Raw genomic sequence first — 115,343 nt, 5'->3', positions numbered from 1 at the left:
CACTCGTTTTGTAAAATCTGATGAATCAAATCCACTTGAGTGAACTAAATCAACATAGGCAAAACCCATACTTTCATCTATTGTAAACCTTTTAATCTCATTTTCAAATCGAATGACCCCTTCTGAAGCCAAAAAGCCGATAACCAATTCTTTCAAGTGCTCTGGTGAACAAACAAGGGTCACAAATTCTTCTCCATTCACCATCACAGTTAAAGGATATTCTTCTACAATTTCATCAGTTTTGCAGGTAAACTGACCTTCACGGTATTGGTGTATGACTCGTTTCTTTTTAACAGAAGGATTCATTGTATGATCTTCCTTTCAATGCAAATTTAGTTATATGATCCAATCAAATTGTGATATTATTTTAAAAAGTCATAAAAATGTAACATATTTCTATCTTATCAAACTTCTTGATTGCTTTATATGGGGGGGAACAAAATGAACAAATCGAAAAATCGCTGGCTCATTGCAGCAAGTGCTGTAGGAATTCATTTATCTATTGGGTCTGTTTATGCTTGGAGTGTTTTTACGAATCCTTTACATGAAGCCTTTCAGTGGTCATTAACAGAAATAAGTCTCACCTTCAGTATTGCTATTTTATTTTTAGGTTTATCTGCTGCTTTTATGGGACATTTCGTTGAAAGGTATGGTCCAAGGGCATCGGGGCTCTTCTCAGCTATTTTCTTCGGCATCGGAATGACTGGGTCAGGATTCGCTGTCCACATGTCCTCACTGCCTCTCCTCTATTTATTTTATGGTGTACTCGCTGGAATTGGTTTAGGGGTAGGCTACATTGCACCTGTATCAACTCTAGTCAAATGGTTTCCGGATCGAAGAGGTCTTGCAACCGGATTAGCCATTATGGGGTTTGGGTTTGCTTCTCTTATTTGCAGCCCAATTATTCAATATCTCATTGAAAAAGTGAATATCGCAAATACTTTTTATATTCTTGGAATCTCCTATCTTATCATCATGGTGATCTCATCTCTTTATTTATCACCACCAACACCTGATGACGTCAAACAATTTGACGTATTTAAAACAAAGAAAAGAAAAATCCCTCAAGATTTATCACAGCTTACAGCAAATGAAGCGATCAAAACAAGACGTTTTTATTATTTGTGGCTTATGCTTTTTATTAATATCACATGCGGAATTGCTATTATTTCAGTAGCGTCACCTCTTGCTCAAGAAAGTGTTGGGTTCACTGCAGGTGCTGCAGCTACTCTTGTGGGCATTTTAGGTGCTTTTAATGGTTTAGGACGCATTGGCTGGGCATCGTTCTCAGATTATATAGGAAGACCGAATACGTATACGATTTTTTTCAGTATCCAGCTCATTGCTTTTCCTTTACTCCCCTATTTAAAAGAACCGCTCATCTTTTCAATCGTGATGGCGATCATTTATACGTGCTATGGAGGAGGATTTGCTTCAATTCCAGCCTATATTGGGGATTTGTTTGGTACAAAGCAGCTTGGTGCCATACATGGTTATATTTTGACTGCTTGGGCCGCTGCGGGATTAGCAGGACCACTATTTTCATCCTTCATCCGAGATATAACAGGTAATTACACACAAAGCCTTATGGTGTTCTCTGGCTTATTTTTCATTGCTTTTATCATATCACTTCTCATTCGAAAGGATATTCAGCAGCTAAGAGAAAAAAACCTATCTGCTGCTTCCTCTGTCTCAGCCCGATCTTAATTTGAATTTGACAGAATCACAATCTAAAGGTAATTTTTAGATATGAAAACGCTTTACAAAGTAATAGGAGGGTGATGATCTCATGGGGAAAACAAAACATAAGGGGCCTGTTAAACTCAATAAAAAACCCTCACCAAAGCTATGGGCCTCTTTTGTACCAATGGGGCTTGGCAAAGTGAAACCGAAACACATTCGAGATACGATGAAAGTGGCATGGGAGAACAAAGATAACCTTCCCTACGCGTACCGTATTTTAACGCAGGGTGTTTGTGACGGCTGTGCCCTTGGCGTCTCAGGATTGTATGATCAAACGCTCGCAGGACCTCATATATGCACCACAAGACTAAATGTGCTTCGTCTTAACACAATGCCAGCTATTGATCCAAAATGGTTTGAAGATATTCATCAGCTAAAGCAAATGGACAGCACCTCTCTTCGCAAGCTTGGGCGGATTCCTTATCCATTGATCCGAAAAAAAGGTGACAATGCCTTTACACGTATTTCTTGGGATGATGCACTAGATCAAATCGCAGCTAAAATCCAATCAATTGATAAACGGCAGCTTGCTTTCTATTTAACCGCCAGAGGAATTACAAATGAAGTTTATTATACGGCTGCAAAGGCTGCTCGATTTATAGGGACGAATCATATTGATAATGCTTCTCGCATTTGCCATTCACCAAGTAAAACCGCTCTTAAACGGTCCCTTGGCATCGGTGCTTCCAGCTGTAATTACAGTGATTGGATTGGAACGGATGTATTAATTTTTTGGGGATCTGTCGCAGCAAACAATCAGCCTGTTTCCACTAAATATATGTACGCTGCTAAAAAGAAGGGAACAAAAATTATCGTCATCAATCCGTATAAAGAGCCTGCTATGAAAAAGTATTGGGTTCCTTCTATTCCAGAGAGTGCTTTATTCGGTACAAAAATTGCAGATGATTTTTACCAAGTCAATATAGGCGGAGATATTGCGTTTATGAACGGCGTCATCAAGCATTGGTTTGACATGGAGCAGCATGCTCCCCATTCGGCTCTTGATCACGAATTTATTCAAAAACATACAACAGGCATACAGGATTTAAAGCAGCATGTCGCACAATTGAAGTGGGAGGACCTAGAAGCATCATCAGGTTTATCAAAAGAAAGAATGAAGGAATTTGCGACACTGCTTGCCAATGCTAATTCAGGCGTTTTTATTTGGAGTATGGGCCTTACTCAGCACCGCTTTGCAACTGATAATATATCACAGGTTGCCAACCTTGCCATGCTGCGCGGATTTATCGGCAGAAAACATTGTGGTGTCATGCCAATTCGGGGTCATAGCGGCGTCCAAGGTTCTGGTGAAATGGGTGCTGATCCATTCGTTTTGCCGGGTAGTGATTTTGATGAAGAGAATATTGAAAGAATCGAACGCATATGGGGGTTTGACATTCCTAAATGGCATGGTGACACCATTGGGCAATCCTTTGAGAAGATGGCTCTCCCAAAAGACCATCCACAAAAACTCAAAATGCTGTTTACGAGTGGCGGAAACTTTTTAGAAACGATGCCAAATCCGGAAGCGATCGAAAAAGCATTATCTGAACTTGAACTCCGTGTTCACCAAGATATCATTTTAAATACCTCTACGCTGGTAGACGCTGAAGAGGCGGTGATTGTGCTGCCTGCTATGACAAGGTATGAACAACCAGGCGGCGGCACATCAACCAGTACGGAACGCATGGTATATTTCAGTCCAGAAATTGAAGGACCTCGTATTGAGGAAGCCAGAGCGGAATGGGACATTTATGTTGATCTTGCGAAAAGAGTCCGGCCAGAAGATGCCGAGCTGATACATTTTGAAACAGCTGAAGACATTCGTCGTGAGATTGCGGTCGCCAACCGAAACTATGATGGCATCCAGCATTTACGTCACAAGGGAGACGTTTTTCAATGGGGAGGAGCATGGCTTTGTGAAGATGGCGTGTGTCCAACACCAGACGGCAAGGGACATCTTCTTCCTGCCCAGCTGCCTCAATATCGAAAAACCGAAGGACATTTCAATATCACGACAAGAAGAGGAAAGCAATTCAACTCGATGATCTACAGTGAAAAGGATGCCTTTAATGGTGGAAAACGTCATTCTATCCTAATGAATGAAGAAGATGCAAAAGAGCTTTACGTCCAAGAAGGTGATCCAGTTGTTCTCTTTAATCAATATGGATCCTATCAAGGAGTGGCCCAATTCGGAGAGTTGAGACGCGGCAATATCGCAGTTTATTGGCCGGAAGGGAACGTTTTAATTCCTAAAGGTGTGTATGAGAGCTACTCACAGATTCCCGAGTATAATACGGCTGCCATATTAGAAAAAGCCGAAACCTTCCATGCAAGAAAGGACCAGCATTACGTGGAGAAACGAATTGATGAATTAGAAACGACTTTGAATTAATCGTCAACTTAAAAACAGCTGGGGCTGTTTCCCCAGCTGCTATTCACTCTCTACCGACCAAAAGCGCTCGCTTCCTGTTGAAGAATACGGTTCAATTCTTCGGCATTTGCAGCCGGTTGATATTGTCCTCCACCCGCTTTTGCAACAGATTTAAGACTTTTTGCTTCCTTTTCATTCACATCGAAGCCAATGATATTGACGATTGTATCAATTCCGTCTTCATGTAATTCCTTTGCTGCTTGTGAAGGGCTTCCACCACAAGTTTCTTCACCATCACTGACAACATACACAATATTTTTCCCTTCAGCCTGGTGATCTTCAAAATCTTGTTTTGTATCTGTTAATGCTTTTGCAAGCGGTGTCCAGCCAGTTGGCTTATACACATTCAGTGCTTGCTGAAATGTTGATGGCTCATATGATCCAAATCCGTAAACGGCTTCAGAACTTGAACAAGAAACAGCTTTCCCTGCATTCTTATTGGTTCCTTCATGACCAAACACACGAAGCAGAACTTGTGTATCTTCTGATAAAATGCTCGCGAAGCTTTGAATAGACCTTTTGGCGATATCGATTTTCTTTTCACCTTCAACTGATTGTGCCATGCTCCCGCTTAAATCGAGTAATATCACCACATGCGCAGGCGGCTCCTGTTTTGTTGCAGCATGAGCTGGTGAAGAAAGAAGCAGGACAAGACTAGCCAAAATGGTTAATACGATGTTTTTTTTCATCAATAAAAACCTCCCTTTTTTACTTTTGTACAGAAAAAGAGAAACGAAAGCATGAATCAATCGTTTCCCTTTTGTTCAGCAAGTTATTCATGTAGTTTTAATGATTCTGCTGAAAAGATAGAACCCATTTCTTTACCAGTGCTTGCTTGGTAGTAATGGCCTTTACCAGCTTTGGCTACTTGCTTCAATTGACCTTCATAGCCATCGTTAAAGTCTAATCCGATCACATTTACAACAGTTGATCCTTTTGAGTTATGCAATTCTTTTGCTACTTTTACTGGATCTCCGCCACAAGTTTCCTCACCATCAGTGATTAAGTACACAATATGCTTTGTTCCTGCAGTAAGCTGCTCATCCGCTTGCTTTGCATTTTCAAGTGCACGTGCAATCGGTGTCCAGCCAGTTGGCCCAAGTCCGTTTAAAGAGTTTTCGAAGCTGTCCTTTTCATAAGGCTGTACGCCGTAAACACCTCTAATGACTTCACATGATTGAGCTTTACCTGAATTTTTGTTGTTTCCTTCAGAACCAAACAAGCTCATACGAATTTTAGCGTCTTTTGGAAGTGACTGAGCAAATTTAAATACCTCTTGTTTAGCGAGATCAAATTTGCGCTCTCCCTCTACTTTTCTTGCCATGCTTCCGCTTGCATCAAGTAAGATTGTCACTCTTACATCTTTGTTATGTTTTTTGACTGTAGATGCTTCTGCAAATACTGGTGAAGAGATTGACATAGATAATGTCAATACAGTTAAGGTTACGAGTGTGATTACTTTTTTCAACATACTTTTCCTTCCTCCTTATGTATTTGATTGAAACATCTTAATCGTAAATTATTCTGTCTTGGAATGGTATAGGACTCGGTCCCTTTTTCTTTTTCATCAAAATCACTAAAATTCTGTCAGATGTCTAGATATTTTCACCTAACACACCCATTATTCTCTCGTTTTCTCTGTCTTTCGAGGGACTTTGTATCGGCCATCGGTTCTTGTCAGGACATAAATGTTTTAGATTTCCTGATCTGCGTCTTAAGTCGCGATTTGACACATTCTGTTCAAATCTCTTTGAACACACAAAAAAAATGCCTCATTTCTGAGGCACCTTTGCTTTATTTTTTAGCCATATACGTGTTGAGAAAACGATCGGCTGATTCGATTTGAATTCCTTTATAATAATGCTTCACGATGGCATCTACTTTTTTGCCTGCCTGCGCCATATAATGCGCACCATATTGACTCATGCCTACACCATGACCATATCCTTTTGTTGTAATGACAATCTGCTGGCCCTGGCGTTCCCATGTGAAGTCCGCTGAATGAAGGCCTAGTGATTCTCGAATGTCTCGGCCTGACATTGTTTTACCGTTGATCACGGCTTTCGCTACCTGGTTTCCTGGTGTCCGTTCTACAATCTGTCCGACCTGAGCCTGCTGAGTGAGCGTCACACCTAATTTTTGCTGAAATTCACTGACCGAGATGGTTTTCTTATTTTGAAATTTTGGCGATTTTTCGTCCCATTTACTTGAGACACTTTTCAAATAAGGGATTTCGTTTTTCCAATAGGCTTCGGCATTTTCCGTTTTTCCGTTACTTGTTGAAAAGAATGAAGCATCAATTGGTTTCTCGTCATAAGTCAGCACTTTTCCTTGTGTGCTGGCGACAGCTTCCGTGACCTTTTTTAATTTCCAATTGTACGCTTTCCCCCAAATTTTCTTGAGTTCCTGTTTGTTTTTGTAAACTTGGAACATTTGGGTATCATCTACAAGAGAGCCCTTAGGTGATTTGACAGTCTTATCACTGATCATTTGCCTGACGATATACGTTCTTGCTGCGAGCGCCTGTGCCTTGAGTGCTTCCATTTCAAAATCAGTTGGCATTTCAGATGCTACGACACCGATCACATACTCTTCTAAGGGGATGTTTTCTACCTGCTGATGAGCTGAGCGATAGACGGGGATAGCGACGGGTGATTGCTTCAATTTGACTGAACCCTTCACTTCTTTTTTAACTGATGGTTCTGCTGCTACGTGCTGGCTGGCCGCCGGTTTCCCTTGGAACGTCGGCAACACAAGTAATGTTGGAATCATTAAAATGATGATGCATATTCCTGCGATTGTCCATATCATTGGTTTCATATTTGGCTGCCCCCATTTGTCATTGAATCTCTTTTATCCTATGGGCAGGGACAAGCTAATATGACAGCTTCTTTCATTTAGTGGACAAGTCTTTTATGGAGGTATGAGGCTCTTCTTCGAATGGATTTTACTGTTCGTCTGTATGAATAAAATTTAAGATGACTGGATACACTAATGATAAGCTTCGTGAAATGAAGCATTCTATGATTCTAAAAAAAATCAGCATGCCCAAAGGACACACTGATTTCTTTCATGATTAAGCGTTCAGATCTGATACAACTTGTTCTTGTGTCACATCTGCTGATTCATCGTTTACTCTTTCAATATCTGCACCGATTGCTGCAAGCTTTTGGTGGAAGTTCACATAACCACGGTCAATATGCTTCAACTCAGTGACACGTGTATGACCTTCTGCCACTAATCCAGCAAGTACAAGTGCTGCTCCTGCTCTTAAATCAGTCGCTGCCACTTCAGCACCTTGAAGTTGAACCGGCCCATTGATAATGACAGAGCGACCCTCAATTTTAATATCGCCATTCATGCGGCGGAATTCTTCAGCATGCATAAAGCGGTTTTCAAACACCGTTTCTGTGATCATGCTTGTTCCGTTCGCACGAAGCAATAGCGCCATCATCTGAGATTGCATATCCGTTGGGAACCCAGGATGCGGCATTGTTTTTAGATCGATTGGCTTGAGCTCAGATGGTCCAATGACTCTTAAACCTTCTTCTTCTTCAATGATCTGAATACCCATTTCTTCCATTTTTGCAACAAGTGATGTCATGTGCTCTGGCACTGCGCCTTTTACAAGAACATTTCCTTCTGTAATGGCTGCTGCCACCATGAAAGTACCTGCTTCAATTCTGTCAGGGATGATGTTGTGTTTTGCACCGTGAAGTGTTTCCACACCTTCGATTTTGATTGTACCAGTACCAGCACCGCGAACCTTACCGCCCATGGCATTGATGTAGTTTGCTAAATCAACAATTTCAGGTTCTTTTGCTACGTTTTCTAAGATCGTTGTTCCTTCAGCTAATGCTGCTGCCATGATGATGTTTTCAGTTGCCCCTACACTTGGGAAATCCAAATAGATTTTTGCACCTTTTAAACGGCCTTTTACTTCAGCCTCGATGAAACCATTACCTACTTGAATTTTAGCTCCCATTGCTTCAAAGCCTTTTAAATGCTGATCAATTGGTCTTGAACCAATCGCACAGCCTCCAGGTAATGCAACTCTTGCATGACCTGTTCTTGCTAAAAGTGGTCCCATGACAAGCACGGATGCTCGCATTTTACGGACATACTCAAACGGAGCCTCAGTTTCTAGTGCATGAGATGCATCAACTGATACTTCGTTATTTTCAAAATGTACTTCTGCTCCTAAATGACGTAACACTTCATTGATTGTATATACATCGGAGAGCGTAGGTACATCACAAATTACGCTTTTTTCTGTACTTGCTAACAAAGATGCAGCGATAACTGGTAAAACGGCATTTTTTGCGCCTTCTACTTTAACTGTGCCGTTTAACTTTTGACCGCCGCGGACGATGATTTTTTCCAAGGTCTTCCCCTCCGCGTCCCAATTTCTCTATATTAATATTCAGTCGTTACGATTGGTGTGCCAACCGTAATCGTATGATTTTCGTTCATTTCCGAACTTCTGATGGCAATTTGAACATTCATTTTATCATTTGAAGTCATAATGAACTGTTCCCACTTATCTGTGTAAGCGGAAAGCGACACAAAATTAGACTCAACGAGATACTCAACTGGTTTTGCTTGAAATTCATTTGCTAACGTTTCAGCTTTTTTTTGCAAAACAACATCCATCATACCATTTACATGACCATCGAGACAAGTAAAAATTACAATTTTCTCTTGTAATATGCTTTTTGCATGACGTACGAACTGATCATATGTATGCTCCCAGGTATTCAGTGGGCGAGCACCTTTTTGCTCATATAATAAATACGACTTTTGATTGGATTTTGTGTCGGTCTTCACGAGTAAAATTTTCGATTCTGTATCATTTTTTTCATCTTTGTAAATTCCTGTGACTTTGGTGACATGTTGCTCTTTTTTTTCGGTCCACTCATACTGTCGTAGTTCGTCTTTCAAACGTTTCACTTTTTTTGAAAATTGTTCGGATGAAATAACTACATTTGTCTTGGCATGGAGGGTCCACCCATCGACTTCAATTTGCTGGTTTTTCAGACCTTCTGCTATTTGAGCGAGCGGGGAAGATTCTTCCGCACGAACACCTTGAATCATCAGAACAAAAAAAAGAATAAACGCAAATAATGGCCAACCTTTCAAATACTTTCTCACTTGTCATTCCCCCTTGCTACAAGTGTTGCCGCAAGGAGGTCAATGCATACGTGGAAAAGTCAACAAAAGGACAACCTTTTGACCCTTCCTTTTACGTTCCCGCAGAAGGTCATGACCAAACCTTTTATGTTAGAACATATAAGGAATTTGTCTGGAGAAATTTAAGTAATCAAGGAAGAAATTGCTGACCGCAGATGCGATAGCAATGGTAATGAGCATCATCAGCAGCCTTGCTTGAACGATTTTCCCTTTTTTAATGAGTGGATCAATATTTACAGCAAGCAGTGCCCACCATGTAACCGCGATAAAAAATAGGTGGATCACAATGCCCACGATTGCTTGTTGTCCTACGTCTTCCATACAATTGAATCCTCCTTTTATTTATTTCTGTAAAGGAAAACTCCCTTTCATTATATCCTCGAAAATCGGAAAGATGAATCATTTGGAAAAAAGAGCTACATTTAGTGTGAATCCCCTCTTATCCTGATGCCAAGGAGATGATATACTGCGTGTGGAAGGAGCTGAACACATTGAAAGATTCTTTTCCTGACTTTGTTGATTTGTACGGAGAATTGGTTCCCTCATTTGATTATGAATGGGAGGCCATTGCTTTCTACTTTGATTATAGACAGACACAGCTAGAAGAATTAGCACAATTGTGTCATTTTCATAACATTTCTTTGGATTACTCTGAGGAAAGCCTGTATCAGTTAGAATCACTATACTTTGAGGCATTAACCAAGCAGCTGTTCGCTGAGTGGAAAATGCCAATAGATACATTAGAAGCGATGATGAGTGTGTATTTAGGAGAGGTTGTCATCCGTCATCATTCAGATGCTGACTGGGTGGTGCGGCCTTATATGGATTCTCCGCATCAATATACGCTTGGTTTGCGCCGTCACAATAAAACGTGGCATAGTATGCAGTTTTGCGAGCACTTATATCTTGAAAAACAGGATTCGCACCCTTATGTGTCCATGTATCAATCTCTCATGTCATTCTAAAAAAAACCTTCTTATCATTGTGATAAGAAGGTTTTTCTGTTTTATTTCCCTGCTACATTTAAACGGTTTAACGCCCGTTTTAATGCGAGTTCCGCCCGGCGTACATCACTTTCATTCGGGTGGTTCAAATGCTCTTCAGCACGCTGCTTCGCTGATTTAGCACGATCGACATCAACTTTATCTGATGTTTCAGCGGCCTGAGCCAGAATGGTTACTTGTTCAGGGCGGACTTCAACAAATCCGCCACTTACTGCAACCAATTCAGTTGATCCACTATGTTTTAAGCGAACTGCACCGATTTTTAGCGGAGCAACCATTGGAACGTGGCCAGCTAAAATACCAAGCTCACCGCTTTCTGCTCTTACACTGACCATTTCCACATCCGCTTGATACACTGGGCCGTCGGGAGTAACGATATTGACTTGAACGGTCTTCATGCTTTTACCCTCCTAAGGACCAGATTAGGCCTCTACACCCATCTCTTTGGCTTTTTCAACCACTTCTTCAATGCGTCCAACTAAGCGGAATGCATCTTCTGGAAGGTGATCGTATTTACCAGATAAGATTTCCTTGAAGCCTTTAACAGTTTCTTTCAATGGCACATAAGAACCCTTTTGGCCAGTGAACTGCTCTGCTACGTGGAAGTTTTGAGATAGGAAGAATTGAACACGACGCGCTCTGTGTACCACAAGCTTATCGTCCTCAGATAATTCATCCATACCTAAAATGGCAATAATATCTTGCAGCTCTTTATAACGCTGCAATGTTTGCTGCACTTCACGCGCAATCGCATAATGCTCTTCGCCAACGATCTCAGGTGCAAGTGCACGAGATGTTGAAGCAAGAGGATCAACCGCTGGGTAAATACCCATTTCAGTCAGCTTACGCTCAAGGTTTGTCGTTGCATCAAGGTGAGCGAACGTAGTTGCTGGAGCTGGATCTGTATAGTCATCCGCAGGTACATAGATCGCTTGAATCGATGTAACCGATCCTACGTTTGTAGACGTGATACGCTCTTGCAGCTGACCCATTTCTGTTGCAAGTGTCGGCTGATAACCTACCGCTGAAGGCATACGTCCAAGAAGGGCTGATACTTCAGAACCTGCTTGTGTAAAGCGATAGATATTATCGATGAAGAACAATACGTCTTGACCTTGTTCATCACGGAAATGCTCTGCCATTGTCAAACCAGTTAGGGCAACACGCATACGTGCACCTGGTGGCTCGTTCATTTGACCGAAGACCATGGCTGTTTTCTCGATAACGCCAGAATCTTTCATTTCGTAGTAAAGGTCGTTTCCTTCACGTGTACGCTCTCCAACACCAGCGAATACAGAAATACCGCCGTGTTCTTGTGCGATGTTGTTGATCAATTCTTGAATCAGAACGGTTTTACCTACACCAGCTCCACCGAATAGACCGATCTTTCCACCTTTGATGTAAGGAGCAAGCAGGTCAACAACTTTGATACCTGTTTCAAGAATTTCAACTTCTGTAGAAAGTTGATCAAAAGAAGGCGCTTGTCTGTGGATTGGATCTCTTTGAGCTTCCACACCAAGGGGCTCATCTAAGTCAATGTTATCTCCCAGTACGTTGAATACACGTCCAAGTGTTACGTTACCAACTGGTACTGAAATTGGTTTTCCAAGGTCTACAGCTTCCATACCGCGCTTCACACCGTCTGTTGATGCCATTGCGATGGTTCTCACTGTATCGTCACCTAAATGTAGTGCTACTTCTAAAGTTAAGTCGATATCAACTTCACTTTCGCTTTCCGCTTTATGCGAAACTTTGATCGCATTATAAATCTCAGGCAAGTGACCGTCTTCAAAACGAACGTCTACGACTGGTCCCATGATCTGACTGATGCGTCCTGTTTTCATTGCATTCCCTCCTGACAATTATTTCTATTCTAAGGCAGCTGCTCCGCCGACAATTTCTGTAATCTCTTGTGTAATCGCTGCTTGACGAGCACGGTTGTAAGAGAGTGTCAGGCTGTCGATCAATTCTTTTGCGTTGTCTGTTGCACTCTTCATTGCTGTCATTCTTGCAGCATGTTCACTTGCTTTGCTGTCAAGAAGCGCACCGAAAATCAAACTCTCTGCATATTGAGGAAGGAGAACTTCAAGAATTTCTTCTTCAGAAGGCTCAAACTCATAAGATGCGGAACGTTTATTTGGTGTCGCTGCGGCCGAAAGGTCCGTTAGCGGCAATAATTTCTTCTCTGTTACTTCTTGTGAAATCGCACTGACAAAGTGGTTGTAGAACATGTAAAGTTCGTCAAACGCTTCATCAGAGAACATTTGAACTGTACTGCTTGCTAATTCTTTAATATCAGCAAACGCTACTTCGTCTCCAAGCCCTGTTACTTCAGAAATAACTGGAATACCACGCTTTTTGAAGAAGTCGCGTCCGATTTTACCAATGACAATCACCGCATATTCATCAGCGGATTGATGACGAGATTGAATGGTTTGGTAAGCGGCACGCAAAATCGAGCTGTTAAAAGGTCCTGCAAGCCCTCGATCAGATGTAATGACGAGATACCCTGTTTTCTTGACAGGTCTTGAAAGAAGCATTGGGTGCTTAGCACTTGTTCCAGTTGCGATTGCAGCAACCACTTCCTGGATTTTCTCCATGTAAGGAACAAAAGACTTCGCATTGTTTTCAGCACGATTCAGTTTCGCAGCTGATACCATTTGCATCGCTTTTGTGATCTGACTCGATTTTTTCGTTGACGTGATCCTTGACTTTATATCGCGTAATGAGGCCAAAGATTTCACCACCTTTTTTCAGGAATCCGTGTTCATTTACGTGAAAAGAGAGAAAAAGAGAATCTTTTTCTCTCGGAAAGATTACTAATTAGTTGCTTGGTGCAAACGTACGTTTAAAGCCTTCGATTGCTGTCTTCCACTCTTCATCAGCAGGCATATTTCCTGTTTGAGAGATTGTGTCAAACAAGCCTTTATGGTTTTCTTCAATGTACAAGAATAACTCAGCTTCAAAACGTTTAACATCAGCAATGGCTACATCGTCTAAGTATCCTCTTGTTAGTGCGTAAAGAATCGCTACTTGTTTTTCAACTTTAAGCGGTTTGTTCAAGTCTTGTTTTAAGACTTCAACTGTTCTTGCACCACGGTTTAATTTCGCTTGAGTGGCTTGGTCTAGATCAGATCCAAACTGAGCGAATGCTTCAAGCTCACGATAAGAAGCAAGATCCAGACGAAGTGTACCTGCTACCTTTTTCATCGCTTTGATTTGTGCAGAACCACCTACACGGGATACAGACAATCCTGCGTTTACCGCTGGACGTACGCCTGAGAAGAAGAGGTCAGATTGTAAGAAAATCTGTCCATCTGTGATGGAAATAACGTTTGTTGGGATATATGCAGAGATATCGCCAGCCTGCGTTTCTACGAAAGGCAATGCTGTGATAGAACCGCCACCCTTTTCGTCACTAAGCTTCGCTGCACGTTCTAATAAACGAGAGTGAAGATAGAAAACATCACCAGGGAATGCCTCACGACCTGGAGGACGACGAAGCAATAATGAAAGCTCACGGTAAGCTGCCGCTTGTTTAGAAAGGTCATCATAGACAACAAGTACGTGCTTGCCGTTATACATGAATTCCTCACCCATCGTTACACCTGCATAAGGAGCAAGGTAAAGAAGTGGAGCTGGCTGTGATGCAGAAGCTGTGACAACGATTGTGTAGTCAAGCGCACCATGCTTACGAAGTGTTTCAACAACACCACGAACCGTTGATTCTTTTTGTCCGATGGCAACATAAATACAGATCATGTCTTGATCTTTTTGGTTTAGAATCGTATCGATTGCAACAGATGTTTTACCTGTTTGACGGTCACCAATGATCAATTCACGCTGTCCGCGGCCGATTGGAATCAAGGCATCAATTGCTTTAATTCCTGTTTGAAGCGGCTCATGTACAGATTTACGATCCATAACGCCAGGTGCTTCACTTTCGATTGGACGTGTTTTGCTTGTTAAGATTGGACCTAGTCCATCAACAGGCTGACCAAGCGGGTTCACAATACGTCCGATTAACTCTTCACCTACTGGAACCTCCATGATACGACCTGTACGTTTTACGTCGTCACCTTCGCGGATATCTTTGTAAGGTCCTAAAATAACGATACCTACGTTAGACTCCTCAAGGTTTTGAGCCATACCCATTACACCGTTAGAGAACTCAACCAGCTCTCCTGCCATAATGTTGTCAAGGCCATGTACACGCGCGATACCGTCCCCTACTTGAATGACTGTACCGACATCTTTTACTTCAATTTCTGATTGATAGTTTTGGATTTGCTGCTTTATCAGCGCGCTAATCTCTTCAGCTTTGATACTCACTAAGGTTTCACCCCTTCTAACGATTTTCGCCTGCAAGCTGACGTTCAATGCGGGAAAGCTTTCCGCTGACACTGCCGTCATAAATGCGGTTTCCGATACGGATTTTCACTCCGCCTATTAGATCCTTGTCAATCACATTTTCAACACGCAGTGATGTGACTCCGGCTTTTTTGGCAAATACTTCAGATAAAGATTGAATTTCAGCACCGCTCAGCGGTTTCACTGAATACACGACCGCATCGTCTATTTGTTTCGTGCGGTTTGCAAGTTTCACAAACTCAGACGTCATTTCAGAGAAAATATTCGTGCGTCCGCGGTCAATCAGTAAATACATAGTGTGCAATACATAAGTAGAAACACCTTTGAAAGCTTCAGCAATCAACTGTTTCTTTTTGTCTGCTGTAATCTTTGGATGAACAAGGAAGTCATTGAGTTCTTGATCAGCCTTTAGAACTTTTTTGATCTCATTCAGCTCTTTTTCAGTTTCGTCTACTGCCGAAGAAGCAAGAACGATGTCAAAAAGAGCAGAAGCGTAACGCTTAGAGACAATAGTTACGCTCATCGGCTTTCGCCTGCCTCTTTAAGGTACTCTTGAATCAATTTCTCTTGTGCCTGCTCATCAAGTTCTTTTTCAATCACTTTAGATGCAATCAGCACAGATAGTGATGCAACCTGCTCACGCAGTGCAGCCACAGCTTGTTCTTTTTCTTTCACGATTTCAGTTCTAGCAGACTCTTTCAAGCGCTCTGATTCTTGACGTGCTGCTTGAATGATCTCTTCTTTTTGTTTCTCACCAATCTTTTTCGCATTTTCGATGAGTGTATGTGATTCTTCGCGTGCTTCTTTCAATAAGACACGTTGTTCTTCAAGAAGCTTTTCAGCTTGAACGTGCTTTTGTTCAGCACTTGAGATTTCATTTCCTATATAATCTTCACGCTGCTTCATAATACCTAATAAAGGTTTAAGCGCAAACTTCTTTAAAAGTGCAAGCAAGATGAGCATAGCGATAAGCTGGAATAACATATCACCGGCGTTGAAGCTTAAGCCCCCTGCTCCTAAAACCACTGGTAACTGAGACATTTAGTACGGCAACTCCCTTCTTTAAATAATATGTTAAGAAACAAAACATAAAGGAATGGCGAAGTTTCGAACTAATCTGATCTTCGCCATTAAAATTCATATTAGAACGCTTCTCACATATTAACCAAAGAATGCCAAGAATGCGATAACGACAGCGATAATTGGAAGTGCCTCAACTAAAGCGACCCCGATGAACATAAGTGTTCTTAGTTCTCTACCAGCTTCTGGCTGACGAGCGATTCCTTCAACTGTTTTAGATACGATTAGACCGTTACCAATACCTGCTCCTAGTGCTCCTAAACCGATTGCAATTGCTGCTGCTATTAAATTCATTAAAAAGCTCCTCCTTTAAAATAACGTCCTTTTTGGACTCTCAATTTTTTAGTGTTCGTCGCTGACTTTATGGGAAATGTACACCATTGTCAGCATGGTGAAGATAAATGCCTGGATTGTTCCGACAAACAAACTGAATGCCTGCCATACAATCATCGGCACGATGGCACCTAATGTACCAACGATACCAAGCGCAATGTTTTGCGAGTAGAAATTGGTCGCAAGTCCTGCAAGTAACCCAAGAAGAATCTCTCCAGCGAAAATATTTCCGTAAAGACGCAAACCAAGTGTTAACGTGTTTGCAAATTCTTCAATAAGTTTCAATGGTACTAAAAGCGGAATTGGTCTAAAGTAGTCTTTCGTATATTCCTTGACTCCTTTTGCCTTGACACCGTAGAAGTGTGTAAGTCCCATGACCATAATTGCTAGTGTCATTGTGATTGCAGGATCAGCAGTTGGTGATTTCCACCACAAGTTGTGATCGACCGTAATCGAGAATGGCAGTCCAAGCATGTTTGAAACAAATATGTACATGAGTAATGTAACGCCAAGCGCTAGAAATGGGGCTCCTGTTTTCATGTCCATCGAACTACCTATGATATTTCGAACAAAATCAACGATCCATTCCATGAAGTTCTGCGCCTTAGTCGGACGAATAGACAGAACACGAGTAGTCAGCACCGCTATGAGAAGAACGATGATACTAGCAATCGTAATCATGAGAACATTGGATAAGTTGAACGTTAACCCTAAAAATTCTGTAGTTTTTGAACTGTGACCCAAAGAGTATTCACCTCTCTTCCATAGTAGAACGTTTAAGTTGAATGAAGGAATCTATCATAATGACAGGATATATTGTCATTAATCCTATAACAACACCTGCCAGATGAACTTCATTAGGGTAACGCCAAGCAATCGCTACTGCGAGAATCGCGTTGGCCCACCTGGCTGTACTTCCCATTGAACGAATGGATTTTCCTTTTTTAACCGCTCGATCAAAAGCGTGCATTCTCCGTATAAGTAGGAATAAATTAAAGAAAGCAAAAATTGTGCCGATAATGAAACCAAGAAACAGTGGTTTAAAACCAGGCATGGCATAGCCAAACACAAAAATTGCCAATAGATAGAACATGTATTTACTCTGTCTGCGGAAAATCGCGTTTGGATCGTTCATTCATCTGACTCCCGATGAAAAGTATTGTAAAAAAGGTGATAAATGGTGATGAAAACTGCGTAGAAGACGCTGATGATAAGCCGTCCTATTCGAAAAAAATCAATCACCCATCGGTCTAATTGCACAATCAGACTTGAAATCTTTAGATCTATGGGATGCTGCTTCATTCGTTGATACAAACCCTGATTATTAAAGGGTTCACAATGAGGATTAGTAGAGTGCTATAGGCTATGAAAACCTTACCATAATACCCTCGTTTAGCATACAATAGCGTCTATGATGTGTCAATCGGTTGAAAGTTAAAAAACTTTTCTATAGTGATAGAGCACACAAAATGTTCACAATTTCATCAAACTTTAGGAGAGATGTGACAATCATTGAAAAAAACAGTCAATGTTCAGTATACATTGATTTTTCTAAGAACGGTATCAACCGTTTGTCATATATTTCAAAAAGCCCACATGCGCGTTTGCATGTGGGCTTTTATTAAGAATTTCTTATTTCGTTCCGTACATACGGTCACCAGCATCACCAAGACCTGGGATGATGTAACCTTTTTCGTTTAGTTTCTCATCTAATGCTGCAATGTAGATATCAACATCTGGATGATGCTTTTGCATTTCTTCTACACCTTCAGGGGCAGCAATCAGACACATAAAGCGAATGTTTTTCGCACCGCGTTTTTTCAAGCTGTTTAACGCTTCGACTGCTGAACCGCCAGTTGCAAGCATTGGGTCTACTACGATAAATTCACGTTCTTCCACATCTGATGGAAGCTTCACATAATATTCAACAGGCTTTAATGTTTTCGGATCGCGGTATAAACCGACATGTCCCACTTTAGCAGCTGGAATGAGTTTCAAAATCCCGTCTACCATTCCAAGACCTGCTCTTAAAATTGGCACAACCCCGAGTTTCTTCCCTGAGATCACGTTTGATTTCGCTACTTGTACAGGTGTTTCTACATCTACCTCTTCAAGCGGTAAGTCTCTTGTGATTTCAAATGCCATTAATGTTGCGACTTCATCCACTAGCTCTCTAAATTCTTTAGTTCCTGTATGAACGTCACGAATATATGTAAGTTTGTGCTGAATAAGCGGGTGATCAAATACATAAACCTTTGCCATTGCTTGCTACAACTCCTTTTCTGTCATCTTCCGGTGAACTTTGCACACTTCCTACAATTCTACATAAAAAGACATCATCTTTCAATATGATTCGCAAATCCTACAAAAAAAACCCACATGCCAAAAATAGGCAAATGGGTCTGTTTTTTAATAATCTAATTCGTTATATAGAGGGAAACGGGCCGTAAGATCAGATACACGCTTTTTCGCCTCTTCTAATTTCGCTTCATCTTCATGATGTTTTAGCGCAAGTGCAATAATGGAACCGACTTCTTTCATCGCTTCTTGATCAAAACCGCGGCTTGTTACTGCTGCTGTACCTACACGTACACCGCTTGTGACAAATGGTTTCTCTGGATCATAAGGAATTGCATTTTTGTTCACTGTAATACCGATTTCATCAAGAACGTTTTCTGCAATTTTTCCTGTGATGCCAAGAGAACGCAAGTCGATGAGAACAAGATGGTTATCTGTTCCGCCAGATACAAGCTGAATATCTTCAGATAAAAGTGTTTCAGCTAGTTGTTTTGCATTATCAATGACGTTTTGTGCATATGTTTTGAAATCTCCGTTCAATACTTCACCGAAAGAAACAGCTTTTGCAGAGATGACATGCATCAGTGGTCCACCTTGAATACCAGGGAAGATCGATTTGTCGATCTTTTTACCAAACTCTTCACGGCATAGGATCATTCCGCCGCGAGGTCCGCGTAATGTTTTGTGAGTTGTTGTTGTCACAAAATCTGCGTAAGGAACTGGATTTGGATGAAGACCTGCTGCAACAAGACCAGCAATGTGAGCCATGTCGACCATAAAGTAAGCACCGACTTCATCAGCAATCTCACGGAACTTTTTGAAATCAATTTGGCGTGGGTATGCACTTGCACCCGCAACGATGAGTTTCGGCTTATGTTCACGTGCTTTTTCAAGTACATCTTGATAGTCGATATGCTGAGTTTCTTTATCTACACCATATTCTACAAAGTTGTACTGTACACCACTAAAGTTTACAGGGCTTCCATGTGTTAAATGCCCGCCATGTGATAAGTTCATGCCCAGTACTGTATCGCCATGCTCAAGAATTGTAAAGTATACGGCCATGTTCGCTTGAGCACCTGAGTGAGGCTGTACGTTCACATACTCAGCGCCAAAAATTTCTTTTGCGCGGTCACGTGCGATATCTTCCACAACGTCTACATGTTCACAGCCGCCATAGTAGCGTTTACCAGGATAACCCTCAGCGTATTTGTTTGTTAATACAGAGCCCTGTGCTTCCATGACTGCTTCGCTTACGAAGTTTTCTGATGCAATTAATTCGATTTTGTCCTGCTGGCGTTTCCGCTCTAGTTGAATTGCTTTGAATACTTGTGCGTCTTGCTCAGGTAAATGTTTCATCAGCGAAATCCTCTCCAATCTATTTCCATTCGATGTTTTCACCATCTCATTGTACACGGTTTTTGAGTAAAATGTAAAAGTTTTTTTTGGAAAATCGACTTCTTTTTTATGAAAACCCGAATGTTCAAGTAGTAAAGCGTCTTCATCATTCAACATTATATTAGAAATATATCGAAGCTATGATCTTGTATAAACGGCTCGTTCTCCGCCAATCAGCTTCGGACGCGTTTTCGCAAAAGTCACATGTGCATTTCCTAATCGATGACGACTGAGGCGGACAGGTACAGCGACTCTCTTTAAGTGCATCCCAATTAACGTATCGCCGATATCAATTCCAGCATGTGCCTCAATGCATTCGACCAATACAGGATGTTCCATTTGCTGATACGCATGAGCCGCCATCGAACCACCCGCTTTACGGACAGGTACTGCACCTACGATCTCCAGGTTAAAACGGAAAGCCACTTCTTCTTCAACCACAAGGGCACGATTTAGATGTTCACAGCATTGAAAGGCGAGCTCAATGCCTGTCTCTCGTCTTAACTGATCCAATTCTTGATAGATCGAGGCAGCAATTTGCTCACTTCCTGCAGTACCAATATGCTCACCAGCCACTTCTGACGTACTGCAGCCAATGACTAAGATTTGCCCGGCACGCAATTCAACTGTTTGATGAAACTCTTTTAACATTTCAAGCCAATCTTGACCAATGTTCATGTTAAGCGCTCCTTATAGGTGCTTTTCTTCATAATCAGCTATTTTGCCAATCCGCACAGCATGGCGCCCTGCTGTAAACTCTGTCGTCAGCCAAATCTGCGCAATCTCACGTGCTAATCCTGGTCCAATCACTCGCTCTCCCATTGCAAGAACGTTCGTATCATTATGTTCTCTAGTTGCTTTCGCACTAAATGTATCATGAGCCAATGCACAGCGAATTCCTTTTACTTTATTTGCTGAGATGCTCATGCCGATGCCTGTCCCACAAATTAAAATGCCGCGGTCGACTTCTCCGTTTGCCACCATATTGGCTACAGGGAAAGCATAATCTGGGTAGTCTACAGAACCTGATCCGCATTCACAACCCATATCAATGTATTCAATCTTCAATTCATCCATCAGTTGTTTGATTTCTTCACGAATATTCGTTCCGCCGTGATCGGATGCAATGGCTACTTTCATCGGGCAATTCCTCCTAAGGGTGAGTTGATCTGTTATGTCTTACATTCATTCTTTATTTACAGTTATATTTTAACCTCTGCCTAGTGATTTGCAAACAATAGCAGAAAAACCGTTGAGGCAACGGTTTTACAGGTTATCTATTATGATGATCTTTTTTCAGCTTCTCAGCGAGCTGATACAGCAAGGCTTCTAGTTCATCTCGAGTTTCCTGATAAACAGAAAGACTTCCTCCAAACGGATCGGATACATCGCCTTCTGTTCCTGTCGCAAATTCCTTTAAAGTGAAGACCTTGCCTTTTGCATGCGCATATTGCTCTGCAATCAACTGTTTATGCTGCATCGTCATCGTGAAGACGTAATGAGCTTCGCGCAGAAGATCCTCTGTCAATTTTGATGATGAGTGATTCAGTGGAATGCTTTTCTCAAATAATGCTTCGATCGCTTGAGGAGAAGCTTTCCCTTCATCGGAGGCAAAAATGCCCGCTGATTTTACAGTGACCTCTAAACCTTTTTCATCTGCAATTGAAGCAAAAAGGGCTTGAGCCATTGGACTTCTGCATGTATTTCCCGTACAAACAAATAAGATTTTCATCTTTCGCCCTCCTTTTCTTCTATTATATAGCATTTCATTCTACATGTTATGTAAGGAGACTGGCTAGAGCGGAAATAATAATTTGATACCAAAGGCTAGTAAAATGATTCCACCAAGCGCGCCGCTATATGAACCAACCCATGACCGAACCTGTTTACCGAGTAATAATCCGAGCCATGTGAGGAGCATACTAAAAAAACCAAACAATAATATAGTCATCCACACCTGGGAACCGTAAATCCCGAGACTTAAACCAACGGAGAAGCTGTCTAGGCTTACACTTGTCGCAAAAAGAACGAGACCAGTCCCAACTGGTGCGATAAAGGGCTTATCCTCTTTGCGGATAGAAGCAACAATCATTTGCAGTCCCAGCACCAAAAGCAGCGCCCCGCCGATATAGGTGGCAAGAAGACCGAGCCATCCGGATAAGAGCTGACCTGTCAGTATGCCAAAAAGCGGCATAAACATATGAAATATCCCAATGACAAGTCCAATATAAATGATCTGGCGGAACCTCAGCTGAATCATCCCCATACCAAGTCCAACCGAAAAAGCATCCATCCCAAGTGCAAAAGCCATGATGCTGAGTGTCAGCAATTCGCCAGCTAGTTCGTTCATGTAAATCCCCCTTGGACACACATTCTCCTTTAACCTATGTTTGTCCAAGAAAGGTTAGAACTATTGGAACGAAGGGAGTGTACGCCCTCCTGCGGCTTTTTGCAGACGGTTCATAATGGCAGAACCAACTCCCTGCTCTGAAAAGGCTTCTGAAATAATCAAGTCTACATCCGTTTCATCAAATTGTCTCAGTACACGATAGAGGTTTGCAGCAACCGTTTCAGGTTTTTCTCTATATCCACAGCTGTACACAACATCTGCCGCAAACAGCGATTTCTTTTCTTCTGTTGTCAGCACTCCGACTTTTAGCCCTTCAGCTTTGTATTTCTGTATGTGACGCTGCATGTCTTCATCACTTCCATGAAAGATATACATCTTGGCTTCAGGTGCATAATGTGTGTATTTCATTCCCGGCGATACAGGCGCTTCGTCCTTTTTTGTCAGCCCTGGGTCCACACTCACCGTCCCCACGACCTCTTCTAATGCTTCTTTTGTAATTCCGCCTGGTCTTAAAATCACTGGGGTCTCACCGATACAGGATACAACCGTTGACTCAACGCCAATACCAGTTGAACCGCCATCTACAATCCCAGCGATTCTTCCTTCGAGATCACTCGCTACATGGTCTGCTTGTGTTGGTGAAGGTTTTCCCGAACGATTGGCACTTGGTGCAGCAATTGGCAGACCAGCTGCTCGGATGAGCTCAAGCGCAATGGGATGGTCAGGCATTCTCACACCTACTGTGGATAAACCTGCTGTAACCTGCTTTGATAAAGTGCCCGGCTTACACGGAAGAACGATAGTTAAGGCGCCCGGCCAAAAGGCATCCATCAGCGCCTCCGCTTTTTCGCTTTCTATTTGTGCAAATTCGTGAAGCTGCTGAACCTCCGCAATGTGAACAATCAACGGATTATCACTCGGACGCCCTTTCGCTTCATAAATTTTCATAACGGCTTCTGTCTCTTTCGCATTTGCCCCGAGTCCGTAAACGGTCTCTGTCGGGAAAGCAACCACTTCATTTTGCTGCAGCAGATCGGCCGCCTGTTTAATTTGTGGATAGTATGTGGATAAATCCTTTTCTAAATCCACAGACCACCTTTTTGTATTTAACATCATACAAACTCCTTTTAAAAAAGATAAAACTGTTGATATATCTCAATTATCCTTTTGAAAGTATAAAAGATGATGATAAATAAAACAAGCGTTGTCCACAATTTGTGGATAACGCTTGTTTTGTAGTGGATAAGTATGTGTATAAGTCCATCATTTTGTGATTAACTGCCTTTTTTGCAGGACCACAGCCTGTTCTTTCCCCAATGTCTCTTTTGCATGTGCAGAGCTCCATATGCTTTCTGGAATTTCCTTTAAAGGCGCAAAGCCCATTAATGCCAAAAAATCATGGGAAGAGGAATGGTTTGCGACGACATAAAAAGTATCCACACCCATTTTTTCACCGAGCGTTTGAACACTTTGGAACAAAGAGACAATGTGTCCCTGACCGAGCTTATCTGATATGACAAGAGACCGCAGCAATCCCTCTTGTTCATTGAGCTGTTCAAGACCTAAGCAGCCTGCCAGCTGACCATCCGCATCTTCCATCACTACAAATGCCGTTCGCTCCGCAAGCGTTACTCCTCCTTTTGCTTGTCCCTTTTCAAGAAAAGCATTGATCGCCGGGACATCTTGTTCTGTAGCTATTCTTAATTGATAATACATGCTTTCACCTCTTTTTGATCTCTTACTTCAACTCTATGAGGCAAAAACCGATTTATACCTTTTTTAAGAGAAAAGACTAGAGACCCATTCAAACAAAAAGAACTTCACTTCACCTGTCTCTTCTTCCTCTTCTTTCACCACTTCATTAACAGACTCTTTCGTTTGCTGCGCTGTCACTTGTTTATCATCATCCCCTTCTGGTGAGGCGATGGCTTCTCCGTTTGAAAAATCGATAAAGCAGAGCGGCGGAAATAACACACACCACCAGTTGGCTCCGTCTCCTTCTCCAAGCGTAATTAAAATGGCTTCATATTTCCCAGCAGGGTAGACGAAATTTCCATAGAGCTTTGTTGGAAATGAAGCTTTTTGAAAACTGACCGATACGGATTGATCTATGTGCTGTTCCTTCAATTTCGCTTTAGCAATACGATTGATTTCTGGCAGCTTTGATCGAATGACACGTCTTGCTTCTTCAATGGATGTGAGGTCTTTCACCCACTCCGTCATACTCGCATTGACCTCGTCACGAATACTTCTTTTCACATCCTGATCCGCTGAACGATCACTATTTGCTAAAATGCGTAATCGAATCGCTTCATCTGGTATGACAACAGGCTGATTTGCAGAAGCAGCCGCTGTCTCCTCTCTGCCAAGGTTTGCAAAAGCACCGCATAATAATAGAAACATATAAAGACAAATCATCGTTTTACTTTTCAACATTGTGTGTTCCCCCCACTTTTCTCTTCGCTACAAACATTGTGTCCAGGAAACACATTTCATAAACAGTCAACATGAATTTTTTAATAGATTATGAGTCAAAACAAAAAAGCCGCTCTCATTAAGAACGACTTTTGAGTGAGGATTGGTAGTCAGAAGGGTATAGTCTTCCATCCCAATCTCGGCTGATTTTTAAACCAGATTCTGTTTTGATGACAGTCATGGCTCCTTTTTTCTCGATTTCTTTTTTGACTTTTCCTTTTTGATCGATAAATTGGATCACCATTTCATAGTTAAATTCAATTCTGTCATCGCTTTCATCTGAAGGCGTAAACATAATTTTTTTCAGCTTTATTTGACAATCTTGATCCTTCGCCGCTTCTAATATGCTCGGGAACATGCTGTCTTGTGTATATTCTTGATATTCATGTTCGGTTAAATAAACCTTCAGCTTCTCTTTCATGTCAGATAGGTCATCCGTTCGATTCACTGTGTATTGTGCTTTTTTATAGCTTTCTCCAAATGCTGCTGCCTCTTTTTTAAAGCTCGGTTTACCACAAGCACTCACAATCAATAGTACACTGACGATGACCAACACCATCGCATACCTTTTGTTCACACCATTCGCTCCTTCAAAACAAATTTATGTAAAAAATCATGATCAGAATGTTCATTCTTCTATATATACGTTTCTCTTTTACCATAAGTTTCATCTTTACATAATAAAATAGTCCGGCTTTCTTCAGCCGGACTTTCCGTTTTGAATGTGTGCGCAAACAGCTCGATCTTTTCCGTTAATATCTTTGACGATGCAGACATCCGCTTTAGGAAATGCCTGCTCAAGAAGCGCTGTGACATCTTGACCTTGCGTATGTCCAATTTCAAAGACAACAACTGCCTGATCACTCAGCACGCTGGGAAGATCATGAACGAGACGCTGATAAAACCACAAGCCATCACGTCCGTCCGTCAGCGCATTCACCGGCTCATGCTTTGTCACAACCTCAGACAAACTGTCCATTTCTTCCGCCGCAATATAAGGTGGATTGGAAATAAATACGTCCACTTTGATGCCTTGAGCTATAACCGGTTCAAGTAAATCTCCATGTAAAAAATGAACGTCTGCACCGAGCGTTTGTTGATTTCGTTTTGCTACCGCAAGCGCTTCTTGTGAGATATCAGTCGCTGTGACAGATAGTGATTTTTTTTCAAGAGCCAGCGTAATCGCAATGGCCCCGCTTCCTGTGCCAACGTCAACTGCTTTGAGCGGCTGATCGGGCGGGAAAACGTCACCTACCAAATGGAGCGCCGCCAAAACAACTTCTTCCGTTTCAGGACGAGGGATGAGAACATGCTTGTTCACCTCGAAAGGACGTCCGTAAAAGAATTCAACACCCGTTAAATGCTGAACAGGAACACCCGCCCTGTGCTGCGTCACAAATTTGCTGAACAGTTGATCTTGCTCCTCAGGCAGCGCATCATGAAATCGTGCAAGAAGCTCACTTCTGCTCCAGCCGAGCACATGCATCAACAGGAGTTCTGCTGCATTTTGGTCTCTGCCAGCTTCCGTTAACAAAGAAGAAGCCCATTTAAGGGCTTCGAAGATTGTTCGCTCTTTATTTTGCATCTTGAAGCTTTCTTGCTTGGTCTTCCATAATTAGTGCATCAATGACCTCGTCAAGTTTTCCTTCTAAAATTTGATCAAGCTTTTGAATCGTCAATCCGATGCGGTGGTCTGTTACACGGTTTTGCGGGAAGTTGTACGTACGGATACGCTCTGAACGATCCCCTGTTCCAACCGCAGATTTACGTGTTTGATCATATTCAGCCTGTGCTTCACGCTGGAATTTATCATAAATTCTCGCACGCAGCACTTTCATGGCTTTTTCTTTGTTTTTAATTTGTGATTTCTCATCCTGACAGGACACAACAACACCTGTTGGAAGGTGAGTTAATCGAACAGCAGACATGGTCGTATTGACACTTTGTCCGCCAGGTCCGCTTGATGCAAATGTATCTACACGGATGTCTTTTTCATGGATATCAATTTCAACTTCCTCAGCCTCAGGTAATACAGCGACTGTCGCAGTAGATGTATGGATCCGTCCGCCTGATTCTGTTTCTGGAACACGCTGCACGCGGTGTGCACCATTTTCAAACTTTAGTTTGGAGTATGCGCCTTTCCCGCTGATCATAAAGATGATTTCTTTATAACCGCCTGTGCCAGTGACACTTGCTTCCATGACTTCCGTTTTCCAGCCTTGCATTTCAGCATAACGGCTGTACATACGGTAAAGATTTCCCGCAAAAAGAGCAGCCTCTTCTCCACCCGCTGCACCACGAACCTCCACAATAACGTTCTTATCGTCATTCGGATCTTTCGGGATCAGCAAGATTTTCAGCTCGTCTTCTAAACGTTCCGTTTCTTCCGTGAGCTCTGAAATTTCTTCTTTGACCATGTCGCGCATCTCGGCATCCAGCTTCTCTTCGAGCATTGCTTTCGCATCATTCAGCTGGTCGTATGCCGCACGATATTGTCTATATACCTCAACAGTTTCTTGAATATCGGATTGTTCTTTCGAATATTCACGAAGCTTCTTAGGGTCGTTCACCACTTCAGGGTCACTTAAATATTCATTTAGCTTTTCATAGCGTTCTTCAATTGATTTTAAACGGTCTAACATGGTCTTCACCTCTGTTTTGTGCGTAACAGTCTAATTATAGTATAGCGGGGTATGACAGTCAAAAAAATTTCCAAAACAATTGATTTCCTGCAATTTTTCGCTAGAAAACACGATCTTTGGCGATTGGTTACTTGTTTTGTCTAACGTGAAGGAACAGGAACTCCTTAAAGAGAATGGTACTTGTAATTGAAAAAAGGGAGGGCATTTGTTTTGAATACAAATGAGGTTGCAAAGGAAATTGGTGTTTCTTCAAAGACGATTCAGCGCTGGGTCAAACAGCTCAACATCCCTGTCGCCCGGAATGAACTTGGACATTATGAATTTCATGAAGATATTGTACAGCTGCTCAAAGAGGTCAAATACCAAATGAGTGAAGGTGTGATCCTCCAAGATATTCAACTGCCAATCCATAAGGAAACCGTTCGTCAATCAGCACCTGCTGCCGAAGCTGATGTCTCTATACAGCGGATTGAAGCATTAGAAAAACAAGTGAAAGCGCTCATTCAGCAGCAATTACATGTCACTGATGTAGAAGACCGCCTGCAAGAACTTGAACGGAAATTGGCTAAAAAAGCAGATGAAGGTGTATCGTATCAGCTGCTTCAGCACCGCAGAGAAATTGAAGACTTATCCACAAAATTTGACCGCCTCGCCGCATCCTTGAAACAACCGTCACAAGTAGAAGAAAAAGAGGAAATCGCAAACCCCGACATCAAAAAAAAGCGTGTACTCTTCCCTCTGTTTCATTCATTTCGCTAAGAAAGGCTGCCTCGTTTGGCAGCCTTTCTACTATATTATACGGTAAGTGCAATAATGATCGGTAATGTAATGAGTGACATGATGGCACTGATTACAAATGCGGATGCAGTTTCCGCCTCTTGTTTTTCAAATCGTGTTGCGATCATCGCTGCAACAGCTGAACCTGGGAAGGCAACAAGCAATACAGCTTTTGTAATTTCATCAGCCGAAAGACCCATAAGAACGGCAATGAAATACATAAGTAATGGTTGTACAGCTACTTTTAGCAATGCAATACTGAAGGCTGGCAAGCTTAATTTAATTTTGCGGATACCAACAGTGACACCGACTGCGAATAATGCCACACCTGATGTGACGCTGCCAATTTCCTCTAACATTTCATGTCCAATTGCAGGAAGTTTAAATCCTAAAAGAACAAGAATGATACTGGCTAACGGTGCAAGTGCAAGCGGCTCTGATAAACCGTGCAAAATCGCTTTTGTCGTCATTTTTAGGAAGCTTTCGCCGTCTTTTGTTTTTCCTTTTGTTTTTTCACCGACAGTTGATACAATAATTGCAATTGGATCAAGCAGTGCATTTACAACTATTCCGGTAATCGCAATCGGAATTGCAACCTCTTGAGCCCCAAATAAACTGCCCAAGACCGGAATCCCCATAAATGCAAAGGTCGGTTGTGCTGAGTTTAACGAGAAAACAGAAGAATCTGTTAAATCATATTTAAAAGCAAATTTCGTAACTAAAAGGATAATGATATAAAAACCAACGATTCCGAAAATCAATGCAACGAAAAATGGAATTTGACTATAGAATTTATCTTTTGGTGTTGACAGAATACTGGCGATAAAGTGCGCTGGTAAAGCATACTTTGTAACAAGTGTACTTACACCTTTTGCAGATTTAGCGTCATAGCTGCCGAAGTTCCCTGCGAACCAACCCAGCGCGATAACGAAAAAAATCGGTGCTAGGAGGATCAAAATATTTAAAAAGTCCATCTTACTCTTCCTCCTTAAATCCTTTACATGTTTCTTATTTATTGCGGCATTGCTTAGATTACCCGAAGCAATGCCGCGTTACACATTTTATTATGCTCTTACAATTTTTTTATATTCAGGAATCCACATTGCGTCTTTCACAGCTTGTTCGATGTTGTCAGGCGTTTTTCTTGCGACACCATCTTCAATTGCTGCTTTCGCTACTTCAACAGCTACATGAATTGACACTTCTTGCAATTTATCAATACTTGGAAGAAGACCAGCACCTGGTTTCTCATGATCAACCATTTCAGCAATTGCATTCGCAGAAGCAACGAACATGCCTTTTGTGATGATTTTTGATTCTGTTACGATTGAACCAAGACCAAGTCCAGGGAAAACGAACGCATTGTTTGATTGTCCGATTTCATGTTCAATTCCGTTATACTCAACGTTTTCGAACGGGCTTCCTGTTGCAACAAGCGCACGGCCGTCAGTCCATTTGAATAGATCCTCTGGCACTGCTTCAGCAAGCGGTGTTGGGTTAGACATTGGCATGATCACTGGACGCTCTGTATGAGCTGCCATTTCTTTAATGATTTCTTCAGTGAATGCGCCGCCTTGACCTGATGTACCAATAAGGATGGTAGGCTTCACCCTGCGAACAGTTTCAGCAAATGAGATTTGTCCTTTTTCATCGCGTGCCCAGCCTTCTACTTCATCAGAAGTACGCAGGTATGGTTTTTGGAAATCAAGCACTTCATCTTCAAATTGATCTGTTAGCAATCCTCTGTAGTCTAATGTCCAGAATGCATTGTTTGCTTCTTCTTCTGTTAGACCTTCAAGAACCATTGTGTCACGCATTTGATCTGCGATTCCGATACCAGCTGATCCAGCTCCGAAGATGACAACACGGTGATCTTTCAATTGAGTACCAGTTTTCTTGACAGCTGCAAGAACACCCGCTAAAGTAATGGCACCAGTACCTTGAATATCATCGTTGAACGTTAAGATGTTATCGTTGTATTTTTTCATGATGTTACGCGCATTTTTGTTTCCAAGGTCTTCCCAGTGAAGCAATGCTTTCGGGAAGAATTTAAGTGCTGCTTTCACATAAGCATCAATGAATTCTTCGTATTTTTCACCTTGTACACGTTTGTGATGGTTCCCAATGTATAATGGATCATTCAATAATTTTTCATTGTTTGTTCCAACATCTAATACAACTGGAATCACGCGGCTAGGATCAATACCTGCTGCAGCCGTGTAAACAGCTAATTTACCGATTGCGATGTTGATACCACCAACACCCCAGTCACCAATTCCAAGAATACTCTCAGAGTCAGTTGCAACGATGAGGTCAATATCTCCAGCAGTTGCGTGCAAGTTTTCAAATGCTTTCTCGATTCCGTCAATGTCGTCGATTGAAAGATAAACACCATGAGGCCTTCTGTATTCATGGCTGTATTCTTGAATCGCTTCACCAACAGTTGGTGTGTACACAACTGGAAGCATTTCACGAAGCTTTTCTGTTAGAAGCTTGTAGAACAATACTTCGTTACGGTTTTGCAAATCACTTAAGTATACGTTTTGACGAAGACGATCCGGCTGAGCTAGAAACTGCTTGTACGCTCTTTCCGCTTGCTGTTCTAAAGTTAGAACCGTTGGAGGAAGTAAGCCTTCTAGTCCAAGCTCTTGTCTTTCTTCTTCAGAGAAAGCAACGCCTTTGTTCAACGTTGGAATCGATAATACATCTTTACCTGTCAAAGTGGTTTCGAGGTACCCTTCTTTTGTTTTCTTCACGTTGTTCATCAAAAACTACCCTCTTTCTAAAATATAAATAAAGTGAACTATTAATCCAAAGAACGATTAAGGAGAAAAATCCTTAATCAAAAAAATTATGACAAGAAATCGAACTTTTCGTTTAAATGCTTTACACTACAGTTAGTCATTTTATGCCTGCTTATGACAAAACGCAAGCGTTGAAAATTAGATAATTTAATCGTAGTGTTATTTAATTTATTTAAGTACAAATGATGGGTGTTCAGCCAAAATTTCTAAAAACGAAACACAGCGGCATTTGCTATTTTTTTATTTGTCAAGTGTTGTACCAACATCAAGTCTTGGTACTTCATGGTGATGTCTGCATCGTGCTTCGTATGATTCCTGCGCACCTACTAAAATAATAGGATCATCATAGGATGCGGGTTTACCGTCGATCAAGCGTTGTGTTCTACTCGCTGGGGAGCCGCATACCGAACAAACTGCTTGAAGTTTTGTTACAAGCTCTGCACATGCCATTAAATGCGGAACAACACCAAATGGCTCTCCTCTGAAGTCTTGATCCAGGCCTGCAACAATGACTCGATAGCCTTGGTCAGCCAATTGAGTGACAATGTCAATGATTGTCTCATCAAAAAATTGCACCTCATCAATGCCAATGACATCGGTTCTTTCTGATATGTGCGTTATTATGTCTTTTGGTGAGGCTACTGCAATCCCATCTAATGATGAACCGTTATGTGACACAACTGAGCTTGTACTATATCGGTTATCAATCGATGGTTTGAATATTTTTACTTCTTGTTTGGCAAAGGTGGCCCTTTTGGCTCTCCGAATCAATTCTTCCGACTTTCCAGAAAACATACTGCCGCAGATGACTTCAAGCCAACCGCTTTGTTTCATCACATACATAAGGTCTTCTCCCCCGTTTTAAAGTTCCATCAATCCACGTAAAAAAACAGGCAAGAACGGATTCCTGCCTGTTTATTGTATCTATTATTACTTAAGACCGTATTTTTTGTTAAAGCGGTCAACACGTCCATCAGCAGAAGCGAATTTTTGACGGCCTGTATAGAAAGGATGGCACTCAGAGCAAATCTCGATGCGTACCTCTTCTTTTACTGATCCAGTTTCAAACTCATTTCCACAAGCGCATTTGACTGTAGCTTTTTTGTAGTTAGGATGAATTCCTGTTTTCATCTACTGTCATCTCCTTCCGCCCTGAATCCAATTCGGAAACAGAGTTAATATCTCAGAAATAAATTCTGAAACGCACATGATAAAATTATAACAGTGTGAGTCTATGATTGCAAATGTATTTTTTCAGGAAAGCTATCTTCTTGATGCAGACATATTGGCTTGTTTCCATTCTTGCGTTAAAATATCGAAAAATTCTTGGTTTGTCTTTGTTTTTCTCATTTTGCGCATGAACTTCTCAGCGAAGTCAGGTGTATCTGACATCGATTTTCTCATCGCCCATAGACGATCAAGATGCTCTTTTGGCACAAGCAGTTCTTCTTTTCTCGTACCAGAACGGCGAATGTCGATCGCAGGGAAAATTCTTCTTTCGGCCAAAGAACGGTCCAAATGAAGCTCCATGTTTCCAGTTCCTTTAAACTCTTCATAAATCACGTCATCCATACGTGAGCCTGTATCAACAAGTGCAGTGGCTAAAATCGTCAAGCTTCCGCCTTCTTCAATGTTACGCGCAGCACCAAAGAAGCGTTTTGGACGATGGAAAGCCGCCGGATCAATACCGCCTGAAAGCGTTCGGCCGCTTGGCGGAATCACAAGGTTGTATGCACGAGCAAGTCTTGTGATGCTGTCCATTAAGATGATGACATCCTTTTTATGTTCAACAAGACGCATAGCACGCTCTAAGACAAGCTCTGCTACTTTAATGTGGTTTTCCGGTACTTCGTCAAAGGTTGAACTAACAACATCCCCTGCAACAGAACGTTCGATATCTGTTACTTCTTCTGGACGTTCGTCAATCAAAAGGACAATCAGCTCTGCCTCTGGGTGATTTTCAGAGATGCTGTTGGCAATTTCTTTAAGCAAAATGGTTTTCCCAGCCTTAGGCGGTGCAACGATTAAACCACGCTGTCCAAATCCAACTGGCGCCATCATGTCCATAATTCTAGTAGACAGGTGATTAGGCTGTGTTTCAAGAATCATTTGACGGTCAGGAAATAGCGGTGTGAGAGCAGGAAAGTGAACACGTTCCTTCGCTGATTCTGGGTCGTCCCCATTTACCGCTTCTACATGAAGGAGGCCATAGTAGCGTTCATTCTCTTTTGGAGGTCGTACCTTTCCAGACACTTTATCTCCATTTCGTAAATCAAAGCGTCTGATTTGTGAAGCTGAAATATAAATGTCTTCAGAACTTGGGGAGTAGTTAATCGGTCTTAAGAAACCAAATCCCTCAGACTGAATAATTTCAAGAACCCCTTCCATAAATAAGAGATCCTCTTGCTCAGCGTTCGCCTTTAAAATGGCAAAAATTAATTCTTTTTTTGTTAGTTTGCTGTAATAAGAGATTTTGTATCGCTTTGCTAACTCATACAGCTCTTTTAATTTCATATTTTCCAAAGATGAAATCGATACATCTTTCAATATGGACACCACACTTTTCTAGTCAATGTATTTCTTTACAAATGCATGACCATTGTATTTGATTAGCTTTTAATTCCGTTGTTGTTGGAATGACCTCGCTCTGATGGTAACGCTCCCACTCGTTTTATCGTGAAAGATAGGAACAATGTGAAATAGAGCTTTGTCAACATAGAGAAGGATAATGAGTATATCGTCATGATGCGGCAGTATTTAAACTTTGTTGAAGCTTAAAAGAAGTAAATTCGCAGAAAATTTCGCAGCACTCTTTAGTTTTACCTCATTTGCAGAGAATATTCAACTTTTAAAAGAAAATGATATACATTTGACACCTATATGAAAAGCGGGTAATGAATACCCGCTTTCAGATTACGGACGAATGACAAGATTCGGTTTTTTCTTTAAGCTGTGTCTGCCGTCTACGAAACGAACCGTACCTGATTTCGCACGCATGACAACACTATGTGTTGTTCCCACAGAGCCTTTGAATTGAACACCTTTAAGTAATTCACCGTCCGTTACACCTGTCGCTGCAAAAATGGCGTCATCTCCTTTTACGAGATCTTCCATTCTGAGGACTTTCCCAACATCCAGCCCCATTTTCTCACAGCGTCTTAGTTCTTCTTCACTTTGAGGAAGAAGCTTACCATGAATTTCACCACCAAGTGCCTTTAACGCAACAGCAGAAAGGACACCCTCAGGCGCTCCGCCTGAACCAAATAGAATATCAACACCTGTGTGATCAAATGCTGTATTAATGGCTCCTGCAACGTCACCATCGTCGATCAGTTTAATTCTTGCTCCTGCTTCTCTCAGTTCAGCAATAATTTTCTCATGTCGATCTCTGTTTAAAATCGTTGCAACCACATCTTCAATATCTTTGTTTTTTGCTTTTGCAACAGCGCGAAGATTATCAATGACAGGCGCTTCAATGTCGATGCAGCCTACCGCTTCTGGACCTACTGCGATCTTATCCATGTACATATCAGGTGCATTCAGCAGGTTGCCATGATCTGCAACTGCAATGACAGCTAAGGCATTCCAGCCGCCGCTTGCCACAATGTTTGTTCCTTCTAATGGATCAACAGCGACATCCACGCGAGGTCCATATCCGTTCCCAAGCTTTTCCCCAATATAAAGCATTGGTGCTTCGTCCATTTCTCCTTCGCCAATGACCACTGTTCCCTTCATCGGAATGGTGTCAAATACATCACGCATTGCACTTGTTGCAGCATCGTCCGCTTCGTCTTTTAATCCTCTTCCCATCCAACGGGCAGATTTTAATGCAGCTGCTTCTGTCACCCGTACTAGTTCCATCGATAAACTTCTTTCCATTTTTGTCCAAATCTCCTCTCACAGTCAAAGCCTTATGAATTTTGAAGTTCTTCTATTTCTTGGTCATTCAGCTTTTCACGCCAGATGGTTGCACCCAAGCCTTCAAGCTTCTTCTCAAGCAAACTATATCCTCTGTCTATATGTTCAAGCCCTGTGATTTCGGTCACACCGTCTGCCATTAACCCTGCGACAACAAGACAAGCGCCTGCACGCAGATCACTTGCTTTGACCTTTGCTCCTTGGAGCTGCGTTTGTCCGGTAATAATAGCAGATCTTCCTTCGACCTTCATGTTTGCACCCATTCGACGCAATTCGTCAATGTGCTTAAAGCGGGCTGAGTAGATCGTATCTGTGACCACACTCGTGCCTTTCGCTTTTGTTAACAGCGCCGTCATCGGCTGCTGAAGATCAGTCGGAAAGCCCGGATACACAAGGGTTTTGATATCGACAGGCTTGAGTCCTTCGTTTCTGCCAACGATCAGCATCTGATCGTTGCTCGTTTCAATGGTGAACCCCATTTCTCTAAGTTTCGCCGTAATTGATTCTAAATGAGTTGGGATCACATTATCAAGTACAACTTCATCTCCCATCGCTGCACCAGCTATTAAAAATGTTCCTGCTTCGATGCGGTCAGGGATGATCGAATGCTTACAGCCATGAAGAGATTCTACACCTTCGATTCGAATGACATCGGTACCCGCACCTTTGATTTTGGCTCCCATGCTTGCAAGCAGTGTTGCTACATCAATAATTTCGGGTTCCTTTGCAGCATTTTCAATCACGGTTTTTCCTTCAGCCAGTACGGCTGCCAGCATGATGTTGATCGTCGCACCTACACTGACAACATCAAGATAAATCCGGGCTCCGACTAATTTTTCAGCGCGCAAATAAATCGCACCCTGCTCGTTTGTCACCTCGGCTCCAAGTGCTTCAAAGCCTTTGATATGCTGATCGATCGGCCTAGGTCCTAAGTGGCATCCTCCTGGCAGTCCGATGACAGCCTGCTTAAATCTGCCCAGCATGGCGCCCATTAAATAATAGGATGCACGGAGTTTCTTCACTTTTCCATTAGGAAGCGGCATACTGATCATGGAAACAGGATTAACAACCATTTCACCTTTTTCAAAAGTGACCTTTCCGCCAATTTCTTCTAACAGATCCCGTAATGTGTCGATATCTGATATATGCGGAAGGCCTTCAATGGTTACTGGAGAATCAGCGAGAATCGTGGCAGGAATCAGTGCCACAGCACTATTTTTCGCACCACTAATATGTACGGTCCCGCGCAAGGGATCACCGCCGGCAATGTTTAACTTTTCCATATTTGTCTCCCTTCTTAAAGAAGATCACTGTTGGAGTTATACTGTTTGTGGATGTCGCGCTTTAAAAGGTCTTGTCCAAAATTTAGCCAATATCAAGAGAAAGAATACAGGTTAAACGAAATTTGTCGGAAGAAAAATAATCGAAGCTTTGCGAGGCTGTGATGTTCTCTTCTTTGCACAAAACATTTCTTAGCGTTTATAAGGAAAACTGCGGCAAACGAGAGACGATCCCGCCTGCCACAATCATTTATTTATTCCAGTCTGCTAAAAATTGCTCAATGCCTGCATCCGTTAATGGGTGTTTCGTCAGCTGCTTGATGACTTTCAGCGGCATTGTGCCGATATGAGCACCTCTAAGCGCAGCTTCTGTCACATGCTGCGGATGACGAATGGATGCAGCAATGATTTGTGTATCTAATCCATGAACATCAAAAATAGTTTTCACTTCGCTGATGAGATCAAGTCCATTTTGGCCAATGTCATCTAAGCGGCCAAGGAATGGAGAAACATACGTCGCACCAGCTCTAGCTGCAAGAAGTGCCTGGTTTGCACTAAAAATCAAAGTGACGTTTGTTTTAATTCCAAGGTCTGTTAACGCTTTGACAGCTTTAAGACCATCTGTTGTCATTGGAATTTTAACCGTGATATTTGGTGCAATAGCAGCAAGCTCTTTTCCTTCTTCAATCATTTCTTCAGCTTTGAGGGAAATGACTTCTGCACTGACAGAACCTGATACCACGTCAGTGATTTCGCGAAGACGGTCGTGAAATGATACGTCCTTTTCTTTCGCTACTAAACTAGGGTTTGTTGTGACGCCTGCTAAAATGCCAAGCTCGTGCGCCTCTTTGATGTCTGCGATATTCGCTGTATCTACGAAAAATAACATAATCGTGCCACTCTCCTATCAATAAATTGTCTGAAATGTAAATTTTGATTGCGCTTTCTCAAGATATGGAGAAAACCGCCTGTGACTCAGGCGGCTTTCGGTTCTCATCAAATTATGCTTGGTTAGAAGAACCAAATTCACGCATTTTGCCGATAACAGTCGCTTTAATTGCGTCACGAGCTGGTCCAAGATATTTACGTGGATCATACTCTTCTGTTTTTGCAGCAAGTGTTTCGCGTACTGCTTTCGCAGAAGCAATTTGGTTTTCAGTGTTTACATTGATTTTTGCTGTACCAAGTGAAATTGCACGCTTGATGTCAGCAGTTGGGATACCTGTTCCGCCGTGAAGAACAAGTGGAAGATCAGTCGTTTTACCAATTTCTTCCATTTCAGCGAAACCAAGGTTTGGTTCACCTTTGTATGGACCATGTACTGAACCTAATGCAGGTGCAAGGCAGTCAATACCAGTGCGTTCTACAAGCTCTTGGCACTCTTTTGGATCAGCATAAATAACGCCCTCAGCGATGACGTCATCTTCTTGCCCACCAACAGTTCCAAGTTCAGCTTCTACAGACACACCATGGAAATGTGCAAGTTCAACGACTTTCGCAGTTGTTTCCACATTCTCATCGAATGGGTGGTGAGAAGCATCGATCATGACAGAAGTAAATCCTGCATGAATCGCTTTTGCACAAGATTCAAAGCTTGAACCGTGATCTAAATGAATCGCAACAGGAACTGTTACATTATATTCTTCGATTAACGCTTTAACCATTGCGACAACTGTTTTGAAGCCGCCCATGTAGCGTCCTGCTCCTTCAGATACTCCTAAGATAACAGGAGATTTCTCTTCTTCAGCAGCTTGTAAAATCGCTTGCGTGAATTCTAAGTTATTTAAGTTAAACTGTCCAACAGCGTAACCTTTTTCCTTTGCGTCTTTCAACATTTCTGTCATTGAAACTAAAGGCATGATGAAAAATCCTCCCTATGTAGCTAATTTGCTTGCTAAAAAAAGCTCTCCACCCTAGCATGACCAGAATTTCTCGCCATATGTAAACTTTCAAAGTCAGATCGCTTTCTTCTTCTTTTCTAGAATACCAATTATTCGACAAATCGGCAACAGAATGACTCGATTCAATCATTTCCATCTAGCCATTTGTTTCAAGCGGCAGGTATTCTTTAACAGCATCTCGGATTTCATCAATATCAAAAGGCTTAGCGAAGTGCGTCAATGCACCGAGTTCTTTGGATTCTTGGATCATATCTAATTCTCCATAGGCTGTCATAATGATGACACGAATGTCTTCATCAATTAATTTCATTCGTTTTAAAATTTCAATACCATCCATTCCGGGAATTTTCATATCAAGCAGGACAAGGTTCGGTCTATGGTTTTTCACAATATCTAATGCCTGAAGTCCATTGGCAGCTTGAAAGGTTTGATAGCCTTCTTTATGAAACACTTCATTCAATAATATTCTAATACCGTACTGATCATCGACAATTAAAATTTTCTCATTCATCTGTTACACCCCATTGCTTTCATTTTTCGCCATAAAAAGAGCTGTTGTTAAATAATTCTGTTTGATTTTCACATTTCCTTTAATTATAATAGTTTACTTTACGACATTTTCTGAGCATTTTTCCTAATATTCTCTTTATATTCTATTATAAAATGATCTGACCGAAGGAGGAAATCAGTCTTGTTAAAAATTTTTACGACCCAGTTATCAGGTATTTTTTCACGTATTGGAGAAAAGCAGGCTGAAGCGATTGAGGATGGTGCACGCCTTCTTGCACAGGCTGTGGTCAGTGGACATGCCGTTTATTTTCACGGAAAGAATGAACTGGCTGCTGTCGCCCTAGAGGCATCTGAAAGCAAGGAGCCATTTCCCGGTGCGAAGGTACTGCCGCTCGATCAAAAGGAGCGCAGCTTACTTCATCCAAGTGACAGGGTGCTGCTATTTTATTCAGACCCAGAAGATCCAGAAATTCAATCTCTTGCAAAAGAACTGCACGAACAAGGTACGCCCGTTGTTGGTGTAGGGCCGGCACAAAAGGAGCCGTCTACGATTGAAGAGCATTGTGATGTCCACATTGATTTCCAGCTCAAGAAACCGCTTGTGCCTGCTGAAGATGGGACAAGGTTTGGTTATCCTGCTTTAATGACCTGCTTATACGTCTACCACGCTCTATCGTTTACTGTGAAGGAAATCGTCGAGGAATATGAATAAAAAAACTGCCGAGAAGTGATATTCTCGGCAGTTTTTTGTTTTATTTTGATTCAGATGCTTGAAGTGAAGCACCAACGAAATCTCTAAATAATGGCTGTGGTCTTGTCGGTCTTGAAACGAATTCTGGGTGGAACTGAGAAGCAAGGAACCAAGGGTGATCCTTCAGCTCGATAATTTCAACAAGACGTCCATCTGGGCTTGTACCAGAGAAGACAAAGCCTGCTGCTTCCATTTGCTGTCTGTATTCGTTATTGAACTCGTAACGATGACGGTGGCGTTCGTAGACCACTTCGTCATTGTATGCAGCAAATGCTTTTGAGTCTTCATTTAATTTACAAGGGTATAGACCGAGACGAAGTGTTCCGCCTAGATCATCTACATCCTTCTGTTCTGGAAGAAGGTCAATGATTGGGAATGCTGTTTCAGGATCAATTTCCGCTGAATGAGCTCCCTCAAGGCCTAATACGTTTCTCGCGTATTCGATAGATGCCACTTGCATTCCTAAGCAGATTCCGAAGAATGGCACTTTGTTTTCACGGGCATATTGTGTAGCAATGATTTTCCCTTCTACTCCGCGGTCTCCGAAGCCTCCAGGAACAATAATGCCGTCCACATCTTGTACGAAATCAGCGATATTCCCTGCTGTCACTTCTTCTGCATTGATCCATTTAATCTGAACATCTGCATCAAACGCATAACCAGCATGACGAAGTGATTCAACGACAGAAATATAAGCATCTTGCAGCTCAACATACTTCCCTACAAGACCAATTGTGACTTGTTTCGAAAGGTTTTGCACTTTATCAACAAGCGCTGTCCACTCCGTCATGTCCGCATCTTGGCAGTCAAGTTTCATATGTTCACATACTAGCTTGTCCAGCCCTTGTTTTTGTAAATCAAGCGGAATGGAGTATAGCGTGTCTGCATCCTGACATTCGATAACAGCTTTTGTATCAATATCACAAAATAGCGCAATTTTGTCCTTCATATCTTGCGTCATTGGCATTTCCGTTCTGACCACGATGACGTTTGGCTGAATACCAAGACTGCGAAGTTCTTTTACACTATGCTGTGTTGGTTTTGTTTTCAATTCACCCGCTGCACGGATGTAAGGAACAAGGGTACAATGAATGTACATCACGTTTTCACGGCCGATGTCACTCTTCATTTGACGAATGGCTTCAAGGAATGGAAGGGATTCGATATCTCCTACTGTTCCGCCGATTTCTGTAATGACCACATCTGCACCCGTTTCTTTTCCGGCACGGTACACGCGGTCTTTGATTTCATTCGTAATGTGGGGAATGACCTGTACTGTTCCACCTAAGTAATCACCGCGGCGCTCTTTCTTCAGAACAGTAGAGTAGATTTTACCAGTTGTGACGTTGCTGTACTTATTTAAGTTAATATCAATGAAACGCTCGTAGTGACCTAAGTCAAGGTCTGTTTCAGCGCCATCATCTGTGACAAAAACCTCACCGTGCTGGTATGGACTCATTGTCCCTGGGTCTACGTTGATGTATGGATCGAATTTTTGAATGGTGACATCCATCCCTCTATTTTTCAGAAGGCGGCCTAACGATGCAGCCGTGATTCCTTTTCCAAGTGAGGAAACAACTCCTCCTGTTACAAAAATATACTTTGTCATTTCGTATGCTCCTCTCTTTTTTACCCTTGCATGTCTACACATGCACAGCTTCATCCTTTTTAGAGTGTATCCCTAAATCTCTTGAAAAATAAGAAAGCTCCCTTTCAAATAAATGAAAGGGAGCGTAAATGAACGTATCTTTACGTACTCTTTTTTAGAGAGCCCAAAATACATACTACATAGTTCGCTCTCGAAAGTCAAGACGGTTTTGTCCTGTTTTGAAGACCGGTTTGAGAGGGTTATTTGTCTTCCTCATCATCGTCTAAATCGTCTTCATCAATCTCCGTTAAGCCGTCATCATCTTCATCGTCATCTTCGTCGAAGTCTTCAAGATCTTCTTCAATTTCTTCATCATCGTCTAGGTCGAGATCATCGTCGTCTTCAACAAGATCAAGGTCTTCTTCAAGCTCGTCGATTTCTTCTTCCTCTTCGATCTCATCGAAGTCGTCTTCAACGACAGCTGCTTTTGATTTTTTCTTTTTCGCTTTTGTTTTCACAGCTGGCTGAACTTCTTCTTCGATTTGATCAACTGGATACCAGCTGCGAAGTCCCCATCTCTGATCACCTAACGAAATAAAGCGGCCATCTATATTTAAGTCTGTATAAAATTGAGCAAGTCGATCATCAAGATCGGATTTTTGTATTCCTTGCAAACGGATAATTTCATCTATTAACTCGGAAAACGTAATTGGTGTTTTGCTGTCTCTGAAAATTTCATAAGCAAGTTCAACTAAAGACATTTGTTTGAGCTGTTCCTGTGAGTATTCTTTCAAACTCAAGGTCAGACACTCCCTTTCTATTACATGTATGTATCCATTTATCAGTGAAATAATAAGTATTTATACCTTATTCTTACGACAAACCATACCTCTCATTATAAACAAATTAGGGGAGTTTATGCCACCTTTATTGATGTTAATTTTTGATTTTTCTCACGGGGAGCACCTAGAGTGTGTACGGCATGCTTTTTGTCGTTCAGTTTTTTCTCGTCTGTTTTAAAATTGGATGTTCTGAATGAATGAGACAACGATAGGAATCGTGAATAACATTCCAGCAGACATGAGTACGATTAGTTTTCTGCGGCTGTTTTCTTTTTCTTCCTGCTTCTTTGGAGATTTCGAAAGCTCCGCGGACACCATGATCCAGATCACCATCGTGACGATTGCCAAAATGCCCATAATTGTTGAGTTCATCATCATAACCTCCATATTGATATTTTCCCTAATTTTAACATAACACGCTGGTGATATGGATGAACATTGACAATGCGCTTACATTTGAAAACTGCATGACGAACGAAAACAGACCACCTCACGTTCAGGCGGTCTTTGCTTGTTTTCTACATATCTAGCAGTTTCCTTGAGATGACCAGGCGCTGGATTTCCTGAGTTCCTTCATAAATTTGAGTGATTTTCGCATCACGCATGTATCGTTCGACTGGGTAATCCTTTGTGTAGCCGTATCCGCCGAAGATTTGAACCGCTTCTGTCGTCACCTTCATCGCTGTATCACCGGCAAAGAGCTTGGACATGGCTGATTCCTTTCCATACGGGAGGCCTTTTGTTTCGAGCCATGCCGCCTGGTAAGTAAGCAGCCTTGATGCTTCAATCGCTGTTGCCATATCAGCCAGCTTAAAGGCGATCCCTTGCTGCTGAATGATTGGTTTGCCAAATTGTTTACGCTCCTTGGCATAATCAACCGCCGCATCAAGAGCGCCTTGCGCAATCCCAACCGCCTGTGCAGCAATGCCGTTTCTGCCGCCATCGAGTGTCATCATGGCTATTTTGAACCCTTCTCCTTCTTGACCGAGCCGGTTCCTTTCATGAATTCGGCAATCTTCAAATCGAATTTCAGTTGTTGGCGAAGAACGTATGCCCAGTTTGCTTTCCTTTTTGCCAACGGAAAAACCAGGTGTCTCTTTTTCTACAATAAAAGCAGTTGTATTTCGAGACGAAGCTTCTTGGTCTGTTACGGCAAACACAATATAATAATCTGCAATGCCTCCATTTGTAATAAAAATTTTCGCCCCGTTCAGGACATATTCACTGCCTGCCTTGACGGCCGTTGTCTTCATCCCGCCTGCATCTGAACCAGAACCGCTCTCAGTGAGCGCATATGCTCCTATCTTCTGCCCTTCTGCAAGCGGCTTTAAGTAGTTCTCTTTTTGTTCCTTTGTTCCAAATGTATAGATTGGCCATGAAGCAAGAGATGTATGAGCGGACAGGGTGACACCTGTAGAGGCGCACACTCTTGAAAGCTCCTCAACTGCTATGACGTAGGCTAAATAGTCACTGCCGATTCCGCCCACGTCTTCCGGCCAAGGAATACCTGTTAAACCGAGCTCCGCCATTTTGCGAAAAATAGATGGATCATATGTCTCTGTTTCGTCTCGATCTGCTGCTGTTGGCTCCACTTCATTTTTCGCAAAGTCTCTCACCATTTTTTGAATCATTTCATGTTCATCACTTAATTGGAACTGCATCGTGAGCCACCTCGTTTCATATTAGCTGTTTACAGATGACCAGCCTTTGAATTTCACTTGTTCCTTCATAGATTTCACAAATTTTCGCATCACGAAAGTAACGTTCTGCTTGATAGCGATTCGTATAACCATCCATGCCTAGCAAATGGATCGCTTCTGTACTGATCTCCACCGCCGTTTTTGACGCAAATAGCTTTGCCATTGATGCTTCCTTTGTGACCGGTCGATTTGCCTCTTTGAAAGAAGCCGCTTGATAGACAAGCAGTTTGGCCGCCTCAAGCTTCGCCGCCAAATCGCCCAGTCGAATGGTCGTTTCAAGACCTACTGGATGCTGCTTTAAATAGACCACTGCCTCGGTTAAAGCGGCTTCTGCAATGCCAAGGCTTTGAGCCGCAATTCCGATTCTCCCTGCATTTAGGCTGGACATGGCAATTTGAAAACCCTCTCCTTCTGCACCGAGCAGCTGATCTTTTGGAATCCGCACGCCATCAAAATGAAGCGTGACTGTTTTTGAACCGTGCAGTCCCATCTTTTTCTCATCTTTTCCAATCGTAAATCCCGGCGTATCTTTCTCGACAATGAACGCCGATATATTTTTTCTCGCAGAAGCCGGATTGGTCACTGCGAAAACAAGATACAGTTCTGCTTCCCCACCGCTTGTGATAAAGATTTTCGTCCCATTTAATACATAATCGCCGCCCATCCGCTCTGCTCTTAACTGAATACTGGAGGCATCTGATCCGGCCTTTGGTTCAGTCAGACAAAAGGCGCCCAGCTTCTCCCCGGATGCAAGCGGCGGCACATAAGTTTCTTTTTGTTCCTTCGTTCCAAAAGTCAAAATAGGCATCGTCACAACAGATGTATGAACGGACACAATGACACCGATGGTCGCACTCACTTTCGATAATTCATGGATTGCGATGATATACGTTGTAAAATCTGCTCCTAAGCCTTGATACGAAGCTGGTATTGGAATCCCAAGATAGCCTTGCCGTCCCATTTCACTTAAAAGGTTTTTTGGAAACCGGCCTTGTTCCATGGCTTCTACTTCAGGGAATATACGCTGGCGTGCAAATTCTGCTGTCTGTTCTCTCCAGAGACGCTGTTGATCCGTAAGCAAAACATCCATCTTGACTCCCCCTATAAGTGGTCGTGGTATGTGTAAAAACCTCTCTTTGTCTTTTTGCCCAGCCAGCCTGCATTCACGTATTTTTTCAAAAGAGGACAAGGTCGATATTTGCTGTCTCCAAGTCCCTCGTGAAGGGTATTCATAATAAATAAACATGTATCCAGTCCGATGAAATCAGCTAGACGAAGCGGCCCCATTGGATGATTCATCCCAAGTGTCATCACGCCATCAATACTTTCTGCATCTGCTACGCCTTCATATAAGGTGTAAATGGCTTCATTGATCATTGGCATCAATATGCGATTTGATACAAACCCTGGGAAATCTTCCACTTCAATTGGGGTTTTGTTTAATGTCTTCGCTGTTTCATAAACAACTTGATATGTGTCATCACTTGTTTGCAGCGCTCGAATGACTTCAACCAGTTTCATGACAGGAACCGGATTCATAAAATGCATGCCAATCACTTTCTCCGGTCTGCTCGTCACAGCTGCTAATTCTGTGATCGACAAGGAAGACGTGTTTGTCGCAAATATGGCCTCAGCCTCTGCAAATTGATCAAGTGTTTCAAAGATTTGTTTTTTCACACTCATTTGTTCTGATGCGGCTTCTATGACTAAATGAGCCTGCTTGACGTCTTTTAAATCTGTGGAAACGGCAAGCCGCTGCGTGATATCTCGGACTGCCTGATGTGCCAGCTTTCCTTTTTCTGCCCGCTTCGTCAGTTGTTTGGTCATGGAGGAAATCGCTCGATGAATCTGCTTTTCTGATACATCATGGAGCAGGACTGTATAGCCTGACTGAGCAAACACTTGGGCAATGCCTGATCCCATTTGACCAGCCCCAACGACCATAACGGTCTCTTCTATACTCATCAATAAACGCCTCCCTTTTCATCTACCTTTATCATGATGGCATCTCCTTGACCGCCTCCGCTGCAAATCGCCGCAATGCCAATGCCTCCACCTCTTTGTCTTAATGCATGAATCAATGTCAATATCACGCGTGTTCCGCTTGCCCCAATCGGATGACCGAGTGCGACAGCCCCCCCGTTGATATTCATTTTCCGCCGGTCGATCCCGGTTATTTTTTCACATGCCAAAGCCACAGCTGAAAAGGCCTCATTGATTTCAAACAAATCAATATCCTCTAGGCGCTTTCCTGTTTTCTTTAAAAGCTTCTCGATAGCAAAGGCTGGTGTTTTCGGAAAATCCTTCGCCTCTACAGCAACCTGAGCATGACCGAGAACGACTGCCATTGGCTTTACGTCATGCCGTGCAGCATACGTGTCTTTCATTAAAAGGAGCGCACTTGCACCATCATTGACACCTGGTGCATTTCCAGCGGTGATGGTACCCTTCTGATCAAAAACAGGCATGAGCTTTGACAGCCGTTCATATGACGTATCACGCCGCGGAGACTCATCTTCTGTGATCAGCCGTTCTCCCGTTTTTATTTTGACGGTGACGGGGGTGATTTCATGCTCAAAAAAGCCGTTTTTTTGCGCTTCGATGGCCCGTTCATGACTTCTGAGTGCCCACAGATCCTGCTCTTCGCGCGTGATGCCGAGCTCCTTTGCAGCCATACTTCCATACTCACCCATATGAACGCCTGTAAACGAACAGGTTAACCCATCTAAAATCATCGCATCTTGTACTGCACCATCTCCCATTTTGTAGCCCCATCGCGCTTTTTTTAGCACATAAGGAGCGTGAGACATAGATTCCATACCGCCCGCTGCGATGACCTCAGCATCTCCGGCTCGAATGATTTGATCTGCTGCAGTCACACTGCGCATTCCGGATGCACAGACTTTATTGATGGTTTGTGTTGGAACAGACCAAGGAAGATCAGCATATCTTGCTGCTTGCCTTGAAGCAATCTGCCCTTGCCCTCCTTGTAACACACATCCCATAATGACCTCATCTATTTCATGAGAACCCGAAACTCTTTCCAGTGCAGCCTTGATCGCTATACCGCCTAGTTCTGCGGCAGTCAAACCACTGAGAGCACCGCCTAGTTTTCCAAATGGTGTTCTTGCTCCAGATACAATGACCGTCGAACTCATGTATGCCCCTCCCCGTTTGTTACCGCTTACATATGATTTAGGCAGCTGATGAAACAGCGCCATGGATAAGCCGATGAACATCCTATTCATCGGCCAGTCATGTTTACGACACCTGCTTTCCAGGCTCACCAAACACTGATTTTTCAAGAAGTTCGGCGACATCAAATGTGCCTACCTGCTCCTCTACTTCCTTCGCCTTCGTCCCATCTCCCAGCATCGTTAAGCAATAAGGACACCCTGAGCTGATGATGGACGGCTGGACCTGTAACGCCTGCTCCGTTCGTGCAGTGTTAATCCGGGTACCCGTCTCTTCTTCCATCCACATTAAGCCCCCGCCTGCACCGCAGCACATACCAGTTTCACGGTTGCGCTCCATTTCTTTCAGCGTCACACCAGGAATGGCTTTTAAAATGTCTCTTGGCGGGTCGTACACTTCGTTATATCTGCCTAAGTAACAAGAGTCGTGGAAAGTAATCACTTCGTTCACTTCATGTACAGGTGTTATTTTCCCTTCTTTCACTAACTCTGCCAGTAATTCTGTATGATGATACACTTCTGCCTCAAGTCCGAAGTCTGGATATTCATTTTTAAATAAGTTATAGGCGTGTGGATCAATCGTGACGATCTTTGTAACGCCGTTTTTCTGGAATTCTTCAATGTTTTTTGCAGCAAGCTCTTGGAATAAAAATTCGTTTCCGAGTCTTCTTGGTGTATCACCTGAGTTCTTCTCTTTATTGCCTAGGATGGCAAAGGAGACCCCAGCTTCATTGAGGAGCTTTGCAAAGGCAAGCGCAATCTTTTGGCTACGATTGTCATAGGCCCCCATTGAACCAACCCAGAATAAATAATCAAAGGTTTGCTCTGCTTTTTTCAGCTCTTTCACTGTCGGCACATGCACATCTTCTCTCAGTTCACGCCAATTTTCTCTTTCTTTTCGGTTCAGTCCCCACGGGTTCCCTTGGCGCTCAATGCTTGTCATGGCACGCTGTGCATCTGCGTCCATTTTTCCTTCAGTCAAGACAAGATATCTGCGCATATCAATAATCTTATCAACGTGTTCATTCATGACAGGGCATTGGTCTTCACAGTTTCGGCACGTCGTACATGCCCAGATTTCTTCTTCTGTAATGACCTCTCCAATAAGAGAAGGATGATATATAGAGCTGGCAGCCGACTCTTCCGCACCTGCTCCTCTCGCCTGCAGTGCCAGCTGGTTTCCTGTTGTCTGCTTGAAGGCAAGCTGCGGGACCCAAGGTGTCTTTGATGTAATAGCGGCCCCTTTATTGGTTAAATGATCTCTTAACCTTAATATCAAATCCATCGGAGACAGCATCTTCCCTGTCCCTGTTGCCGGGCACATATTCGTGCAGCGCCCGCATTCCACACAGGCGTAAAGATCGATGAGCTGAGACTGACGGAAGTCTTCAATTTTTCCCACACCGAAGGTCTCTTGTGACTCATCTTCAAAATCGATTTTTTGCAGCTTGCCTGGCGGGTCTAATCTGCTGACAAATACGTTCACAGGCCCTGCAATCAGATGGGCGTGCTTTGACTGCGGAACATATACTAAGAATGTCAGCAAAATAAGAAGATGCACCCACCATGCGGCATAAAAAACAATCGCAGCCGCAAGAGGTGAAATTCCGCCCAGCAAGAAAGCAATACCAGAAGCGATTGGCTCAGTTGGTGATAGAGAGTGTCCATGCCAGATCATGTTCATGCCGTTCCCAAGTAAGACTGTCAGCATTAAGCCGCCAATAAATAAAAGCACTAGACCCGATTTGAAGCCTCGTTTTAAACGGACAAGCTTCTCCACGTATCTTCTATGAAACGCCCATACAACGGCCACTAAAATGAGAAGTGTGACCACCTCTTGGAAAAACGTAAAGACGCCGTACACCGGACCTAAAGGAAGCCCGCTGTCTGGAATAAGCCCCTTCAGAATAAAATCAAGGGCTCCGAACTGTACGAGGATAAATCCATAGAAAAACAGCACATGAATGATGCCGCTCTTCTTGTCCTTTAACAGCTTCTTTTGCCCAAATACATTGACCCAAACACGCTCTAAGCGTTTCTTCATGTCTTGTTGAAACTCTTCTTTTTTACCAAGACGAATATACGCCGCTCGTGTTCGAATGAGATAAACAAACAAATACACTGCGTAAGCGGTCACCGCCGCAAATGCGATCAAGTTGATGATTAAAAGGCTATTCATCTTGCTCCCCCTTTCATTCCCCAAAACCCACTTTGTTCCGTTTCCATGTTGTACCTCTATCATAAATAATGAATGAGTATTCAGTCAATATTTTTTACACGTTTGGGTACACTATTGAAATATGCAAAAAAGGAGGAAGTTTCATGATCGCATTGATCATCCTACTCGTACTCATTGCCATCGTTTTGCTCGTGATGTTAGACCTTTATATGGGAAGGAAATATTTTTCTACTCACGCATTTGAACGGTCTTTTGACCAAACAAGCGGCGATGCTGCCTTTTATCATGATGGCGAACCATTTTTCGATCAGCTGCTTACCGATATACAGCAGGCCTCTTCTTCTATTCATATGATGTTCTTTATTGTAAAGAACGACAAGATTGGTCAAAAGGTCTTACAAGCATTGAAAGCCAAAGCTGAGCAAGGAGTTTCCGTCTTTTTGCTGACCGACCGATTGGGCTCCTATCCGTTTGATCAAAAGGCGATTGACATGCTAGAAAGAAGCGGCATTCAATTTTACTTTTTAAATAAGCCTCGGTTTCCTTTTTTGATTTACCGTTTAAACATGAGAAATCACCGTAAAATCACGGTAATTGATGGGAAAATTGGCTATATTGGCGGATTTAATATAGGCGATGAATATGTTGGAAAGAAAGGCCGGTTTGGCATTTGGAAGGATTATCATTTGCGGATGACTGGACAGGTTGTCGCAGATCTCCAGCATGTATTTCTGAATGATTTGTACCGGTCGTCTGGTATTCATCAGCTGCAATATGAGGTTTTCCCTGCATTGGAACCGGGAACATTACAATGCACAACACGCGCGACTGCTGGCTTTTCTTTAGAAGCTTTATTTCTTAAAGATATTCAACAGGCGAAGAAACAGATCATCATCTGTACGCCTTATTTTATTCCATCTTCCCCTCTTCTGAAGGCGCTGCTTGATGCACGAAAGCGCGGCGTCACAGTTGAAATCATCATTCCAATGAAAGCGGATCATCCACTTGTCAAAGAGGCTGGCTTTCATTATTTGAAGGACCTCATTGCCTCTGGATGCCTTGTTTATCGTTTTTATAAAGGATTTTATCATTCGAAAGCCATTTTGATTGATCGCAGCCGCTGTATGATCAGCACTGCGAATTTTGATAAACGCAGTTTGTTTTTAAACGAAGAAGTAGATGTGGCCATTGATGATCCCGACTTTACTGCACACGTAGAGGAAAAGATTCGGGAGCATATGGAGGTATCTGAAATCCTGACAGAAGAAACATTGTCAAAGCGCCCGCTTTTCACACGGCCGCTTGAGTGGGTTGCCGCCATGTTCTCGTATTTTTTATAAAGGAGATGACCTATGCGTTATCGATTTGGTTATGTATCCAATGCCGTCACCTTGTGGGAAGCTTCTCCTGCCAAGTCGCTGACCTTTGCTAGATACAGCAAGCTCGCTAAGGAAGAAAGAAACGAGGCTTTATTGCGAACAACGAAGGCCAATCTCGTGAATACATTAAGAACGCTTTATTTCGCCATTGCTCATGATATCCCGCTTTACCGTTTTTCAAGCTCGATCGTCCCGCTCGCGACCCATCCCGAGGTGCGCTGGGACTTTGTGACACCTTTTCGCAAAGAATTTCTTGAGATAGGCAAGCTGGTGAAACGGCACGGCTTACGGGTCAGCTTTCACCCCAATCAATTTACCTTGTTTACTAGTCCAAAACCTTCGATAACTGAAAATGCCGTCATCGATATGACGTACCATTATCAGATGCTTGAAGCGATGAAGCTCGAAAAGGAAGGCTACATGAACATTCATGTAGGCGGGGCTTACGGTGATAAAGAATCGGCTCTTCAACGCTTTGATGAAAATATCAAACAGCTTCCGGTTCATATCAAGGCGAGAATGACACTTGAGAACGATGACAAAACATATACGTCGCTGGAAACGCTTAGTGTATGTGAAAAGCATGAGATTCCGTTTGTTTTTGATTACCATCATCACGTGGCAAATAAAGATGATGATGCCGCACTCGATGACATCCTGCCAAGAATGTTCAACACTTGGACAAACACTGACATTCCGCCCAAAATCCATTTGTCTTCACCTAAATCAGAAAAAGCCATACGCAGTCATGCAGATGGAGTAGATATGAACTTTGTCTTACCGCTTTTTCAAACATTAAAACCGTATGGTCGTGATGTAGATTTCATGATTGAAGCAAAATTAAAGGATCAGGCTCTGCTCCGTCTAGTCGAAGAACTGTCTGCGATAAGGGGCAATCGGCGGACGGGCGGAGGAACCATTGAGTGGAAATCATAGAGAAAGGTTTACCTTTATGCAAATGAGGGTAACAAAGCTATTGTGAGAAAGTAATTAACAGGAGGATATGAAGATGTCTCAAATTTATTCAATCCGAATCGCTGCAAAAGCGTTGAATTTACATAAGCTTATTTCTCTTTATGAAAAGTGCCAGCAGGCTCAGCATCGTATATATGTGTATTCTAAAAAAACAATGTGCAACATTAAGAACATCGTAGAGCTTGAAACCTTCAGGCTCACTCATTTAGAATCTGATTACTTAATTGTCGTAGAGGGGAAAAAAGCGCAAGATCTCCTTCAGCCGTTTGAAAAAGAGACGGTTTCATAAAGAAGAGCAGCCCGAGGCTGCTTTTTTGCTATATCCACTCTTTTGTTAACCAAACTTGTTTGGAGGATGCATCCATTTTCACTTGTGCCCCAATTGGCATCGTAAGCATTGGGTGCGTATGGGCACAGTCAAAATCAGCGATGAGCGGTCTTTTTGTCTCTCCGAGCACCTCAAGTAAAATCTCGTAAGGTTCTTTGCCCGTTCCTTCATCATCAAACAGCTCATGTTTTCCCAAAAGAATCCCTGATACCCGTTCAAACACTCCATTTACTTTCAATAAAGAGAAGTTCTTTTCTACAACCGACGCGGTTTTCATACAATCTTCAATGAGAAGGATGTCTCCGTTTTGGATGGCTGGCATGAACTCACTTCCCCATATGCCATACATCGCATTCAAGTTCCCGCCGATCAATCTGCCTTCTGCCTGTCCCTCTATGACGCACAGCCAATCATTCGGACGCTGCTTTTTGTCACGCGTCTTTTCTTCCCAATTGATTCGTTCATCTGTCCAAAAAGGCGGTTTTTCTATCTGATAAGGAATGGTTTGTTGGGACATCAGGATGTCCTCAAATGACTGATATGTATAATCGACAAATGGTTCAAACTCGCCAAAAGAAGGAACAAGCGCCGGCCCGTAGAAAACAGGCAGTCCCGTTTTTTCGTATGCCGCTAAAAGAATTGCTGTCGCATCTGAATAACCGATCATGATTTTCGGATGTTGTTTCAGCAGGTCAAAATCAAGATAAGGCAGCAAACTATTTGAATTCGTCCCGCCAATCATTGACATGATGCACGCCAAGTCCTTTCTAGCCATCAGCTCATTCAGCTCATCTGCTCGTTCTTGAATTGTACCTGAACGGTAGTGATCCTCTTTCCCTGTTAATGATCCTGGAACCACAATGAATCCTTTTTGCTCAAGCCACTTCTTCGCCCGCTGATACCTAAGAGGCGAGGTCGCTGATGCAGGACTTGAAGGTGAAAAAATACCGATCTTATCGCCCTTTTGTAATCGCCGAAGCCCCTTCATTCCATCAGATCCTTCCTACAACGTTTTTTCTATCCTAACAAAAAAAGCCCTTTATCAAAAGGGCTCAGATTGTCGACAAAGGGCTAAAATGATTTTGCTTTTAGCCTTTGTCTTCATTTCAGCGTGATAGAAAACCTTTGCAGCCCTAGGAAGGACGAGTACCGGCTCGGAGCGAATTTGACATTCGTGAGCACCGGCACGCAGGCCTGACACCGAATGCGAGGGTTTGTCTACACGCTGATCCCTTTATCAAAAGGGCTTTCTCTTTAATGACCAAACTGCGCTTCATGCAGTCTGCTGTACACGCCGCCCATTTGAATGAGGTCTTGGTGGCGGCCTTGTTCTTGGATGCCTTCCTCTGTCACGACGATGATACGATCGGCGTGTTTAATTGTTGCCAGGCGGTGGGCAATGACGAGTGTTGTCCTGCCGACAGCCAGTTCGCTCAGTGCATCCTGTATAGCTTTTTCTGTTTCTGTATCAAGTGCTGATGTGGCTTCATCTAAAATAAGAATCGAAGGATTTTTTAGGAACATCCGCGCAATCGACAGACGCTGCTTTTGACCTCCCGACAGTTTGACGCCGCGCTCGCCTATGACTGTATTTAATCCTTCTGGGAAACGCTGAACGAGTTCCTCTAAATGCGCACGACGTACAGCCTCCCAAATCTCTGCATCGCTGGCTTCTAGGTTGCCGTACGCAATGTTTTCTCGAATGGTGCCTGAGAATAAAAAGACATCCTGCTGCACAATGCCGATCTGCTGTCTTAAAGAAGACAGGGTCATCGATTTTGTACTCACACCATCAATTGTAATCTCCCCTTCATCCACATCATAAAAACGTGGCAGCAAACTGCAAATCGTCGATTTCCCGGCTCCTGAAGGCCCGACAAACGCAACGGTTTCTCCTTGTTTGATCTTCAAATCGATATCTTTTAACACGTGGCTGTGCTCATCGTAGCCGAATGTCACGTTTCGATATTCAATTTCACCTTTCAATCCGAATACATCACGAGCTCCTTCTGTATCCTTCACATCTGGCTCTGTTTCAAGTAAATCGACATAGCTTTTAAAGCCCGCAATTCCTTTAGGATACATTTCAATCACTGTGTTGATTTTATCAATCGGTCTGAATAAGACGTTTGTAATGAGAACAAACGCGATAAATCCACCTGCCGTTAATTGACCCTGCAGAACAAACCATGTCCCTGCCAGAAGGACAAACAGTGTCACAAGACGTGTGAGAATGTAACTGATTGAGCCGTTCACCGACATGATTTTATATGAAAGTAGCTTCGCTTTCCGAAAGCGGTTGTTGTTTTCAGCAAAACGCTTTTTCTCGAAATGTTCGTTGGCAAAGGCTTGAACAAGACGAATGCCGCCAATATTGTTTTCAACCCTTGCATGAAAGTCTCCAATGTCATTGTTCAGCTGTGTAATCGCCTGTGTCATCTTCTTATTAAAATGAAGGGCAAGCCAAATGATGACAGGCATGATCAGAAAGGTTAAAATAGCAAGCTGCCAGTTAATCATCAGCATGACAGCAAAGGCGCCAAGAATCGTCATAATTGCAATAAACAAATCCTCAGGTCCGTGATGAGCCACCTCACCAATGTACATGAGGTCATTTGTCATCCGAGACATAAGCTTACCCGTTTTGTTGTTATCAAAGAACTTAAATGAGAGACGCTGAAAATGATCAAACAGCTTCTTCCTCATATCTGTTTCAATATTGATACCTAACATGTGCCCCCAGTACGACACAATAAACTGCATAACCGAGCTGAGTGCATAAATGATAAACAGAGCAAGTGCGGTCCAGGCAATGACCGTCCAATTCCCTGTTGGTAATAATGTATCAATGAAGTAGTTCACGATCAGCGGGAAACCAAGTTCCATCAATCCAACTGCGACAGCGCAAAAGAAATCTAAAAAGAACAGACCGCGATAGGGCCTGTAATAGGCGAAAAAGCGTTTTAGCATATGTAAAAGAACCTCATTCCCTCTATAATTGATAATCATTTTCAATTATAGAGGAATCCTCTTCAAAATACTAGATCAGGAAATGATTTCTTTGACTGGAAATCCTCATAATACGCCAGAAAACAACCGGGCAAATGATTCCTTCAACCGCTCTTTTAAGCCTCTTTTATAAAAATGAACAGGACCCATTTGTTCACATTCCTTCATATCTTCCTCATAGTGAGCCATCAATTGCTCAATTGGCTTTTTGGCGGCTGTAAAGACATTGACCTCAAAATTGAGCTGAAAGCTTCTCATATCGACATTCGCGGTGCCGACAGAAGCGAGTTCTCCATCAGCGATCATCACCTTTTGGTGCATAAACCCTTTTTGATAGTGATACACCTTGATGCCCTCTTTTAGAAGCTCAGAAAAATAGGATCGTGTGGCATATTGCGTGAGAAATCCGTCATTGATCTCCGGTACCATCACCCGCACATCCACCCCTCTTGTGGCAGCGATTTTGAGCGCAGTGCGAATCGATTCGTTTGGTACAAAGTAAGGTGTGGCAATCCAGACAAATTGTTTCGCATTAGAAATGAGGGCATCATATAAATCACTCATACTTTCTTTCATATCAGGTCCAGTTGGTACAACCTGAATAACATCCTCGCCTGTCACAGAATTCGGCGTATGATACCTCGGATCATCAATTAATACTTCATCTGATACATACTCCCAGTCCAGCATAAAAACGGAGTGAAGGGTCTGAACAGCCTCACCCTTTAACATGGCATGCGTATCACGCCAAAAGCCGATCTTTTCATCCCGTCCTACGTATTCCTTGCCGACATTTAACCCGCCGACAAACCCTGTCTCTCCATCAATAATGACGATTTTTCGGTGATTTCGAAAATTGAATTTTTGATTAAAGAATCCATATTTTAAAGGAAGAAAAGGAGCGACCTTGACTCCTGCCTGCTTCAAGCGTTTAATATCTTTTCGGGAGAAGCGGATGCTGCCTGCCGCATCATATATGAAGCGGACCTCTACCCCTTCTTTCACTTTTTCAATCAAAATCTCCATCATCCGGTGGCCAAGGAAATCGGATTTAAACATGTAATATTCAATATGAATGAACGATTTTGCCTTTTTTAACTCTTCAAAAATTCGGGGAAACGTCTCCTCCCCATTCTTTAAAATCTCCATATCACTATTTGTATTCACATGCATGCCTGTTGCTTTTTCTGTGTAATGAAAAAAAGCACGCTGATTATCGGTTAAACGTGACTCATTCGGCTTACTCTCAAGCTCAGAGATTCTGCGTAATTTCTCGCGGTTATACATTCTCTTTGATTTGAATAAATGGCCCTTTACATAGAGCTGTCCTGAGAACAGATAGAACATATAGCCAATGATCGGGAAAAAAATCAGCACATATATCCATAACAGCGTGTGCTGTGATGTACGGTTCTCCAGCATGAGTGAGATGATACTAAATAAAATAATGGCGATATAAATCGCTGCGTACAGCTGAACGCTCCACGCCGGCACAGTCCACCAAAACACCACATATGCCCCGAAGATCATAAAATATAAAAATAAAAATTCCAGTCTTCTCTTTTTCACATTCTCCGCCCTCATTCTGTCTTTTTCTCTTCCATACCCTTTACACAGCTTGTATGAAACGCACGACCCATTCCTTTTTCCTAGCCTTTACAGACTTGCGCTATTTGATCCGATATAATGGAGAAATACGTGATGGAAAGGAAGATTTGTTTATGCATACACCCCCACCTTTAAAAAAAGGCAGCCATATTCGTGTCATTGCCCCAAGCCGAAATGCCAGCATTTTATCAAAAGAAGGAATTTCTCAAGCGAAAAAACGTCTGGAGTCTTTAGGGTTCACTGTCTCTTTTGGACAGCACGTCTTTGAATGTGACCTTCATTCCTCATCGTCTATTGAACACCGCTTGTCTGATCTGCATGAGGCGTTCACAGATGATGAGGTCGATGGTATTTTGACAGCCATCGGAGGCTTCAACTCCAATGAGCTTTTGCCTTATATTGATTACGACTTGATCCGTCAGCATCCTAAAGTCCTTTGCGGCTATAGTGACATTACAGCACTTGCAAGCGCCATTACAGCGAAATGTGATATGGTAACATATTCTGGCCCCCATTTCTCAAGCTTTCAAATGGAGCAGGGACAGGAGGAGCAGACCGCTATGTTTCAAGCTTGCTTGATGAACGGAGGCGAACCGTTTGATGTGATTCCTTCAACAAAATGGAGTGATGATGCGTGATATCTCGATCAAGCGAACAGGCAGTTTCATCCGACGAAATGGAACATATATCAGGCAGGAACAGCTGAAGGCACCTTGTTTGGCGGAAACCTTTGTACACTGAACTTACTGCAAGGGACATCATTTATGCCGAATGTAAAGGATGCGGTCTTATTTGTCGAGGATGATGAGCTGGTGTTCCCTGAAATGTTCGCCAGAGACCTTACCTCCCTCTTACAGCATGCACAATCAATCAAAGGGTTGATCATCGGACGCTTTCAGAAGAAATCCAAGATGACAGAGGAACATTTAAGATTCATCCTAGATAAGCACCCAATGCTCAAACACATCCCAGTGATTTACGATGTCGATCTCGGACATACACAGCCCGTCTTCACCCTCCCGATTGGCGGAAACGTTCAGCTAGCGTGTACAAATGGAGACGTGAAGCTGCGCATTCATTCATGACTAAAGGCCAAAAAGCACCCAAATAGGCGGTGCTTTTTTCTATGCCGCCATCTTTTTTGAAATTTTTTAGAAAAAGTGATCCAACCCTCCATCCCCTTCGTTAAGTAGATGTAAAAAGAAAAGAGAGGAGGCAAAAATATGTTTTCTGATGTACTTAGCCAATTATTCGATTCTATTTCTAACATGATTAATACGCTTGGATAATTTTCAAAACCCGCTGTCTCTTGAGGATAGCAGGTTTTTTATACGAAAAAGCCCCACTCATTCAATAGAGTGGGGCTTTCTTTCATTTCATTACATCTTTTCCGGTGCCGATACACCAATTAGTTTTAATGCATTAGCAAGCGTGATTTGTGTTGCTTTCATGAGTGAAAGACGTGCTGTTGTTTTTGTTTCTTTTTCTGCGTCAATGACCTTCTCGGCATTGTAGAAGCTGTGAAGGGCTGATGCAAGGTCATAAATATAGTTCGTCACGCGGTGCGGAATACGCTTTTCAGCTGCTTCTGCTACAACTTCTGGGAAGCTGCCAATGATTTTCAGAAGATCGTATTCTTTTTCCGATTGAATGTGAGAGAAATCGGCTTTTTCAAGGTTAGGTTCGTAGCCTTTTTCTTCTCCTTGACGCAGCATGCTGCAAATTCTCGCATGCGCATATTGTGCATAGTACACAGGGTTTTCGTTAGACGTAGAAATCGCTAAGTCTAGGTCAAAGTCCATATGTGTCGCCGCACTTCTCATCGCAAAGAAATAACGAGTCGCATCTAAGCCGACTTCTTCAATCAGATCACGCATTGTGACGGCTTTTCCTGTACGTTTACTCATCTTCATCTTTTCGCCGTTTTTGTAAAGATGCACAAGCTGAATGATTTCTACTTCCAGTTTGTCAGCTGGATATCCAAGTGCTTGGATCGCCGCTTTCATCCGAGGAATATAGCCGTGATGGTCCGCTCCCCAAATGTTAATGAGCTGGTCAAAGCCTCTGTCCAATTTGTCTTTATGATATGCGATGTCTGGAAGCAGGTAAGTGAAGCTGCCGTCTTTTTTAATCAGCACACGGTCCTTATCATCACCAAAATCAGTTGAACGCAGCCATGTTGCGCCGTCTTCTTCAAAGACATAGCCTTTAGCGCGAAGTGTTTCCAGCGCTGGTTCGATTTTTCCGTTTTCATATAAAGAGGTTTCTGAATACCATACATCAAATGGCACACGGAAATTCTCAAGGTCTACACGTAATTTTTCTAATTCGTATTTCAAACCGTATTCACGGAAGAACTTCATACGCTCTTCTTCCGGCTCATGCACGAAACGGTCACCAAATTCATCCGCAAGCTTTTGTCCGATGCCTTTGATGTCTTCTCCTCTGTAGCCGTCTTCAGGCATTTCTTTTTCAAGACCGAGTGCCTCAAAATAACGTACTTCTACAGATAAAGCGAGGTTATTGATTTGATTCCCTGCATCGTTGATATAGTATTCACGGCTCACATCGAACCCTGCTTTATCAAGGATGTTGCAAAGGGAATCTCCTACAGCTGCTCCGCGGGCATGTCCAAGGTGAAGGTCACCTGTTGGGTTAGCTGAGACGAATTCGACTTGCACCTTTTGACCGCCGCCTGTATTCGTTTCGCCGTAAGCTTCTTTTGCCTCAAGGACAGCTGGAATGAGCTTTGTTAAATACTGATTGTTCATATAAAAGTTAATGAACCCTGGACCTGCGATATCCAGTTTTTCAATGGAAGCTTTCCCTTTATCAAACGCATTGACGATGTCCTCTGCGATTTGACGAGGTGCTTTTTTCGCAATGCGGGCAAGCTGCATCGCCATGTTGGTCGAGTAATCACCGTGAGTTTTGTCTTTCGGCACTTCTAAAAGGACATCTGGCACCTGGCTTTCATCGGCAAGTCCTGCTTTGACGACTGCCGCTATGATTTCTTCTTTTAACGCATCTTTGACCTGTTCTGCGATATTCATGAACGTAAATCCTCCTTATACGAAATCGATAATGTATGTAAATGCTTTTGATCTTCTCCTGTCAGCATATCGTACGTAATGTGCAGCAGTCCCTTGTCCACATCGAGATCAATACCATGTGTGTGCACATCTAACTGAAGTGTACCGAATGGCATCGTGTAATGTGTGACGGTCGTTTCTCCAATGAGAAAGCGCTGCTTCATTTGAATAGCCCCTGATCTCATCACAAAAATTTCTTTTTCACTCATTTTCACAACGGTTTTTACTTGACCCATTTCATGTTCTTCATGGTAAGTGAGATACGTTTTGTCATTCTTCTCTTGGTACGTTCCAGTCGTGCGGAATTCGATCGTTTCAGCCGGCTCCGTCTCTGGTTTCATCACTGACTTTACATGAATTGAAATTTGGTTTTGTGTCATTTTGCACTTCCTTTGCTAAGACCCGTTTAACTAAAATAGTATACCATAATCATGATCGCCTATCATACCATCATTTCTCTTCTTCAAGGCGATTAAACTTCGTTTTTCATCTTCAGCCATCCCTTTAGAAAAAAAGAAAAATACAACTGACCACTACGACAAGTCCAGCCTTTACACCTAAGTCTTTTCTTTTCATTAAGTAAAAAAGAGCCTGTATGCCTGAACTTGCCAAAAATGCCTGGAAAAAATCAAATGGTGCGATTTGATCCTTTTTAAATACTACCTGCATGAATAACGCAATGGTCGTCAGATAGAAAAAGCCTCGATCGTGAAACAGCCCCAGCATCTCTTCCTTTGCTTCCTTCTTTGAAGCAAAAACAGGCGGATCAGCTGCGAGCTCTCGTTTCAGTGTGAGAAAGCCTGCCGCTAACACACATAAAGCGAGGATCCCCATCAATATTGACGAAAACATGAGCTCCCTCCTTTATTTTTTGACCAATGTAAAAAAAAGAGCTTGTCCACATGAGATGACAAGCTCCTCTATCAACTGATTATTTCACAAATCCAAGCAGCATTTCGCGTAAAAGCTTACTCGCTGTATTCGCTGTTTGGTCAGAGTGATCATATACAGGTGCTACCTCGACTAGGTCTGCCCCAACGACTTTGACGTCAGATCCTGCAATCGCATGAATGGATGCAAGCAGCTCTTTTGATGTAATACCGCCAGCATCTACCGTTCCTGTACCAGGTGCATGAGCTGGGTCAAGTACATCAATATCGATCGTCACATATACTGGACGCCCTTTTAGCTTTGGCAATACTTGCTTCAATGGCTCCAGCACTTCAAATTTAGAAATGTGCATACCCGCTTCTTTTGCCCATTCAAATTCTTCTTTCATTCCAGAACGGATGCCGAAAGAGAATACATTTTCAGCTCCAATAAGTCCTGCAACTTTACGAATCGGTGTTGAATGTGAAAGCGGCTCACCCTCATATTCCTCACGAAGATCTGTATGTGCGTCCATATGGATGATGGCCAAATCAGGGTATTTCTTATACATCGCACGGAAAACCGGCCAAGACACGAGATGCTCGCCGCCCATTCCTAATGGAAACTTCCCTTTTTCTAAAATGCTGTCGACATACTCTTCAATTAAATCTAAGCTCTTTTGTGCATTCCCAAAAGGAAGTGGGATGTCACCCGCATCAAAGAATGGCACCTCGTGCAGTTCACGATCTAAATAAGGGCTGAATTCCTCTAAACCGATCGATACTTCACGAATGCGGTTCGGACCGAAACGTGAACCTGGGCGGTAGCTAACTGTCCAGTCCATCGGCATGCCGTATAAAATGACCTTTGCATCTTCCCATGTCGGATGACTTCCAATAAACACTTTTCCTGAATAAGCCTCGTCGAATCTCATGCAAGATTCCTCCTTTTACGCTTCAAAAAATGCGCAAACCGTCATTTGCGCATGTCCATTTCGCTTGATTTATTTGATTAAGTCGCTCACAAATTTCGGCAGAACGAATGCCGCTTTGTGCAATTCTTTTGTGTAATATTTCGTCTCAATATCAAAGAAACGGCTGTCTTCTACAGCAAGTGGATCATATTTTTTAGAACCGATGGTGAATGTCCAAAGACCGCTTGGATACGTTGGAATATTCGCTGTGTAAAGCTTTGTAATTGGGAAAATTTCTTTTACATCACGCTGTACATTTGTAATCAGCTCAGGTGTGAACCAAGGGTTGTCCGTTTGTGCAACGAAAATACCGTCTTCTTTGAGTGCTTTTGCGATTCCTGCGTAAAACCCTTTAGAGAACAGGTTCACAGCTGGTCCAACTGGCTCAGTAGAGTCAACCATGATCACATCATACTCGTTATCAGCTTCAGCAATGTGCATAAAACCGTCTCCTACTTTCACATCTACACGAGGATCGTCTAGTTTCCCAGCGATAGAAGGAAGGAATTTCTTCGAGTATTCGATGACCTTTCCGTCAATATCAACAAGTGTCGCTTTTTTCACACTTGGGTGTTTGAGGATCTCACGAATGACACCGCCGTCTCCTCCGCCTACAACAAGAACATTTTCCGGGTTTGGATGAGTGAAAAGAGGAACATGTGCCACCATTTCGTGGTATACAAACTCATCCTTCTCAGACGTCATCACCATGCCGTCTAAAAACAGCATATTGCCAAACTCTTCTGTTTCCACCATTTCTAAATGCTGAAAGTCTGTTTGTTCTGTGTGAAGGGTTTTGTTCACCTTCAATGTAATACCAAAATTCTTCGTTTGCTTCTCTGTATACCAAAGTTCGCTCATTGTTCATCTTCCTCTCATCCAATAATAAACAAACATCTATTGTTAGCGCCTTTTATCGGCTTTGACTATATCGATTGTCCAAGAAAAAAGTATAGTGGATTCATATCAAATTGTAAAGAACCGCATGAGTTCTCTTCATTTTTTAAAGCGCTCCTGCAATCGCTTGTTTAAAACGGTTTTCTTTGTTCCATACTGATAAAAAACCGTCAAAATGGGGGCTTTGCATGGACACAATCATGAGTAATAAAAAAATCCGCATGACCGTGAAAACGATTCGAGCCTGTTTTTTTATCGGCTTGCTCGCTTTTCTATTTGCAGGTACCGTCTTTTTGACGATTCTATTAATAGCTAAATGGCAAGGTGCCCCTTCTGTTCAAGTTCCCCAATCCACGACCATTTATGCAGCCGATGGCTCAAAGCTTGGAGAATCCAGCTTTGGAGAAAAGAGATATTGGGTGCCATTAAAGGAGATGTCTCCTCATATCAGACAGGCAGTTGTCGCTGTTGAAGATAAAACCTTTTATGAGCATCATGGCTTTGATGTGAAACGGATGGCAGGTGCTGCGGTGGCCGATATTCGTGCCATGGCTAAGGTGCAAGGTGCCAGCACGATCACCCAGCAATATGCACGAAACCTTTATTTAGATCATGATAAAACGTGGAAGCGGAAGTGGAATGAAGCCTTTTACACGATTCGTTTAGAACAAAACTATACAAAAGATGAGATTTTAGAAGGATACTTGAACACCATTTATTATGGTCACGGAGCGTATGGCGTGGAAGCAGCGTCCCGTCTGTATTTCGGGAAAAAGGCGAAAAATTTAACCCTCGCTGAATCTGCCCTGCTTGCCGGTATCCCAAAGGGGCCTTCGCTCTATTCCCCTTATGTGAATGAGGAGAAAGCCAGCGCAAGAAAGAATATGATTCTGAGGCAAATGCAAGAGGATGGCATGATTACGAAAAAAGTAGCTGATGACGCTGCGAAAGAAAAACTGTCCTATCGCCCTTTGCGAAAGAAGCAGCTGCAAGCAAAGCAAGCCCCGTATTTTTATGACGATGTGATTCGAGAGTTGAAACAAAGCTTGGGGTTAACTGAGGAACAGATTGAAACCTATGGGCTTCATATCCAAACGACTCTCAATCCAGAATTACAGAAAATCGCAGAAAAGACGTTAAAAAACACGATGAATTCCAAATCAGAAATCCAAATTGGCTTTGCTGCCATCCATCCCCAAACAGGGCATGTACTTGCCCTCATAGGCGGGAGAGATTATGAGAAAAGTCCATTCAATCGGGTGACACAAGCAAAAAGGCAGCCCGGTTCAACCATGAAACCCCTTCTCTATTACATTGCCTTGCAAAACGGGTTTACACCCGCAACCGTCATGCGCAGTGAGGAAACGGTGTTTGAATTGGATGATCCAGGCAGCGATGCCGCTTATTCACCAAGCAATTATCACGGCTATTACGCCAATGACGGCATTACAATGCTTCAAGCTTTAGCACTGTCTGATAATATTTACGCTGTGAAAACCCATCTATTTTTAGGAATGGAACAGCTTGTACGTGCTGGCAAGACATTTGGAATCAAGGAGAAACTAGATCAAGTACCCTCTCTTGCCCTGGGCACGTCTCCTGTGAAACCCATTGAAATGACCAATGCTTACGCCATGCTGGTCAATGGCGGAAAACGCGTAAAACCAACCTTTATTACGAAAGTAACCGACGCAAAAGGCAATGTGCTTTTTGAAGAGAAACAAAAACGAGAACAAATCCTTGATGAAAAAGCAGCATTTGTCACCACCGACATGATGTCAGGCATGTTCAATGATCAATTAAACGGCTATACAAGTGTCACTGGCCGCACTATTATGAAGGACCTTACAAGAACATACGGAGGAAAGTCCGGGACTACAGGCGCCGACAGCTGGATGATCGGCTTCTCTCCCCAGCTCGTCACAGGTGTATGGACTGGCTATGATAAAGGCCGCACCATTGATTCAGTCGAAGAAACAGCCTATGCGAAAAAAATATGGGCTTCCTTTATGGAATCAGCCCTCTCGAAGCAGCCAGCCTCCTCCTTCATGCCGCCAGACGGTGTCAAAGGGGTATATATTAATCCAAAAACCGGCGACCTCGCAGGTCCAGGATGTGAATCAAAGGTATTCACCTATTTTATAGAAGGAACGGAGCCGACAGGTGTCTGCTATGGTGCTGAAGAAAAAGCCTCTGAGCAGGAACCTGTTCAAGATCAAAAGCCAAAGAAATGGTGGGAAAAGTGGCTGAAACGTTAAAAAAGACATGAAAAACCCCGAGACCTGCATCTCGGGATTCTCCATGTCCTAGCTTTAACACCAGTTTACTCAAAAACCGGAGAGAATTGGTAGACATCCGCCAATCTTCACAAAAATTTCACAATTATTCAGGGACAGCCAATCCTTCTTTTAATTCATCTGTTGATGCGTCCCACAGCGCTTGATTATGCCCTTTTAAGAAATCAGCCAGCACCTTTTTGGATACGTCATCCATATGACTCACGACAATTTTTCGCTTCATCGATTTATCCATTAAATTCACATGCTCTGGAAGTGACTTATACCCGCGGCGGATCGAACGGTCAACGGTCATTTCACAAGCCGTCACACCTGCATAATAAGGCCCTTCTTCTCTGCGGTCAATCGTCACCCATACGAGCCAATACGGTTTTCCGTTCGGCACCTCTTCTTTTGTTTTCAAAAATTTAATTCCTTTTTCGACGGCACTTCTTGCATGCATAGCACCAATATCAATGACAGCTTCCTTTTCTTCTACATCAATGATGACTGGCGAGATATTATCAAGACTGAGGGCGCCTGCCCCAAAGCCTCCATGTCCGTCGGTTGCATCTGTTTTTTTAATGATGTTAAAACCAATTGGTTTCTTCTTTTTACCTTCCATTCATTAAACCTCCTAAAGCAGCGGCTTCAAAATAAGATTAAACCAGTGTATGATTTGATCCCGCATTCCGATCAATGGACCAAACACAAAGTGTCCCAGTGGTGTGATCACGAATATGAGAAAAATAATGATCCCATATTGTTCAAATTGCGTCATTTTCGCCCGGATACGGGGGCTGACGACGTCCTCAATAATCCGATACCCATCCAGCGGCGGAAGTGGTAATAAGTTAAATAGGAACAAGATGACGTTTAAGTTAATAAAGATTAAAAAGAAATTATCGATTCCCGGCTCAAAGCGCATGATCCACTCCCCGCCAAATTTCTGAAGAAGCACATACACAAAAAAGCCCAAAAACGCCAGCACCAAGTTACTTAATGGCCCAGCAATGGAGACACAAATCCCTGCTAAGCGCGGTTTTTTAAAATGGTAACGATTCACCGGTACCGGTCTCGCCCAGCCAAACCCGGCCACAAAGATCAAAATCGTCCCGAATACATCGAGATGCTTCAGTGGATTGAGCGTCAGTCTCCCTTGATTCTTAGCCGTCGGGTCTCCGAATCGGTACGCAACATATGCATGCGCCAGCTCGTGCATCGTAAATGCAACAACAAGCGTAATGGCGACATATGGAATAAGTTCTAATGGATAAACAAGAAATTGGTTCAAAGGCATGAATCCCTCTTTCTTTCTATACAATGATTTACTTCATTCAGTATACTATAAGAAGTCCCTTAAACTAAAGGGAAGCGTAGCATTAAAGGAAAAAGGAGGTTTTCGCCATGCCGATTGTCACCGTTCAAATGCTTGAAGGAAGAACAGACGAGCAGAAAAGAGCTCTTGTGGAGAAAGTCACAGATGCCGTTGTTGAAACAACAGGCGCAGGGGCAGAAAAAGTCTCTGTCATTATTGAAGAAATGAAAAAAGAACACTATGCTGTAGCAGGAAAGCGAATGAGCGATCTGTAAGCATATAAAAAGGACAAGCACATAGAGTGTTTGTCCTTTTGTCTGCATTCTTATCTGTACCACGCTTTGTTACGGTTCACTTGATTTTTATGAGCCGCATCAAAGTAGTCAACTGTGTAAGAATAATCATAATTCATTAAGCAGACAATACCGCTTCCTTGAGGGTCGTGCGGTAAGCCAAAGTTATGACCGTATTCATGCGTAGCCGCTTTTGCAGTGTTCGCTGTTCCTTGATCAAGGTTAACGGCGAATGCACTTCCGCTTGGTGCACTATTGTAAACATAAGCAATTCCGCCAGCATCAAAGTTTGGATTTGCTGTAAATCCAGTGACAAAGTCATATCCTCTGCCATCAAAGCTGCGCGCAAGGTTAGACAAAATTTGCTCTGCATTTGATCCCGAAGACGTCCAAGATCCTACTGCTTGTACGACAAAGTCCACATCATGATCACGGTTAAATGTGACATCTGCTTGCTCAATGATGCTGACAATCCGTGTTTGCCAGTCACTATATTTCGCACGATACTGCGCATCAGCGACCGCATAAACAGTGACCTTCTGACTGCCTGTACTTGCTTTTGTTGAAATAGAATCTCCTGTATTGGCCTTAAAGGTTCTCGAGCCTACCTGCTTACCAGACTCATCTAATACCTTTGTTGTCACATCTCGTTCAATTGGAGGTGCTGTCTTCAAATCTTTAAAATCTTTTGCTTTTGGCAACCCCTCACTAATATGGGTTTCGAACGGCGCATGACCATGATCATGCCCATGACCTGCACTCGCTACTGGTGCTGAAGCTGAACTTACCCCCGGTAACAAACTACCTACCAATAAAAATGACAAAAAGACTGAACGCTTTTTCATTCCTATCCCTCCTTTGTTTTTCACAAGGTTATATATTCACTGAAAATTCACCATTTTCCTTCTATTCAGTCAAAAACAGGGAATTAGATGCACAGGAAGAAAGTCGAATTACGTCATTTTCACTAATTTTTCGGATATTTTGGCACACATTTCATCGAAAAATAGCGCTTTTGGTCCGGGTCTTACAAAACAAAAAAAGCCCTAAAAGTCGGGCTTTTGTTCAACTAGTTCAATTCCTTCAACTGATCAATATAAGCAAGAGCCGCCTCAAATTCTTCGTCCGTATAGCGCTGCTTGCTTTTAATAGTGAAGACCTTTTCCTTTACCTCATCTTCTGGCAGGTTATCAAAATATAAAATCGTTGAGACAAGCTCTAGGAAACGGGACGATTGCTCGTTCATCTGCTTCGTCAGCGCTTTGAGGTCAGGCATGTCCACTTCACACTGATCGAGAAACTCTTTCCCATTGTCCGTCAGCGAATAGCGATATTGATAGTATCCGCCCTTTTTTTCCTTCATTTCGTCCAAGAATCCAAGGTTGCACAGCTCTTCAATTCTGAGCGTCAACTCCTCTGAATAGGGGCCATAAAAATGAAAATCGTATTTCTCGTAAAAAGGCAAATCTAGCTTTTTTGCTATGTAAATCATTTTTTGCAGCTTCTTCCGTCCAACGATTTCCCCTGATTCAGAGAATACCTTCATCAACTTTGCATGCTCTTTCAACAAATTCCCGACATCTCCTTTTTCAGTACTTCCTTATCCCAAACCAAGCAGCTTCATGATCGCCTTTTTTTCTTCAGCTTTTTCCGACATATCTACAATTAAGTCCATCGGGAAATAAAGTTTATGATCGGTTCTTCGTTTACCGGAAATGGCGTCAACAATATCTGACTGTCTCGACAGTTCTTTAATATGACCGCTTTGCGTCAAAAGGTGGATTGGCAGCCTCTCTTCTTCCTCCCCTGGTCTGTAGAAGTCATAGGGCAAGTCAGAGGAAGAGTCGACCACTAAATAGTAGTCAGGATCAATTCCTGCCTCCTTGAACAAGGCGGTCAGCTTGAAATATTTCGTCATTTCTTCATTTGGATTAAACTCTGTATATTGGAACAATCGGCGGTTCATAAAACGGCGGCACAAATCAGCCAGCACGTGATCTTCTTCATCTTCCCACGCCTGAAAATAAAATAAGACAATGGATTCATCCAGCTTAATATAGTCCTCTGTGGTGACATTCCCCTCAAAGATTGAATAAAAGTGAACGGGGGCATGTGTGAAAATATAACCCGTTTCATGCAGCTCTTTTGCACGGTGAAGGATTTTCGTTAAAATGACTTCCGCACTGCGTGTCACTGGGTGGAAATAGACTTGCCAGTACATTTGATAGCGGCTCATAATATAATCCTCAACCGCATGCATCCCGCTCTGCTTCATCACAATCTGATCTTCTCTCGGGCGCATCACACGTAAAATACGTTCCATATCAAAGTGGCCGTAGCTGACGCCTGTATAGTAGGCATCACGCTGCAAATAGTCCATTCGGTCGGCATCAATTTGACTTGAGATCAAACTGACCACCTGTTTGTTTTGATACGTTTTGGCAATGACTTCAGCCACATGCTTCGGGAAATCATCACTCACCCGGCGGAGCACTTCATTGACTTCCGTCTGCCCTAAAATAATATCTCTTGTAAACGATTCATGGTCTAAGTGGAAGACCTTTTCAAAGGAATGAGAAAATGGACCATGTCCGAGGTCATGAAGCAAGGCTGCACTAAGTACAAGCTCGCGCTCCCCTTCATCCCATTCAGGCCGCCCTTTAAACACATCATCCACAATTCGTCTCACAATCTCGTATACACCGAGTGAATGATTGAATCGGCTGTGTTCTGCACCATGAAACGTCAAATAAGTAGTTCCTAGCTGTTTAATTCGTCTCAGGCGCTGAAACTCTCTTGTTCCTATTAAATCCCATATTAATGCATCCCTTACGTGAACATAACGGTGTACAGGATCTTTAAATACCTTTTCCTCAGATAATTTCCCTTTTGGATACGCCATCGTTTCGTCCCTCTTTTTTTAAGACGTGTTTCTATTATATCGGGTAACTTTTCCCGAAAACATCCTTGAATTTGCTGATGAATGTGTTCTCAAAGATTGCACGGACGTAAAAAGCCCGACCTGACAGGGACGGACCTCTTTTTAGGTCGACTGAACACATTCAGTGACATTTATTTGACTTTTTTTTGAACCTTTTCAAGTAATTCATCTTCTGTTGGTGCGGATAATGGGCGATTGTTCACAAACGCAAAAGCCTTTTTTCGTCCTGGACCACAATAGGATTGACAGCCGATCTCAATTTTTGCATCAGGGTCAACCGATTTGAGTCGAGGCAATAACGTCTTTAGGTTCGTCGCATCACAATCGTCACATACGCGAAACTCATTAGCCATGGTCTTACGCTTCCTTTCAATGATGATACTTCATTCTATATGAAACAGTTGGACAGCCAATCATGAATAATATACCACCCAACATTGTACATCGAAGCGGCTGGACTTGCAAGACGCTTTGCTGCCCCCATCATCCGCTTACATAAAAGCTAGTATTTTCCACTATCCTTTTAGCAAACTTGTATAAACCTTCTTGAACTTGGCTAATCTAATACCATCAAATCATATGGGGGTTTAAACACATGTCAAAACAAAGACAAGATGCTTGGTCAGAGGAAAATGATCTCCTCCTGGCAGAAACCGTCTTACGTCACGTCAGAGAGGGCAGCACGCAACTAAATGCGTTTGAAGAAGTTGGAGACAAGCTGAACCGCACCTCAGCGGCATGCGGATTTAGATGGAACGCTGTCGTCAGACATCAATATGAAAAAGCGCTGGCACTTGCCAAAAAACAGCGAAAACAACGGATGCGTGCACTTGGTAATGGACAGCCAGCGAAAAAACGATTACTTTATCAGCCGCAAGTAGAAGAAACGGTCACTCAAGAGGAATTCTCACAGGAACTGGAGCCAGCAAAGGAAGAAACATTTGCACCAGCAGCTGAAACTGCTGAACAGCTTCAGTTTGTGGATCAAAGCTACAATGAAGAGTTAGCTAGTTTATCACATTTATTGTCACAGGCTGCTCCTGCCCCAAATACCGCAGAGAAAAAGCCGGAAGCAAATCCATTTAGGCAGCATCAAGAATTAACCATCGACGATATCATTGATTTCTTACGCCGTTATGAAGGCGATGGTCAGCAATCCACTGCCTTACGTATGGAAAACAGCCGCTTAAAACGAGAAAACAATGAGCTTTCTCATAAAGTCTCGCAGCTAGAAGCTGAAGTGAAGAAGCTTGAAAAGGATCAGCTCACGATTCAAGAAGATTATGAAACACTCGTGAAAATCATGAACCGTGCAAGAAAACTAGTTTTGTTTGAAGAGGACGATAGTGCCGCACCAACCTTTAAAATGGACCGGAACGGCAACCTCGAAAAAATGGCAGAATAACAAAAAGTGCTCCCCGCCTCGGGAAGCACTTTTTTTAAATGCCCAAAAATAGCATCACACTAAAAAGGACATTGATCAAAAACACAAACATAAAAATATATCTGACCTGCCTTACCTGAAAATCACCAAACATAAAAATATAAAGACCTGCGATGCCAAGTGTCAGGACAGGCTGAAGAAATGGCACTAAAAGCGAAATGCCGTAGCCGGCTCCCATGATGACAGGAAGCCATAGTAAATAGAGGTAACCGCCGTTTTTGGATTTCAAGAAACCACTCCCTCTCTTTCTTCTATCTGCTTGATTTCAGGCTGAACAAACTTGAGTCCGGCCATTGTGCGGCCGCGTTTTTGTGATGTCCAGACTGCAATCGCCGGCTGATCAGTGAGAGATTCTGTGTCAATGGTGATCAGCACTTTCTCATGTAATTCAATTGAAGCTTCAGACTCGATTTTGCACCCAGATACACTAATATCATGTATGTTCACCGGCACCTTCTCTTCTAACCGGCCCTCATAGGACAGCGTGCCTGTCACGCTTTGCAACGGTCTTCTCACCCATTTGCGCCGCAAGGCCCTTGGTACTTTCTCCGTTTCTCTTATAAAGCGGAGAAATGTCCGAACAGCATAGGATTTTTTCTCACGATCCGTTATCGATACATGCTCTCGTGTGAATAAGAAACGGATCAATGATAGGTACTCTGATTTTTCTGTATCAGTAAAAGCAACACCAACCATCAGCTTGTCTCCATCTGGATGGCTCCAAACCACATCACACGCCACACTTTGATCCTCTGAAAAGAACAATTGCATTTGCCCTTGATTTAAAGAAGAAGCTTGATCAAGTGGAATGGATAGACGCGCACCTGAATCACTCATGTCTAGTAGAAAACAAGCAATCGATTCTTCTTGACGATCAGAACAGAGCTGCCCCTCTTTTTCTATGACAAACCGCTCTGATTTTCGATAACGCGGACGATCAAACGCCACAATCAGTGCCATGAATAGACCTGCACCGTTGTAAAGCACCCAAAAAATATTAATCAACGTGAGATCAGCATTCATCGTCCCATTTACCTTCATATCGTATCCTATTTTCACAAGGACAAGCAATGAGAGCAGCAAGAAGATCAAATGAGGAATCATCGTTTTCAAATGAAAATGTCTCTTGTCCGTTTGAATTCCCTTCGGTGTGACAAGGAATTCAACCCTCTTCTTCAAAAACAGCTCACTTAAAGCTACACCAGCCAAGTGGAATGCCATAGAGCTTTCGTAAATATGACTCCAGAACATACTTCTTTTTTGATTCGACACCAATTTAAACGCTAAATACGAACTAAAGAACGCCGGCAGCCAAAACATGAAAATGGACTGGAAATCGGCCCAGAAACTTTGAATACCAAACAATAAAAACAAAATCGGTGTAAGAATGTAAATCATTTTAAACAAACCGTTAAACCAATACACAATGCCATCTAAATAAAGAACTCGCTGCATAAGCAATTAAGCCGCGAACCTTCAATGGATTAAACTTACGGGCGCACTGAATGTTCCCTCTCGACCACCGGTCTCGCTGCTTTAACAAATCAATCCAGCTTTCAGGTGCCAGACCGACGGCTAATACTTCTCCGACAGACACAGATTTGAACTTCCCTTGGAGAAGCATTCCGGTCGCCATGTCTTCTGTAATCACTCCAGTAGCAAATCCGCCAATTTCCTCTAAGGCCGTTCTTCTAAATACAGTATTACTCCCGACATACATCACCGCATTGAATCGATCCTTACCAGCTTGGAGGGTTTGCATAAAGAAGTCCTGTTCATTTGGAATTCGATCCTTCGAGAACATATTATATTGGAAAGGGTCTTCGTTATAAAACGCCTGTGGAACTTGAACAAACGCAGTCGCTCCATCATGAAAGTAAGGCACTGTCTTTTCTAAAAAGGCAGGAAGGGGGACCATATCAGCATCAAGTGTGAGAATCAGCTCCCCATTCGTTTGAGACATCGCATGGTTTAAATTACCCGCCTTAGCAAACTTGTTATCTGTTCTTGTCAGATAATGAACGCCAAACTCAGATGCAAGCTGCTCCACAGACTCCCTCTTGCCATCATCACATAAATAAATGTGGACGCTGCCTTTTGGATAAGACAGATTCAAACAGCCTGCCACCGTGCGTTTCAGCACTTCAATCGGTTCATTATATGTAGCTATGAAAATATCAACTGTTGGCAGCCTGTCCAGATCACTGATCGTGACTTGTTTCCGATTTGAAGGCTTCCAAACAAGTGTATAAAACACAAGCAGCTGTAAAAATCCAATACATTCACAGGCAACAAGCAAGGTGCCCATTATTATATTAAATGTACCTTCATGCGGCAGTGTAAAGAAGAGACGCCAGCAAATATAGGCGGCATTTGTTAACACACAGAGCACAATGATGATTTTTTTAACAGTAGAGGCCATCGGCTGAATACGATACATCACATACAACACAGACAAAACACAAAGCATAAACAGCGGGTAATACGTGGTGAATAATGACAACAAATTTACCTTCTTTCTTACGCCATAAATGACTATTACATATAAAATTCCATAACAAAGGAGGGGATTTTTTCATAACATTGCCCCTCCAAATCTATTCAAGTAACCAAATCAACTATTATTTCCATAACTATCTAACTGATTTGAATAAAAATCAATCGCCTTTCGATAACTTAAAATAGCAGGATCTTTTGTCGTTTCAGTTAAACAGTTCAGTAATATTTCCATCGCTTTGCTATGTTCCTTTAAATTATACAAAGTCATGGCATAGAACGTTTGAATGGCTTGGTTGTCCGGATAAGTTTCCATCCCTTTGAGGAATATCTGTTTTGACTTTTCGTATTCTCCTAAAGTTCTGTATGTACTTCCTGACCCTAGTAAAGCGTCTTCTAGTTCTTCTGAAGACAATCCTAACTCAATGGCCCTTTCATAAAAAAAGACAGCTTGCCTTTCCTCTCCTAACAGGTCATAACTCTAGGCACATTGATAATGAATAGAGGCATCGTCTGGATACTCCTTTGCAAGATGAGACAGCATTTCATTTGATTCTTGAAGATGTCCACTTTTTCGAAGTTCAATGGCTTTTTCAAGCTTTGTTTCCATCACTTCACCTCTACTCTTTTCAAGATGAAAAGGCGGATGTTTACGAAAACACCTTTTCATTCCGCTCAATCATCCGCGTCATATTTTTCTCAAATTCCAGCTGTTCTTCTGCATTCAGGCCCGAGGCTGTCAGCTGATTACTAAGCTTTTGAAGCTCCTCTAGTAATAAACGCATAAGAAGCGTACAATCAATCGGTTCACCGATTAATTCTGATAAGGATGCCATCGTATCCGGCTGTATGTCAGGAAATACTGCCTTTACTTCTTGCCGTTTATCCTTTAAGGCAGCGTCATAAAAACGGCGGATCAAGTCGGCACGTTCACGCCCGCTTCCATCTGCACACAAATAAATTTGCACAGCGACCCCACCGCGTAATCTACGCTGAGAAATGCCTGCAAATTTCTTTCCATTGATACTTAAATCGTAGCTACCTGGACAATAAGAGCCGACTATTTCATAGGCTTCAATGTCCACATTATACATAGACAGCATCCGGCGGATCAATTCCACCATCGCATCATACCCGCGGTCAATATCAATGCCCTTCTTTTGTTCCGCAAAAATTAAAGACACATTCAGTACACCTTCATCCAGCACCACAGCAAGACCGCCTGAGTTCCGCACAATCACACGATATCCCTCTTCCTCAAGGAGCTTTACGCCATCTTGGAGAAATGGAAGTCTTGTATCCTGAATCCCAAGCACAATCGTATTGTGATGCACCCAAGAACGGGCTGTCGCTGGTGAGAGGCCCTTCCCCACCGACGCGCAAAGCGTATCATCCATCGCAAAGGATTGCTTCGGGTCCACATAGAGACCAAGACTCGACTGATCGATGATTCGCCATTTTGGCTGTGTCAGTAACTCAATAGGTTCATTTTTCATCTCCTGCATATCCTCTCGTTCATAAACTGTGTTTATTATAACATGGGATGAATGGGGGGAGAATGCAAAAAAGCTCCATAACATTTGGCGTCACAGAGCGTTTCAGTTGGATGATTTGGTTTTCTTGTTCTTGCTTTTCATGATGAAATATACAGAGAAAACTAAAACGATGGGTATCACAACTACGAGACAAGCAGTGATCCATGTATTCCAAGGCAATGTGATCATCTCCTTTATTGGATTACGCTTCTATATTACAGCCCTCACTCACCCATTTCAGAAAGTTGTCGGTTAGGAGCTCTGCATGCTGAGGGTCCATCACACCTGCATCCACCATCCACACCTTTTTCTCCTCATCAGCCAGCCGCATGAGAAATACTTGTCCGCCGCCATCGTCGCCAATTGCTACATAACCGCTTGCATATTGCTGAACCTCCCATGTTGCATTGCGTTCCGCCATGTCCTCCGTACCGTATAGAAGCACCTCACCGCCAATGGAACATCCATTTGTCTGTTTCAGCAAAGCCTTATAAGCACAAGGCAGCAGCATGTTTAGCTGTGATTCTGCCTCTGTGATATGTATGTCACTGGCTGGTTTGTTCACGTGCAAATGTGGGATTTGGGGTAAATTGATCATTTTTAAGAGCCTCCTCTATGTTAAGCCGCTGATTTTTTCATCACCCTTTTATACAAACGAAGGAGCATTTTTAAAAGAAAATAGAAAATGACCACGTCAAGTATAAAACCCCACACTAGAAATTCAAAAGTATGATGTCCGTGCAGAACTAGCCAATCAATAGGGAAACCGCGATAATCAGCATCTGAGTAAGAAACTCCTCTCAGCAAAGCTGTTCCTATAACAATCAGAACACTGATACTTAATAGCCAGTTGGATGTTTTTTTGTTTTTGTATTGTTTATGTTCCATAGGCATTCCTTTCTCTGTTTTGCTGCCCGATACAAGACTTGATTCCAGTACTACAGACAACCGTCCTATCTATGACAGCATTTCTTTAAGCAAACTCTCTGCTTTATGTAATTCATCTAGAAAGGGGTTTAGATAGTCATTATAACTATCCAAATAAGCTCTCACCCCGCCAATGATCAAAATCTTTTGGAGATCTTCATTGTTCTGAATGATCCTTTGTGCATTTTTATATCTTTTGTATATTAATTGGAGAACACCTTGATTGATTTCTTGTGGATATTCTTTTTCTAGGATGTTGATGACTGTTTGGATTTGTTTCGTTAGTTTTTGTTTTTTGTTCATTGAACGCTCCTATTTTCAAGGTTTTATTTAAATCATTCAATGGTACTTTACTGTTAATAATATTTATTGAGCTTTGATGATACACATGCGCTATCATATTTCAGCCCAAACTGCCCCAGTTATGAACCTACAGAAACCGGTTTTGCCAACGATCAACTTGAAGCATATTTCGCTAACTCATAAATATAAAAAGGCCCTCTTACCGAGGGCTTGTCAATTGTTACTCATCTGCCAATTCCCATACTATTTGACCATCTACCAAAATCTTATTTGGTGGATCATCATAAAGAGATATCTCAACTAAAGAGCTTTTCTCTTGAATTAACCAATCGTATACACTGCCACTGCTTTCATTAGGATGAGATAGAATATCATTTACTTGGAAAGCAGCAGCAATATATTCTGTAAAATTAATATCATCTTCATCTAACATATTACTTGTTTCAAAAACTGTATCTAGTTTTCCTAAGATTTTCAATCCACTATTCCATTCCAAAATCATATTTTTTTTTTCATACTTTATTAATGTTCCAATCAAAGAATCATAACCCATTTTTTACCTCCGATTTATCATTTTAAGGCCTCGCTGGTACGATGTGAGCACCATCTTTTCCATAATGTATCATTCCCTTAGTAGTCTCTTCATACTTTCCAGTATCAATATTATAGTATTTTCCTATCGCTTGGCCAAAGTCTATCCTTTCTTTATTCTTACCCAATTCTTTTCCTGTCCCTGCATATTTATCCAGCAATTCTTGTGCCTTTTTATTATCTCCGTAAAAAATGCTTTTCTTTTTTCCATTTGCTACTTCTTGCTTATAATTTGGTGTTTCTGGAATATGTTTTTCTTGAGCTCCTGATTTTATTTTTGCAGGGAAACCATTTACTTCACGGTACGGTCCTTTTGGTACGGATTGTTTACCATAAGTAGGTGTTTTAACCCTCTTCACATTCTTCCCTTGATCCAACCTAAAAACATATTTCCCAACCTTCACTATTTTCGTTATTGGGATGATAGAGGCTGCGGATAGAGCTTGGTCTGTGCTGCTGATGTTTTGGCTGGTTTCTGGGTCTTTGCCAGTAACGGCTCGGTAGCCGTCGTAGATGCCGCTGTATTCTAGGATGATGTTTTCGGTGGTTGAGACGACTTCACCGTCTATTATGCGTTTAGCGTTGCCACGGCTGCGGCTTTCTGGAATTTTGTCGACTTCTTCTATTCTTATTTCGCCTTTGCGATATACGTTCGGATGATTTGTTTATTGGCGTAAACGGTGTATCGTCCGCCAATAAAATCAATATCCGACGGATCAGTGACGACTTCATCTGCGATGTCGAATTCTTTTAACTTTTTAATGCCTTTTACGTTGAATAGTTTACCATTTATGACCCTGATGTCTCTATGAATCTTGTTTTTCCCGTTCACTGCTTCCCTTTGCAATGTCGTAAGCGATGGATCGTTTGCTGTGACTTGTTTACTGATGTTTTTATGGGTGTCATTTCGAACAACCGTCTCCACATTCGCCTGTTGTTTCTCTCTAAGTTTCTTCAGCATAATCATCAATGGGTTGTCTTTTGGGTTGTCTATTTTATCTTTTAATCCACTGATGGTGCTGCTTATTTTCTCTTCTTTTCCATCTTTGAAAATAGATCCCTTTTGATAGCTCGTGATGTCGATTTTTGGGCCGGTGAACATGGTACTTAAGGTGTCGATGTATTGCTTCATTGTTTGAAGGGAGCTTTTGGTTTCATGTAAAGCACTTGTCTGCTCCCGGTCAAATGCATGAAGCAGACCAATGGTTCTTGAGGTCTCGAGCCATGCCTTTTGATAGTTTTGCTGAAACACTGATTCGTCTACATTTGGTAAATGAACAATATGACCAACTCTGCCAATGGCGTGGTTTACCTCTGATACGATTTCAGAAATCGTTCGTTCAGCTTTTTTTAAGCCTTGATCAAGATCATGTTCGATAAATGCTTGTGATATAAATCCGTGCTCATTTGATTCTAATGCGTGAAGAGCCTGCTTTGTGTTTTTTAATGCAGCGCTATATTCCTCAATGACGACCTGAAAGAATTGCAGGAAGGGAATATGGCATTCTGTATAAAAGGCGCAGATGGCTTGTCCCGCCTCTCCCTTTAGTGCGCCATCGAGTGAGATGATGTGATTGATTTGTTTTTCTAGGGAGCTGATTTGCTGCGACTGCTGCTTTAACGCATTCAGCGTTTGATCTATTCCGTTTATTAGCGCAAAGGCGTCAAGGGTTTTCATTGTGTTCTCCTTTATTTTCTTTTACTGCTGGAAGCAAGCGCCTTGTCCGTTTCAATCATGGTGTTCACCGCTTGTTCTGTTTGTACAAGCTGTTTCTGAAGAATGCCTATATAGGATGTACTTAATTCGTTCAGCTGCTGATTGATCTTTTCTAATGTGTCTGCCGTCAGGAGCTGATTTCTTCCTTTGATGGTGGTTGGAAGGGATGCATTCATTTGAGCGCCTGATTGTTTTGCATGCTGTAATACTTGTTTGACCTGACTGCCATCTATTTTAATTTCTCTCGTCATGTGACTACCCTCTTTTTTCTTCCAGTTGTTTCTGCTTTTCTTTCTCTATTTTTCTTTCAACCGAATGAATTTCATGTTCTAACGAATGGATATCCGATGTTAAATCACTGATTTTCTCATTGATTCGATTTAATAGATTGGTTAGCTGTACACCTTTTATTTCCTGACTGGCGGAAGCCATTTCGTCTCGAATGTCATCAAACGTGTCTGCCAAATGGCCAAACCATGTATGTGATGTCAGATCTGGATGAGTGATTTTTTTGCTGGCATCTGACAGAGCCGATTTTGCCTCTTTGATTTCTTTGCGGCACATGTTGAGTTCGATGATTTGTTCTTTTTTGATAGATATATCTGCCTTTAACGAATACAAGGCTGCTTTATAACCGATGATTGCTCCAGATATGGTCAAACACCTCTATTCCTTAAATAGTCCTCCGTTATGTTACCATTTACTAGCACAAGAGGCATATGATTGAAAGTGAATTTACCAAAAAATGAATCGTACGTATTGGGTTTTAATACCTATTTCTCGCGCGCAAAAAAGCTGGATTCATTTACTGAATCCAGCTTCTTATTGCTTATTTGAGCGAATCACCTGCTGTTGCTGGTGGATGATCGCTAAATGAGGTGTCTTTCTTTTCAGGAATATAATGGAGAGAGAAACCGACAAGACTGAAAAAGGCACTTAACACCAATGTTGGGTTTTTGAATAGGTTCGTACTTGCAATGATCATATCTCCCTTTTGCAAAAGAATCCCTAGTATTTGACCGAATACCAACAGGGCTCCTGACGTTAAGAACAGGACAAGCAGCACTTTAAATAAAAATTCCATCAATGCTCTCATGTGTTTCTCCTTTCTATACTGGAAGTATTCCCATTCCGATAAGCCAGCCAATTCCTACGATCGGCAGCATATAGTAGAGAATCAGCGGTATAAATGTTTTCTCCGGTCTGGCTCCTGCAAGACCAGAAGCAATGAAAATCGATCCTGATGCCGGCGGGGAAGCGCCTTCTGTTGATGAAAAAGCAAGAATGGCGACAACAGCCACAACTGGATCCACTCCGACTGAGACTAAAGCTGAAAATGAGACAAGTCCAACAGCTGTTAATGTGGCTGTAGAAGATAATGGTCCAGCCACCAGCGTGACAAGAATACCCACAATGAGCACCATAAGCCATTTCGGAATGGTAAGTACTGATGTGATTTGCGTCAAATCTTCTGCCAATCCTAATTCAGCAAGCACCTGACTAGCAGCAACAGCAAACAGCATCAAGGCACCGATCGTTGTAAACTTAGGTATAGCCGACTTGAAAAACTGAGACCAATCTAGTGCAGACGCCTTTTTTCTCCCAATTGTTAAACTAATCAACATCATGAGAATCGGAATCCACGTAATTAAAGAAATTTGATCCATTGCCTCTGGTCCAATGTTTGGATTACTTTTCAAGTAGTTTGCCAGCGGACCTATCGTGACAATGATAGGAATCAAGGCACCGAAAAAAATAAAGATCGACTTCCACCCTTGTTTCACAGCTTCCCTAAAAGGAAGAATATCATCTGGCGGCATGGCCTGAATTTTATTCTTTTTCACCAGAATATACACAAGAATAAATCGGTATACGACTTGATACAGTCCTCCTATTAACAGGGCAATATATAAATCTCCCTCAGATACAAGGGCTGCAATTGGTGCAAACCCCAGCATGATAAACATGGAAGAGTTCGGAGGCAGTGCCGCCCCAAGTCCGCCATTCCCTGCTAAAATGGTCGCTGTATGGGTTCGGCTCCAGCCTGATTTAATCATCCAAGAAGCTGTGATAGAGCCAGTGGCCGCTGTGTTTGCAGAATTTGAACCTGAAAGTGCACCTAAGACTGCTGAACCTAACGTACTCATATAAGCCGCTCCACCGGGAAGTTTTCCTACAACCGAATTTAAGATTCGCAAGAGTGCATGAATTAATTCCAGCTTTTCGATTAAATAGGCCATGAATACAAATGCAACAGCTGCATAGAGCACCTCATATGTGGATGCAAATTTTAATCCATCCCAGAACAGTCTTAATGCATCCAATCCGCCAAATAATGTGGTTGCAATAAAGCCTAATAGCATGGCTTCTCCCATATTCCGCTTCACGACGACATTCCATATAATGATGACAGCTATGAATACAATCAACGCAATAAAACCCATATCGTTTTTTCGCCTCCCCTTCATTAAATAAAACGCTTACAATTTATTGCCCCTGCTGCATCACGTCAATGACTTCTTCCCAGCTGGCCGGCTTTTTCCCATTAAACCGTTCAGCGAATTGAAAGTCTGCTAATCTCTCTAGCTTCTGTTGTGCTGCCCGAGACATACTGGCATCAACCTCTGCTTCATCCAGCATTTCAATAGAGCCAAGAAGCTCGATCGCTCGTCTTTTCGCATGAAGTGCACTCCCTGTCACAAGACGGTTCATGGTCTCTTCAAAACTTTTGCTATCCATTGTATCGCTTAGTGAAGAAATCACTTGTTGTTCCACGTTGTACTTTTTTGAAATTTCCAAAAATTCAACCATGAGACCAACGATCCCCTTCATATAAACGCTTCTGATCAGCTTCAAGGCCGAAGCATCTCCTGGCTGGTCACTGATTTTTTTAATATTCATGCCATAAGCATTCATTACTTTCATGAATTGGTCAGTTCCACTGCCGCTTGCCGTGATCGGAACCTTGTGTTTGTTAACTGGAAGAGGCCCTAGCATGGCAGCATCTACGAATAGAGCTTTTTGCTTTTCAATTTCGTTTGCCACTTGTTTTTTGATGTCTGGTGTTGATGCCGATACATCTACATATACTTGATTCTCTTTCAAACTTCCCGATACGGATTGGACCACTTCTAAGGTTTTATTTGCCGGCACAGCAGCAATCACAATATCAGATTTCTCAATGACTTCGCTGATACTGCTTGTCAATTCCACTCCTGTACGGGCTGCTTTTTCTTTTATCGCTCCAGCCAATTTCTCATTTTGTAAAAGTACATCATACGCATAAAATTGGTCTAATCCTTCTGATTTCAATCCCGTTGACAGCTCATATGCTGCTTCTCCATATCCAATAAAGCCTATCTTCATCACAGATTCCCCTATCCCTGATATTTTTTCATTCTGCCTTCCAGCCATGGCGGTGCTAAGAGACTGATGTCTTGCTTTCCTTCGTTCATATACTGTTGAATCGTTTTTAATCTTTGATTTTCATACGCTTGTTTCTCTTCCGCTAGTGTCAGCAGGTGTTCCGCCTTTTCCTTTGGAACGATGACGACTCCATCATCGTCTGCAATGACTAAATCACCTGGTGCTACTTTGACACCGCCGCACGAGATGGTTTGATTCAATTCCCCAGGACCATCTTTAAAAGGTCCATTTGGCATAAACCCTTTACTGTAGATCGGAAACGCTAGTTCCTCTAAAGCGAGTTTGTCGCGAACAAGCCCGTCAATCACGATTCCTTCTATTCCTACAGCCTTTGCAGCACCTGCCATCAATTCCCCTAAATATGCATGACCCTTATGGTCTTTTCCATCAACAATCAGTATATCTCCTTCTTTTGCAGAGTAGATCGCTTGATGAAGAAATAAATTATCCCCTGGCCGTAAGCTAACGGTAAAAGCTGTACCTGCTACATTCATGCCTCTTGCAACTGGTTTGATTTGATGATCCATCGCACCGGTGCATCCCATCACGTCTGACAGCAAAGTTGAGTTAAGCTTTCTTGCCCGATCTATTAGATCATTTGACACGAATTGAACAGTACTCATCGTTTCCTTCATCCCCTTTTAGTTATATTCATTACATTTAATAATACATAAAGTAATATATATTACTTTTGTGATAAGATCATACCATCTCATTTTTATTTAGTAAAGCGCTTTCATAAAATTTTAAAATAAAAAAATGAGTCACCACACGACTAATGTGTTGTGTGATAACTCATTTTCGTTAACATATGATTGATTTGATCTAAACGTGGTTTTGTCCTGTCAGGATCATTAATGGCTAAGGCACTTAAAATGTAATCTACGATAAAGATAGCAGATACGACAGAGTTATGAGAGCCCACACTTGCTGAGGAACATGGCAATACATATTGTGCATACTTTGTTAGTGGGGAGCTGTAGCTGTCTGTAATTAAAAGCACTTCCACTCCATATGACTTCGCTGCCTCCAGCAAATCCTTCATACGCTTTGCATAGCGGGGATAGCTGACTGCTATAATGAAATCATCAGATTGAAAATGAACGAGGTCATCGACCCAGTCACTTTTGTCTGCATCAATATATTGACTGTTCCCCAACAACCGATTGATTCCGAGTGACAGATACTCTCCAACAGGTCTTCCGCTTCGAACACTTGTACACAGAACCTGACGGGAGCTGGCTATTTTTTCAACAATATGCTGAAAGGTTTCTTCCGTGATATTGTCTAAAGCGTACTGGATATTTTGAAATTGCAGCTCGACATGATTATGCAGGAGCTTACTTTTATTTGAATGCTTGAGGTTCGCTTCAAGTCTCGTTTGAGGGGCAGCTTTATGCTTCATATTTGATTGAAGCTCTTTTTGAAGCTCGGAGAAACCGGAATACCCTACAGCAGCAGAGAATCTCATGATGGTCGCAGTACTCGTCCCTACTTTTGACGCCAATTTATCTACAGTTAAAAACGCGACTTCCATTGGATTTTGCACGATATAATCTGCAATTCTCCTTTGTGCCTCGGTTAATCCCGAGACCTTATGCTGAAGCTTATGTATTAAATCGTCCATTATAGCACCTGCCCATTCTATCGGCTTTATCTACGATCAGATTTTTTCTTTTCTCCCTATATTGTACACATTTGTCATCAAAAAAACAGCCAGCACGAATCTATCGTACTGGCTGCCTTTGTCGAAATCATTATAGTGCTTGAGCTGCTGTGATAAGTGCAAGATTGTAAACGTCTTCGGCATTACAGCCTCTTGAAAGATCGTTCACTGGCTGGTTTAAGCCTTGCAGGATTGGACCTACAGCTTCAAAGTTACCTAAGCGCTGTGCAATTTTGTAGCCAATGTTTCCAGCTTCGAGGCTAGGGAAAACAAATACGCTGGCGTCGCCTTTGATGACGGAATCTGGCGCTTTTTTCGCTGCTACTGAAGGAACGAAAGCTGCATCGAATTGGAATTCTCCATCAAGTACAAGCTCAGGTGCCTTTTCTTTTGCAATGCGAACTGCTTCAGATACTTTTTCTGTTTCGTCTGATTTTGCTGAGCCTTTTGTAGAGAAGCTAAGCATTGCCACACGTGGTTCGATATCAAACATTTTGGCTGTATTTGCACTTTCAATCGCAATTTCAGCTAGATCTTGGCTGTCTGGTGCAATGTTGATTGCGCAATCAGCAAACACATATTGCTCTTCGCCGCGAGCCATGATGAAGACGCCAGATGTTTTCTTTACGCCTTCTTTTGTTTTAATGATTTGAAGTGCTGGGCGTACTGTGTCAGCAGTTGAGTGTGCCGCACCGCTCACAAGTCCGTCTGCAAGACCTTTATACACAAGCATTGTACCGAAGTAGTTTTCATCTAGTAATGCTTTTCTTGCTTGCTCTTCTGTTGCTTTGCCTTTACGTCTTTCTACGAAAGCTTGTACAAGCTCTTCAAAACCTTCATATGTATGAGGATCATACACGTCAACACCATCAAGTGTAAGACCTAATTCTTTTGCTTTAGCTTCAACTTCTTGTTTTTTTCCTACCACAATTGGCTGCAATACTTTGCCATCTGCTAATTTTTGAACGGCTGTAAGAATGCGTTCGTCCATTCCCTCAGGAAAAACGATCTTTACTCCTTTACCTGCAACCTTTTCCTGAACTGTTGAAAAAATATCTGCCACTTCAATACCCTCCTTGATTTTACAAAAAAAGCGTTCTCTTTTAAGCATACTCTTCTTCTACCTAAATTCAAACTACCAACTTATATTATAGCGCTTACAAATTAAATTCTTATTTTTCAAACTAATTTAATCAATTTTGATAAAAGCTGTTTTCCTCGTTCAAGTTTTGATCACATCTCCATTTGGACAAACTATGTTATAGTTGGAACAGATGGAAAACTGTTAATAGGAGTGAAAGAAATGAGCGAACAACATACAACAAATGAAGCAGCTCAAACACTAGATGGCTGGTATGCGCTGCATGATTTTAGAACGATCGACTGGACAGCTTGGAAGCTGCTGACAAGTGATGAGCGCCAAGCCATCATTCATGAGTTCACAGGTCTATTGGAAAAATGGAAAACAGCTGAGCAAGATAAGGCTGGAAGCCAAACAATCTATAGTATTGTCGGCCAAAAAGCAGATATTATGCTTATGATTTTACGTCCGACAATGGAAGAACTAGGTGAAATTGAACTCGAATTCAACAAGACACGACTAGCAGAGTTTACGATTCCAGCTTATTCTTATGTTTCAGTTGTTGAGCTCAGCAACTACTTAGCAGGAGGCGGCGATGGCGGAGATCCTTACGAGAACCCGCATGTACGTGCTCGCTTATATCCAGAGCTTCCTTCTTCTCAATACGTGTGCTTCTATCCAATGGATAAAAGACGTTCTGGCAATGACAACTGGTACATGCTTTCCATGGATGAGCGTAAATCTCTTATGAGAAGCCACGGTTTAATTGGCCGAAGCTATGCTGGGAAAGTAAAGCAGATCATTACAGGTTCTGTTGGTTTTGATGATTATGAGTGGGGCGTTACCCTTTTCTCTGATGATGTGCTTCAATTTAAAAAATTGGTTTATGAAATGCGCTTTGATGAAGTCAGTGCACGCTACGGCGAATTTGGTTCCTTCTTTGTTGGAAACCGATTAGCAAACGAGCAGCTGGCGTCTTATTTCCATGTATGATAAACTCTTAAAGCTTCGGATCTCTCCGAAGCTTTTTTATGTATTTGTTTAGAAAGGTGATCACATCATGAAAAACTTCCCCATCGCTATTTTTGCGTTAACGCTCGGTGCGTTTTCGATTGGCATGACTGAATTTGTCATCATGGGACTTTTACCAAATGTCGCAAACGACCTTCATGTATCAATTTCTGCTTCAGGACAGCTGATTACTGGATATGCACTTGGTGTCGCAGTTGGCGGACCTATTTTAACGTTATCGACTGGAAAAATGTCGAGGAAACGTCTCCTCATTCTGTTAATGATTCTTTTCGTTGCGGGAAATGCTGCTGCCGCTGTCTCGACCTCTTATGGTCTATTAATGGCCGCCCGTATTTTAACGTCATTTGCTCATGGAACCTTCTTTGGCGTCGGAGCCATTATGGCTGCACGGCTTGTGCCTAAAGAGAAAAGCGCAAGCGCGATCAGTTTCATGTTTACAGGACTGACAGTTGCCAATGTACTCGGTGTGCCGTTCGGTACCTTTATCGGAAATCAATTCGGCTGGCGTATGTCTTTTCTAGTCATTGCCGTCATTGGTCTCATTTCCTTAATCGGTATCATCAGCTTAGTCCCAAATCAGTCGAAAGAAGAAGTACTCGATATTCGAAATGAAGTATCCGTTTTGAAAAAACCACAAGTACTCGTTTCCTTTGCAATGACCATCTTTGGTTTTGCTGGTGTATTTACAGCCTTTACGTATATCAGCCCAATCTTGCTGCAAATCACTGGCTTTCAGGAAAATGGGGTGACGCTCATCCTTGTCCTATTTGGACTTGGGGTCACCATCGGGAATTTAGTTGGCGGAAAGCTTGCTGACTGGAGGCTGATGCCAAGTATTATGGTGACACTGATCCTGCTCATTGCTGTCCTGTTATTGTTTACAGTCACTTCCGAATTCAAAGTGCCTGCCGTGCTGACTATTTTTGTTTGGGGAATCATTTCATTTATTCTTGTTCCTACCTTGCAATACCGCACGATGAACATGGCACATGAAGCACCGACACTCGCATCGACGCTCAGCCATTCTGCCTTTAATATTGGGAATGCCGGCGGTGCAGCGCTTGGCGGTCTTGCTATCGAAATCACACATTTACAGCTTGTTCCGTTATTTGCTGCAGCTGTGACATTTATTGGCCTCATTATTACAATTATGAGCTATCAGTCAGATAGAAGAACAAAAAGGACCTGAGTCAGGTCCTTTTTTATTTCACCACGGTCATTTCTGGCTCTTCTATTTGTTTCAAGCGTTCCTGAATTGGATGGGCAAAAGAGTGCTCTGACAAGACAATATGGGAGACGGTTTTTGTAAATCCAGATACTTCTTGAATAAAGGCTTCAATTTCTTCAAGAGAAGAAACTGACAGCTTAATGAAAAAGCAAGACTGCCCTGCCACTCGATAAGCAAAAAAGGCGCGTGGGTGCTCGTTCATAAAAGCCACAAAACGCTGATACTCCCCATTTAACACCGTAACTTCCAGCAGGCAGTCAATCAGAAGCCCTAATTTTTTATAATTGACCTGAACAGAATACCCTTCGATAATCCCTGCATCCTCTAATTTACGTACTCTTTCTGCTACCGCAGGTGCTGATAAATTCACTCGTTTGGACAATTCCCTCATGGATAAGCGAGCATCTTCTCTCAATTCATTTAAAATATGCACATCTACATCGGTGATTTTCATTCGTACCTCTCCTATCCAAAAATCGTTCCATTTGAAAAGTATTTTATGATAATACTTATGATATGAAATGTAAAATAAAACTAAATAATGGTAGAATTTATTTTAACGGAATTGAATGAAAAAGCAAGTATGGAGGGATCACTTGATGAAAGAATCTTTAGACAGCCAGGCTTCTAAAACATTTCCCATCACACTTGCCATCGCACTCACACTTGGCGTTTTTGCTGCGGGATCGGAAGAGCTGGTGATTTCACCACTGCTGCCTGATTTATCAAACTCCTTTCAGCACTCTCTTGATGTTCTCGCTCTTTCCATCAGCATTTATGGGTTAGCTGTGCTGGTTGGAGCTCCGCTGCTCGTTCCTTTAGGGGACCGGTATTCAAGAGAGCTGTGTTTGATTATTGGGCTGTCTTTCTTTTTGGTTGGCACAGTGATGTGTGCTGCTGCCCCAAATTTGGCCGTGTTTTTTGCAGGCCGTGCTATTTCTGGGCTGGCGACTGGTGTATTTGTACCAACAGCCTATGCTCTTGTGGGCGACCGAGTTCCATACGAATATCGCGGCAAAGTAATGGGACTCATTGTATCGAGCTGGTCTCTTTCTCTTGTCCTTGGTGTGCCCATTGGCGCCTTTATTGGTCAAAGTTTGAACTGGCGCTGGACATTTTGGATTTTCGCCATGATGAGTCTCGTTGTCCTGCTGCTCGTCGTCCTTGAATCTCGTAAACAAGTCGCAGCAGCTGATCCAAAGGCATCTCAAGCGAGGGAGAAATCAGGCTTTATATGGGGGGCTTTAAAAATCGACCGAGTCCCTGCCTATTTGACCGTGACATTTTGTAACATGCTTGGATTTTATGGCATGTACTCATTTTTAGGGGCTTACCTGCAAAGTCTGTTTTCCGGGGGGCAATCAACAGCTGGACTTCTGATCATGGCTTATGGTGTTGGCTTTTCCATGAGTATGTTTACTGGGAAATTAGCAGATTGGTTTGGCAAAACAAGGTCTCTTTTCTTTGTGCTTGGCGGCATTACGCTCGTTCTTGCCTTACTTCCTTATGCACCGTTTTCATGGACATTGCTCATTTTCGCTTTATTTATTTGGGGTGCCATGCAAAGTTTATCTGTCACGCTTTTGAGCACCGTCCTGAGCGACTGCTCTCAAACCCACCGAGGCAAAGTGATGGCTTTTTACAGCCTTGCTTCCAATCTTGCCGTTATGCTTGGGTCCGCTCTGATGGGACCTGTTTATGTCCATTTCGGCTATCATACGGTAGGGCTTGTATGTGCACTCATTACGCTTGTTGGTTTTCTCATCAGCTTCGTCAGCTATAAACGCGAAAAAACCTTACAGCAGAAACATAAAAACACATTTGAAACGTGAGCTCATTTCACTGCACATCTCGATATGTGCAGTTTTTTAGATCAATTTTTAATATCATCATAAAATACATTTTTTATAATTTTTGTTGACAATTGCCAATTTATTTTTTTATAATCTAGTAAAAATTTGAAAAAGATTGGATGGTAAACATGATCTTAAAGAATGATGTTTTTCATTTCAAAGAAGAGCCCATCGTTTCACCTAAGATGTTTACAGTCAATACATTAGGCCCTAAGGGGACAAGCAGTGAATATGCAGCAAAACATTTCATCTCTCATTCCACCACTACACTCGGCACCCATACGAAACTATCCCTTTACGACACATTCGAAACTTGCATTGAACATACTCTCTCTAACGCACTCCAATACACTCTCGTTCCACACGCATACGAAGGAATCAAACACTTCTACATGAGACCTGACCTACAGCTTTTACAAATATTCAGATGTGACACGCCCATGTATGGTTTGGCTGTCAGACCAGATTTCCCCTTTCAAGAACAAATGCTTCACCATTTAAAAATTGTTTCTCATCCTGCACCTGTGAATTTGATTCAATATTTTATTCATCAAAATGCTGAATTTGAGCTTGTCAATTCTACAAGTACAGCCGCACAAAAGGTAAGAGACGGCGAATTTGATTTCGCTTTAACCAATGAGGTGGCAAGAGCTACATACGGGCTCACCTTCATTCGAACATTTAAAAGCATTCCTATGAGCTGGTCTATATTCGGAAAAGGAGAGATGTAACATGACAACTGAACAAAAGGTGCAAGAATTATATTTTCCTCAAGCGAAAAAACGAGAATGGGATAATGGTGTCATCCAATATTCTACTGTCAGAGGCGATACGGAAGTGTTAATTTCATACGTCCCTCCTCACACGATCATCGAACCTCACGAGCATCCAGAAGCACAAATCGGCATCGTATTAAAAGGCGAGCTTCAAATGACGGTCGGCCAATCGACCCAATTGCTGACCCCATTAGAATCAGCCTATATTGCACCACCATTCGTTCCTCACGGCGCATCGAATCTGACAGATGAGGAAGTGATCGCCATTGATATTAAGAGATTAAAAGATGGCGAGGAATATACGGCTCCTCCTACTTATTTCTTAGATATTTTCAAAACGCGTGATTTACTTCCTGGCATGGAAGTGACTTTTTTTGTGGAGGACTGGATGGAGCTTATGATTGCCAACATTCCGGGAAATGGCGGGGAAATGCCTTTTCATAAGCACCGTAATGAACAAATTGGGATTTGCATTAGCGGTGGGTACGATATGACGATTGAAGGCTTTACAGAAAAGATGGAATTTGGCACGACTTACTTCTGTGATCCAAAAGAAGATCACGGCGCCATTAATCCAAAGCCAGAAGCATCAAAGTCTATTAATCTCTTCTTCCCTCCACGCTATAACCGCTTAAAGCCAAAAGCATCTAAGGTGAAGAAATGAACATTGCCGGAAAAGTCGTCCTGATTACAGGAGGTGCGTCTGGGATTGGGCTTGCCGCCGTCAAGCTTTTCCTTGAGCACGGAGCAAAAGTAGCAGTGGCTGATATCAATGAAGATAGCGGTAAACAACTCATTGAATCATTGCCTCATGAACATGCTGCGTTTTTCAAAACAGATATTACGAATGAGTCTGACTGTCAAAAAACCGTTCAATCCGTGCTGAGCCAATTCGGGACAATTGATGTTTTGATTAACAATGCAGGCATCGAAATTGTCTCACCTATTCACGAGATGACACTGGAGGATTGGAACCATATTCTACAGGTCAACCTGACTGGTGTATTTCTTATGAGTAAGCATACATTGCCCCATATGCTTGAGAAGAAAAGCGGAAGTATTATTAATACCGGATCTGTCGGAGGTCTCGTTGGCTGGCCTGACATTCCTGCATACAACGCAACAAAGGGCGGTGTCATCCAGCTCACCAAATCGATGGCGATCGACTATGCCGCTCATCAAATCAGGGTGAATTGTATCGCCCCAGGCATCATTGATACGCCATTAAATGAAAAATCCTTTTTAGACAATCATTCAGAAAGTCTTGAGGTTGTCAAAAAGGAAAAAGCAAAGGTGAATCCCTTGCTTCGTCTCGGAAAACCCGAAGAAATTGCGGGCGTGATGCTGTTTCTCGCCTCTGATCTATCCAGCTATATGACCGGAAGTGTTGTCACAGCAGATGGCGGATACACCGCTAGATAAAAAGGAGTGCTTTCATTGAGTAAAAAAACCGTACTTGTCATTGCTGACTTAGGAGGATGCCCGCCCCATATGTTTTATGAAAGCGTGGCGGCATCTTATCATATCGTTTCTTATATTCCGAGACCCTTTGCCATTACAAAGGGTCACGCTGAACTAATCGAAAAATACTCCATTGCCGTCATCAAAGATCGTGATTATTTTGAGACACACCCTTCTTTTGAACACCCTGATTCTATTTACTGGGCACATGATGATTATCTGAAATCAGAGGAGGAAGTGGTAGATGACCTAGTCCGTGTGGCTTCCTTTTTCAAAGCTGATGCCATCACCACCAATAATGAATTATTCATTGCACCAATGGCAAAAGCTGCTGAGCGGCTGGGGCTGCGCGGCGCTGGGGTAAAAGCAGCTGAAATGGCACGTGATAAAAGCCAAATGAGGGCTGCATTCAACGCTGCTGGTGTCAAAGCGGTGAAAACTCAGCCTGTCACGACTTTAGCTGATTTCCAGCAAGCCATTGAACATATCGGGACACCGCTTATTTTAAAGCCTACATATTTAGCAAGCTCCATTGGTGTGACCCTTTTTCATGACAGAGCCGGCAGTGATGATCTCTTTTTAAACGTACAATCCTATTTGCAAACGATTCCCGTCCCAAACGCTGTGACATATGAAGCACCATTTGTCGCTGAAACGTACTTAGAGGGTGCTTACAAGGATTGGTATCAGGAGGATGGCTATTCTGATTATGTCAGTGTAGAAGGGTTAGTCGTGGAGGGAGAATATATCCCTTTTGTCATACATGACAAGACCCCTCAAATCGGTTTTACAGAAACGGCTCATATTACTCCCTCGATCCTAGACAATGAAGCCCAGCAAATCATCATTGAAGCAGCTAAGAAGGCAAATGAAGGGCTGGGTCTTGAAAACTGTGCGACCCATACAGAGATCAAGCTCATGAAAAATCGAGAAACAGGACTGATCGAATCCGCAGCTAGATTTGCTGGCTGGAATATGATTCCGAATATCAAAAAAGTGTTTGGGGTGGATATGGCCAAGCTGCTGATCGATGTATTAGTCGATGGAAAAAAAGCGGAGCTGCCAAAAGAGCTGCTTTCTGGACATACGCATTATATAGCAGACTGCCATTTATACCCTCAGCATTTCAAAGAAAGCGGACACATACCGGCAGAGGCCACACATATCACCATTGATCATATCCATATTCCGCAGGATGCTTTAGTTGGAGATACTGTGCTCGTCAGTAAATCCGTCCCGTCCAAAGGCACCTTTGTCGATCTATCTTTATTTGAAGCCTTTAACGGCATCGTGTCGCTTGAGTTAAAAGGGTCATCCTCACAGGATGTTGCCGTATCCATCCGCAACTTACAGAAGCAAGCTGCCATTCATTTAATGGATGAATTAGTCAAGGGATAGAAAGAGAGGGTAACGTGGTGGAGATCTTACCATCTAACATGATTAAACGGCTGCCAGAACAGAAATTTGGAACCGTATTTGAGAAAATTGCGCAAAAAGCACAAAACGGAGCGAACATCATAAACCTTGGTCAGGGAAATCCCGATCTTCCTACTCCTGCACATATCGTAAGCGCCCTTCAAGAGGCAGCAGCCACTTTGCAATTTCAGCAATATGCACCTTTTAGAGGCTTCGACTTTTTCAAGCAAGCCATTGCAGATTTCTACAAAAAGGAGTTCGGCACTGAGATAGACCCACAGAAAGAAGTTGCTCTTTTCAATGGAGGGAAAACAGGACTTTATGTCATGAGTCAGTGTCTGCTTGACCCTGGGGACGTTGCCCTCATCCCCGATCCAGGATACCCAGAATATCATTCTGGGATCTTGATGGCAGACGCTAAGCCCTACTGCATCATACTTGAATCGAAAAATGGCTATTTGCCAAATCTCTCTTCAATTGATCCGGAGGTGCTCAAAAAGGCAAAGGTTCTTTTCTTAAATTATCCGAATAACCCAACAGGTGCTGTGGCAAATGATGCATTTTTTGAAGAGGCTGCTGATTTTGCATCGGCTCACGGACTGCATGTCATTCATGATTTTGCCTATGGTTCATTTCATTATGAGCAAAAACCAGTAAGCTTTCTGAACGCTCCTCTTGGGAAAAGCGTAGGAGTGGAATTATATTCTCTATCCAAAACATTTAATATGGCAGGATGGAGAGTCGCTTTTGCTGTAGGTAATGAGGACATCATCCAAGCCATTAATGCCTTCCAAGATCATGTGTTTGTCAGTATGTATGGCGGATTTCAACAAGCCGCAACCGTCGCCTTGCAAAGTGATGACTGTCATATTCAATCATTGAAAGAGGTCTATCTTGAGCGAATGAATTTCTTCATCCGTCAAGCGGAAAAACAACTTGGATGGACCATTGAACGTCCAGCCGGCGCCTTTTATTTGTGGGCTCAGATCCCTGATGATTTTGTTGATTCTCATGCATTTGCTGACTATTTACTCGAACATACTGATGTTGTTGTCACGCCTGGGGGTGTGTTTGGAGCACATGGTAGGCGTCATGTCCGCATCTCAATGGTTGCTCCAATTGAACAGCTTGCCCTGTTTATCGACCGGCTTCGCATCCTTCCGATTCGCTTTAATCAAAAAACCCGCATATAGCGGGTTTTTTGATGTTATATACTTTTCATCGAACCACCATCGACGGATATTTGTTGTCCTGTAAGATAGGAGGCTTCCTCTGATGCGATAAAAGCGGCCAATGAAGCCATTTCACTCGCTGACCCCACTCTTTTCATTGGAATTCCTGACGCTACAGCCTGTACAGCTTCTTCCCGCGATAATGCCTGTTTACGCATCATGTTTCCGATAAATTGTTCATACCGATCTGTAGCTATAAATCCCGGGTTTAAACAATTCACTGTGATCCCTGAAGGTGCAAGCTGTGTGGCAGCATTTTTACTAGCATTAATAATCGCTGCATTCATCATACTGTTCGTAAACATTTGGTCACCAGGCTCCTTCCATAGGTTCCCGACAATTTGAATGATCCGGCCATATTCATGTCGTTTCATCATCGCTGCCGCACGCTTCATCGTATCAATGTACGCAATGGCTTTTTGAGAAAATGCTGCCATCATCTGCTCGCTGTCACATGAATCAAAGGTATCCGGCTTTCCCCCTGGAATGTTATTAATCAACACATCCAGTCTGCCAAACTCTTTTTCTATTTTCGTAAAAGCCTCAGCCCTCACTCCTTCATCTGACATGTCCCCACAGAAAAGAGCCACCGGCTCCTTTGTTTCTGCCATACGCCCAATGTACTGCTGCGCTTCTTCTAGTGAGGATTGATTTCTAGAATTGATGATGATCTTTACATTGTCTTGAGCTGCAAGCTTTACGGCGATGGCCTTTCCAATCCCTGTACTTGCTCCTGTTACAAACGCAATTCTTTTAGACAAACTCATCCACATCCCTTTTCTTATCAGCTTAGTACATATACATAAAATGACACATATAGAATGTATTTCAACAAAAAAAGACCTTTCTCCTGCGAAAGGCCCCCCGTTCTCTATTTAAATGTCGTTTCCCAATTAAACCCGATCGTTTCGTCATTCCAGGCGATTCGCTTTTCATCTGGGTTATTCGGGTCATACGATTCTGTTGTGAAATACACAATTTGCAGCGGCGTCTCACCTAGTACACGGTAGCCATGCGCGACACCCTTTGGGATGAGAAGCAGCATCGGATTGTCTTCCCCCATATAATACACATCGGTTTGCCCATTTGTGGGAGAGTCCTCTCGCAAATCATATAACACAACCTGTGCATGACCTGCCGGGAAGAACCAAACGTCGTCTTGTTTTTCATGATAATGAAAGGCTTTGATCACGCCTGGAAAGCTTTTCGACCATGACGCCTGACCAAAGCGTTTCAGCATCGGTTCATCATCTCGAATGAGCTCTGCAAAAAAGCCGCGGTCATCACAATGTTTCATGAGTTTTTTCGTTTGAACACCATCAATCATGCTGTTGCCATCTCCCTTCTTTCTGCAAATATTCGTGAAGTGCATCCTTCCAATGCCTCGGCTCCCAGCCTGTGGCTTCAATCGCTTGAAGATCTAAGACAGAATAGGCTGGGCGAGGCGTTTGGAAGCCGTACTCTTCCGTGGAAATCGGCTCAATTGTGACGGAAAGACCGCTTTTCATCACAATTTCTGACGCAAAATCAAACCAGGAACAGCTTTCTCGGTTACTGACATGGTACACGCCTGCCTTCTGTTCAAACAAATGAATCAAGGCCTCGGCTGCATCCTTTGTATAAGTAGGAGACCCTATTTGATCGTTCACAATGCGCAAATGATCCTTCGTTTCAGCGAGCCGAAGAATGGTATTCACAAAGTTATGCCCCTCATGTCCATAAAGCCACGAGGTACGAATGATTTTCACTTCGTCTGACACAAGCTGAATCAATTCCTCACCAAGCTTCTTACTCTTTCCATAAATGGTTTGAGGATCTGCTTGTGCATCGATTTGGTAAGGGGTGTCCGCCTGACCGTCAAACACATAATCTGTACTGACATGTAACACATCAGCGCCTGCGCGCTTTGCTTCCAGGGCTGTATAGTACGCGCCAATGCCATTCACAAGATACGCCTTTTCGGTTTCTGTTTCACATTGATCAACAGATGTATAGGCTGCTGCACTGACAACAATATCAGGCTGATAGTGTCTCATCGCATGTCTAACTGCCTGCTGGTCTGTGATATTGAGCATGTTCCTCGTTAAGGCAATGACGGTCATGTCTTTTTCTTTGAGCTGTCTGCTCAATTCTTTCCCTAATTGGCCGCCTGCACCGGTGATTAAAACTTTCATCCGTCACCCTTCTTCGCTCTGATCGTATTTGGTTCGATACCAATTGATCGTTTTTTCGATACCTTCTTCAAATGACGTCTCCTGCGTCCAGCCGAGCTCGCCTTTTAGCTTACTGGCATCAATGGCATACCGTCTGTCATGTCCTTTTCGGTCTTGAATAAACGCAATTTGATCATGACTGATTCCGAGCTGCGATAAAATCGTTTTGGTTAAATCGAGATTTGTTTTCTCATTGCCGCCGCCAATATTGTATATCTGCCCGGCTGTGCCGTTTTCGAGCACCTTCTTCACAGCTCTCGCATGGTCCTCTACATACAGCCAATCGCGAATTTGCCGGCCGTCTCCATAAATCGGGATTTTCTCTCCATTGACTGCTTTTCTAATAATGGTCGGTATTAATTTTTCCTCATGCTGATACGGTCCGTAATTGTTGCTGCATCGTGTAATCATCGCAGGTAATTGGTGAGTGTGGATATAGGATTTCACAAGCAGGTCTGAACTCGCCTTGCTTGCTGAATAAGGATTATTCGGTGAAAGTGGTGTTTGTTCTGTGAAAGCAGGATCATCTGGCTCCAAATCTCCATATACTTCATCTGTTGAAATATGAATGAGCTTTTTCGCCTTTCCTTTTAAGACCGCTTCAAGCATACGATACGTTCCGAGGACATTTGTTTGAATAAAAGGCTCTGCCGATTCAATGCTGCGATCAACATGCGATTCTGCCGCAAAATGAATGATCGCATCATAGACTTCGTCAAATGCTTGATCCAGCTCATGCTGAAGGGTAATATCCCCTTGAATAAACCGAAAATGAGACAACTTTAATAATTCTTCCATCTCGTCTGGATGACTGGCATATGTTAATTTATCAAAAACGGTGAGCCTGACATTTGTATCCTGAAGCAGCAGCTTCACAAAATTCAGTCCGATAAAACCCGCTCCGCCTGTAATTAAATAAGACTTCGTCATTCGGATCCCTCTTTTTTCTTCATCGTTTCAAACATTTTCACAGATGCTTCGTGGAGAGATTCATGTGTTCCTGCATCAATCCACCACCCTTTTAACATATCATAGGTCAGCTGGCTATTTGAGATATAGAGATTGTTCACGTCTGTAATCTCTAATTCGCCTCGATCTGACGGCGAGATTCTCTCAATATATTGAAAGACTTCTTGATCATAAAAATAGATGCCCGTGACGCAGTAAGACGAGCGCGGATACTCCGGCTTTTCTTCTATTGATAAAATCCGTTGACGCGTGGCATCAATTTCTGCAATGCCAAACCGGTTTGGATCTGTCACTTCTTTCAACAAAACCTTGGCTCCTCTATCTTGCCGCTGAAAGGCTTCAACAAAAGGGCTTAGCGAATCCTCAAATACATTATCACCAAGCATCAGCACAAACTTTTCCTCTTCTACAAAGGGCTTTGCATAGGATAAACCGTCTGATATCCCAGACGCTTCAGGCTGTACCTGATATACGATGTTCATCCCCAGTTCCTGATCGCTTTCAAGCAGCTTTTGAAACAACGGGATTTGTTCTTCTTGTGATATGACCATCACATCTAAAATCCCTGCTTCCTTCAATTTGAACAATGACCAATAAATCATTGGATATGGACCAACCGGCAATAAATGTTTATTGAAAATCTTCGTTAAAGGCGCCAGTCGTGATCCCTTTCCTCCTGCTAAAATAACTCCCTTCACATCTACACATCCTTATGTTCTTTTTGGTGATGATTCATGAGGTGTATAAGAATGTTTTTCACTCGTTCAGTTCCTTTTCCATCAATGAGTGTCCGTCCATTGAGATGGATGCTCCTGCGGAGAAAGTAGCTGCTGGACAGTCTTTCCACAGCACATCGTATATCTTTTTCATCCACAAGTTCACCTAATCCAAGATGGTGGCACGCTCCCTTTTGTGCAAAACGAGCGGCTGTCACTGCTTGATGGTCGACTTGTGAAAGGACAATACTGGGCACTCCGATACAAACTGCCTCGTATAATGTCATCCCGCCAGCAACTATGGCCAGATCAGCTTCCGAGAGACGCGCAGGTAATTGATCTGTATGACGAATGAATTGAATATGCTCAGCCTCTATTTGTTCCTCAATGCGGGAGGCTTTTCCTGTAACCGCTAAGATGAGTAAGTGGTCCGCTTCGAGGAGTGCTGATACAGCCTTTGATAACAATCCGCGCGGGTCACTGCCCCCAAGGCTGATGACCACCTTTTTGCATTCTTTTCGAACCTCATATGTGTCTTTTAATCGGCTTATCTCTTGATCTAACAATAAATAAGGTGTTCCATAAAAATATTCTGTCCCATCTACTTGCATGTGCTTTTCGTCCAGACCACCATAAATGCCGTTCACGACAGCATCGGCAAGCTGACAGGCTTCTGCTCTTATTTCTTCGAATAAGACCAGCCTGGCAGAGCTGGAGGATGCTTTGACTAATTGAAGAAATTGGAGGTCACAATCAAGTACATCAATCAGCAGAAGATCTGGATTCAGCTCTTTTATGTCCTGCTCCATCTGAAGGAATGCCTTCGACTCCTGCACCAAATGAACGTGCCAATCTGGACCTGAGAGCATTTCTACACAGATCTGTTCATTTGTATAGAAAGATATGTCGTTTCCTTCTTGAAGCAGTTGATTTGCCAGCCGTTTCATTCTGACGACATGACCCATCCCTCTTAAAAAACCACCATACACAACAATCATGATTTTCTTGTTCATTCAGCATCCTTCTGTTTCACAAATTGATTCAGCCGAACAATATCAGGATCTTGTTCGCAAATGGTGATGAGCTCAGCCGTAGGCACAGCAATGGAGCCGCCAGCTTTCTCTAGTAAACGGGTCGCAAACACATAATCTTCTTCTGTATCAATCGTGAATCGATAAGCAGGATATGCAAGTTCTTTGGGCGGTGTGAATAATTGCAGGTGAAATTGCTCAGGATGCTTTCTGATATAGAGCGTGACATGCTCACGCTCTGGCTGCGTAAGGGGAAAATTGTCGATTTCACTTAAAATCTGTGCGTTGATCATTTCCCCGGAAATACCGAGTGGCGTCCCAGCCGTATACGTGTAATCAGCCTTCGCTTGCCTATGTTTTTCAAGCATTTTCGACAAAAGGACTGGATCTATAAATGGGTTATCTCCCGTTAAACGCACAATGGTTTGCGGTTCAAAATGACGGACAATCTGCGCAAATCGCTGCAGTACATCCTTCTCACTGCCACGAAATACTTTATAGCCCTTTGATAAACAATAATGAGCCAGCAGATCATCTTCTGCCTCAACTGTTGTGGCGATCATGAGGTTCTGCGTTTTGTGATTGTAATGAGCTGATTGCTTTACCCGTTCAACAATCAGGTCGATCAGCGCCATACCGCCGATCGGTTTCATCACCTTTTTTGGCAGCCTTGTTGAGCCCATTCTCGCCTGTATGACAAAGAGCACATCATTGATCATTTGACGTCTCCTGCATGAGTACATCTTTCCATGTAACTCCTGTATGGGCTGGGATATCTCTGACAGCCTTTGCGCCAAGTAAAACCGCCATATACCTTGGATGCAGACCTTGGCTTTTTTGTCCTGGACGTAACACGGCTAGATTTTCTGCGGTCAATGTCTCGCCCTTCGCAATGCCTTTTGTCGTAAAAATGCCTCGATACGCAAATTCACGAATCTTGCCTTCAATGGCTGTTGTCGTTTTATAAGAACTGCCAAGGAGCTCTTCTGGCACTGAATGAATGTCAGCTTCTTTTAAATTCCGCTGCTTTTCTGCCGCTCGAATATGCTGAACCATTTCCTTCAATTCATCAGGATCAAGCGCAAAGGAATGATCAGCCCCAGGTAACGTTTTATCGACTGTAAAATGCTTTTCAATGATTGCTGCCCCAAGCTTCACAGCAGCTACAGGCGCTTCAGTTGGATGCTCACTATGATCAGAAAAGCCAATGACTGCCTCGGGAAATGCCGCAGCTAAGGTTTGAAGCACGCGCAGATTCGTGTAAGCTCTAGGTGCTGGATACTTTGCTACGCAATGCATGATAGCGACCTGCTGATTTTGCTCGCTTGTAATCGCCTCGTATGCTTCATGGACATCCGAAATGGTTGCCCCGGCAGTTGAGAATATGATGGGCTTTTGAAAAGATGCCGTGTGACGCATAAGAGGCAAATGATTGATTTCATAGGATGCCAGTTTGAAAGCCGGCGGATCGGTTTGATTCAATAGATCCGCAGATTCTTCGTCACATACTGTGCTTAAAAATATCAGCCCTTTTTCCGCGCAACGTGACAATAACACCGGGAGCCATTCTGGCGGCAGCTCCATTTGTTCCACTAAAGAAAAAATAGACACCTCTTCCCCCTTGGCTGTTTCGTACAAACCCGGTTCCTTTTGATACATCCGATCAGCTTGAAACATTTGAAACTTCACCGCATCGGCACCTGCTTCCTTTGCCACATCAATTAAAGCAAGCGCCTGATCCAGCTTTCCATCATGGTTAATGCCTGCCTCTGCAATGATAAAGACAGGCGCACCATCCCCTACTTTGCGATCTCCGATATAGAAATGCGCCATCTTACCTCTCTCCTTTTTTCGGCCACACATGGTAATACAAGAAGGCATTTTTTGTTCTAAAACCTAGCTTTTCGTACAGCTGAATCGCGGTTGTGTTATGCATCTGAGTTCCGGCAGACATAAACCGATGCCCTCTCTCATAAGAGGCTTTTATTATCGCCATCACGAGCTTTTTTCCGATCCCTTTTCCTTGTGCATCCGGTCTAATGGACAATAAATCAAGCACTAGTTCATCGCCCTTTGTTACCCCTTGAATCAAACCAATGACTTCATCGTTTACCTTTGCCGCGAGATTGATATCTGCACGTCCGAGTAAATTGTTTCTCATCCATTCCTGAAAGAAATGCTGGACGACATTCTGATCTAAAAAAGGATCAAGTGCGTACCGGCTTTTCACAAACGCCTGATGAGCAAGTGACACCGCCTCATCGTAATCCTTTTCATCCGGCAGACTAATAACCACATCTTCACCTGTTGATGGAAGCTCCATTTGAACAGGCGGCGCCTCAAGACGAGTGAGACCGCCCACATAGTACACATATGACAGCCTTTGGACGATGCGATTTTTTTCAAGATCAGACGCTTCAAGACGTAAAAAGAAAAAATCGCATTTTTCTGTTCTCATCCAATTGATGAAACGCTCCATCAATTCTTGAAAAGCAGACGCTGACTCCGCTTCCACAAACTTCACATGAAAAATATGCTGATCAAAAATGCCGCTTTCCCATTTTGACCATTCATATAACAGGACTGCTTTGAGCTGGGCGCCATTGACAAGAGCAAACTGCTTGAAGCCGTTCATTTGTTCCGCTTGTTGACCGTATTTCTCCAGCCAAGCAGCGAGCACCTGATCATCTACAGCATGAACGACCTTCATGATGATGCCCTCTGTTCTTTTAAAATAGACAACACCGCTGTGATAACATCCTGCACATCTTCATCTGTCATACTCGGATAGAGCGGCAGTGAGAGCGTCTGCTTGTAGTATGTGAGTGACTCAGGGAAATCCTCCGGTGAATAGTGATACGTTTGTTGATAGTATGGATGCAAGTGAACAGGGATAAAGTGAACACTCGTGCCGATTTTATATTCTTTTTGCAGCTGATCAATCAGTTCATCCCGCGTGATGAATGCTTCTTTTGGGTTCACTTGCAGTACATACAAATGCCATGCATGTCTTCCTTCTTGATGCACAGGCGGCAGAATCAGACCCGCTTCTTTTTGAAAAGCCTGATTGTATGCTTTCGCAATTTGTTCTCTCCGTGCCTGCATGTCATCCAGACGGCTTAGCTGAACAAGCCCTAACGATGCCTGCACGTCAAACATGTTCATTTTATAGCCTGGTTCCTCGACCTCGTAATACCACGTTCCTTTTTCTCCATAACGATTCCACGCTCCCTTGCTCATCCCATGGAGCGCTAGTCTTCTAATCCGAGCAGCAAGCGCATCATCATTTGTTGTCAGCATGCCGCCTTCACCAGTCGCTAGGTTTTTCGTTGCATAAAAGCTAAAAGCGGTCGCATCACCAATGGATCCAACGGGCTGACCGTGGTACGTTGTGTAAAGAGCGTGGGCAGCATCTTCAAGTACAAATAGATCATACTTTTTGGCAATGGCTAAAATTCGGTCCATATCGCACGATTGACCGGCAAAGTGAACAGGAACAATCGCTTTTGTATGTGGTGTAATGGCCGCTTCTATTTTCTCTGCATCCAGGTTGAGTGTCGCTGGATCAATATCGACAAATACAGGCGCTGCCCCCGTATGGATAATCGTATTAGCTGTTGCGCAGAATGTCAGAGGGGTTGTAATCACCTCATCCCCAGCCCCAATCCCTCTTGCCTTTAATGCTAAAAATAAAGCAGCCGTACATGAATTGACAGCGATCGCATGTTTTGCACCTGTCAGCTGCTGAAATTCTTCTTCAAACTGTCTTACTTTTGGTCCAGTTGACAGCCAGCCGGACTTTAATGTTCCAATGACTTCGTCAATTTCCTCCTGCTCAATGAAAGGCAGAGCATAAGGAAGAAATTGTGCTCTCTTTTTTCCCATATCGCTTGCACACCCCTATCTTCATCTCTGAAAATCCACACCAGTTTTTGTTTTGAGCAGAGAAAGCAGAACATCGATAGATCGCGCATGCGGATAATGTTGTTTAATGAACTGAGCTCCTTGCTGCTTTGCCAGTTTCATCTCTTGTTCATCCGACAAAATACGAATGGCTTTCTCAGCTAGTTCAACAGGGTTTTCCATATGATAGCTGCCAAGCGACTCGTAATATGGGTATCTTCTGCCTTCTGTCATTTTCCCGATCAGCACACTCTTTTCAAAAAGCATCGCTTCAAGACCAACTGTGGATGTGAGCGTAATCACGATATCCACATATGGCAGCAGGTCATACAGGTCAATTTCTTTTTTAATCAATTTCACATGATTTCCCGCTCGTTCAATAGACACATAGTCATTTAATCGATTTCGAGCAATTTCCCAAGGATGCGGCTTCATGATCAGCTGAATGTCTTTCCGTTTGGCGATCGTTTTAAGAACATCGCCATAAAAGGCTTCAGAAAACGGCTGCGTTGCCACGAGCACGGTCTTTTTAGCCGGACTGAAGTTCAATTTACGAAAAATGAGATCCTGTTGAAGCGGCGTTCGCTCCTTCACCAAATCAAACCTCGGATGACCTGTGATTTCCACCTGTTCCGGCTGACAGCCTTTATCTACATACCAGTCCTTTTCATATTTTCCAAACACCCCATGGCAAGTCGTAAAAATTGGTAAAAAGGCTTCGTCTCCCATAAGCGCGCCGTGCTGAAGACAGATACTCGTAAGCTGGCGTTTCACTGTTTGCAAAGCGAGTACGCGGCTGTAGACATCCTCCGTCGTTCCAACAATGACAGCTGCAATCGGCTGCATTTGAAATAGCATTTCTATCTGGTCAATGACATCAATAAATTGCACAATGTCCTTCCGCAGTTTTTCTCTAAAAAAGACATTGCCAAAGACAGGGTGGTGAGCGTAAGGTTTAAGGAGAGCATTTGCTTTTTCAATATATTCAGCGTGGGCTTCTTTATTAACCTCTCCGGCTAATTCCGGCTTACTGATCACGGGTAATCCGTAATAATCCGCCTTCTTCCAGCGAGCGAGCACCACCGTTTGGTTTGGATGGAACCGCGTGTAATTTTGTTCCGTAAAACGCAGGTGTTCAAAGTGAAGCAATACCTTTCCATTCGCCGGACGATAAGCGATACGCTTGATCTGCTGCTTATGCTGATCAAAAAATGGCTGAATCTCTTGCGGTAATGGACAAGCGGTTGTCAGTTCTTGACCGAATGCTTCATCTTCCATGCGCTCCCTCACTTCAGGACTGATATATTGATAAAAATTACTGATCAACCCAAGAGGAATTTGCTTGTAGGACAAATCCTTCATCAGATTCACATACTCAAAGTACACCTGCCAATAATGATGAATATAGTGCGACACTTCAGGTCACCTCCCATGTCTTTGTTTTAATATACTGCGAAGCTCCCAGCAGGTGGACTGCTCGGGAAGTGCTTGAATAAAGGAACTTTTCTCTTCTTCTGCCAGCTGATAATGAATCGACTTTTCTGTGATGTAATTTGTATCTAATATTTCATCAAACGGATAGAACGGATAAAAATGATTTAACCGGAAAAAGAAACGGGCATCCCCTATTCGATAAAAATGCGGACTCTCGTCCCAGTAAGACCCAAATTCCTCATGAATTTTTGATAAAATGGATGTACGATGCACGACCGAGCAATGATCTATGGCGCAGGGGGCATTCCATTGCACTGTTTGCGCCGGCCGAATCGTTTCCTTCACTGGCTCTTTTTTGCTATTTAAATAGATCACTTTAGAACTAGAATAGACAATATCTTTACCTGGATGGGTATCTAGATAATGAGTGAGCTTCTCTAAACGGTCCGGGGCGTAGACATTGTCATCTGTGGCATAGGAAATATACTCCCCTTTTGCCAGTTCTAATGCTTGATTAATCAGCACGGCGTAGCGAGTTTTCGCTGTTCTCTCTTCCAGCGTTTTGACACCGCTTTGGATAAAATGAACGCGGGGATCTTTGCGAAACGGTTCAATCGCAGCAAGGGTTTTTTCGTTTGATCCATCATCCATGATAAAAAGTTCAAAGTCTGACAGCGTCTGCTGCAGGACCGCTTCAATCGATCTGCCGACGTAAGCCGCCTTGTTGTAGCTCGTCATAATGACAGTTACTTTTGTCAAAGTTTTCACCTCGGTCTCTTTCAAACTATGTTTATCATATGTGTCTCCTCTTAAAGAGACTGTAGAGTGACCTATTTTTTATAAAATTGTATTTTTTTATTGATCTATCTTTGAAAAATGCGAACTTTTTGGTAATATAAGTAATCATTTGTGTGTATTAAAGGAGTAAAGAACATTGGAAGCTATGAAGAATGATCACTCCCAAGAAGAGGAATTAAAAGGATTTTTTCGATTTTTTAAAATTTTCGTCGCGACAAAAACGATTATTCGCTCATATCAACATTCCAATATTCCCATTTGGCTGATGATGCTCCTTGCAAGTATCGCCGGTACGGGCTGGATCTACGAAGGGTATTTTAGCGAGTATATGGGCAATCATATTCCATTCCCTTTTATTCTGTTACAAGGAGCGGGATATGGTATTTTGGCAGGCAATATGATTCTATTTTTCGGTGTCCTCCTGATCAAATGGTTAGGGCGTCTCTTTTTCGGCTGTCAAACGGCGTATCGAGATATACTCAAGGCCTGCACACTGACGGTCTTTTTCCCTTCTGCTTTATTTTCACTTACTTGGATTTTCACAGTTGGGATGCTCGGTCCGTATACGTTTGTTAAAGTCTCACCATATTTAGATCAGCATTATGAAGTATGGTATTATCTCGATCTTTTAACTCTTACGGATGTATATGCAAAGACGTGGATATTTGGAATGGCTGTTTTAGGCATTGTCGCTGTGATGAAGCTCAGATTATGGCAAGCCTTCATCATTGTGATCACACCGCCCGCCGCGTTTTTTCTCATCATGACACTTTTATTTGATATTCAGCACGCTGTAAACTGGATCATGTAAAAAGGACGAGTACCGATAGAATGCGAGGGTTTGTCTACACGCTGAGGAATTGCATAGCAGTTCCTTTTTTTCGTTTAATGTACATATTCTCCCCTCCTGTCTCATAGTGTGAAAGAGAGAAAGAATGCTATGGAAACAACAGGTGCTTTAGCGCCTTCTGTTTAGAACACCATGAGGAAAGAGGAGGAACGTTATGAAATTGAAAAATCAATTTGGGCAAGGTTCGGGTTTCGAAGGTCAAGATTTCCGCCAGCAACAATATGGAGCAAATCCGTATCCTGCGCAGCAGATGGGTTATTCAGTCCCTCCCCAAACGCAGGGTCAAATGCAGCAGGGGTTTTCACCAATGCCGTCTACCGGCACTTCACAAGGAGGCCAAGGAACGCAGGGCGGCGGTCAGCCCTATCAAATTCCTTCTGGACCGATTTATCAGCAGAATGTCACCGGGCAGCTGCCTATTGAGCAGTCCTATATTGAAAATATTTTACGATTGAACCGCGGCAAGGTAGCCACGATTTATATGACATTTGAGGCGAGCAAGGAATGGAATTCGAAGATTTTTAGAGGCGTCATTGAAGCTGCAGGACGTGACCACATTATCATTAGTGATAATAAGACAGGAACACGATACTTACTATTAACAATCTATCTTGATTACATTACGTTTGATGGAGAAATTCAATATGATTATCCTTATTCGATGTCAACATATTCTCCGAGATAACGTCAAGCATGGCAAAAGCAAGGCTCAGGTGCCCTTGCTTTTTTCTTTTGTCTAGGTTTTTGTCACACCTCTAGGGCGCTGCTCATAAGATGCCTAGTAGTTTTTATCAAAAGCCTAGAGGTGATATCAATGACTGTTGAGCTGGATTATACATCACCAAATGTCAAATTTTCATACGATCTGAATCAAAGCCCCCTTGTGAAATTCGATCAGCATAACCTGATTAATGTGTTAGGAAAAAAACAATTAAACTCGTTGGATCAAGTGTCCCTGCTGGATATATATTTGAGTAAAAGCAAAGTCGTAGAGCCTCATTATCATCAAAATGCGGCAGAGCTTGTTTATTGTATAGCCGGTTCTGCTGCCGTATCGATGCTGAATCCATTTACAAAAAAACTGCACACCTACACCATCACACCTGGACAGGTGGCAAACGTGCCTCAAGGCTGGTGGCACTATGAAGTCGCTCTCCAAGACAGAACTCATTTGTTAGCCATTTTTAACGCATCTACACCTGAAGTGATCCTAGGCTCAGACCTTCTCACCCTCACCCCTTCTCACATCATGGCCCATACTTATTGCATGAACGAAACACAGTGGAAGCAGGCGATAAAGCCTGTGAAACCAAGTGTGTTTATCGGACCATTTTGCCACCGGGAGGAAGAGTCTCAAACGCACCCTGTCCCTCCATCTCACTACGTCCCATATTATCAAGCACCGCCCAACTATACCCCTTACTGGAGTTAAAAAAAACCGATGCCCCTATGAGAGCATCGGTTTTTTGGCTTATAAATTTTTTGCTGCTGCAATGACAAGCATGATCCAAGAGGCGATAAATGCTACTCCGCCAATAGGGGTAATGGCACCTAGAATCTTCACCTGCGTCAATGCCAGCACATAAAGGCTTCCTGAGAAGAAAAGGATGCCTGCAAGCATCACCCAGCCAGCGGCAGGAACCAAGGAGACACCTGACAGCTTATCTGCAAGAAAAGCGACAACAAATAAGCCAATGGCATGGAACATCTGATATTGAACACCTTTATTCCATATTTCTATATATTTTTCAGGGATTTTCCCTTCTAGACCGTGCGCACCGAAGGCTCCAAGTCCAACAGCAAGCATGGCGTTAATGGCACCTAAAATGAAAAATAGTTTCATTCGTCATTCTCCTTATCTCGTCAATTATATTTATCATAGCGCGGGTGAAGGGCGACATTCAACTTTCCCTTTACGTTGACACGAGATTGTCGGATTTCTTTTTCTTTCGTAACAAGACTTGGTCGACCACAATCGCAATGAGTGTGCCTAGAACAAGACCGTTGCTTAATAATGAAATGAGCACAGGATGCATGCCTTTCAAGGCCCCCTGAGGCACAAACATCGCCCCTACGCCTGCTAAAACAGCAATCCCAAGAACAAAGCGAATCCGCGGGACTTCTTCTTTCTCATACTGATCAAACTCCGACATCGCAATCCCAATCATAGAAGAGAAGACCACAAAGTTTACAGCAAGCCCCACAGGTGATGGCAATGCAGAGAAAAAGCTCATGAGCAGCGGAAACAAACTAATGAGAACAACAAGCAGACTTCCTATGAAAAAAGGCTTTCTCGATGGAATTTTGGTTGTCTGGATAAATCCTGCTGCCCCGGAAATAGGCACAGGCGCAATCGCACCGATCAGCCCGCTTAGTAAATGACCAAATGCTGCGACAAAACCGGCAGGACGTGCTCTTTTCCGCTCACGCAGTTCACCAAATGCCTTCACTGAGCTTTCCACAATTCGAATACTTGCCAGCATGTTCACAATGAGTAAAATCGTTATAAAAAAGGACGTGACAAGCAATCCGCTGTCAAAGACCGGCATACCGAATGGAAACAGCTTCGGAAACTCGATGATTTGTTCTGGAATTCGAACTGGCTTCGCCAATCCGAGTAGAGCGAATAACAGCCATCCGCCTGCAAGTGCGAATAACACAGAAAACTGCCTCAAGTAATGCCATTTTGAGCGGCTGATCATGAAAGTGAGGATAATAATCAAGATCGATAAGCAAAAGACAAGCCCGTCCACCTGATTACCCCGATAGCCGATGCCCATCAGCCCTTTCATGATTGGCTGACTTAGCTGCACAACAAGCAGCAGCAGGTAAATGCCTGTGACGACTGGCGTAAATAAAGACGCGAGCCAATTGATGATTTTAAATAAACTAAATATAAAAAAGAAAACAGCACTAAAAATTAAAGCCCCTTGTAATGCTTGCAGGGTTTCAGGATACGTCGCAAAGATTGTACCTGTCATGCCGGCATAAAGGGTATACACACCCCACCAAAGCCCTGCTGGACTTTCATTAATCGGCAGCATATGGCCGCATAAACACTGCACCATTGCCACAAGACCAAGTGAAAAGAAAGTACTTTGAATCAGCTCCGCCGATTGCACTTGATTCAATTCAAATGCTTGTGCAATCGCAATTGGTACGGCAATAGAAGCTGCGATAAAAAATGCCATCCACTGAATGGCGCCTAAAAATAGTTTCAAACCGATCACCTTCCCTTTGTCGTGACAAGACCATTAAAAATCAAAAATAGAGTCGCCGTTCCCGTCCTTCTCTTTTTGACCCTCATCATTTTGCTGAAATTTCTTCGCGCCACTTGTGCCCATGAGTTTCTCCAGCATGGCTTGATCTGCAGACACAGATGGTGCTGATGGTGTATGTATCGATGAAGGTGGTGAAATGACCGGCGACTGCGGCATTTGCACCTGTGATGGTGCGTCGAGAATGACATCACATAGTGAAGAAATGGCCGCCACTTGACGTTTCACCTCTTCATCATTTCCACTTTGTTTTGCTTTTTGAACCGCTTCCTCCATTTTTTGAAGCAGGCTTGATATATGAATATTCAAGGGTAGACCCTCCAATCTAAAAAAATCTCTTTTCAACATTATTTTACCAAATGAACAAACCAAATGGGTTCATTTTTTCAAAGCAGTGCGCTCACGACTCTCTTATTTGACCCGTCATCTTCATTCACACATAATAAAAGAAACAACATCGTCTATGAAAGGATTGAATAATGGACAAGCTCACTGCTCTATTTCAGAAACAAAAAGTCTTTCAGAAGCCGGCGGTTCAAGAACGCATCCGCATTCTTCAAGACTTAAAAGCAGCAATCAAACAGCATGAAAAGGATATTTTACAGGCCTTAGCCCATGATTTACATAAATCCGAACAGGAAGCCTATACAACAGAGATCGGGATGGTGTATGAAGAAATCAATCATACCATCAAGCACCTTCACAAATGGGCGAAGCCAACTCGCGTGAAAACACCGCTGACTCATATCGGATCAAAAAGCATGATCATCAAGGAACCTTATGGAAGTGTGCTCATCATTGCTCCTTGGAACTATCCTTTCCAATTGGCCCTTTCTCCATTAGTCGGTGCGATTTCTGCGGGAAATGCCGTGATTTTAAAGCCGTCTGAGCTGACGCCGGCAGTCTCACAAGTGATCAGCACAATCAACAACCATGTATTTCAAGAAGACCATGCGGCTGTCGTAGAGGGCGGTGTCGATGTCAGTACAGAACTGCTGAAACTGCCCTTTGATTATATCTTCTTTACTGGAAGTGTGGCAGTTGGCAAAGTCGTCATGGAAGCCGCCGCAAAGCATTTGACCCCTGTCACACTTGAGCTTGGCGGAAAAAGTCCCAGCATTGTCATGCCTGATGCCGACATCAAGTTAGCAGCGAAGCGGATCACCTTTGGAAAATTCACCAATGCAGGGCAAACCTGCATTGCACCAGACTATTTGCTCGTTCATGAATCCATCAAAGAGGAACTTTTGCGAGAAATAACGGCCTGTATCCGTGACTTTTATGGTGAACATCCCGAAACGCATCCGCACTTTGGAAAAAATGTTAGTCAGCGCCACTTTGACAGGCTCACACAATTTCTCTCAAATGGAACGATCGTCACAGGTGGACAGCGCAATGAACAGGAGCTCAAAATCGCTCCGACCATTTTAGACCACATCACATGGGAAGATCCCGTCATGCAGGAGGAAATTTTCGGACCAATTCTGCCTGTCATGACCTTTGATTCTCTGCATGAGGCAGTTCAAATGATCAAAGCAAGGCCAAAGCCGCTTGCGCTTTACTTATTTACAACAAATAAAGAGACAGAAAACTATATTCTAGACAACCTCTCATTTGGCGGAGGATGTATCAATGACACGCTTATGCATGTCGCTACCCCTTACCTGCCATTCGGAGGCGTCGGCGAAAGCGGCATGGGGCGATATCACGGGAAGGACAGCTTCTTTACTTTTACGCATGAAAAAAGCGTCCTGCGGCAAACCAATCGCTTCGATTTTTCCTTCCGTTATCCAAATGCGAAAAACGGACTCGACTTGGTTCGCAAATTTTTAAAATAAACAGGACGAAGGGTCTCTCCCCTCGTCCTATTTTCATTCAATATCCTTGATACACCAATTGATTTCTTCAATCCCCATTTGCTTTAAATACGCGTTTACCTTTGAAAACGGCCGGCTGCCAAAAAAGCCGTTTCTTGCAGAAAAAGGACTTGGATGAGGTGACTCAATGATGAAATGCTTGTTTTGATCAATGCGTTCTTTCTTGTTTTGAGCATGTCTTCCCCATAACACAAAAACGACGGGCTGTTCACGCTGATTTAGCACATCAATCACGCGGTCTGTCACACGTTCCCATCCCTTGCCTTTATGAGAATTCGCCTCGCCCTTTCTCACAGTCAGCACAGTGTTTAAAAGCAGCACACCCTGCTCTGCCCAGCTGACAAGTGAGCCGTGGTTTGGAACAGGACAGCCAAGATCATCCTTTAGCTCCTGAAAAATATTTCTCAAAGATGGCGGATGCTTGACGCCCGGCTGAACAGAAAAGCTTAATCCATGTGCCTGCCCTGGGCCATGATAAGGGTCTTGTCCTAAAATCACCACTTTGACCTTTTCATATGACGTCAAATGAAGAGCACGATACACGTCATCTGGTTTTGGAAAAACGGTCTGCGTGCGATATTCTTCCTTCATCCATTCACGTAATTCCTGATAATACGGCTGTTCAAATTCACTTTTCATCACAGCCCACCAGCTATCATTTAAAAATGGCTTCATTGCGGTTTTCCTCCTTCTACTTGCTGCGCTAGTCTGGAGATCATCGGTTTTCCATCCCACACAATCTCACTCTCTGATTCTCTTTTTTTCATCGCTGGTTCTTCTAATAATATAGCAAAGTTCGCTGTCGGCAGATCGCCCAGTTCATGCTTTTCACTTAAATCATCTAAGTAGTTTTTCCTTGTTTCACCAAGATCACTAGACTGATTTCCACCGCCGTCAAAAAACGCATAGATCACGCTCGCAGCTGGCACCCGTTTCACTCGGGCATGCTGTGATACACGTAAAAAGAAGTCCCAGTCCCAATAATGATGCATCGCTGGATCAAAATAGCCTATCTCATCGTGTATACAGCGTTTGTACATACTGCCCGAAGGAACATATGTAGAAAAGACACGCATATCCTCAATATCTGCTGTATAAGCAAATAAACGTCTCGACAGCGGAAAACGGGTCGCACCTTTTTCTTCAAATGATACAATTTCTGCATCAGAAAAGACAAAATCGGCATCTTCCAGCGCCTTACTCATGCGTTCGATATGACAAGATGTGAAGTAATCATCGTCGTCACTCAGCATGATGACGTCGCCTGTCAGCTCCCGCACCCCCACATTTCTGGCATTTACATGCTGGACATTCTCATCTAAATGAATCAAGCGGATCGGAAGCTCAGGGTAAAGTTCCTGAATGATGTCGACTCGCTCTCCTGCATCATTGACGACAACAATTTCAAAAGGCTGTACGGTTTGTCTTGTAATGGATTCAAGCAGCTCACACAGTGCGCTGAGCCGGTTATGTGTCACAATTAATAAGGAAATCTTCATATGCAGCTTACTCCTTTAATAGATTCGTCTTTTTCCATTAAAACATAAATTGACTTTCTTCTCATGATATAAAAGGCGGTTTGATTTGATGGGAAAATGGGAATTTTTGATGAAAAGGAGTGATGATGATGGAATATATCAAGGTGGAGAATAGTAAAGAAGCAAAACAGACCATTGACCACATTCATTCATCGGGATCATCAAAGGACGCTGTTTTTGTTTTTGCCTACGACCCAGAACGCTCTGATACCGTAACAGAGCATACAGACGCCAAAAGCATGACAGCGGTCGATCAAGGGATTTTGGATCAAGTCGCCAATGTCATTCGCACCCGGGATGATGAACTGATGGCCAAAATGATGTCAACTGGGGCCGATCAAGAGTTAGCCTTAACCCTTTTAGACGAGCTGAAAAAAGGGAAATTGGTGATTTGTAAAAGGTAAGAAAAAGAGGCGTTCCGAAGAGAGGAACGCTTTTTTATGCCGTTTCATTGTGATAAACGGAAAAGCTGATTATAATAAGGGATAGAACAATAACTGCTACACATCACATTGGAGGTTCAGCAACTATGTCTATGAATAAAGCACTCACCATCGCAGGTTCGGATTCAAGCGGCGGTGCAGGTATCCAAGCAGATTTAAAAACGTTTCAAGAAAAAAACGTCTACGGGATGACAGCTTTAACCGTTGTCGTTGCAATGGACCCACATCATCATTGGGATCATCAGGTGTTTCCAATTGATACGGCGACAATTCGCGCGCAGCTCTCTACCATTGTAGAAGGCATTGGTGTAGATGCACTAAAAACGGGTATGCTTCCTACCGTCGACGTGATCGAGCTTGCAGCTGACACCATCAAAACATATGACCTAAAAAATGTCGTCATTGATCCTGTCATGGTTTGTAAGGGTGCGAACGAAGTCCTTTACCCAGAGCACGCGGAAGCATTGCGCGAAAAGCTCACGCCACTGGCAACCGTTATCACACCTAATCTTTTCGAAGCAGGTCAATTAAGCGGAATCGGCGAGATCAAAACGATCGAACAAATGGAAGAAGCAGCAAAACGCATTCACGAACTTGGTGCAAAGTATGTGGTTATCACTGGAGGCGGTAAGCTCAGCGAAGACAAAGCCATCGATTTACTTTATGATGGACAAACCTTCGAACGCCTTGAAACAGATAAAATCGACACAGAATACACACACGGCGCAGGCTGCACATTCTCAGCAGCAGTCACAGCTGAACTAGCGAATGGATCAGATGTGAAAGAAGCCATTTATGCAGCAAAAGAATTCATCACGGCTGCCATTAAAGGCTCTTTCCAGCTAAACGAATACATTGGACCAACAAAGCATTCTGCTCATCGTTTTGACAAATAAAACAGAAAAAACCGATTCGCCTTGTTAGGAGGTGAATCGGTTTTTGTTTATCGAAAGCTTCGTCTCTGTGCAAACAGCCAATCTGTTAAGCCTGGCGTCTCATAAGCAGGCGTCCATGATGCATGGTCATATCCATACTTGCTTACGTACTCCGTATAAAGCGGCTGGCCGCCAGCTTTTTGAATAGCTTGAATGGTATTTCTTGCATAGCTGATAGGGATAATGGAATCATCTTCTGCATGAAATGCCCATATTGGCTTGTGTGCTAAAATTCCTGCCTTGCTTGGATCTGCTCCCCCCGCAATAAGAATCATTGCTGCAAACAAACGAGGATATGTGATGTTCAACTGGTACGTGCCAAATCCACCTTGTGATAAACCCGTCGCATAAATTCTTTTCTGATCAATCTGATAAGAAGTTAACACATGCTGAAGGACATCATAAGCTTTGTGTAAATCTGGTGAAAATTGAAACACGTTCGTCAGATCAATTTCATTTTGCAAATTTCTTGTTAATGCAAAGCCTCCATCGACAGCATTTCGCGCCTGAGGTGCAAGTACGTACGAAGGATGTTTCTTTTGGACTTCAGGAGAAGCCCATAAAACTGCACCATCATTCGCAAGTAACTGCTTTTGATTGTCTGTTCCCCTCTCCCCGCCTCCATGTAAGAATAGGACGAGAGGATAGGCTTTACCCCTCTTATGATTTTTCGGAATGTACAACCTATAAGGCATTCCTTGATATTCAAAAGATAAAAAGGATGATGCGATATCCTCTCGTGTGACAAAACGATAATTGTACGTAGACGTAGCAAGTCGATGCCTATTTTTGTAAGCGCTTACTTTTAAAGTCGTATTGGCATCAATATGAATAGGCTTTTTATATCGCTGACTTTGAGTTGTCGGCTGGCTGCCATCTGTTGTGTAATAAAGAGAAGCTTTTGGCACCGGAGAATGGAGAACCACCTCTTGTGAGCGATAATATTCACCAGATGGTACAGAGGCAGTAGGTGCAAAAAATGACGTGTGTTGAGTTCGGGCAGATGAAACGGAAGGATTGAGAAAACTCATAGAAAATAGGACAATCATAAAGGTGATCAGGCATTTCTTGGTTGTATGGTTCATATCGTTCCTCCTGTACAGGCTCATATGAAATTTTTATTTATTATTGATCATGACAATATAAATGTCAACGCTTTCATTTAAATTTCTGATTAATCTTATTGAATTAAAAAAGCGTACCCGCTTCCGAGTACACTCTTTTATCCATACATGAATGCCTATTTTTGCTGATCGGACTCTTTCGCCATTTTTCGAATAAAGGCTTCAATGGATTCAACAAATAAAGCATATTCTTTCATTTGTTTATACGTATCTGACAGCTTCTCTTTTACTTCTTCCTGCTCTAAAGAAGGTTCACCGAGAATAGATTGAACTTGAATGAGCAATTCTTTATATTCTTCACGTTTATCTTCAACATGATCTGCCATTGTCTCCAAGCGTTTTCTAGTCGTCGGCTGCTGTTTTGAATTCAAGTAAACAACCCCTTTTTTTGTCCTACCGCATTTGGATAAACGTCAGCCTCAGCTGTATATATTTTAAAATGATACCATAATTCCACCTGTTATCATATATGTAAAACGTCATCAAACCGCTTTAGGCCAACCTTGTATATACACGTTATAGGCTCTAAGATACAGGCTGATCTCACTAGAAAAAAGCAGATCATTGACCTGCTTCTCTTTGTAAATGCCATGTCTTCAGTTTCAGCTTTGTTTCATTTCTGCCACTGATGGAGATCGATTTATTTCCCGGGGAAGGAAAGTAACGTGCAGTAAAAACTTCTCGGCCTCCGTTTACAAAAATCTCAATTGACGATGAGTCGATAAAGATATGAAGGTCGTGTAATTCCTCTATGACTGCTTCACGAACTTCCTTTGATCGATCTTCAAATCGATCCCGCTCTAATGTCAGCTTCCCTTCCTCTTTATCATAGATGAGGCGTGCAGCTGCACGGATACAGCATTCAAACCCTTTTTGTGTGTCAATTTGATCAATGAATACCTCTGCGCTCGTAATATCCTCTACAGGGATGGAATGAACAGAACGTTTAATATGAAAAACATGCTCTTGTTCATTGGTCCGCATGGATTGAAGTTCACTTACTGGTTTTTGAATCAGATGTCCGTCCTCATCTAAATGGAGCTCTCTCGGGATCGTGAGACAGTGTATCCATTGATAAGAAATGGTCGGATGATGCTCTTCTCCTTGATCAGGCACCCCCATCCACCCGATTAAAAGTCGTCTGCCTGTTTCGTCTAGAAAGGTTTGCTGCGCATAAAAGTCAAAACCGCGGTCCAGTTCCTTAAACGCTCCGTGTGTATATTGATAGGAGTGATCATCCAATGTGCCAACAAAATAGCCTGATTGATGTGTGTTGTGATATTTTAAGCCATCCGGCTCTAGCCCTTGCGGTGACACAATCAATACATC

120 protein-coding genes and 4 pseudogenes (2 of these 124 cut by a window edge) are annotated in these 115,343 nt (G+C 42.7%); 26 read left to right on the top strand and 98 right to left on the bottom strand.

The genetic code is table 11. The features are described 5' to 3' along the window. A protein-coding gene (gene fdhD / locus AAZR19_RS08250; protein ID WP_041108141.1) for a formate dehydrogenase accessory sulfurtransferase FdhD crosses the window boundary here: on the bottom strand, window positions 1–306 show its beginning. Its footprint begins 483 nt before the window's first position; the window shows 306 of its 789 coding nt (coding positions 1–306); its start codon is at window positions 304–306; its stop codon lies beyond the left edge, outside the window. A gap of 135 nt (window positions 307–441) precedes the next feature. Here fdhD and AAZR19_RS08245 point away from each other — a divergent pair, with 135 nt between their 5' ends. Then, window positions 442–1,707, top strand: a complete 1,266-nt coding sequence (locus tag AAZR19_RS08245; protein ID WP_434702826.1) for an L-lactate MFS transporter — start codon at window positions 442–444, stop codon at window positions 1,705–1,707. Window positions 1,708–1,789: 82 nt separating this feature from the next. Next, window positions 1,790–4,138: an FdhF/YdeP family oxidoreductase gene (locus AAZR19_RS08240; RefSeq protein WP_076840471.1), complete on the top strand. Its 2,349-nt coding sequence runs from the start codon at window positions 1,790–1,792 to the stop codon at window positions 4,136–4,138. Window positions 4,139–4,188: 50 nt separating this feature from the next. On the opposite strand, the gene AAZR19_RS08235 is transcribed toward AAZR19_RS08240, so the two are convergent. From AAZR19_RS08235 to AAZR19_RS08210, 6 genes are all read right to left on the bottom strand, one after another. Further along, on the bottom strand, window positions 4,189–4,866 hold the full coding sequence (locus AAZR19_RS08235) for a VWA domain-containing protein (protein ID WP_076840472.1): 678 nt from the start codon (window positions 4,864–4,866) through the stop codon (window positions 4,189–4,191). Window positions 4,867–4,949: 83 nt separating this feature from the next. Continuing rightward, the gene (locus AAZR19_RS08230) at window positions 4,950–5,648 is read right to left on the bottom strand and encodes a VWA domain-containing protein (RefSeq protein WP_080769523.1); all 699 of its coding nucleotides are present in this window, start codon (window positions 5,646–5,648) and stop codon (window positions 4,950–4,952) included. A 323-nt stretch (window positions 5,649–5,971) separates the two neighbouring features. Further along, window positions 5,972–6,997, bottom strand: coding sequence for a stage II sporulation protein D (gene spoIID, locus AAZR19_RS08225; RefSeq protein WP_434702823.1), 1,026 nt, complete (start codon window positions 6,995–6,997; stop codon window positions 5,972–5,974). 256 nt (window positions 6,998–7,253) lie between these two features. Continuing rightward, window positions 7,254–8,561, bottom strand: coding sequence for a UDP-N-acetylglucosamine 1-carboxyvinyltransferase (gene murA, locus AAZR19_RS08220; protein ID WP_024423722.1), 1,308 nt, complete (start codon window positions 8,559–8,561; stop codon window positions 7,254–7,256). A 32-nt stretch (window positions 8,562–8,593) separates the two neighbouring features. Then, a complete protein-coding gene (locus tag AAZR19_RS08215) occupies window positions 8,594–9,328 on the bottom strand; it encodes a YwmB family TATA-box binding protein (protein ID WP_434702821.1) in 735 nt (244 codons plus the stop codon). 129 nt (window positions 9,329–9,457) lie between these two features. Continuing rightward, window positions 9,458–9,688: a DUF1146 family protein gene (locus AAZR19_RS08210; RefSeq protein ID WP_024423724.1), complete on the bottom strand. Its 231-nt coding sequence runs from the start codon at window positions 9,686–9,688 to the stop codon at window positions 9,458–9,460. A 137-nt stretch (window positions 9,689–9,825) separates the two neighbouring features. Between AAZR19_RS08210 and AAZR19_RS08205 the strand changes: the two genes are divergently transcribed. Next, window positions 9,826–10,332: a hypothetical protein gene (locus tag AAZR19_RS08205; RefSeq protein ID WP_256928143.1), complete on the top strand. Its 507-nt coding sequence runs from the start codon at window positions 9,826–9,828 to the stop codon at window positions 10,330–10,332. A 41-nt stretch (window positions 10,333–10,373) separates the two neighbouring features. Here the strand turns inward: AAZR19_RS08205 and AAZR19_RS08200 are convergent, their stop codons facing one another. The 21 genes from AAZR19_RS08200 to prfA form a co-directional block, all read right to left on the bottom strand. Continuing rightward, window positions 10,374–10,769 (bottom strand): F0F1 ATP synthase subunit epsilon, encoded by a 396-nt coding sequence (locus tag AAZR19_RS08200; RefSeq protein WP_003214592.1) that lies wholly within the window; start codon window positions 10,767–10,769, stop codon window positions 10,374–10,376. A gap of 24 nt (window positions 10,770–10,793) precedes the next feature. Next, window positions 10,794–12,215: a F0F1 ATP synthase subunit beta gene (gene atpD, locus AAZR19_RS08195; protein ID WP_008354929.1), complete on the bottom strand. Its 1,422-nt coding sequence runs from the start codon at window positions 12,213–12,215 to the stop codon at window positions 10,794–10,796. 24 nt (window positions 12,216–12,239) lie between these two features. Continuing rightward, window positions 12,240–13,106 (bottom strand): F0F1 ATP synthase subunit gamma, encoded by an 867-nt coding sequence (locus AAZR19_RS08190; RefSeq protein WP_024423727.1) that lies wholly within the window; start codon window positions 13,104–13,106, stop codon window positions 12,240–12,242. 88 nt (window positions 13,107–13,194) lie between these two features. After that, window positions 13,195–14,703, bottom strand: a complete 1,509-nt coding sequence (atpA, locus tag AAZR19_RS08185) for a F0F1 ATP synthase subunit alpha (protein ID WP_024423728.1) — start codon at window positions 14,701–14,703, stop codon at window positions 13,195–13,197. Window positions 14,704–14,719: 16 nt separating this feature from the next. Further along, a complete protein-coding gene (locus AAZR19_RS08180) occupies window positions 14,720–15,265 on the bottom strand; it encodes a F0F1 ATP synthase subunit delta (RefSeq protein WP_024426340.1) in 546 nt (181 codons plus the stop codon). Continuing rightward, window positions 15,262–15,783: a F0F1 ATP synthase subunit B gene (gene atpF, locus AAZR19_RS08175; RefSeq protein WP_008354935.1), complete on the bottom strand. Its 522-nt coding sequence runs from the start codon at window positions 15,781–15,783 to the stop codon at window positions 15,262–15,264. The genes AAZR19_RS08180 and atpF overlap by 4 nt, the downstream gene beginning before the upstream one ends. A gap of 120 nt (window positions 15,784–15,903) precedes the next feature. Further along, window positions 15,904–16,116, bottom strand: a complete 213-nt coding sequence (atpE, locus tag AAZR19_RS08170; RefSeq protein ID WP_003214968.1) for a F0F1 ATP synthase subunit C — start codon at window positions 16,114–16,116, stop codon at window positions 15,904–15,906. A gap of 48 nt (window positions 16,117–16,164) precedes the next feature. Further along, complete coding sequence (gene atpB, locus AAZR19_RS08165) at window positions 16,165–16,899, bottom strand: F0F1 ATP synthase subunit A (protein ID WP_039182108.1); 735 nt, start codon at window positions 16,897–16,899, stop codon at window positions 16,165–16,167. 7 nt (window positions 16,900–16,906) lie between these two features. After that, window positions 16,907–17,290, bottom strand: a complete 384-nt coding sequence (locus AAZR19_RS08160; RefSeq protein ID WP_024423731.1) for an ATP synthase subunit I — start codon at window positions 17,288–17,290, stop codon at window positions 16,907–16,909. A gap of 497 nt (window positions 17,291–17,787) precedes the next feature. Continuing rightward, complete coding sequence (gene upp / locus AAZR19_RS08155) at window positions 17,788–18,417, bottom strand: uracil phosphoribosyltransferase (RefSeq protein WP_003214553.1); 630 nt, start codon at window positions 18,415–18,417, stop codon at window positions 17,788–17,790. A 147-nt stretch (window positions 18,418–18,564) separates the two neighbouring features. Continuing rightward, a complete protein-coding gene (glyA, locus tag AAZR19_RS08150; protein ID WP_034281450.1) occupies window positions 18,565–19,812 on the bottom strand; it encodes a serine hydroxymethyltransferase in 1,248 nt (415 codons plus the stop codon). Between the two features lie 177 nt (window positions 19,813–19,989). Next, complete coding sequence (locus AAZR19_RS08145) at window positions 19,990–20,529, bottom strand: TIGR01440 family protein (RefSeq protein ID WP_076840473.1); 540 nt, start codon at window positions 20,527–20,529, stop codon at window positions 19,990–19,992. A 12-nt stretch (window positions 20,530–20,541) separates the two neighbouring features. Next, window positions 20,542–20,991, bottom strand: a complete 450-nt coding sequence (gene rpiB / locus AAZR19_RS08140) for a ribose 5-phosphate isomerase B (RefSeq protein WP_076840474.1) — start codon at window positions 20,989–20,991, stop codon at window positions 20,542–20,544. A 133-nt stretch (window positions 20,992–21,124) separates the two neighbouring features. Continuing rightward, window positions 21,125–21,583 (bottom strand): low molecular weight protein arginine phosphatase, encoded by a 459-nt coding sequence (locus AAZR19_RS08135; protein ID WP_024423734.1) that lies wholly within the window; start codon window positions 21,581–21,583, stop codon window positions 21,125–21,127. A gap of 63 nt (window positions 21,584–21,646) precedes the next feature. Then, window positions 21,647–22,201: a manganese efflux pump MntP gene (locus tag AAZR19_RS08130; RefSeq protein ID WP_076840475.1), complete on the bottom strand. Its 555-nt coding sequence runs from the start codon at window positions 22,199–22,201 to the stop codon at window positions 21,647–21,649. Window positions 22,202–22,261: 60 nt separating this feature from the next. Beyond that, window positions 22,262–23,314, bottom strand: coding sequence for an L-threonylcarbamoyladenylate synthase (locus tag AAZR19_RS08125; RefSeq protein ID WP_080769524.1), 1,053 nt, complete (start codon window positions 23,312–23,314; stop codon window positions 22,262–22,264). 150 nt (window positions 23,315–23,464) lie between these two features. Further along, the gene (locus AAZR19_RS08120) at window positions 23,465–23,917 is read right to left on the bottom strand and encodes a GNAT family N-acetyltransferase (RefSeq protein WP_076840476.1); all 453 of its coding nucleotides are present in this window, start codon (window positions 23,915–23,917) and stop codon (window positions 23,465–23,467) included. A gap of 63 nt (window positions 23,918–23,980) precedes the next feature. After that, complete coding sequence (gene spoIIR / locus AAZR19_RS08115) at window positions 23,981–24,634, bottom strand: stage II sporulation protein R (RefSeq protein ID WP_229137102.1); 654 nt, start codon at window positions 24,632–24,634, stop codon at window positions 23,981–23,983. Window positions 24,635–24,755: 121 nt separating this feature from the next. Continuing rightward, window positions 24,756–25,235, bottom strand: coding sequence for a hypothetical protein (locus tag AAZR19_RS08110; protein WP_024423739.1), 480 nt, complete (start codon window positions 25,233–25,235; stop codon window positions 24,756–24,758). A gap of 141 nt (window positions 25,236–25,376) precedes the next feature. Beyond that, a complete protein-coding gene (gene prmC / locus AAZR19_RS08105; protein WP_076840477.1) occupies window positions 25,377–26,261 on the bottom strand; it encodes a peptide chain release factor N(5)-glutamine methyltransferase in 885 nt (294 codons plus the stop codon). Then, window positions 26,251–27,318 (bottom strand): peptide chain release factor 1, encoded by a 1,068-nt coding sequence (gene prfA / locus AAZR19_RS08100; RefSeq protein ID WP_024423741.1) that lies wholly within the window; start codon window positions 27,316–27,318, stop codon window positions 26,251–26,253. Before prfA ends, prmC begins: the two co-directional genes overlap by 11 nt. Window positions 27,319–27,528: 210 nt before the next feature. Here prfA and racA point away from each other — a divergent pair, with 210 nt between their 5' ends. Further along, complete coding sequence (racA, locus tag AAZR19_RS08095) at window positions 27,529–28,077, top strand: chromosome-anchoring protein RacA (protein ID WP_076840478.1); 549 nt, start codon at window positions 27,529–27,531, stop codon at window positions 28,075–28,077. A 35-nt stretch (window positions 28,078–28,112) separates the two neighbouring features. Here racA and AAZR19_RS08090 read toward each other — a convergent pair whose 3' ends face one another. The 10 genes from AAZR19_RS08090 to AAZR19_RS08045 form a co-directional block, all read right to left on the bottom strand. Next, the gene (locus AAZR19_RS08090; protein WP_041108169.1) at window positions 28,113–29,069 is read right to left on the bottom strand and encodes an AEC family transporter; all 957 of its coding nucleotides are present in this window, start codon (window positions 29,067–29,069) and stop codon (window positions 28,113–28,115) included. Window positions 29,070–29,159: 90 nt separating this feature from the next. Beyond that, window positions 29,160–30,860 (bottom strand): oxaloacetate-decarboxylating malate dehydrogenase, encoded by a 1,701-nt coding sequence (gene malS / locus AAZR19_RS08085; RefSeq protein ID WP_024423744.1) that lies wholly within the window; start codon window positions 30,858–30,860, stop codon window positions 29,160–29,162. A gap of 279 nt (window positions 30,861–31,139) precedes the next feature. Continuing rightward, window positions 31,140–31,742: a thymidine kinase gene (locus AAZR19_RS08080; RefSeq protein WP_024426350.1), complete on the bottom strand. Its 603-nt coding sequence runs from the start codon at window positions 31,740–31,742 to the stop codon at window positions 31,140–31,142. A gap of 87 nt (window positions 31,743–31,829) precedes the next feature. Then, window positions 31,830–32,030: a 50S ribosomal protein L31 gene (gene rpmE / locus AAZR19_RS08075; protein WP_003215407.1), complete on the bottom strand. Its 201-nt coding sequence runs from the start codon at window positions 32,028–32,030 to the stop codon at window positions 31,830–31,832. Between the two features lie 132 nt (window positions 32,031–32,162). After that, window positions 32,163–33,446: a transcription termination factor Rho gene (gene rho / locus AAZR19_RS08070; RefSeq protein WP_008354975.1), complete on the bottom strand. Its 1,284-nt coding sequence runs from the start codon at window positions 33,444–33,446 to the stop codon at window positions 32,163–32,165. A gap of 366 nt (window positions 33,447–33,812) precedes the next feature. Then, window positions 33,813–34,778: a class II fructose-bisphosphatase gene (gene glpX / locus AAZR19_RS08065; RefSeq protein WP_012011567.1), complete on the bottom strand. Its 966-nt coding sequence runs from the start codon at window positions 34,776–34,778 to the stop codon at window positions 33,813–33,815. A gap of 32 nt (window positions 34,779–34,810) precedes the next feature. After that, window positions 34,811–36,100 carry a UDP-N-acetylglucosamine 1-carboxyvinyltransferase gene (locus AAZR19_RS08060; protein WP_024423746.1) on the bottom strand — a complete coding sequence of 430 codons (1,290 nt, stop codon included), beginning with the start codon at window positions 36,098–36,100 and terminating at the stop codon, window positions 34,811–34,813. Between the two features lie 247 nt (window positions 36,101–36,347). Further along, window positions 36,348–36,986, bottom strand: coding sequence for a fructose-6-phosphate aldolase (fsa, locus tag AAZR19_RS08055; RefSeq protein ID WP_003215343.1), 639 nt, complete (start codon window positions 36,984–36,986; stop codon window positions 36,348–36,350). 112 nt (window positions 36,987–37,098) lie between these two features. Beyond that, window positions 37,099–37,956 carry a class II fructose-bisphosphate aldolase gene (locus AAZR19_RS08050; RefSeq protein ID WP_434702810.1) on the bottom strand — a complete coding sequence of 286 codons (858 nt, stop codon included), beginning with the start codon at window positions 37,954–37,956 and terminating at the stop codon, window positions 37,099–37,101. A gap of 178 nt (window positions 37,957–38,134) precedes the next feature. After that, the gene (locus AAZR19_RS08045) at window positions 38,135–38,509 is read right to left on the bottom strand and encodes a response regulator (RefSeq protein ID WP_003214681.1); all 375 of its coding nucleotides are present in this window, start codon (window positions 38,507–38,509) and stop codon (window positions 38,135–38,137) included. 180 nt (window positions 38,510–38,689) lie between these two features. On the opposite strand from AAZR19_RS08045, the gene AAZR19_RS08040 reads away from it, so the two are divergent. Beyond that, window positions 38,690–39,220, top strand: a complete 531-nt coding sequence (locus AAZR19_RS08040; protein WP_202738518.1) for a DUF2529 domain-containing protein — start codon at window positions 38,690–38,692, stop codon at window positions 39,218–39,220. A 40-nt stretch (window positions 39,221–39,260) separates the two neighbouring features. On the opposite strand, the gene AAZR19_RS08035 is transcribed toward AAZR19_RS08040, so the two are convergent. From AAZR19_RS08035 to AAZR19_RS08000, 8 genes are all read right to left on the bottom strand, one after another. Further along, the gene (locus AAZR19_RS08035; RefSeq protein ID WP_087976048.1) at window positions 39,261–40,868 is read right to left on the bottom strand and encodes a CTP synthase; all 1,608 of its coding nucleotides are present in this window, start codon (window positions 40,866–40,868) and stop codon (window positions 39,261–39,263) included. A gap of 239 nt (window positions 40,869–41,107) precedes the next feature. Continuing rightward, a complete protein-coding gene (gene rpoE, locus AAZR19_RS08030) occupies window positions 41,108–41,647 on the bottom strand; it encodes a DNA-directed RNA polymerase subunit delta (protein WP_034281231.1) in 540 nt (179 codons plus the stop codon). Window positions 41,648–41,863: 216 nt separating this feature from the next. Next, window positions 41,864–42,061, bottom strand: a complete 198-nt coding sequence (locus AAZR19_RS08025; protein WP_080769525.1) for a hypothetical protein — start codon at window positions 42,059–42,061, stop codon at window positions 41,864–41,866. A 146-nt stretch (window positions 42,062–42,207) separates the two neighbouring features. Beyond that, the gene (locus AAZR19_RS08020) at window positions 42,208–43,350 is read right to left on the bottom strand and encodes an acyl-CoA dehydrogenase (protein WP_076840480.1); all 1,143 of its coding nucleotides are present in this window, start codon (window positions 43,348–43,350) and stop codon (window positions 42,208–42,210) included. Window positions 43,351–43,366: 16 nt separating this feature from the next. Next, window positions 43,367–44,479, bottom strand: a complete 1,113-nt coding sequence (locus tag AAZR19_RS08015) for an acyl-CoA dehydrogenase family protein (RefSeq protein WP_434702806.1) — start codon at window positions 44,477–44,479, stop codon at window positions 43,367–43,369. An 11-nt stretch (window positions 44,480–44,490) separates the two neighbouring features. After that, window positions 44,491–45,354 carry a 3-hydroxybutyryl-CoA dehydrogenase gene (locus tag AAZR19_RS08010; RefSeq protein ID WP_076840481.1) on the bottom strand — a complete coding sequence of 288 codons (864 nt, stop codon included), beginning with the start codon at window positions 45,352–45,354 and terminating at the stop codon, window positions 44,491–44,493. Further along, complete coding sequence (locus AAZR19_RS08005; RefSeq protein WP_076840482.1) at window positions 45,354–46,547, bottom strand: acetyl-CoA C-acetyltransferase; 1,194 nt, start codon at window positions 46,545–46,547, stop codon at window positions 45,354–45,356. Before AAZR19_RS08005 ends, AAZR19_RS08010 begins: the two co-directional genes overlap by 1 nt. Before the next feature lie 103 nt (window positions 46,548–46,650). Next, window positions 46,651–48,762 carry a heterodisulfide reductase-related iron-sulfur binding cluster gene (locus AAZR19_RS08000; protein ID WP_076840483.1) on the bottom strand — a complete coding sequence of 704 codons (2,112 nt, stop codon included), beginning with the start codon at window positions 48,760–48,762 and terminating at the stop codon, window positions 46,651–46,653. Between the two features lie 143 nt (window positions 48,763–48,905). On the opposite strand from AAZR19_RS08000, the gene cls (AAZR19_RS07995) reads away from it, so the two are divergent. The 3 genes from cls (AAZR19_RS07995) to AAZR19_RS07985 all read left to right on the top strand — a co-directional run bounded on the left by cls (AAZR19_RS07995) (window position 48,906) and on the right by AAZR19_RS07985 (window position 51,405). Continuing rightward, window positions 48,906–50,102: a cardiolipin synthase gene (gene cls / locus AAZR19_RS07995; protein WP_076840484.1), complete on the top strand. Its 1,197-nt coding sequence runs from the start codon at window positions 48,906–48,908 to the stop codon at window positions 50,100–50,102. A gap of 12 nt (window positions 50,103–50,114) precedes the next feature. Then, on the top strand, window positions 50,115–51,077 hold the full coding sequence (gene uvsE, locus AAZR19_RS07990; protein WP_041108188.1) for a UV DNA damage repair endonuclease UvsE: 963 nt from the start codon (window positions 50,115–50,117) through the stop codon (window positions 51,075–51,077). A 73-nt stretch (window positions 51,078–51,150) separates the two neighbouring features. Continuing rightward, window positions 51,151–51,405, top strand: coding sequence for a hypothetical protein (locus AAZR19_RS07985; RefSeq protein WP_041108190.1), 255 nt, complete (start codon window positions 51,151–51,153; stop codon window positions 51,403–51,405). A gap of 28 nt (window positions 51,406–51,433) precedes the next feature. On the opposite strand, the gene AAZR19_RS07980 is transcribed toward AAZR19_RS07985, so the two are convergent. The 3 genes from AAZR19_RS07980 to cls (AAZR19_RS07970) form a co-directional block, all read right to left on the bottom strand. Continuing rightward, window positions 51,434–52,432, bottom strand: coding sequence for a S66 family peptidase (locus AAZR19_RS07980; protein WP_041108192.1), 999 nt, complete (start codon window positions 52,430–52,432; stop codon window positions 51,434–51,436). A 266-nt stretch (window positions 52,433–52,698) separates the two neighbouring features. Next, complete coding sequence (locus AAZR19_RS07975; protein ID WP_041088614.1) at window positions 52,699–54,414, bottom strand: ABC transporter ATP-binding protein; 1,716 nt, start codon at window positions 54,412–54,414, stop codon at window positions 52,699–52,701. Window positions 54,415–54,519: 105 nt separating this feature from the next. Further along, window positions 54,520–56,037: a cardiolipin synthase gene (cls, locus tag AAZR19_RS07970; RefSeq protein ID WP_422109581.1), complete on the bottom strand. Its 1,518-nt coding sequence runs from the start codon at window positions 56,035–56,037 to the stop codon at window positions 54,520–54,522. Between the two features lie 137 nt (window positions 56,038–56,174). Between cls (AAZR19_RS07970) and AAZR19_RS07965 the strand changes: the two are divergent. Continuing rightward, window positions 56,175–57,146 (top strand): annotated as a pseudogene (locus tag AAZR19_RS07965) (S66 family peptidase). 294 nt (window positions 57,147–57,440) lie between these two features. Here AAZR19_RS07965 and argS read toward each other — a convergent pair. The 5 genes from argS to speE form a co-directional block, all read right to left on the bottom strand. Continuing rightward, complete coding sequence (gene argS / locus AAZR19_RS07960; protein ID WP_076840488.1) at window positions 57,441–59,114, bottom strand: arginine--tRNA ligase; 1,674 nt, start codon at window positions 59,112–59,114, stop codon at window positions 57,441–57,443. Continuing rightward, on the bottom strand, window positions 59,111–59,533 hold the full coding sequence (locus tag AAZR19_RS07955) for a DUF1934 domain-containing protein (protein ID WP_003215400.1): 423 nt from the start codon (window positions 59,531–59,533) through the stop codon (window positions 59,111–59,113). Before AAZR19_RS07955 ends, argS begins: the two co-directional genes overlap by 4 nt. 124 nt (window positions 59,534–59,657) lie before the next feature. Further along, window positions 59,658–60,005, bottom strand: coding sequence for a hypothetical protein (locus tag AAZR19_RS07950; RefSeq protein WP_076840489.1), 348 nt, complete (start codon window positions 60,003–60,005; stop codon window positions 59,658–59,660). Between the two features lie 79 nt (window positions 60,006–60,084). Then, window positions 60,085–60,957: an agmatinase gene (gene speB, locus AAZR19_RS07945; protein ID WP_226015412.1), complete on the bottom strand. Its 873-nt coding sequence runs from the start codon at window positions 60,955–60,957 to the stop codon at window positions 60,085–60,087. Window positions 60,958–61,026: 69 nt separating this feature from the next. Beyond that, the gene (gene speE, locus AAZR19_RS07940) at window positions 61,027–61,857 is read right to left on the bottom strand and encodes a spermidine synthase (protein WP_025093862.1); all 831 of its coding nucleotides are present in this window, start codon (window positions 61,855–61,857) and stop codon (window positions 61,027–61,029) included. Between the two features lie 224 nt (window positions 61,858–62,081). Between speE and AAZR19_RS07935 the strand changes: the two genes are divergently transcribed. After that, window positions 62,082–64,151, top strand: coding sequence for a transglycosylase domain-containing protein (locus AAZR19_RS07935; protein ID WP_076840490.1), 2,070 nt, complete (start codon window positions 62,082–62,084; stop codon window positions 64,149–64,151). A gap of 124 nt (window positions 64,152–64,275) precedes the next feature. Here AAZR19_RS07935 and AAZR19_RS07930 read toward each other — a convergent pair whose 3' ends face one another. Both AAZR19_RS07930 and AAZR19_RS07925 read right to left on the bottom strand, forming a co-directional pair. Further along, complete coding sequence (locus AAZR19_RS07930) at window positions 64,276–64,794, bottom strand: YwhD family protein (protein WP_024423769.1); 519 nt, start codon at window positions 64,792–64,794, stop codon at window positions 64,276–64,278. A gap of 12 nt (window positions 64,795–64,806) precedes the next feature. Then, window positions 64,807–65,463, bottom strand: a complete 657-nt coding sequence (locus AAZR19_RS07925; protein ID WP_248351167.1) for a site-2 protease family protein — start codon at window positions 65,461–65,463, stop codon at window positions 64,807–64,809. 113 nt (window positions 65,464–65,576) lie between these two features. Between AAZR19_RS07925 and AAZR19_RS07920 the strand changes: the two genes are divergently transcribed. Next, window positions 65,577–65,762 carry a 2-hydroxymuconate tautomerase gene (locus AAZR19_RS07920; RefSeq protein WP_003214939.1) on the top strand — a complete coding sequence of 62 codons (186 nt, stop codon included), beginning with the start codon at window positions 65,577–65,579 and terminating at the stop codon, window positions 65,760–65,762. Between the two features lie 50 nt (window positions 65,763–65,812). Here the strand turns inward: AAZR19_RS07920 and AAZR19_RS07915 are convergent, their stop codons facing one another. The 4 genes from AAZR19_RS07915 to AAZR19_RS07900 all read right to left on the bottom strand — a co-directional run bounded on the left by AAZR19_RS07915 (window position 65,813) and on the right by AAZR19_RS07900 (window position 69,074). Further along, complete coding sequence (locus tag AAZR19_RS07915; RefSeq protein WP_024426367.1) at window positions 65,813–66,625, bottom strand: zinc-dependent metalloprotease; 813 nt, start codon at window positions 66,623–66,625, stop codon at window positions 65,813–65,815. A gap of 224 nt (window positions 66,626–66,849) precedes the next feature. Then, window positions 66,850–67,350 (bottom strand): YwgA family protein, encoded by a 501-nt coding sequence (locus AAZR19_RS07910; protein WP_041108207.1) that lies wholly within the window; start codon window positions 67,348–67,350, stop codon window positions 66,850–66,852. A 30-nt stretch (window positions 67,351–67,380) separates the two neighbouring features. Beyond that, a complete protein-coding gene (locus tag AAZR19_RS07905) occupies window positions 67,381–68,682 on the bottom strand; it encodes an HD domain-containing protein (RefSeq protein ID WP_007497716.1) in 1,302 nt (433 codons plus the stop codon). A 170-nt stretch (window positions 68,683–68,852) separates the two neighbouring features. Beyond that, window positions 68,853–69,074: a DUF1450 domain-containing protein gene (locus AAZR19_RS07900; protein ID WP_003215259.1), complete on the bottom strand. Its 222-nt coding sequence runs from the start codon at window positions 69,072–69,074 to the stop codon at window positions 68,853–68,855. 242 nt (window positions 69,075–69,316) lie between these two features. Here AAZR19_RS07900 and AAZR19_RS07895 point away from each other — a divergent pair, with 242 nt between their 5' ends. Continuing rightward, window positions 69,317–70,126 carry an RsfA family transcriptional regulator gene (locus tag AAZR19_RS07895; protein WP_024423774.1) on the top strand — a complete coding sequence of 270 codons (810 nt, stop codon included), beginning with the start codon at window positions 69,317–69,319 and terminating at the stop codon, window positions 70,124–70,126. Between the two features lie 34 nt (window positions 70,127–70,160). On the opposite strand, the gene AAZR19_RS07890 is transcribed toward AAZR19_RS07895, so the two are convergent. The 17 genes and pseudogenes from AAZR19_RS07890 to pta all read right to left on the bottom strand — a co-directional run bounded on the left by AAZR19_RS07890 (window position 70,161) and on the right by pta (window position 83,889). Next, entirely contained in the window at window positions 70,161–70,394 is a 234-nt protein-coding gene (locus tag AAZR19_RS07890) for a DUF5970 family protein (RefSeq protein WP_024426379.1), read from the bottom strand. Then, a pseudogene (locus AAZR19_RS07885) lies at window positions 70,391–72,668 on the bottom strand (glycosyltransferase). The gene AAZR19_RS07890 and the pseudogene AAZR19_RS07885 overlap by 4 nt, the downstream one beginning before the upstream one ends. Before the next feature lie 118 nt (window positions 72,669–72,786). Beyond that, window positions 72,787–73,271: pseudogene (locus AAZR19_RS07880) on the bottom strand (tetratricopeptide repeat protein). A 40-nt stretch (window positions 73,272–73,311) separates the two neighbouring features. Continuing rightward, the gene (locus tag AAZR19_RS07875; protein WP_041108213.1) at window positions 73,312–74,157 is read right to left on the bottom strand and encodes a lipoate--protein ligase family protein; all 846 of its coding nucleotides are present in this window, start codon (window positions 74,155–74,157) and stop codon (window positions 73,312–73,314) included. 241 nt (window positions 74,158–74,398) lie between these two features. Then, window positions 74,399–74,794 carry an SMI1/KNR4 family protein gene (locus tag AAZR19_RS07870; RefSeq protein WP_041108215.1) on the bottom strand — a complete coding sequence of 132 codons (396 nt, stop codon included), beginning with the start codon at window positions 74,792–74,794 and terminating at the stop codon, window positions 74,399–74,401. 20 nt (window positions 74,795–74,814) lie between these two features. Continuing rightward, entirely contained in the window at window positions 74,815–75,084 is a 270-nt protein-coding gene (locus AAZR19_RS07865; protein ID WP_041108217.1) for a hypothetical protein, read from the bottom strand. A gap of 69 nt (window positions 75,085–75,153) precedes the next feature. Next, on the bottom strand, window positions 75,154–75,426 hold the full coding sequence (locus AAZR19_RS07860) for a hypothetical protein (RefSeq protein ID WP_041108219.1): 273 nt from the start codon (window positions 75,424–75,426) through the stop codon (window positions 75,154–75,156). Between the two features lie 220 nt (window positions 75,427–75,646). Then, entirely contained in the window at window positions 75,647–75,979 is a 333-nt protein-coding gene (locus AAZR19_RS07855; protein WP_041108221.1) for a hypothetical protein, read from the bottom strand. Window positions 75,980–76,001: 22 nt separating this feature from the next. Further along, window positions 76,002–77,695, bottom strand: a pseudogene (locus tag AAZR19_RS07850) (T7SS effector LXG polymorphic toxin). An 11-nt stretch (window positions 77,696–77,706) separates the two neighbouring features. Then, on the bottom strand, window positions 77,707–77,985 hold the full coding sequence (locus AAZR19_RS07845; RefSeq protein WP_041108235.1) for a YwqI/YxiC family protein: 279 nt from the start codon (window positions 77,983–77,985) through the stop codon (window positions 77,707–77,709). Between the two features lie 4 nt (window positions 77,986–77,989). Continuing rightward, complete coding sequence (locus AAZR19_RS07840) at window positions 77,990–78,388, bottom strand: YwqH-like family protein (protein WP_041108521.1); 399 nt, start codon at window positions 78,386–78,388, stop codon at window positions 77,990–77,992. Window positions 78,389–78,563: 175 nt separating this feature from the next. Then, a complete protein-coding gene (locus AAZR19_RS07835) occupies window positions 78,564–78,830 on the bottom strand; it encodes a hypothetical protein (RefSeq protein ID WP_041108236.1) in 267 nt (88 codons plus the stop codon). Window positions 78,831–78,843: 13 nt separating this feature from the next. Next, the gene (locus AAZR19_RS07830) at window positions 78,844–80,178 is read right to left on the bottom strand and encodes a TRAP transporter large permease subunit (RefSeq protein ID WP_024426389.1); all 1,335 of its coding nucleotides are present in this window, start codon (window positions 80,176–80,178) and stop codon (window positions 78,844–78,846) included. A gap of 43 nt (window positions 80,179–80,221) precedes the next feature. Next, on the bottom strand, window positions 80,222–81,100 hold the full coding sequence (locus AAZR19_RS07825) for an NAD(P)-dependent oxidoreductase (protein ID WP_041108237.1): 879 nt from the start codon (window positions 81,098–81,100) through the stop codon (window positions 80,222–80,224). Window positions 81,101–81,111: 11 nt separating this feature from the next. After that, window positions 81,112–81,783 carry an RraA family protein gene (locus AAZR19_RS07820; RefSeq protein WP_041108239.1) on the bottom strand — a complete coding sequence of 224 codons (672 nt, stop codon included), beginning with the start codon at window positions 81,781–81,783 and terminating at the stop codon, window positions 81,112–81,114. Between the two features lie 152 nt (window positions 81,784–81,935). Beyond that, window positions 81,936–82,787, bottom strand: a complete 852-nt coding sequence (locus tag AAZR19_RS07815) for a MurR/RpiR family transcriptional regulator (protein ID WP_041108241.1) — start codon at window positions 82,785–82,787, stop codon at window positions 81,936–81,938. A gap of 130 nt (window positions 82,788–82,917) precedes the next feature. After that, window positions 82,918–83,889 carry a phosphate acetyltransferase gene (gene pta, locus AAZR19_RS07810; RefSeq protein ID WP_024423792.1) on the bottom strand — a complete coding sequence of 324 codons (972 nt, stop codon included), beginning with the start codon at window positions 83,887–83,889 and terminating at the stop codon, window positions 82,918–82,920. A gap of 240 nt (window positions 83,890–84,129) precedes the next feature. Between pta and hemQ the strand changes: the two genes are divergently transcribed. After that, the gene (gene hemQ / locus AAZR19_RS07805) at window positions 84,130–84,900 is read left to right on the top strand and encodes a hydrogen peroxide-dependent heme synthase (RefSeq protein ID WP_024423793.1); all 771 of its coding nucleotides are present in this window, start codon (window positions 84,130–84,132) and stop codon (window positions 84,898–84,900) included. A 67-nt stretch (window positions 84,901–84,967) separates the two neighbouring features. Then, entirely contained in the window at window positions 84,968–86,128 is a 1,161-nt protein-coding gene (locus AAZR19_RS07800; RefSeq protein WP_041108243.1) for an MFS transporter, read from the top strand. A gap of 13 nt (window positions 86,129–86,141) precedes the next feature. Here the strand turns inward: AAZR19_RS07800 and AAZR19_RS07795 are convergent, their stop codons facing one another. Next, window positions 86,142–86,621 carry an Lrp/AsnC family transcriptional regulator gene (locus AAZR19_RS07795; RefSeq protein WP_041108245.1) on the bottom strand — a complete coding sequence of 160 codons (480 nt, stop codon included), beginning with the start codon at window positions 86,619–86,621 and terminating at the stop codon, window positions 86,142–86,144. Between the two features lie 145 nt (window positions 86,622–86,766). On the opposite strand from AAZR19_RS07795, the gene AAZR19_RS07790 reads away from it, so the two are divergent. The 6 genes from AAZR19_RS07790 (at window position 86,767) to AAZR19_RS07765 (ending at window position 92,866) form a co-directional block, all read left to right on the top strand. After that, complete coding sequence (locus tag AAZR19_RS07790; RefSeq protein WP_434702790.1) at window positions 86,767–87,999, top strand: MFS transporter; 1,233 nt, start codon at window positions 86,767–86,769, stop codon at window positions 87,997–87,999. Between the two features lie 149 nt (window positions 88,000–88,148). Next, the gene (locus AAZR19_RS07785; protein ID WP_024423797.1) at window positions 88,149–88,751 is read left to right on the top strand and encodes a bacilysin biosynthesis protein BacA; all 603 of its coding nucleotides are present in this window, start codon (window positions 88,149–88,151) and stop codon (window positions 88,749–88,751) included. Between the two features lies 1 nt (window position 88,752). Further along, window positions 88,753–89,460, top strand: coding sequence for a cupin domain-containing protein (locus AAZR19_RS07780; protein WP_034281271.1), 708 nt, complete (start codon window positions 88,753–88,755; stop codon window positions 89,458–89,460). Continuing rightward, entirely contained in the window at window positions 89,457–90,218 is a 762-nt protein-coding gene (locus AAZR19_RS07775) for a glucose 1-dehydrogenase (protein WP_034281272.1), read from the top strand. Before AAZR19_RS07780 ends, AAZR19_RS07775 begins: the two co-directional genes overlap by 4 nt. Window positions 90,219–90,233: 15 nt before the next feature. Then, window positions 90,234–91,655, top strand: a complete 1,422-nt coding sequence (locus AAZR19_RS07770) for an ATP-grasp domain-containing protein (RefSeq protein ID WP_434702787.1) — start codon at window positions 90,234–90,236, stop codon at window positions 91,653–91,655. 17 nt (window positions 91,656–91,672) lie between these two features. Next, window positions 91,673–92,866: a pyridoxal phosphate-dependent aminotransferase gene (locus tag AAZR19_RS07765; protein ID WP_204305228.1), complete on the top strand. Its 1,194-nt coding sequence runs from the start codon at window positions 91,673–91,675 to the stop codon at window positions 92,864–92,866. 14 nt (window positions 92,867–92,880) lie between these two features. On the opposite strand, the gene AAZR19_RS07760 is transcribed toward AAZR19_RS07765, so the two are convergent. The 12 genes from AAZR19_RS07760 to AAZR19_RS07705 all read right to left on the bottom strand — a co-directional run bounded on the left by AAZR19_RS07760 (window position 92,881) and on the right by AAZR19_RS07705 (window position 103,930). Further along, on the bottom strand, window positions 92,881–93,672 hold the full coding sequence (locus AAZR19_RS07760; RefSeq protein ID WP_434702785.1) for an SDR family oxidoreductase: 792 nt from the start codon (window positions 93,670–93,672) through the stop codon (window positions 92,881–92,883). Between the two features lie 104 nt (window positions 93,673–93,776). Further along, window positions 93,777–94,232, bottom strand: a complete 456-nt coding sequence (locus AAZR19_RS07755) for a dTDP-4-dehydrorhamnose 3,5-epimerase family protein (RefSeq protein WP_268479417.1) — start codon at window positions 94,230–94,232, stop codon at window positions 93,777–93,779. After that, on the bottom strand, window positions 94,225–95,079 hold the full coding sequence (gene rfbD, locus AAZR19_RS07750; protein ID WP_434702783.1) for a dTDP-4-dehydrorhamnose reductase: 855 nt from the start codon (window positions 95,077–95,079) through the stop codon (window positions 94,225–94,227). The genes AAZR19_RS07755 and rfbD overlap by 8 nt, the downstream gene beginning before the upstream one ends. A 3-nt stretch (window positions 95,080–95,082) precedes the next feature. After that, on the bottom strand, window positions 95,083–96,048 hold the full coding sequence (rfbB, locus tag AAZR19_RS07745) for a dTDP-glucose 4,6-dehydratase (RefSeq protein ID WP_087976026.1): 966 nt from the start codon (window positions 96,046–96,048) through the stop codon (window positions 95,083–95,085). Beyond that, window positions 96,045–96,785, bottom strand: a complete 741-nt coding sequence (locus AAZR19_RS07740) for a sugar phosphate nucleotidyltransferase (RefSeq protein ID WP_087976025.1) — start codon at window positions 96,783–96,785, stop codon at window positions 96,045–96,047. Before AAZR19_RS07740 ends, rfbB begins: the two co-directional genes overlap by 4 nt. Before the next feature lie 2 nt (window positions 96,786–96,787). Then, complete coding sequence (locus AAZR19_RS07735) at window positions 96,788–97,816, bottom strand: PseG/SpsG family protein (protein ID WP_087976024.1); 1,029 nt, start codon at window positions 97,814–97,816, stop codon at window positions 96,788–96,790. Further along, entirely contained in the window at window positions 97,813–98,553 is a 741-nt protein-coding gene (locus AAZR19_RS07730) for a cytidylyltransferase domain-containing protein (RefSeq protein ID WP_434702780.1), read from the bottom strand. Before AAZR19_RS07730 ends, AAZR19_RS07735 begins: the two co-directional genes overlap by 4 nt. Continuing rightward, entirely contained in the window at window positions 98,543–99,667 is a 1,125-nt protein-coding gene (locus AAZR19_RS07725; protein WP_395894140.1) for an N-acetylneuraminate synthase family protein, read from the bottom strand. The genes AAZR19_RS07730 and AAZR19_RS07725 overlap by 11 nt, the downstream gene beginning before the upstream one ends. A gap of 1 nt (window position 99,668) precedes the next feature. Beyond that, window positions 99,669–100,544: a GNAT family N-acetyltransferase gene (locus AAZR19_RS07720; RefSeq protein WP_434702778.1), complete on the bottom strand. Its 876-nt coding sequence runs from the start codon at window positions 100,542–100,544 to the stop codon at window positions 99,669–99,671. Next, a complete protein-coding gene (locus tag AAZR19_RS07715) occupies window positions 100,541–101,719 on the bottom strand; it encodes a DegT/DnrJ/EryC1/StrS family aminotransferase (RefSeq protein WP_434702776.1) in 1,179 nt (392 codons plus the stop codon). The genes AAZR19_RS07720 and AAZR19_RS07715 overlap by 4 nt, the downstream gene beginning before the upstream one ends. Window positions 101,720–101,740: 21 nt before the next feature. After that, window positions 101,741–103,153 (bottom strand): capsular polysaccharide export protein, LipB/KpsS family, encoded by a 1,413-nt coding sequence (locus AAZR19_RS07710; RefSeq protein ID WP_434702774.1) that lies wholly within the window; start codon window positions 103,151–103,153, stop codon window positions 101,741–101,743. A 6-nt stretch (window positions 103,154–103,159) separates the two neighbouring features. Continuing rightward, complete coding sequence (locus AAZR19_RS07705; protein WP_218676750.1) at window positions 103,160–103,930, bottom strand: glycosyltransferase family 2 protein; 771 nt, start codon at window positions 103,928–103,930, stop codon at window positions 103,160–103,162. 184 nt (window positions 103,931–104,114) lie between these two features. Here AAZR19_RS07705 and AAZR19_RS07700 point away from each other — a divergent pair, with 184 nt between their 5' ends. The 3 genes from AAZR19_RS07700 to AAZR19_RS07690 all read left to right on the top strand — a co-directional run bounded on the left by AAZR19_RS07700 (window position 104,115) and on the right by AAZR19_RS07690 (window position 106,251). After that, window positions 104,115–104,780, top strand: coding sequence for a hypothetical protein (locus tag AAZR19_RS07700; protein WP_434702902.1), 666 nt, complete (start codon window positions 104,115–104,117; stop codon window positions 104,778–104,780). 193 nt (window positions 104,781–104,973) lie between these two features. Beyond that, window positions 104,974–105,504, top strand: coding sequence for a spore coat protein GerQ (gene gerQ / locus AAZR19_RS07695; RefSeq protein WP_212039586.1), 531 nt, complete (start codon window positions 104,974–104,976; stop codon window positions 105,502–105,504). Window positions 105,505–105,633: 129 nt separating this feature from the next. Beyond that, window positions 105,634–106,251, top strand: a complete 618-nt coding sequence (locus AAZR19_RS07690) for a cupin domain-containing protein (RefSeq protein WP_024423814.1) — start codon at window positions 105,634–105,636, stop codon at window positions 106,249–106,251. 39 nt (window positions 106,252–106,290) lie between these two features. Here the strand turns inward: AAZR19_RS07690 and AAZR19_RS07685 are convergent, their stop codons facing one another. The 3 genes from AAZR19_RS07685 to AAZR19_RS07675 all read right to left on the bottom strand — a co-directional run bounded on the left by AAZR19_RS07685 (window position 106,291) and on the right by AAZR19_RS07675 (window position 108,406). Further along, a complete protein-coding gene (locus tag AAZR19_RS07685; protein WP_025093833.1) occupies window positions 106,291–106,662 on the bottom strand; it encodes a DUF423 domain-containing protein in 372 nt (123 codons plus the stop codon). Between the two features lie 70 nt (window positions 106,663–106,732). Beyond that, window positions 106,733–108,040, bottom strand: a complete 1,308-nt coding sequence (locus AAZR19_RS07680; protein ID WP_034281286.1) for a purine/pyrimidine permease — start codon at window positions 108,038–108,040, stop codon at window positions 106,733–106,735. A gap of 33 nt (window positions 108,041–108,073) precedes the next feature. After that, a complete protein-coding gene (locus tag AAZR19_RS07675) occupies window positions 108,074–108,406 on the bottom strand; it encodes a YwdI family protein (protein ID WP_024423816.1) in 333 nt (110 codons plus the stop codon). A gap of 170 nt (window positions 108,407–108,576) precedes the next feature. Between AAZR19_RS07675 and AAZR19_RS07670 the strand changes: the two genes are divergently transcribed. Next, window positions 108,577–109,935, top strand: a complete 1,359-nt coding sequence (locus tag AAZR19_RS07670) for an aldehyde dehydrogenase (RefSeq protein WP_087976016.1) — start codon at window positions 108,577–108,579, stop codon at window positions 109,933–109,935. A gap of 33 nt (window positions 109,936–109,968) precedes the next feature. On the opposite strand, the gene AAZR19_RS07665 is transcribed toward AAZR19_RS07670, so the two are convergent. Together AAZR19_RS07665 and AAZR19_RS07660 are read right to left on the bottom strand one after the other, a co-directional pair. After that, a complete protein-coding gene (locus AAZR19_RS07665) occupies window positions 109,969–110,649 on the bottom strand; it encodes a uracil-DNA glycosylase (RefSeq protein WP_024426408.1) in 681 nt (226 codons plus the stop codon). Beyond that, window positions 110,646–111,473, bottom strand: coding sequence for a glycosyltransferase family 2 protein (locus AAZR19_RS07660; RefSeq protein WP_075621533.1), 828 nt, complete (start codon window positions 111,471–111,473; stop codon window positions 110,646–110,648). The genes AAZR19_RS07665 and AAZR19_RS07660 overlap by 4 nt, the downstream gene beginning before the upstream one ends. 128 nt (window positions 111,474–111,601) lie before the next feature. Here AAZR19_RS07660 and AAZR19_RS07655 point away from each other — a divergent pair, with 128 nt between their 5' ends. Together AAZR19_RS07655 and AAZR19_RS07650 are read left to right on the top strand one after the other, a co-directional pair. Then, window positions 111,602–111,916: a general stress protein gene (locus tag AAZR19_RS07655; protein WP_087976015.1), complete on the top strand. Its 315-nt coding sequence runs from the start codon at window positions 111,602–111,604 to the stop codon at window positions 111,914–111,916. A gap of 125 nt (window positions 111,917–112,041) precedes the next feature. Then, window positions 112,042–112,851, top strand: a complete 810-nt coding sequence (locus AAZR19_RS07650; RefSeq protein ID WP_041108286.1) for a bifunctional hydroxymethylpyrimidine kinase/phosphomethylpyrimidine kinase — start codon at window positions 112,042–112,044, stop codon at window positions 112,849–112,851. Between the two features lie 47 nt (window positions 112,852–112,898). Here the strand turns inward: AAZR19_RS07650 and AAZR19_RS07645 are convergent, their stop codons facing one another. The 3 genes from AAZR19_RS07645 to AAZR19_RS07635 all read right to left on the bottom strand — a co-directional run. Next, a complete protein-coding gene (locus AAZR19_RS07645) occupies window positions 112,899–113,975 on the bottom strand; it encodes a chitobiase/beta-hexosaminidase C-terminal domain-containing protein (protein ID WP_226015306.1) in 1,077 nt (358 codons plus the stop codon). A gap of 155 nt (window positions 113,976–114,130) precedes the next feature. Continuing rightward, on the bottom strand, window positions 114,131–114,385 hold the full coding sequence (locus tag AAZR19_RS07640) for a hypothetical protein (protein ID WP_024423823.1): 255 nt from the start codon (window positions 114,383–114,385) through the stop codon (window positions 114,131–114,133). Between the two features lie 190 nt (window positions 114,386–114,575). Beyond that, window positions 114,576–115,343: the 3' portion of a glycoside hydrolase family 32 protein gene (locus AAZR19_RS07635; protein ID WP_254806028.1), read on the bottom strand. It continues 690 nt past the right edge of the window; only the last 768 of its 1,458 coding nucleotides appear in the window; the start codon falls outside the window, past its right edge; its stop codon occupies window positions 114,576–114,578.

It is taken from the genome of Bacillus sp. Je.9.29.b, from assembly GCF_051129925.1.
Classification (GTDB): domain Bacteria; phylum Bacillota; class Bacilli; order Bacillales; family Bacillaceae; genus Bacillus; species Bacillus safensis.
The sequence above is the reverse complement of the archived record's forward strand: the minus strand, read 5'-3'. Positions and strand labels throughout refer to the sequence as shown.

Coding starts and splice junctions, on each gene's coding strand:
- AAZR19_RS07935 (WP_076840490.1), top strand. CDS start 62,082: ATGGACACAATCATGAGTAATAAAAAAATCCGCATGACCGTGAAAACG.
- fsa (WP_003215343.1), bottom strand. CDS start 36,986: ATGTTATTTTTCGTAGATACAGCGAATATCGCAGACATCAAAGAGGCG.
- AAZR19_RS07865 (WP_041108217.1), bottom strand. CDS start 75,084: ATGGAACATAAACAATACAAAAACAAAAAAACATCCAACTGGCTATTA.
- atpF (WP_008354935.1), bottom strand. CDS start 15,783: ATGTCTCAGTTACCAGTGGTTTTAGGAGCAGGGGGCTTAAGCTTCAAC.
- AAZR19_RS07775 (WP_034281272.1), top strand. CDS start 89,457: ATGAACATTGCCGGAAAAGTCGTCCTGATTACAGGAGGTGCGTCTGGG.
- prmC (WP_076840477.1), bottom strand. CDS start 26,261: ATGCAAAATAAAGAGCGAACAATCTTCGAAGCCCTTAAATGGGCTTCT.
- AAZR19_RS08110 (WP_024423739.1), bottom strand. CDS start 25,235: ATGGTGTTGGTCATCGTCAGTGTACTATTGATTGTGAGTGCTTGTGGT.
- prfA (WP_024423741.1), bottom strand. CDS start 27,318: ATGTTAGACCGTTTAAAATCAATTGAAGAACGCTATGAAAAGCTAAAT.
- AAZR19_RS07830 (WP_024426389.1), bottom strand. CDS start 80,178: ATGGGTTTTATTGCGTTGATTGTATTCATAGCTGTCATCATTATATGG.
- AAZR19_RS07690 (WP_024423814.1), top strand. CDS start 105,634: ATGACTGTTGAGCTGGATTATACATCACCAAATGTCAAATTTTCATAC.
- rfbD (WP_434702783.1), bottom strand. CDS start 95,079: ATGAAAGTTTTAATCACCGGTGCAGGCGGCCAATTAGGGAAAGAATTG.
- AAZR19_RS07660 (WP_075621533.1), bottom strand. CDS start 111,473: ATGAAGATTTCCTTATTAATTGTGACACATAACCGGCTCAGCGCACTG.
- AAZR19_RS07685 (WP_025093833.1), bottom strand. CDS start 106,662: ATGAAACTATTTTTCATTTTAGGTGCCATTAACGCCATGCTTGCTGTT.
- AAZR19_RS07950 (WP_076840489.1), bottom strand. CDS start 60,005: ATGTTTTCGTCAATATTGATGGGGATCCTCGCTTTATGTGTGTTAGCG.
- AAZR19_RS08090 (WP_041108169.1), bottom strand. CDS start 29,069: ATGGACTTTTTAAATATTTTGATCCTCCTAGCACCGATTTTTTTCGTT.
- AAZR19_RS07915 (WP_024426367.1), bottom strand. CDS start 66,625: ATGAAAAAGCGTTCAGTCTTTTTGTCATTTTTATTGGTAGGTAGTTTG.
- AAZR19_RS07725 (WP_395894140.1), bottom strand. CDS start 99,667: ATGGCGCATTTCTATATCGGAGATCGCAAAGTAGGGGATGGTGCGCCT.
- AAZR19_RS07815 (WP_041108241.1), bottom strand. CDS start 82,787: ATGGACGATTTAATACATAAGCTTCAGCATAAGGTCTCGGGATTAACC.
- AAZR19_RS08240 (WP_076840471.1), top strand. CDS start 1,790: ATGGGGAAAACAAAACATAAGGGGCCTGTTAAACTCAATAAAAAACCC.
- AAZR19_RS08045 (WP_003214681.1), bottom strand. CDS start 38,509: ATGAATGAGAAAATTTTAATTGTCGATGATCAGTACGGTATTAGAATA.
- AAZR19_RS07665 (WP_024426408.1), bottom strand. CDS start 110,649: ATGAAGCCATTTTTAAATGATAGCTGGTGGGCTGTGATGAAAAGTGAA.
- AAZR19_RS08020 (WP_076840480.1), bottom strand. CDS start 43,350: ATGCAGTTCCAATTAAGTGATGAACATGAAATGATTCAAAAAATGGTG.
- AAZR19_RS07785 (WP_024423797.1), top strand. CDS start 88,149: ATGATCTTAAAGAATGATGTTTTTCATTTCAAAGAAGAGCCCATCGTT.
- AAZR19_RS08015 (WP_434702806.1), bottom strand. CDS start 44,479: ATGGATGTTTTGCTTACGGATCAACAGCGTCTCTGGAGAGAACAGACA.
- argS (WP_076840488.1), bottom strand. CDS start 59,114: ATGAATATCGCAGAACAGGTCAAAGATGCGTTAAAAGAAGAAATCATA.
- AAZR19_RS08010 (WP_076840481.1), bottom strand. CDS start 45,354: ATGAGTATAGAAGAGACCGTTATGGTCGTTGGGGCTGGTCAAATGGGA.
- AAZR19_RS07790 (WP_434702790.1), top strand. CDS start 86,767: ATGAAAGAATCTTTAGACAGCCAGGCTTCTAAAACATTTCCCATCACA.
- AAZR19_RS08035 (WP_087976048.1), bottom strand. CDS start 40,868: ATGACAAAGTATATTTTTGTAACAGGAGGAGTTGTTTCCTCACTTGGA.
- spoIID (WP_434702823.1), bottom strand. CDS start 6,997: ATGAAACCAATGATATGGACAATCGCAGGAATATGCATCATCATTTTA.
- AAZR19_RS07980 (WP_041108192.1), bottom strand. CDS start 52,432: ATGAAGGGGCTTCGGCGATTACAAAAGGGCGATAAGATCGGTATTTTT.
- speE (WP_025093862.1), bottom strand. CDS start 61,857: ATGAGCGAACTTTGGTATACAGAGAAGCAAACGAAGAATTTTGGTATT.
- AAZR19_RS08025 (WP_080769525.1), bottom strand. CDS start 42,061: ATGAACTCAACAATTATGGGCATTTTGGCAATCGTCACGATGGTGATC.
- AAZR19_RS08120 (WP_076840476.1), bottom strand. CDS start 23,917: ATGTATTATCAATTAAGAATAGCTACAGAACAAGATGTCCCGGCGATC.
- AAZR19_RS07875 (WP_041108213.1), bottom strand. CDS start 74,157: ATGAAAAATGAACCTATTGAGTTACTGACACAGCCAAAATGGCGAATC.
- AAZR19_RS07670 (WP_087976016.1), top strand. CDS start 108,577: ATGGACAAGCTCACTGCTCTATTTCAGAAACAAAAAGTCTTTCAGAAG.
- AAZR19_RS08060 (WP_024423746.1), bottom strand. CDS start 36,100: ATGGAAAAGTTAAACATTGCCGGCGGTGATCCCTTGCGCGGGACCGTA.
- AAZR19_RS07800 (WP_041108243.1), top strand. CDS start 84,968: ATGAAAAACTTCCCCATCGCTATTTTTGCGTTAACGCTCGGTGCGTTT.
- AAZR19_RS07780 (WP_034281271.1), top strand. CDS start 88,753: ATGACAACTGAACAAAAGGTGCAAGAATTATATTTTCCTCAAGCGAAA.
- glyA (WP_034281450.1), bottom strand. CDS start 19,812: ATGAAACATTTACCTGAGCAAGACGCACAAGTATTCAAAGCAATTCAA.
- speB (WP_226015412.1), bottom strand. CDS start 60,957: ATGAGATTCGACGAGGCTTATTCAGGAAAAGTGTTTATTGGAAGTCAT.
- AAZR19_RS07655 (WP_087976015.1), top strand. CDS start 111,602: ATGGAATATATCAAGGTGGAGAATAGTAAAGAAGCAAAACAGACCATT.
- AAZR19_RS07955 (WP_003215400.1), bottom strand. CDS start 59,533: ATGACACAAAACCAAATTTCAATTCATGTAAAGTCAGTGATGAAACCA.
- AAZR19_RS07825 (WP_041108237.1), bottom strand. CDS start 81,100: ATGAAGATAGGCTTTATTGGATATGGAGAAGCAGCATATGAGCTGTCA.
- rpiB (WP_076840474.1), bottom strand. CDS start 20,991: ATGAAAGTAGCCATTGCATCCGATCACGGCGGAACGAATATTCGTGAA.
- gerQ (WP_212039586.1), top strand. CDS start 104,974: ATGAAATTGAAAAATCAATTTGGGCAAGGTTCGGGTTTCGAAGGTCAA.
- AAZR19_RS08180 (WP_024426340.1), bottom strand. CDS start 15,265: ATGAGCGTAACTATTGTCTCTAAGCGTTACGCTTCTGCTCTTTTTGAC.
- AAZR19_RS08050 (WP_434702810.1), bottom strand. CDS start 37,956: ATGCCTTTAGTTTCAATGACAGAAATGTTGAAAGACGCAAAGGAAAAA.
- AAZR19_RS07860 (WP_041108219.1), bottom strand. CDS start 75,426: ATGAACAAAAAACAAAAACTAACGAAACAAATCCAAACAGTCATCAAC.
- AAZR19_RS07930 (WP_024423769.1), bottom strand. CDS start 64,794: ATGGAAGGTAAAAAGAAGAAACCAATTGGTTTTAACATCATTAAAAAA.
- AAZR19_RS08135 (WP_024423734.1), bottom strand. CDS start 21,583: ATGAAAATCTTATTTGTTTGTACGGGAAATACATGCAGAAGTCCAATG.
- AAZR19_RS08210 (WP_024423724.1), bottom strand. CDS start 9,688: ATGGAAGACGTAGGACAACAAGCAATCGTGGGCATTGTGATCCACCTA.
- AAZR19_RS07920 (WP_003214939.1), top strand. CDS start 65,577: ATGCCGATTGTCACCGTTCAAATGCTTGAAGGAAGAACAGACGAGCAG.
- AAZR19_RS07905 (WP_007497716.1), bottom strand. CDS start 68,682: ATGGCGTATCCAAAAGGGAAATTATCTGAGGAAAAGGTATTTAAAGAT.
- rfbB (WP_087976026.1), bottom strand. CDS start 96,048: ATGACGAAGTCTTATTTAATTACAGGCGGAGCGGGTTTTATCGGACTG.
- AAZR19_RS07720 (WP_434702778.1), bottom strand. CDS start 100,544: ATGAAGGTCGTTCATGCTGTAGATGATCAGGTGCTCGCTGCTTGGCTG.
- AAZR19_RS07975 (WP_041088614.1), bottom strand. CDS start 54,414: ATGCTAAAACGCTTTTTCGCCTATTACAGGCCCTATCGCGGTCTGTTC.
- AAZR19_RS07795 (WP_041108245.1), bottom strand. CDS start 86,621: ATGAAAATCACCGATGTAGATGTGCATATTTTAAATGAATTGAGAGAA.
- AAZR19_RS08200 (WP_003214592.1), bottom strand. CDS start 10,769: ATGAAGACCGTTCAAGTCAATATCGTTACTCCCGACGGCCCAGTGTAT.
- AAZR19_RS08005 (WP_076840482.1), bottom strand. CDS start 46,547: ATGAGTTCGACGGTCATTGTATCTGGAGCAAGAACACCATTTGGAAAA.
- cls (WP_422109581.1), bottom strand. CDS start 56,037: ATGAGGGCGGAGAATGTGAAAAAGAGAAGACTGGAATTTTTATTTTTA.
- AAZR19_RS07985 (WP_041108190.1), top strand. CDS start 51,151: ATGTCTCAAATTTATTCAATCCGAATCGCTGCAAAAGCGTTGAATTTA.
- AAZR19_RS07760 (WP_434702785.1), bottom strand. CDS start 93,672: ATGAGTTTGTCTAAAAGAATTGCGTTTGTAACAGGAGCAAGTACAGGG.
- AAZR19_RS07755 (WP_268479417.1), bottom strand. CDS start 94,232: ATGATTGATGGTGTTCAAACGAAAAAACTCATGAAACATTGTGATGAC.
- atpE (WP_003214968.1), bottom strand. CDS start 16,116: ATGAATTTAATAGCAGCAGCAATTGCAATCGGTTTAGGAGCACTAGGA.
- malS (WP_024423744.1), bottom strand. CDS start 30,860: ATGAACAACGTGAAGAAAACAAAAGAAGGGTACCTCGAAACCACTTTG.
- AAZR19_RS07895 (WP_024423774.1), top strand. CDS start 69,317: ATGTCAAAACAAAGACAAGATGCTTGGTCAGAGGAAAATGATCTCCTC.
- AAZR19_RS08125 (WP_080769524.1), bottom strand. CDS start 23,314: ATGTTAAATACAAAAAGGTGGTCTGTGGATTTAGAAAAGGATTTATCC.
- AAZR19_RS07855 (WP_041108221.1), bottom strand. CDS start 75,979: ATGGGTTATGATTCTTTGATTGGAACATTAATAAAGTATGAAAAAAAA.
- AAZR19_RS07715 (WP_434702776.1), bottom strand. CDS start 101,719: ATGGGAAAAAAGAGAGCACAATTTCTTCCTTATGCTCTGCCTTTCATT.
- AAZR19_RS07845 (WP_041108235.1), bottom strand. CDS start 77,985: ATGACGAGAGAAATTAAAATAGATGGCAGTCAGGTCAAACAAGTATTA.
- uvsE (WP_041108188.1), top strand. CDS start 50,115: ATGCGTTATCGATTTGGTTATGTATCCAATGCCGTCACCTTGTGGGAA.
- AAZR19_RS08235 (WP_076840472.1), bottom strand. CDS start 4,866: ATGAAAAAAAACATCGTATTAACCATTTTGGCTAGTCTTGTCCTGCTT.
- AAZR19_RS08160 (WP_024423731.1), bottom strand. CDS start 17,290: ATGAACGATCCAAACGCGATTTTCCGCAGACAGAGTAAATACATGTTC.
- AAZR19_RS07820 (WP_041108239.1), bottom strand. CDS start 81,783: ATGAGTACTGTTCAATTCGTGTCAAATGATCTAATAGATCGGGCAAGA.
- AAZR19_RS07900 (WP_003215259.1), bottom strand. CDS start 69,074: ATGGCTAATGAGTTTCGCGTATGTGACGATTGTGATGCGACGAACCTA.
- hemQ (WP_024423793.1), top strand. CDS start 84,130: ATGAGCGAACAACATACAACAAATGAAGCAGCTCAAACACTAGATGGC.
- atpD (WP_008354929.1), bottom strand. CDS start 12,215: ATGAAAACAGGACGCATCAGTCAGATCATGGGACCAGTCGTAGACGTT.
- cls (WP_076840484.1), top strand. CDS start 48,906: ATGATCGCATTGATCATCCTACTCGTACTCATTGCCATCGTTTTGCTC.
- rpmE (WP_003215407.1), bottom strand. CDS start 32,030: ATGAAAACAGGAATTCATCCTAACTACAAAAAAGCTACAGTCAAATGC.
- AAZR19_RS07730 (WP_434702780.1), bottom strand. CDS start 98,553: ATGATCAATGATGTGCTCTTTGTCATACAGGCGAGAATGGGCTCAACA.
- glpX (WP_012011567.1), bottom strand. CDS start 34,778: ATGGAAAGAAGTTTATCGATGGAACTAGTACGGGTGACAGAAGCAGCT.
- AAZR19_RS07835 (WP_041108236.1), bottom strand. CDS start 78,830: ATGAGAGCATTGATGGAATTTTTATTTAAAGTGCTGCTTGTCCTGTTC.
- AAZR19_RS07645 (WP_226015306.1), bottom strand. CDS start 113,975: ATGAACCATACAACCAAGAAATGCCTGATCACCTTTATGATTGTCCTA.
- AAZR19_RS08000 (WP_076840483.1), bottom strand. CDS start 48,762: ATGAATAGCCTTTTAATCATCAACTTGATCGCATTTGCGGCGGTGACC.
- AAZR19_RS08130 (WP_076840475.1), bottom strand. CDS start 22,201: ATGAACGAACTAGCTGGCGAATTGCTGACACTCAGCATCATGGCTTTT.
- AAZR19_RS08080 (WP_024426350.1), bottom strand. CDS start 31,742: ATGTATGTGATGAAACAAAGCGGTTGGCTTGAAGTCATCTGCGGCAGT.
- AAZR19_RS07735 (WP_087976024.1), bottom strand. CDS start 97,816: ATGAACAAGAAAATCATGATTGTTGTGTATGGTGGTTTTTTAAGAGGG.
- AAZR19_RS08205 (WP_256928143.1), top strand. CDS start 9,826: ATGATATACTGCGTGTGGAAGGAGCTGAACACATTGAAAGATTCTTTT.
- AAZR19_RS07700 (WP_434702902.1), top strand. CDS start 104,115: ATGAAGAATGATCACTCCCAAGAAGAGGAATTAAAAGGATTTTTTCGA.
- AAZR19_RS07870 (WP_041108215.1), bottom strand. CDS start 74,794: ATGATCAATTTACCCCAAATCCCACATTTGCACGTGAACAAACCAGCC.
- AAZR19_RS08230 (WP_080769523.1), bottom strand. CDS start 5,648: ATGTTGAAAAAAGTAATCACACTCGTAACCTTAACTGTATTGACATTA.
- AAZR19_RS08245 (WP_434702826.1), top strand. CDS start 442: ATGAACAAATCGAAAAATCGCTGGCTCATTGCAGCAAGTGCTGTAGGA.
- upp (WP_003214553.1), bottom strand. CDS start 18,417: ATGGCAAAGGTTTATGTATTTGATCACCCGCTTATTCAGCACAAACTT.
- AAZR19_RS07650 (WP_041108286.1), top strand. CDS start 112,042: ATGTCTATGAATAAAGCACTCACCATCGCAGGTTCGGATTCAAGCGGC.
- AAZR19_RS08145 (WP_076840473.1), bottom strand. CDS start 20,529: ATGAACATTGGTCAAGATTGGCTTGAAATGTTAAAAGAGTTTCATCAA.